Origin of the sequence: Tabrizicola soli, assembly GCF_015999335.1 — a bacterium.
Classification (GTDB): domain Bacteria; phylum Pseudomonadota; class Alphaproteobacteria; order Rhodobacterales; family Rhodobacteraceae; genus Tabrizicola; species Tabrizicola soli.
Map to the genome: position 1 here is coordinate 1 of NZ_JAEACP010000014.1, position 110,039 is coordinate 110,039.

107 protein-coding genes, 2 tRNA genes, 1 other RNA gene and 1 pseudogene (1 of these 111 running past the window's edge) are annotated in these 110,039 nt (G+C 68.7%); 39 read left to right on the top strand and 72 right to left on the bottom strand.

The window, feature by feature from the left end:
• A partial coding sequence (locus tag I7S92_RS23495; protein ID WP_197644081.1) for an integrase core domain-containing protein occupies positions 1-132 on the top strand: 132 nt, incomplete at its 5' end.
• Here I7S92_RS23495 and I7S92_RS13825 read toward each other — a convergent pair.
• Positions 129-875: a rhomboid family intramembrane serine protease gene (locus I7S92_RS13825; protein WP_197645322.1), complete on the bottom strand. Its 747-nt coding sequence runs from the start codon at positions 873-875 to the stop codon at positions 129-131. The two genes, I7S92_RS23495 and I7S92_RS13825, sit on opposite strands and share 4 nt — an antisense overlap.
• A gap of 30 nt (positions 876-905) precedes the next feature.
• Positions 906-4,355: a bifunctional proline dehydrogenase/L-glutamate gamma-semialdehyde dehydrogenase PutA gene (putA, locus tag I7S92_RS13830; RefSeq protein ID WP_197645324.1), complete on the bottom strand. Its 3,450-nt coding sequence runs from the start codon at positions 4,353-4,355 to the stop codon at positions 906-908.
• 104 nt (positions 4,356-4,459) lie between these two features.
• Between putA and I7S92_RS13835 the strand changes: the two genes are divergently transcribed.
• Positions 4,460-4,921 (top strand): Lrp/AsnC family transcriptional regulator, encoded by a 462-nt coding sequence (locus I7S92_RS13835; RefSeq protein ID WP_197645326.1) that lies wholly within the window; start codon positions 4,460-4,462, stop codon positions 4,919-4,921.
• Positions 4,922-4,968: 47 nt separating this feature from the next.
• On the opposite strand, the gene I7S92_RS13840 is transcribed toward I7S92_RS13835, so the two are convergent.
• Together I7S92_RS13840 and I7S92_RS13845 are read right to left on the bottom strand one after the other, a co-directional pair.
• Positions 4,969-5,949 carry a GlxA family transcriptional regulator gene (locus I7S92_RS13840; RefSeq protein ID WP_197645329.1) on the bottom strand — a complete coding sequence of 327 codons (981 nt, stop codon included), beginning with the start codon at positions 5,947-5,949 and terminating at the stop codon, positions 4,969-4,971.
• A gap of 137 nt (positions 5,950-6,086) precedes the next feature.
• Positions 6,087-7,658, bottom strand: a complete 1,572-nt coding sequence (locus tag I7S92_RS13845) for a trimethylamine methyltransferase family protein (RefSeq protein WP_197645331.1) — start codon at positions 7,656-7,658, stop codon at positions 6,087-6,089.
• A 93-nt stretch (positions 7,659-7,751) separates the two neighbouring features.
• Between I7S92_RS13845 and I7S92_RS13850 the strand changes: the two genes are divergently transcribed.
• Positions 7,752-8,660, top strand: coding sequence for a LysR substrate-binding domain-containing protein (locus I7S92_RS13850; protein WP_197645333.1), 909 nt, complete (start codon positions 7,752-7,754; stop codon positions 8,658-8,660).
• Between the two features lie 19 nt (positions 8,661-8,679).
• On the opposite strand, the gene I7S92_RS13855 is transcribed toward I7S92_RS13850, so the two are convergent.
• Positions 8,680-8,765: transfer RNA gene (locus I7S92_RS13855), tRNA-Leu, on the bottom strand.
• A gap of 138 nt (positions 8,766-8,903) precedes the next feature.
• The gene (locus I7S92_RS13860; protein ID WP_197645335.1) at positions 8,904-9,452 is read right to left on the bottom strand and encodes a LuxR family transcriptional regulator; all 549 of its coding nucleotides are present in this window, start codon (positions 9,450-9,452) and stop codon (positions 8,904-8,906) included.
• A 118-nt stretch (positions 9,453-9,570) separates the two neighbouring features.
• Between I7S92_RS13860 and I7S92_RS13865 the strand changes: the two genes are divergently transcribed.
• The 6 genes from I7S92_RS13865 to I7S92_RS13890 all read left to right on the top strand — a co-directional run bounded on the left by I7S92_RS13865 (position 9,571) and on the right by I7S92_RS13890 (position 14,743).
• Positions 9,571-10,275 (top strand): CoA transferase subunit A, encoded by a 705-nt coding sequence (locus tag I7S92_RS13865; protein ID WP_197645337.1) that lies wholly within the window; start codon positions 9,571-9,573, stop codon positions 10,273-10,275.
• A complete protein-coding gene (locus I7S92_RS13870) occupies positions 10,275-10,916 on the top strand; it encodes a 3-oxoacid CoA-transferase subunit B (RefSeq protein ID WP_197645339.1) in 642 nt (213 codons plus the stop codon). Before I7S92_RS13865 ends, I7S92_RS13870 begins: the two co-directional genes overlap by 1 nt.
• 181 nt (positions 10,917-11,097) lie before the next feature.
• Positions 11,098-11,838, top strand: coding sequence for an ImmA/IrrE family metallo-endopeptidase (locus tag I7S92_RS13875; RefSeq protein WP_197645349.1), 741 nt, complete (start codon positions 11,098-11,100; stop codon positions 11,836-11,838).
• Positions 11,839-12,018: 180 nt separating this feature from the next.
• Positions 12,019-12,594: a DUF3489 domain-containing protein gene (locus tag I7S92_RS13880; protein ID WP_197645351.1), complete on the top strand. Its 576-nt coding sequence runs from the start codon at positions 12,019-12,021 to the stop codon at positions 12,592-12,594.
• Positions 12,591-13,085, top strand: coding sequence for a DUF2924 domain-containing protein (locus I7S92_RS13885; protein ID WP_197645353.1), 495 nt, complete (start codon positions 12,591-12,593; stop codon positions 13,083-13,085). The genes I7S92_RS13880 and I7S92_RS13885 overlap by 4 nt, the downstream gene beginning before the upstream one ends.
• Positions 13,082-14,743 (top strand): recombinase family protein, encoded by a 1,662-nt coding sequence (locus I7S92_RS13890; RefSeq protein WP_197645355.1) that lies wholly within the window; start codon positions 13,082-13,084, stop codon positions 14,741-14,743. Before I7S92_RS13885 ends, I7S92_RS13890 begins: the two co-directional genes overlap by 4 nt.
• Positions 14,744-15,175: 432 nt before the next feature.
• Here I7S92_RS13890 and I7S92_RS13895 read toward each other — a convergent pair.
• From I7S92_RS13895 to I7S92_RS13925, 7 genes are all read right to left on the bottom strand, one after another.
• Positions 15,176-15,265, bottom strand: a tRNA-Ser gene (locus I7S92_RS13895).
• Positions 15,266-15,313: 48 nt separating this feature from the next.
• Positions 15,314-16,033, bottom strand: coding sequence for an alanyl-tRNA editing protein (locus I7S92_RS13900; RefSeq protein ID WP_197645357.1), 720 nt, complete (start codon positions 16,031-16,033; stop codon positions 15,314-15,316).
• Positions 16,030-18,441 (bottom strand): DUF3772 domain-containing protein, encoded by a 2,412-nt coding sequence (locus I7S92_RS13905; RefSeq protein ID WP_197645359.1) that lies wholly within the window; start codon positions 18,439-18,441, stop codon positions 16,030-16,032. The genes I7S92_RS13900 and I7S92_RS13905 overlap by 4 nt, the downstream gene beginning before the upstream one ends.
• The gene (locus I7S92_RS13910; protein WP_197645361.1) at positions 18,438-19,472 is read right to left on the bottom strand and encodes a cysteine synthase A; all 1,035 of its coding nucleotides are present in this window, start codon (positions 19,470-19,472) and stop codon (positions 18,438-18,440) included. Before I7S92_RS13910 ends, I7S92_RS13905 begins: the two co-directional genes overlap by 4 nt.
• 51 nt (positions 19,473-19,523) lie before the next feature.
• Positions 19,524-20,240, bottom strand: a complete 717-nt coding sequence (locus I7S92_RS13915) for a DUF5765 domain-containing protein (protein ID WP_197645363.1) — start codon at positions 20,238-20,240, stop codon at positions 19,524-19,526.
• A gap of 81 nt (positions 20,241-20,321) precedes the next feature.
• The gene (locus I7S92_RS13920; RefSeq protein WP_197645365.1) at positions 20,322-21,716 is read right to left on the bottom strand and encodes an aspartate aminotransferase family protein; all 1,395 of its coding nucleotides are present in this window, start codon (positions 21,714-21,716) and stop codon (positions 20,322-20,324) included.
• A gap of 239 nt (positions 21,717-21,955) precedes the next feature.
• Positions 21,956-22,612, bottom strand: coding sequence for a GntR family transcriptional regulator (locus I7S92_RS13925; protein ID WP_197645367.1), 657 nt, complete (start codon positions 22,610-22,612; stop codon positions 21,956-21,958).
• A 305-nt stretch (positions 22,613-22,917) separates the two neighbouring features.
• Between I7S92_RS13925 and I7S92_RS13930 the strand changes: the two genes are divergently transcribed.
• Positions 22,918-24,066, top strand: a complete 1,149-nt coding sequence (locus tag I7S92_RS13930) for a Gfo/Idh/MocA family protein (protein ID WP_242070211.1) — start codon at positions 22,918-22,920, stop codon at positions 24,064-24,066.
• A 103-nt stretch (positions 24,067-24,169) separates the two neighbouring features.
• Here the strand turns inward: I7S92_RS13930 and I7S92_RS13935 are convergent, their stop codons facing one another.
• From I7S92_RS13935 to I7S92_RS13955, 5 genes are all read right to left on the bottom strand, one after another.
• The gene (locus I7S92_RS13935; RefSeq protein ID WP_277922968.1) at positions 24,170-25,003 is read right to left on the bottom strand and encodes an NUDIX domain-containing protein; all 834 of its coding nucleotides are present in this window, start codon (positions 25,001-25,003) and stop codon (positions 24,170-24,172) included.
• Between the two features lies 1 nt (position 25,004).
• The gene (locus I7S92_RS13940; protein ID WP_197645371.1) at positions 25,005-25,457 is read right to left on the bottom strand and encodes a TrgA family protein; all 453 of its coding nucleotides are present in this window, start codon (positions 25,455-25,457) and stop codon (positions 25,005-25,007) included.
• Between the two features lie 9 nt (positions 25,458-25,466).
• The gene (locus I7S92_RS13945; protein ID WP_197645372.1) at positions 25,467-26,681 is read right to left on the bottom strand and encodes an SAM-dependent methyltransferase; all 1,215 of its coding nucleotides are present in this window, start codon (positions 26,679-26,681) and stop codon (positions 25,467-25,469) included.
• 58 nt (positions 26,682-26,739) lie between these two features.
• Positions 26,740-28,152 (bottom strand): cryptochrome/photolyase family protein, encoded by a 1,413-nt coding sequence (locus I7S92_RS13950; RefSeq protein ID WP_197645373.1) that lies wholly within the window; start codon positions 28,150-28,152, stop codon positions 26,740-26,742.
• A gap of 177 nt (positions 28,153-28,329) precedes the next feature.
• Positions 28,330-29,556 carry an aminotransferase class V-fold PLP-dependent enzyme gene (locus tag I7S92_RS13955; RefSeq protein WP_197645374.1) on the bottom strand — a complete coding sequence of 409 codons (1,227 nt, stop codon included), beginning with the start codon at positions 29,554-29,556 and terminating at the stop codon, positions 28,330-28,332.
• Between the two features lie 371 nt (positions 29,557-29,927).
• Here I7S92_RS13955 and I7S92_RS13960 point away from each other — a divergent pair, with 371 nt between their 5' ends.
• From I7S92_RS13960 to I7S92_RS14020, 13 genes and pseudogenes are all read left to right on the top strand, one after another.
• Positions 29,928-30,974 (top strand): ABC transporter substrate-binding protein, encoded by a 1,047-nt coding sequence (locus I7S92_RS13960; protein WP_197645375.1) that lies wholly within the window; start codon positions 29,928-29,930, stop codon positions 30,972-30,974.
• A gap of 70 nt (positions 30,975-31,044) precedes the next feature.
• Positions 31,045-32,415 (top strand): bifunctional enoyl-CoA hydratase/phosphate acetyltransferase, encoded by a 1,371-nt coding sequence (locus tag I7S92_RS13965; protein WP_197645376.1) that lies wholly within the window; start codon positions 31,045-31,047, stop codon positions 32,413-32,415.
• A 14-nt stretch (positions 32,416-32,429) separates the two neighbouring features.
• Positions 32,430-33,986 (top strand): cation:proton antiporter domain-containing protein, encoded by a 1,557-nt coding sequence (locus I7S92_RS13970; protein ID WP_197645377.1) that lies wholly within the window; start codon positions 32,430-32,432, stop codon positions 33,984-33,986.
• Between the two features lie 3 nt (positions 33,987-33,989).
• Positions 33,990-34,344: a transfer-messenger RNA gene (gene ssrA / locus I7S92_RS13975) on the top strand.
• A 192-nt stretch (positions 34,345-34,536) separates the two neighbouring features.
• The gene (locus tag I7S92_RS13980) at positions 34,537-35,184 is read left to right on the top strand and encodes a DUF1194 domain-containing protein (RefSeq protein ID WP_197645378.1); all 648 of its coding nucleotides are present in this window, start codon (positions 34,537-34,539) and stop codon (positions 35,182-35,184) included.
• A 41-nt stretch (positions 35,185-35,225) separates the two neighbouring features.
• Positions 35,226-36,482, top strand: a complete 1,257-nt coding sequence (chrA, locus tag I7S92_RS13985) for a chromate efflux transporter (RefSeq protein ID WP_197645380.1) — start codon at positions 35,226-35,228, stop codon at positions 36,480-36,482.
• 83 nt (positions 36,483-36,565) lie between these two features.
• Complete coding sequence (locus I7S92_RS13990; protein ID WP_197645382.1) at positions 36,566-37,027, top strand: SspB family protein; 462 nt, start codon at positions 36,566-36,568, stop codon at positions 37,025-37,027.
• A complete protein-coding gene (locus tag I7S92_RS13995) occupies positions 37,027-37,581 on the top strand; it encodes a class I SAM-dependent methyltransferase (RefSeq protein WP_197645384.1) in 555 nt (184 codons plus the stop codon). The genes I7S92_RS13990 and I7S92_RS13995 overlap by 1 nt, the downstream gene beginning before the upstream one ends.
• A 174-nt stretch (positions 37,582-37,755) precedes the next feature.
• On the top strand, positions 37,756-39,150 hold the full coding sequence (fumC, locus tag I7S92_RS14000) for a class II fumarate hydratase (RefSeq protein WP_197645386.1): 1,395 nt from the start codon (positions 37,756-37,758) through the stop codon (positions 39,148-39,150).
• Positions 39,150-39,236 (top strand): annotated as a pseudogene (locus tag I7S92_RS23500) (DUF4169 family protein); the annotation flags it as partial. The gene fumC and the pseudogene I7S92_RS23500, both read left to right, overlap by 1 nt.
• Positions 39,237-39,366: 130 nt before the next feature.
• Positions 39,367-39,597: an N-(5'-phosphoribosyl)anthranilate isomerase gene (locus tag I7S92_RS14010; RefSeq protein ID WP_197645387.1), complete on the top strand. Its 231-nt coding sequence runs from the start codon at positions 39,367-39,369 to the stop codon at positions 39,595-39,597.
• Between the two features lie 71 nt (positions 39,598-39,668).
• Positions 39,669-39,887, top strand: coding sequence for a ribbon-helix-helix domain-containing protein (locus I7S92_RS14015; protein ID WP_197645574.1), 219 nt, complete (start codon positions 39,669-39,671; stop codon positions 39,885-39,887).
• On the top strand, positions 39,887-40,924 hold the full coding sequence (locus tag I7S92_RS14020; RefSeq protein WP_197645389.1) for a zinc-dependent alcohol dehydrogenase family protein: 1,038 nt from the start codon (positions 39,887-39,889) through the stop codon (positions 40,922-40,924). The genes I7S92_RS14015 and I7S92_RS14020 overlap by 1 nt, the downstream gene beginning before the upstream one ends.
• Here I7S92_RS14020 and I7S92_RS14025 read toward each other — a convergent pair.
• The 3 genes from I7S92_RS14025 to I7S92_RS14035 all read right to left on the bottom strand — a co-directional run bounded on the left by I7S92_RS14025 (position 40,921) and on the right by I7S92_RS14035 (position 42,506).
• The gene (locus I7S92_RS14025) at positions 40,921-41,553 is read right to left on the bottom strand and encodes a DUF1638 domain-containing protein (RefSeq protein WP_197645391.1); all 633 of its coding nucleotides are present in this window, start codon (positions 41,551-41,553) and stop codon (positions 40,921-40,923) included. The genes I7S92_RS14020 and I7S92_RS14025 overlap by 4 nt on opposite strands.
• 22 nt (positions 41,554-41,575) lie before the next feature.
• Positions 41,576-41,734, bottom strand: a complete 159-nt coding sequence (locus I7S92_RS14030) for a hypothetical protein (protein ID WP_197645393.1) — start codon at positions 41,732-41,734, stop codon at positions 41,576-41,578.
• A 76-nt stretch (positions 41,735-41,810) separates the two neighbouring features.
• Complete coding sequence (locus tag I7S92_RS14035) at positions 41,811-42,506, bottom strand: corrinoid protein (RefSeq protein ID WP_197645395.1); 696 nt, start codon at positions 42,504-42,506, stop codon at positions 41,811-41,813.
• Between the two features lie 170 nt (positions 42,507-42,676).
• On the opposite strand from I7S92_RS14035, the gene I7S92_RS14040 reads away from it, so the two are divergent.
• Complete coding sequence (locus tag I7S92_RS14040) at positions 42,677-43,759, top strand: PA0069 family radical SAM protein (protein ID WP_197645397.1); 1,083 nt, start codon at positions 42,677-42,679, stop codon at positions 43,757-43,759.
• Between the two features lie 74 nt (positions 43,760-43,833).
• Here the strand turns inward: I7S92_RS14040 and bmt are convergent, their stop codons facing one another.
• Both bmt and I7S92_RS14050 read right to left on the bottom strand, forming a co-directional pair.
• Positions 43,834-44,841, bottom strand: coding sequence for a betaine--homocysteine S-methyltransferase (gene bmt / locus I7S92_RS14045; RefSeq protein WP_197645400.1), 1,008 nt, complete (start codon positions 44,839-44,841; stop codon positions 43,834-43,836).
• A 122-nt stretch (positions 44,842-44,963) separates the two neighbouring features.
• Complete coding sequence (locus I7S92_RS14050) at positions 44,964-45,278, bottom strand: DUF1476 domain-containing protein (protein WP_197645402.1); 315 nt, start codon at positions 45,276-45,278, stop codon at positions 44,964-44,966.
• A 167-nt stretch (positions 45,279-45,445) separates the two neighbouring features.
• On the opposite strand from I7S92_RS14050, the gene I7S92_RS14055 reads away from it, so the two are divergent.
• Positions 45,446-46,198: a phosphoribosylaminoimidazolesuccinocarboxamide synthase gene (locus tag I7S92_RS14055; protein ID WP_197645404.1), complete on the top strand. Its 753-nt coding sequence runs from the start codon at positions 45,446-45,448 to the stop codon at positions 46,196-46,198.
• 66 nt (positions 46,199-46,264) lie between these two features.
• Complete coding sequence (gene purS / locus I7S92_RS14060; protein ID WP_197645406.1) at positions 46,265-46,504, top strand: phosphoribosylformylglycinamidine synthase subunit PurS; 240 nt, start codon at positions 46,265-46,267, stop codon at positions 46,502-46,504.
• Between the two features lie 65 nt (positions 46,505-46,569).
• On the opposite strand, the gene I7S92_RS14065 is transcribed toward purS, so the two are convergent.
• The 3 genes from I7S92_RS14065 to I7S92_RS14075 are packed head-to-tail and all read right to left on the bottom strand — an operon-like array spanning position 46,570 to position 49,914.
• Complete coding sequence (locus tag I7S92_RS14065) at positions 46,570-47,895, bottom strand: cytochrome P450 (protein ID WP_197645416.1); 1,326 nt, start codon at positions 47,893-47,895, stop codon at positions 46,570-46,572.
• Positions 47,892-49,097, bottom strand: coding sequence for a hypothetical protein (locus I7S92_RS14070; protein ID WP_354001336.1), 1,206 nt, complete (start codon positions 49,095-49,097; stop codon positions 47,892-47,894). Before I7S92_RS14070 ends, I7S92_RS14065 begins: the two co-directional genes overlap by 4 nt.
• A gap of 58 nt (positions 49,098-49,155) precedes the next feature.
• A complete protein-coding gene (locus I7S92_RS14075; RefSeq protein ID WP_197645420.1) occupies positions 49,156-49,914 on the bottom strand; it encodes a cytochrome c biogenesis CcdA family protein in 759 nt (252 codons plus the stop codon).
• 113 nt (positions 49,915-50,027) lie between these two features.
• On the opposite strand from I7S92_RS14075, the gene I7S92_RS14080 reads away from it, so the two are divergent.
• Positions 50,028-50,258 carry a sulfurtransferase TusA family protein gene (locus I7S92_RS14080; protein ID WP_197645422.1) on the top strand — a complete coding sequence of 77 codons (231 nt, stop codon included), beginning with the start codon at positions 50,028-50,030 and terminating at the stop codon, positions 50,256-50,258.
• Positions 50,259-50,297: 39 nt separating this feature from the next.
• Here the strand turns inward: I7S92_RS14080 and I7S92_RS14085 are convergent, their stop codons facing one another.
• The 4 genes from I7S92_RS14085 to purQ all read right to left on the bottom strand — a co-directional run bounded on the left by I7S92_RS14085 (position 50,298) and on the right by purQ (position 57,355).
• Complete coding sequence (locus I7S92_RS14085; protein ID WP_197645424.1) at positions 50,298-52,982, bottom strand: Rne/Rng family ribonuclease; 2,685 nt, start codon at positions 52,980-52,982, stop codon at positions 50,298-50,300.
• Between the two features lie 561 nt (positions 52,983-53,543).
• A complete protein-coding gene (locus I7S92_RS14090; protein ID WP_197645426.1) occupies positions 53,544-54,872 on the bottom strand; it encodes a sigma-54-dependent transcriptional regulator in 1,329 nt (442 codons plus the stop codon).
• Between the two features lie 10 nt (positions 54,873-54,882).
• Complete coding sequence (locus tag I7S92_RS14095) at positions 54,883-56,640, bottom strand: sensor histidine kinase (RefSeq protein WP_197645429.1); 1,758 nt, start codon at positions 56,638-56,640, stop codon at positions 54,883-54,885.
• A gap of 46 nt (positions 56,641-56,686) precedes the next feature.
• Positions 56,687-57,355 (bottom strand): phosphoribosylformylglycinamidine synthase subunit PurQ, encoded by a 669-nt coding sequence (purQ, locus tag I7S92_RS14100; RefSeq protein ID WP_197645431.1) that lies wholly within the window; start codon positions 57,353-57,355, stop codon positions 56,687-56,689.
• A gap of 97 nt (positions 57,356-57,452) precedes the next feature.
• Between purQ and I7S92_RS14105 the strand changes: the two genes are divergently transcribed.
• The gene (locus I7S92_RS14105; protein WP_197645433.1) at positions 57,453-58,829 is read left to right on the top strand and encodes an FAD-binding oxidoreductase; all 1,377 of its coding nucleotides are present in this window, start codon (positions 57,453-57,455) and stop codon (positions 58,827-58,829) included.
• Here I7S92_RS14105 and I7S92_RS14110 read toward each other — a convergent pair whose 3' ends face one another.
• The 16 genes from I7S92_RS14110 to I7S92_RS14185 form a co-directional block, all read right to left on the bottom strand.
• Positions 58,830-58,991: a DUF3563 family protein gene (locus I7S92_RS14110; RefSeq protein WP_197645435.1), complete on the bottom strand. Its 162-nt coding sequence runs from the start codon at positions 58,989-58,991 to the stop codon at positions 58,830-58,832.
• Positions 58,992-59,086: 95 nt separating this feature from the next.
• Positions 59,087-60,730, bottom strand: a complete 1,644-nt coding sequence (gene recN / locus I7S92_RS14115; protein WP_197645436.1) for a DNA repair protein RecN — start codon at positions 60,728-60,730, stop codon at positions 59,087-59,089.
• A 36-nt stretch (positions 60,731-60,766) separates the two neighbouring features.
• Positions 60,767-61,606, bottom strand: coding sequence for an outer membrane protein assembly factor BamD (locus I7S92_RS14120; protein ID WP_197645438.1), 840 nt, complete (start codon positions 61,604-61,606; stop codon positions 60,767-60,769).
• A 136-nt stretch (positions 61,607-61,742) separates the two neighbouring features.
• Complete coding sequence (gene lpxC / locus I7S92_RS14125; protein WP_197645440.1) at positions 61,743-62,660, bottom strand: UDP-3-O-acyl-N-acetylglucosamine deacetylase; 918 nt, start codon at positions 62,658-62,660, stop codon at positions 61,743-61,745.
• A gap of 190 nt (positions 62,661-62,850) precedes the next feature.
• Entirely contained in the window at positions 62,851-64,485 is a 1,635-nt protein-coding gene (gene ftsZ / locus I7S92_RS14130; protein ID WP_197645442.1) for a cell division protein FtsZ, read from the bottom strand.
• A gap of 198 nt (positions 64,486-64,683) precedes the next feature.
• Positions 64,684-66,018: a cell division protein FtsA gene (gene ftsA / locus I7S92_RS14135; RefSeq protein WP_197645444.1), complete on the bottom strand. Its 1,335-nt coding sequence runs from the start codon at positions 66,016-66,018 to the stop codon at positions 64,684-64,686.
• Entirely contained in the window at positions 66,015-66,917 is a 903-nt protein-coding gene (locus I7S92_RS14140) for a cell division protein FtsQ/DivIB (RefSeq protein ID WP_197645446.1), read from the bottom strand. Before I7S92_RS14140 ends, ftsA begins: the two co-directional genes overlap by 4 nt.
• Positions 66,905-67,825, bottom strand: a complete 921-nt coding sequence (locus I7S92_RS14145) for a D-alanine--D-alanine ligase (protein ID WP_197645448.1) — start codon at positions 67,823-67,825, stop codon at positions 66,905-66,907. The genes I7S92_RS14140 and I7S92_RS14145 overlap by 13 nt, the downstream gene beginning before the upstream one ends.
• 42 nt (positions 67,826-67,867) lie before the next feature.
• Positions 67,868-68,794, bottom strand: a complete 927-nt coding sequence (gene murB / locus I7S92_RS14150) for a UDP-N-acetylmuramate dehydrogenase (RefSeq protein WP_197645450.1) — start codon at positions 68,792-68,794, stop codon at positions 67,868-67,870.
• Between the two features lie 39 nt (positions 68,795-68,833).
• Positions 68,834-69,079, bottom strand: a complete 246-nt coding sequence (locus I7S92_RS14155) for a DUF2484 family protein (protein WP_197645452.1) — start codon at positions 69,077-69,079, stop codon at positions 68,834-68,836.
• The gene (locus I7S92_RS14160) at positions 69,076-69,333 is read right to left on the bottom strand and encodes a DUF2484 family protein (RefSeq protein WP_197645453.1); all 258 of its coding nucleotides are present in this window, start codon (positions 69,331-69,333) and stop codon (positions 69,076-69,078) included. Before I7S92_RS14160 ends, I7S92_RS14155 begins: the two co-directional genes overlap by 4 nt.
• A gap of 79 nt (positions 69,334-69,412) precedes the next feature.
• Positions 69,413-70,822 carry a UDP-N-acetylmuramate--L-alanine ligase gene (gene murC, locus I7S92_RS14165; protein WP_197645454.1) on the bottom strand — a complete coding sequence of 470 codons (1,410 nt, stop codon included), beginning with the start codon at positions 70,820-70,822 and terminating at the stop codon, positions 69,413-69,415.
• Entirely contained in the window at positions 70,819-71,913 is a 1,095-nt protein-coding gene (locus I7S92_RS14170; RefSeq protein WP_197645455.1) for a UDP-N-acetylglucosamine--N-acetylmuramyl-(pentapeptide) pyrophosphoryl-undecaprenol N-acetylglucosamine transferase, read from the bottom strand. The genes murC and I7S92_RS14170 overlap by 4 nt, the downstream gene beginning before the upstream one ends.
• A gap of 88 nt (positions 71,914-72,001) precedes the next feature.
• Positions 72,002-73,165, bottom strand: a complete 1,164-nt coding sequence (locus I7S92_RS14175; protein ID WP_197645457.1) for a peptidoglycan glycosyltransferase FtsW — start codon at positions 73,163-73,165, stop codon at positions 72,002-72,004.
• Positions 73,166-73,349: 184 nt separating this feature from the next.
• The gene (locus I7S92_RS14180) at positions 73,350-73,652 is read right to left on the bottom strand and encodes a hypothetical protein (protein ID WP_197645459.1); all 303 of its coding nucleotides are present in this window, start codon (positions 73,650-73,652) and stop codon (positions 73,350-73,352) included.
• A 76-nt stretch (positions 73,653-73,728) separates the two neighbouring features.
• The gene (locus I7S92_RS14185; protein ID WP_197645461.1) at positions 73,729-74,364 is read right to left on the bottom strand and encodes a nucleoside/nucleotide kinase family protein; all 636 of its coding nucleotides are present in this window, start codon (positions 74,362-74,364) and stop codon (positions 73,729-73,731) included.
• A gap of 105 nt (positions 74,365-74,469) precedes the next feature.
• Between I7S92_RS14185 and I7S92_RS14190 the strand changes: the two genes are divergently transcribed.
• Both I7S92_RS14190 and I7S92_RS14195 read left to right on the top strand, forming a co-directional pair.
• The gene (locus I7S92_RS14190; protein WP_197645463.1) at positions 74,470-75,336 is read left to right on the top strand and encodes an S-methyl-5'-thioadenosine phosphorylase; all 867 of its coding nucleotides are present in this window, start codon (positions 74,470-74,472) and stop codon (positions 75,334-75,336) included.
• Positions 75,337-75,344: 8 nt separating this feature from the next.
• Positions 75,345-75,878 (top strand): adenine phosphoribosyltransferase, encoded by a 534-nt coding sequence (locus I7S92_RS14195; RefSeq protein WP_197645465.1) that lies wholly within the window; start codon positions 75,345-75,347, stop codon positions 75,876-75,878.
• A gap of 219 nt (positions 75,879-76,097) precedes the next feature.
• On the opposite strand, the gene I7S92_RS14200 is transcribed toward I7S92_RS14195, so the two are convergent.
• The 10 genes from I7S92_RS14200 to coxB form a co-directional block, all read right to left on the bottom strand.
• Entirely contained in the window at positions 76,098-77,507 is a 1,410-nt protein-coding gene (locus I7S92_RS14200) for an FAD-binding oxidoreductase (protein WP_197645467.1), read from the bottom strand.
• Positions 77,508-77,540: 33 nt separating this feature from the next.
• Positions 77,541-78,125: a GNAT family N-acetyltransferase gene (locus I7S92_RS14205; protein WP_197645469.1), complete on the bottom strand. Its 585-nt coding sequence runs from the start codon at positions 78,123-78,125 to the stop codon at positions 77,541-77,543.
• Positions 78,125-79,384: a M16 family metallopeptidase gene (locus I7S92_RS14210; protein WP_197645471.1), complete on the bottom strand. Its 1,260-nt coding sequence runs from the start codon at positions 79,382-79,384 to the stop codon at positions 78,125-78,127. Before I7S92_RS14210 ends, I7S92_RS14205 begins: the two co-directional genes overlap by 1 nt.
• 151 nt (positions 79,385-79,535) lie before the next feature.
• A complete protein-coding gene (thrC, locus tag I7S92_RS14215; protein WP_197645473.1) occupies positions 79,536-80,924 on the bottom strand; it encodes a threonine synthase in 1,389 nt (462 codons plus the stop codon).
• Positions 80,925-80,934: 10 nt separating this feature from the next.
• The gene (locus tag I7S92_RS14220) at positions 80,935-81,603 is read right to left on the bottom strand and encodes an SURF1 family protein (protein WP_197645475.1); all 669 of its coding nucleotides are present in this window, start codon (positions 81,601-81,603) and stop codon (positions 80,935-80,937) included.
• Positions 81,604-81,668: 65 nt separating this feature from the next.
• Entirely contained in the window at positions 81,669-82,517 is an 849-nt protein-coding gene (locus I7S92_RS14225; protein WP_197645477.1) for a cytochrome c oxidase subunit 3, read from the bottom strand.
• Between the two features lie 26 nt (positions 82,518-82,543).
• Positions 82,544-83,137 (bottom strand): cytochrome c oxidase assembly protein, encoded by a 594-nt coding sequence (locus I7S92_RS14230; RefSeq protein ID WP_197645479.1) that lies wholly within the window; start codon positions 83,135-83,137, stop codon positions 82,544-82,546.
• Complete coding sequence (locus I7S92_RS14235; RefSeq protein WP_197645481.1) at positions 83,134-83,337, bottom strand: cytochrome c oxidase system small membrane protein; 204 nt, start codon at positions 83,335-83,337, stop codon at positions 83,134-83,136. The genes I7S92_RS14230 and I7S92_RS14235 overlap by 4 nt, the downstream gene beginning before the upstream one ends.
• Positions 83,337-84,281 carry a heme o synthase gene (cyoE, locus tag I7S92_RS14240; RefSeq protein ID WP_197645483.1) on the bottom strand — a complete coding sequence of 315 codons (945 nt, stop codon included), beginning with the start codon at positions 84,279-84,281 and terminating at the stop codon, positions 83,337-83,339. The genes I7S92_RS14235 and cyoE overlap by 1 nt, the downstream gene beginning before the upstream one ends.
• Positions 84,282-84,352: 71 nt before the next feature.
• Positions 84,353-85,264, bottom strand: coding sequence for a cytochrome c oxidase subunit II (coxB, locus tag I7S92_RS14245; protein WP_197645485.1), 912 nt, complete (start codon positions 85,262-85,264; stop codon positions 84,353-84,355).
• Positions 85,265-85,521: 257 nt separating this feature from the next.
• Here coxB and tldD point away from each other — a divergent pair, with 257 nt between their 5' ends.
• Positions 85,522-86,943, top strand: a complete 1,422-nt coding sequence (gene tldD / locus I7S92_RS14250; RefSeq protein WP_197645487.1) for a metalloprotease TldD — start codon at positions 85,522-85,524, stop codon at positions 86,941-86,943.
• Between the two features lie 7 nt (positions 86,944-86,950).
• Here tldD and I7S92_RS14255 read toward each other — a convergent pair whose 3' ends face one another.
• Complete coding sequence (locus tag I7S92_RS14255) at positions 86,951-87,802, bottom strand: class I SAM-dependent methyltransferase (protein ID WP_197645489.1); 852 nt, start codon at positions 87,800-87,802, stop codon at positions 86,951-86,953.
• Between the two features lie 12 nt (positions 87,803-87,814).
• Positions 87,815-90,115, bottom strand: coding sequence for a Tex family protein (locus tag I7S92_RS14260; RefSeq protein WP_197645491.1), 2,301 nt, complete (start codon positions 90,113-90,115; stop codon positions 87,815-87,817).
• A gap of 315 nt (positions 90,116-90,430) precedes the next feature.
• Here I7S92_RS14260 and rnk point away from each other — a divergent pair, with 315 nt between their 5' ends.
• On the top strand, positions 90,431-90,838 hold the full coding sequence (gene rnk / locus I7S92_RS14265) for a nucleoside diphosphate kinase regulator (protein WP_197645493.1): 408 nt from the start codon (positions 90,431-90,433) through the stop codon (positions 90,836-90,838).
• A gap of 10 nt (positions 90,839-90,848) precedes the next feature.
• On the opposite strand, the gene I7S92_RS14270 is transcribed toward rnk, so the two are convergent.
• The 7 genes from I7S92_RS14270 to I7S92_RS14300 all read right to left on the bottom strand — a co-directional run bounded on the left by I7S92_RS14270 (position 90,849) and on the right by I7S92_RS14300 (position 96,766).
• Positions 90,849-91,520 (bottom strand): 5-formyltetrahydrofolate cyclo-ligase, encoded by a 672-nt coding sequence (locus tag I7S92_RS14270; RefSeq protein ID WP_242070212.1) that lies wholly within the window; start codon positions 91,518-91,520, stop codon positions 90,849-90,851.
• Complete coding sequence (locus I7S92_RS14275) at positions 91,517-92,536, bottom strand: NAD(P)H-dependent flavin oxidoreductase (protein ID WP_197645495.1); 1,020 nt, start codon at positions 92,534-92,536, stop codon at positions 91,517-91,519. Before I7S92_RS14275 ends, I7S92_RS14270 begins: the two co-directional genes overlap by 4 nt.
• A gap of 72 nt (positions 92,537-92,608) precedes the next feature.
• Entirely contained in the window at positions 92,609-93,091 is a 483-nt protein-coding gene (locus I7S92_RS14280) for a hemerythrin domain-containing protein (RefSeq protein ID WP_197645504.1), read from the bottom strand.
• Positions 93,069-93,551 (bottom strand): group III truncated hemoglobin, encoded by a 483-nt coding sequence (locus I7S92_RS14285; RefSeq protein ID WP_197645506.1) that lies wholly within the window; start codon positions 93,549-93,551, stop codon positions 93,069-93,071. Before I7S92_RS14285 ends, I7S92_RS14280 begins: the two co-directional genes overlap by 23 nt.
• Before the next feature lie 86 nt (positions 93,552-93,637).
• A complete protein-coding gene (locus tag I7S92_RS14290) occupies positions 93,638-96,106 on the bottom strand; it encodes a heavy metal translocating P-type ATPase (RefSeq protein ID WP_386003954.1) in 2,469 nt (822 codons plus the stop codon).
• A gap of 64 nt (positions 96,107-96,170) precedes the next feature.
• The gene (copM, locus tag I7S92_RS14295; RefSeq protein ID WP_197645510.1) at positions 96,171-96,572 is read right to left on the bottom strand and encodes a CopM family metallochaperone; all 402 of its coding nucleotides are present in this window, start codon (positions 96,570-96,572) and stop codon (positions 96,171-96,173) included.
• The gene (locus tag I7S92_RS14300) at positions 96,572-96,766 is read right to left on the bottom strand and encodes a heavy-metal-associated domain-containing protein (protein ID WP_197645511.1); all 195 of its coding nucleotides are present in this window, start codon (positions 96,764-96,766) and stop codon (positions 96,572-96,574) included. Before I7S92_RS14300 ends, copM begins: the two co-directional genes overlap by 1 nt.
• Positions 96,767-96,924: 158 nt before the next feature.
• On the opposite strand from I7S92_RS14300, the gene cueR reads away from it, so the two are divergent.
• Positions 96,925-97,374, top strand: a complete 450-nt coding sequence (gene cueR, locus I7S92_RS14305; protein ID WP_197645512.1) for a Cu(I)-responsive transcriptional regulator — start codon at positions 96,925-96,927, stop codon at positions 97,372-97,374.
• Between the two features lie 28 nt (positions 97,375-97,402).
• Here the strand turns inward: cueR and I7S92_RS14310 are convergent, their stop codons facing one another.
• Together I7S92_RS14310 and I7S92_RS14315 are read right to left on the bottom strand one after the other, a co-directional pair.
• Positions 97,403-97,624 (bottom strand): hypothetical protein, encoded by a 222-nt coding sequence (locus tag I7S92_RS14310; protein WP_197645513.1) that lies wholly within the window; start codon positions 97,622-97,624, stop codon positions 97,403-97,405.
• Between the two features lie 313 nt (positions 97,625-97,937).
• Positions 97,938-98,582, bottom strand: a complete 645-nt coding sequence (locus tag I7S92_RS14315; protein ID WP_197645514.1) for a response regulator transcription factor — start codon at positions 98,580-98,582, stop codon at positions 97,938-97,940.
• Between the two features lie 246 nt (positions 98,583-98,828).
• On the opposite strand from I7S92_RS14315, the gene I7S92_RS14320 reads away from it, so the two are divergent.
• Together I7S92_RS14320 and I7S92_RS14325 are read left to right on the top strand one after the other, a co-directional pair.
• On the top strand, positions 98,829-99,308 hold the full coding sequence (locus I7S92_RS14320) for a putative pterin-binding protein (RefSeq protein WP_197645515.1): 480 nt from the start codon (positions 98,829-98,831) through the stop codon (positions 99,306-99,308).
• A gap of 10 nt (positions 99,309-99,318) precedes the next feature.
• A complete protein-coding gene (locus I7S92_RS14325; RefSeq protein WP_197645516.1) occupies positions 99,319-101,931 on the top strand; it encodes a hybrid sensor histidine kinase/response regulator in 2,613 nt (870 codons plus the stop codon).
• A 9-nt stretch (positions 101,932-101,940) separates the two neighbouring features.
• On the opposite strand, the gene I7S92_RS14330 is transcribed toward I7S92_RS14325, so the two are convergent.
• A complete protein-coding gene (locus tag I7S92_RS14330) occupies positions 101,941-102,369 on the bottom strand; it encodes a VOC family protein (protein ID WP_197645517.1) in 429 nt (142 codons plus the stop codon).
• A gap of 92 nt (positions 102,370-102,461) precedes the next feature.
• Between I7S92_RS14330 and thyX the strand changes: the two genes are divergently transcribed.
• Positions 102,462-103,367 (top strand): FAD-dependent thymidylate synthase, encoded by a 906-nt coding sequence (gene thyX / locus I7S92_RS14335; RefSeq protein WP_197645518.1) that lies wholly within the window; start codon positions 102,462-102,464, stop codon positions 103,365-103,367.
• Between the two features lie 433 nt (positions 103,368-103,800).
• Here thyX and I7S92_RS23575 read toward each other — a convergent pair whose 3' ends face one another.
• Positions 103,801-104,523 carry an REP-associated tyrosine transposase gene (locus tag I7S92_RS23575; RefSeq protein ID WP_417851952.1) on the bottom strand — a complete coding sequence of 241 codons (723 nt, stop codon included), beginning with the start codon at positions 104,521-104,523 and terminating at the stop codon, positions 103,801-103,803.
• Positions 104,524-104,690: 167 nt separating this feature from the next.
• Here I7S92_RS23575 and I7S92_RS14340 point away from each other — a divergent pair, with 167 nt between their 5' ends.
• Complete coding sequence (locus I7S92_RS14340; RefSeq protein ID WP_197645519.1) at positions 104,691-105,017, top strand: arsenate reductase family protein; 327 nt, start codon at positions 104,691-104,693, stop codon at positions 105,015-105,017.
• On the opposite strand, the gene I7S92_RS14345 is transcribed toward I7S92_RS14340, so the two are convergent.
• Together I7S92_RS14345 and thrS are read right to left on the bottom strand one after the other, a co-directional pair.
• Positions 105,014-105,220, bottom strand: a complete 207-nt coding sequence (locus tag I7S92_RS14345; protein ID WP_103256685.1) for a cold-shock protein — start codon at positions 105,218-105,220, stop codon at positions 105,014-105,016. The genes I7S92_RS14340 and I7S92_RS14345 overlap by 4 nt on opposite strands.
• A 204-nt stretch (positions 105,221-105,424) precedes the next feature.
• On the bottom strand, positions 105,425-107,365 hold the full coding sequence (thrS, locus tag I7S92_RS14350) for a threonine--tRNA ligase (protein WP_197645521.1): 1,941 nt from the start codon (positions 107,363-107,365) through the stop codon (positions 105,425-105,427).
• A gap of 165 nt (positions 107,366-107,530) precedes the next feature.
• Here thrS and I7S92_RS14355 point away from each other — a divergent pair, with 165 nt between their 5' ends.
• Positions 107,531-108,307, top strand: a complete 777-nt coding sequence (locus I7S92_RS14355) for an alpha/beta hydrolase (protein ID WP_197645522.1) — start codon at positions 107,531-107,533, stop codon at positions 108,305-108,307.
• 58 nt (positions 108,308-108,365) lie between these two features.
• On the opposite strand, the gene phaZ is transcribed toward I7S92_RS14355, so the two are convergent.
• A complete protein-coding gene (phaZ, locus tag I7S92_RS14360) occupies positions 108,366-109,631 on the bottom strand; it encodes a polyhydroxyalkanoate depolymerase (protein ID WP_197645524.1) in 1,266 nt (421 codons plus the stop codon).
• A gap of 121 nt (positions 109,632-109,752) precedes the next feature.
• Here phaZ and I7S92_RS14365 point away from each other — a divergent pair, with 121 nt between their 5' ends.
• Positions 109,753-110,039 carry the 5' portion of a PHA/PHB synthase family protein gene (locus tag I7S92_RS14365; RefSeq protein WP_386002125.1) on the top strand. The gene runs 1,489 nt beyond the window's last position, so 287 of the gene's 1,776 nt are visible here — the first part of the coding sequence; its start codon is at positions 109,753-109,755; the stop codon falls past the right edge of the window.

The following is a 110,039-nucleotide window of genomic DNA, read 5'->3' on the forward strand; positions in this document are numbered from 1 at the left end:
CCCACATCCGACGCGAGAAACGCCGATCTGCCGCGCTGGCTTGACTGGTTCAACCGATCAAGACCACACTCCGCACTCAACCGAACGCCTCCCCTCTCAAAGGTGAACGACCTCGTAAGAACTCACACCTAGCGCCGCCGTCTCGGCACCAGCGGGATGTTCGACCGCGCGGCCTCGAACTCGGACGCCGGATGCGGCGGGCGGCCCCGCGTTGCCTGCCAGTAACCCCCCGCCCCGCGCCGCAACCAGGCCGGCAGGGTCAGGAGCAGCCCGGCGACGAATCCGCCCGCATGGGCCCAGTAGGCGACCCCGCCGGCATCGCTGGGGGTGCTGAGGCCCGCGAAGATCTGGATGCCGAACCACAGGCCCAGCACGATCCAGGCCGGGACCGCGAAGATGCGGAAGAAGATCAGGAAGATGAACAGCACATCGACCTTCGCGCGGGGAAACAGCAGCAGATAGCCCCCCATCACCCCCGCGATCGCGCCCGAGGCCCCGACCATCGGCAGGCGCGAGCCGGTGTCGGCCAGCGTCTGCAACCCCGCGGCCGCCAGCCCGGCGACAAGATAGAAGAGGAGGAAGCCGAAATGCCCCATCTCCTCTTCCAGATTGTCGCCGAAGATCCACAGGAACAGCATGTTCCCCGCCAGATGCAGCCAGCCCGCATGCAAAAACATCGAGGTCACGATGGTCTCGTAGCTGTGGCCCGCCATGATCCGGGCCGGGATCAGCCCCCAGTGGAAGAAGATCTCCTGCAGCTGGAAATCGTTCCGCCCGAGGAAGAACCCCAGGAAGACCAGCACGTTGATGGCGATCAGCGCGAGGGTGACAAAGGGCGTCTGGCCTGACGGATTATGGTCGCGGATCGGGAACATGGCGCAGCGTTCCCGATCCGCGCAGGGGCGTCAAGCCTCGGCGACAGCGGCCAGAAGCTGGGCGTTCCCGCCCGAGGCCGTGGTGTCGATGCACAGGTGCCGCTCCAGCAGCGCATGACCCGCATCTGGCGCGGCGATCAGGGGCAGGATCGGCCCGGCCCGCCCGGCAAGCGCCTGGGTATAGGCGCGCCCTTCGGCCGCATCGCCCCACCAGACGGCGCCGGAAAAGCCCTTCAGGTCGGCCAATGCTGCGGGCGCAAGGCCCGGCGCCTCGACCGCATGGCCGCCCAGCTTGCGCACCGCCTCGGCCTGCTCCAGCGCCGTGGTCCGTCCGGGACCCAGGCAGAGGACAGGCAGGCGCGGCACCTGCGTCAGCCGGTTCGATTCGCCGGTCGGCCCTGGCATGTCCTGCGCCACGGGCGTGACCACCGGCGCTGGCGCGGCCAGGGCGCGGGCGACATCGGCCACCGCGGTCGTCGCCCCGTCCGGGTCCGCGGCCGGAACCGGCGGCAGGGTGAAGCGGGCCAGGTAGTGCGGCCCGCCCGCCTTGGGCCCGGTGCCCGAAAGCCCCTCGCCGCCGAAGGGCTGGGAGCCGACGACCGCGCCGATCTGGTTGCGGTTGACATAGGTGTTGCCCACCGTCAGCCCCTCGACGATGCTCTGCACCCGGTCGTCGATGCGGCTATGCAGGCCGAAGGTCAGGCCATAGCCGGTGGCGTTGATCGCCTGGATCACCTTGTCGATGTCCGGCGCCTTGAAGGTGGCGATGTGCAGGACCGGCCCGAAGATCTCGCGCGGCATGTCCTGGATGCCGTTCACCGACAGCACCGTGGGGGCGATGAACGTCCCCTGCGCCGGGGCCGCGAGTTCCTTCAGCACCCGTCCCTCGGCCCGCGCCGCATCGACATAGGCGCGGATGCCCGCCTGCGCCTCGGCGTCGATCACCGGGCCGATGTCGGTGGCAAGCGCCCAGGGATCGCCCAGCGCCAGATCCTCCATCGCGCCGAAAAGCATCTCGGTCACGTTTTCCGCCACGTCCTCCTGCACATAAAGGCAGCGCAGCGCCGAGCAGCGTTGCCCGGCCGACTGGAAGGAGGAGGCGATGACGTCGCGCACCGCCTGTTCCGGCAGGGCGGTGGAATCGACCAGCATCGCGTTCAGCCCGCCGGTTTCGGCGATCAGCGGCGCGGTCGGATCCAGATGGTCGGCCATCGACCGCCGGATCGCCTGCGCCGTCTCTGTTGAGCCGGTGAAGGCCACGCCGTTCACCCGCGGGTCGCGCGTCAGCGCCGCGCCCACGGTCCCATCACCGGGCAGAAGTTGCAGCGCGGTCGCGGGCACGCCCGCCGCCAGCAGGTGATCGACCGCCAGCGTCGCGATCAGCGGCGTCTGCTCGGCCGGTTTCGCCAGGACGGCATTTCCGGCGGCCAGCGCCGCGCCGATCTGGCCGCAGAAGATCGCCAGCGGGAAGTTCCACGGGCTGATGCAGGCGAAGACGCCCCGGGCGGGGTGCGGCTGCGCGGTCTGGCTGGCGTAGTAGCGCAGGAAGTCCACCGCCTCGCGCAGCTCGGCCACGGCGTCGGGCAGGGTCTTGCCCGCCTCGCGCGCCAGGACCGCGAAGATGCGGCCGGCGTCGGCCTCCATCCGGTCGGCGGCGCGGTTCAGCACCTCGGCGCGTTCCGGCGCGGCGGCGGCCCAGGGCTCGGCCAGGCGCAGCGCGGTGTCCACATCCGGCAGGCCGGCGGTGGTGACATGGCCGACCAGCGCGCCGGTGGCCGGATTCAGGACCGCGAGTTGCGGCCCGCCCACCACCCGGCCCGCCAGACGCGGCGCGGCGTCGAACGGGGCCTCGGCATAGGGGATGCGCGCCGTCTCCAGCGCCTGAAGCTCGGCCGTGTCGGTCAGGTCCCAGCCGCGCGAGTTCGCACGGGGCGAGAACAGCGCCGGCCCGGTCGCCAGCGCCGGGTTCGGGATCGTCGCCAGCCCCTCCACCGCCGTCAGCGGGCAGGCGGCGACGGTTTCCGGCGGCACGTCCTCGTCGACGATCTGGTTGACGAAGCTGGAGTTCGCGCCGTTTTCCAGCAGGCGGCGGACGAGGTAGGCCAGCAGGTCGCGATGTGCGCCGACCGGAGCGTAGATCCGGCAGCGGGTGCCGCTGTCGGTCAGCACGATGTCGTGCAGCCGCTCGCCCATGCCGTGCAGGCGCTGGAATTCATAATCCAGCGGCGTCAGCCCCTGCGCGCCCGCCAGTTGCAGGATCGCGGCGACGGTATGGGCGTTGTGGGTGGCGAACTGCGGATAGATCCGGTCGGTCAGCGACAAGAGCTTCCGGGCATTGGCGATATAGCTGACATCGGTGGACTGCTTGCGGGTGAAGACCGGGAAGGACGCCAGCCCCAGCACCTGCGCCCGCTTCACCTCGGCGTCCCAATAGGCGCCCTTGACCAGCCGGACCATGATCTTGCGATCCAGCCGCACGGCCAGCGCATGCAGCCAGTCGATCACCGCCCCTGCCCGGCGGCCGTAAGCCTGCACCACGACGCCGAACCCGTCCCAGCCCTTCAGCGCCGGGTCCGAGAGCGTGGCCTCGATCACCTCCAGCGACAGGGCCAGGCGGTCGGCCTCCTCGGCGTCGATGTTGAAGCCAAGGCCCGCCGCCTTGGCCAGCGAGGCCAGCGCCCGGACGCGGGGGACCAGTTCCTCCATCACCCGCTCGCGCTTGGCGACCTCATAGCGCGGATGCAGCGCCGAGAGCTTGACCGAGATCCCCGGATTGGTGCGGATGTCGTTGCCCTTGGCGGCCCGGGCGATGGCGGTGATCGCGCGGGAATAGGCCAGGTGATAGCGCCGCGCATCGGCTTCGGTCCGCGCGGCCTCGCCCAGCATGTCGTAGCTGTAGGTATAGCCCTTCGCCTCCAGTTCCTCGGCCCGGTGCATCGCCTTGTCGATGGTCTCGCCCAGGACGAAGTTGCGCCCCATTTCCTTCATCGCCCGCGACACCGCCGTCCGGATCACCGGCTCGCCCAGGCGCCGCACGGCCCCCCGCAGCGCCCCGGCGATGCCGCCCTCGCGGTCGTCAAGCACCTTGCCGGTGAGCATCAGCGCCCAGGTCGAGGCGTTGACCAGCGACGAGGCCGACTTGCCCAGATGCCGGCCCCAGTCGGACGGGGCGATCTTGTCCTCGATCAGCGCATCCATCGTCTCGGCGTCGGGCACCCGCAGCAACGCCTCGGCCAGGCACATCAGCGCGATGCCCTCGTCGGTGGAGAGGCCGTATTCGGCCAGGAACACCTCCATCAGCCCCGGCTTCGCACTAGCGCGGATGCGCTTCACGAGGTCGGCGCCCTTGGCCACGACAGCGGCGCGGGCGGGCGCATCCAGCGCGGCCTCGGCCACCAGGCGCTGCACCAGCGCGGTCTCGTCGGTCAGGGTTCCGGTCTGGATGATCGACCAGGCGGAGGGGGCGGTTTGGCTTGGCATGGGGGCACCTTTCGTTTCGCCCAGCATATACCGAAACTGCCGGGCTGTTTTCCCGAAGCTTGGATGATATGCAGGCGATAGGATGCCGAACCATGGAAAACGCGATGCCAAACGACCGCGCCGAACTGGACCGCTTCGACCTCGCCATCCTGCGGGTCCTGCAGACCGATGGCCGGATCCCGGCGGTGGAGCTTGCCCGCCGCATCGGCCTGTCGAAATCGCCGACCCAGGCGCGGATGAAACGGCTGGAGGAAGCGGGGATCATCACCGGCTACCGGGCGATCCTGGATCCGATCAGGATGGGCCAGGCGCATGTCGCCTTTGTCGAGGTGCGGCTTTCGGACACGCGCGAATCGGCGCTGACCGCCTTCAACCGGGCGGTGCTGAACGTGCCGGAGGTCGAACAGTGCCACATGATGGCGTCCAGCTTCGACTACCTCATGAAGGTGCGCACCGCCGACATCCAGAGCTACCGCCGCGTGCTGGGCGAGGTGATCTCGGCCCTGCCGCATGTCGCCTCGACCTCGACCTATGTGGCGATGGAGGCGGTGAAGGAGGTGTTCTGACGTAGGGTGGGCAATATTGCCCACCTTACGAGGGGCCTCCCGCCTGCCTAGCCGCTTTGCCGGACCCTTGCCGCAGGCTCCGCGGCCCGGACCGCGCGCTCGTTGGCCGGGGAATAGCCGAAGCGGGTGCGGAACACCTTGGAGAAATGCGACATCGACGAGAAACCGCAGGCGACCGCGATCTCCGAGACGCTGGCCTCGGACTGCAAGAGCAGGTTGCGCGCCCGGCCCAGGCGCAGCTCCAGCCAGTAGCGCATCGGCGCGACATCCAGGTGCTTGGCGAAGATCCGTTCAAGCTGGCGGCAGGAGATTCCCAGCTCCCCCGCCAGTTCATGCGCCTGCATCGGCGTCTCGATGTTCTCGTTCATCCGCGCGATGGCGCGGGCCAGCAGCGAGTTGCGCACTCCGTGACGGAACTGGGCCGAGAAGCGTTGCAGCGACTTGCCGTCGCGCATCCCCGAGCAGACCAGTTGTTCGGCCACCGCCACCGCCAGGTCGCGGCCATGGTCCTGAAAGATCATGTGCAACAGAAGGTCCAGCGTCGCCATGCCGCCCGAGCAGGTCGGATGCAGCGCATCTGCCACATACAGCGACTTGGTCAGGCGGACATTCGGGAACCGCTCGGAAAACGCGTCGTGATAGGCCCAGTGGATCGCGGCCTCGCGCCCGGACAGAAGCCCCGCCCGCGCCAGCGGATAGGCCCCCGAACAGACCCCGCCCAGGATCGCGCCCCGGGCGCGCTGGGTGCGCAGCCAGGCGCCGAGGTCGGCCCCATGGTCGCGCAACGCCTCGTCTCCCGCGACGATCAAGAGCTTTTCGCGCCGCTCGAGTTGCATCAACCCCTGGCCGACCGGCGTCGACAAGCCGTTCGAGGCCGTGACCGCCCCCCCGTCGAGCGAGGCGAGGCTCCAGCGGTAGATTTCGGCGCCGGCGACATGGTTCGCCAGCCGCAGCGGCTCGATCGCGCAGGACAGCGAGATATGCGGAAAGCCGTCGAGCAGCAGGAAGATGAAATGCGACGGCCCCATGGATCACCGTTCCGGCAGGGTTGCAGACTGGTCGCGCGACCCGAAGGTCTGGGTCCGGTGGGGCACTCCCCCGTCGGCCGGATTCGGACGCGCGGAACACCGCCCCCGCGCTCGGGGGCGGCGGATCGGTCAGGCGCTCAGTACCACATGTCGGCCATCGAGGCCTTGCGCCGCGCCATGAAGTCCTGCAGCGCCTCGTCGATGCCCTGGTCCAGCGCCGGGGCCTCGTATTCGCGCAGGATCTTCTTCCAGCGGGTGTTGGCCCGCTGGGCATAGTCGATGCCGCCCTGTTCGTCCCAGGTTTCCCACGGCTGGTTGTCGTCCAGCGCGCTGTCCCAATAGGCCGTCTCGTAGTGCCGCAGCGTGTGCTGGGTCGAGAAGAGGTGCTGGCCCGGCCCAAGCTCGGCCAGCGCCTCGAAGGCCAGCGTGTCCTCGTTCACCGCCATGCCGTCGAGATAGGCATGCAGCGCGCCGCACATGTCGGTGTCCATCACCAGCTTCTCGTAGGACATCGACAGAAGGCCATCCAGGAAGCCGGCCGAGTGCAGGACATAGTTCGCGCCACCCTGCACCGCCGACATCATCGACATCATGCTCTGCTGCATCGCCTGCCCGTCCGGCAGTTTCGAGGTCGAGAAGTTCCCCGCGCAACGCAAGGGCAGGTTGATCCGCCGGGCCAGCTGCCCCATCGCCAGCGAGCCGATCGCGGGCTCGGGCGTGCCGAAGGTGGGCGAGCCGGTGCGCAGCGACATCGACGAGAAGAACGAGGCCAGGATCGCGGGCGAACCGGGGCGGACAAGCTGGGTCAGCGCGCAGGAGGCCATCGATTCGGCGAAGCCCTGCGCCACCATTCCGGCGATGGTCAGGGGCGCCACGGCCCCGCCCAGAAGGAACGGCAGGTGGATCGAGCCCTGGTTCGCCGCGGCATAGGTGCGGATGCCGGCGGCGGTCACGCCGTCGATCACCAGAGGCGAGGTGGTGTTGAAGTTGCCCATCACCACGCAGTTCTGGTCGGCGAAGCTTTCGCCGAAGACGATCCGCGCCATCTCGACGCTGTCGGCCGCACGTTCGGCCGCAGTGATCGAGCCCAGGAAGGCACGGTCGGAATAGCGGATGTGGGAATAGACCATATCCAGGTGGCGCTTGTTCACCGGGACGTCGGTCGGCTCGCAGACCGTGCCGCCGGAATGGTGCAGCCAGGGCGAGGATTGCGACAGCTTGATGAAGTTCCGGAAATCCTCGATCGTGCCGTAGCGGCGACCATTATCGAGGTCCATCACGAAGGGGCTGCCGTAGGAGGGCGCGAAGACCACGTTCCTGCCGCCGATCCGCACGTTGTTGGCGGGATTGCGGGCGTGCTGGGTGAACTCGGCCGGAGCGGTCTTCAGGATCTCGCGCAGCATTCCGGGCGCGAACCGGATCCGCCAGACATCCTCGGTCTCGCTCGTGACCTCGGCCCCGGCGGCCTTGTAAAGCCGCATCGCCTCATGGTCCTCGCGCAGCTCGATCCCGATCTCGGCCAGGATACGGTCGGCGGTGGCCTCGATCGCCTGCAGGCTTTCCTCGGACAGGATGTCATAGGTCGGGATGCCGCGCACGATATAGGGGCGGTGGGTCCCCGCCTCGACGCCGACGCGTGCGTCCCGACGCTGCTGCCGGCCACCGCGGCTGCGCCGTGCTTCCTGGCCTGTGGTGTCGCCGTCTGCCATGCTCGCCCCCTTCGCATAAACCGTCCGCAAATTACGCCTGCGCGATCCTTGCGTGACGCTGGAAAAGTTTCATCGACTTGATAAACTGCGCTTATGGAGAATCTGCGCCGCCTGCTGCCCTCGATCAACAGCCTCGTCGTCTTCGAGGCGGCGGGGCGGCTTTCCAGTTTCACCGCCGCGGCGCGGGAGCTGCGCATGACCCAGGCGGCGGTCTCCTATGCCATCGCGCGGCTCGAGGATCATCTGGGCGCCGCGCTGTTCCGGCGCGAGCATCGCCGCGTCCGGCTCAGCGAGGCGGGCGAACGCTTTCATGCCGATGTCACCATCGGCCTGTCGCATATCCAGCGCTCGGCGCAGAACCTGCGGGCGGTGGCGACGGGCGGCCATGTGACCCTGGCCTGCTCCACCGCCTTCGCGGCCTGGTGGATGGTGCCCCGCATGGCCCGGTTCCGCGCCGACCTGCCGCATATCGACCTGCGGATCCAGTCGGCCGACCGCGACCTCGACCTGGTGGGCGAGGGCATCCCGCTGGCGGTGCGCGGCGGCAATCCGGGCGACTGGCCGCAATACCAGGCCGAGCCGCTGGCCCCGGAAGAGATCTACCCCGTCTGCGCGGCGAGCTACCTGGCCGGGCGCACGCGCCCCGAAACCGCGGCAGATCTGCTGAGCCACCCGCTGATCCACCTGGAAGAACCCCATCGCTCGGCCGCGACCTGGCGCGACTGGTTCGCCGCCGTGGGGATCGACGGGCGGCGGGTGCCCAAGGGCCTGCAGATCAACGATTACGTGCTGGTGATCCAGTCGGTCATGGCGGGCCAGGGCGTGGCGCTCGGCTGGCGGCATCTGGTCGACGGGCTGGTGGACAGCGGCGTGCTGGTCCGGCTCACCGATCATGTGCTGGCCACGGGGATGCAGTTCCACGTCATCTGGCCGCGCGAGGTCGCCCTCAGCCGCCCCGCGCAAGAGGTGCGCGACTGGCTTCTCGCCCAGCCGGGGGCCTGATCCGGCAGCAGGGAAGCATTGGTGCCCGCGGCCGGATTCGAACCGGCATGGCCTTGCAGCCGAGGGATTTTAAGTCCCCTGTGTCTACCGTTCCACCACGCGGGCCCCGTGGCGGCACCATACGGATTTCGCAACGCAACGCCACAGCCTTCCTGCCGCCGAGGCCTCCCCTGTTCGACGTCGTCTCCTCCATGGCCCGCCCGGCGAGGAGTGACGAAGTCATCGACGAGCAGTCATCCGCGATCACTCCGCCGCGGGGGCCGCCAGCAACCGGCTCACCAGTTCGAAACTGTTCCTGACCTGCATCTTACGCACCATGTTCGCCCGGTGCACCTCGACCGTCCGGGGCGAGGATCCCAGGGCCAGCGCGATTTCCTTCGAGGTGAAGCCGTTCACCAGATAGCGCGCGATCCGCCGTTCCGTGGGCGTCAGCGCGCCCGCAGGCCCCTCGCCTTCCAGCGGACGATAGGTCCAGACCGCCAGGCGCTGCGGGTCCTCGGGGTCCAGCGCGGTGCCGCGCCCCTCCATCCAGACGACCTGCCCGTCCTTGCGCCGCATGAAGCGTTCGTCACGGTAGACCTCGGCCGCCTGCATCGCCTTGCGCGCCCGCTCCCCGATCACCTCATAATCGGTCGGGCCGGGATAGAGCATGCGGATCGACTGCCCCTCCAGTTCCTTGGGCGTCCAGCCGAACACCGCCTCGACCCGCAGGCTGGCGCGCAGGACCACCCGGTCCGCCAGGATCAGGGTGGCGTCCGGGGCATGGCGAAAGGCGAGTCGGTCGTAATCCATGGCGGGCGATCTACGTAGGCTTCTACGTATTCTTACGGATGGCAGGCCGGGATGCAATCTTTCACAGTCCGGTCCATCCCCGGGCCCCGACAGGCGGGTCCGGGCGGGGAGAACAAGGATGAACAAGGTTTACCCAAGCGCCGCCGAGGCGCTGAACGGCGTGCTGCACGACGGCATGCTGATCGCCGCCGGGGGCTTCGGCCTTTGCGGCATCCCGGAACTGCTGATCGCGGCAATCCGCGACTCGGGCGTCAAGGGCCTCACCGTCGCCTCGAACAACGCGGGCGTCGACGGCTTCGGCCTCGGCGTCCTGCTGGAGACCCGGCAGGTCAAGAAGATGATCTCGTCCTATGTCGGCGAGAACGCGGAGTTCATGCGCCAGTATCTCTCGGGCGAGCTGGAGCTTGAATTCAACCCGCAGGGCACGCTGGCCGAGCGGATGCGGGCGGGCGGCGCGGGGATCCCCGGCTTCTACACCGCCACCGGCGTCGGCACGGTGATCGCCGAGGGCAAGGAACACCACGACTTCGACGGCAAGACCTATATCCTGGAGCGCGGCATCGTCGCCGACCTGTCGATCGTCAAGGCCTGGAAGGCGGACCCGAGCGGGAACCTCGTCTTCCGCAAGACCGCGCGCAACTTCAACGTCCCCGCCGCCACCTGCGGCAAGACCTGCGTCGTCGAGGTCGAGGAGATCGTGCCCTTGGGCAGCCTAGACCCCGACGCGATCCACCTGCCCGGAATCTATGTCCACCGGATCGTCGCCGGACAGCACGAGAAGCGCATCGAACAGCGCACCACCCGCAAGAAGGAGGCCGTGTGATGAGCGAGGCAAAAGGCTGGGACCGCAACGGCATGGCCGCCCGCGCGGCGCAGGAACTGCGCGACGGGATGTATGTCAACCTCGGCATCGGCATCCCGACGCTGGTGGCGAACTACATCCCCCAGGGCGTGAACGTGACCCTGCAATCGGAAAACGGCATGCTGGGCATGGGTCCCTTCCCCTGGGAGGGCGAGGAAGACCCCGACCTGATCAACGCCGGCAAGCAGACCATCACCGAACTGCCGCAGACCGCCTATTTCGACAGCGCCACCTCCTTCGCGATGATCCGCGGCGGCAAGATCGCCATGGCGATCCTCGGCGCGATGGAGGTGGCCGAGAACGGCGACCTCGCGAACTGGATGATCCCGGGCAAGCTGGTCAAGGGCATGGGCGGGGCGATGGACCTGGTGGCCGGCGTCGGCCGCGTGGTCGTGGTGATGGACCACACCTCGAAGCACGGCGAGTCTAAGGTGCTGAAGGCCTGCACCCTGCCGCTCACCGGCAAGGGCGTGGTCGACCGGATCATCACCAACCTCGGCGTCCTCGACGTGGGCCACAAGGGCCTGCACATCGTCGAACTCGCCCCCGGCATGACGGAGGCGGAACTCCGCGCCGCGACGGAGGCGACCATTGTCGACTGACCGTCAGGTCACGCGCGAACACGGGGCGACCAAGGGTCGCTTCGTGATCCGCTGCGGGCGGAAGAGGCCGAGCTGACCTATTCCGTCACCATCCCCGGCCTGATCATCGCCGACCACACCGGCGTGCCCGACAGCTTCCGCGGCACCGGCGCGGGCCTCGCGCTGCCCCCTCGAGAGCGCCGTGCCGGTCGACCAGATTGCCTCGGAACTAGGAATCGCCGAGATCCGCCGGGAGGTGCTGGACGGCTGTGAAGGGATCTTGCTGACAGATCGTGTCCGCAGCATCGGAAAGATCCTCGTCAATTCGGCCCGAGGGCCCCAAGCGGCGCGCTTTGGGATTGCCCACGAGTTGGGGCATTTCCTCCTCGAACGGCATGTGCTCGGTCTGGGAGATACGTTTACCTGCAGCCTCAAGGACATGCGCGAGACGCGCACCGCCCGGTTGCATGAACGCCAGGAAGTCGAAGCAAATGCCTTTGCCATCGGTCTTCTCGTGCCTGACGACCAGCTGGCGCCCTTTTTGAACGAGCATCCAGACATCAGTTCGGTGGCCGGGTTGCGAACGAAGCTCGACATCAGCCTGGAAGCCGCAACACGGTGCCTGGTCGACCGCCATGATGAGCCAATTGCTGCCGTTTGGACCCTGAACGGGAGGATCCGTTATGTCGTCCGCGGTAAGACCTTTCCGTGGATCGCGCGGAGTGCAGGGGATAGCGTTTCTTCGCTTAGCCGAACGGCCAGCGCCTTGGCGAAAGGTAAGTCAGGCATCACCGGAATGCACGAGGTTGCTGCCGCAGCTTGGACAACGGCCGACATTCCAGAACTTTACGAGCAGGTCCGAGTTGGCCGCGACGGCCATGCCCTGACGCTCCTGTGGGCTTCATTGCCTGGTGCGGATGGAGCGGACCGGGACGAAGACTGAGGCAACGTGCGACGGATTAGCCGTCAACTGAACCCAAGACCTGACGATCAGACTTCTGTGACAAACCAGTGGACTTCGCCCGCCGGTGGAGCGTTGCTGTGACCCATGCCCGGCACCGTCCGGGCTCGGTTCGGTACCGGGGCGCGGCATCCCGCCCGCCCGGTTGGACCGGAGCCGATCATGACCAAAGGAACGACAACCTGCCGCCCTTCCGCCCAGGCGGCAGAACCCAAGACGCACGGCGATACCGGCGGGGCCAAGGCGAAGCCCCCGCGCGGCAAGGCGGCGACCGTCAACCAGACGAGCACCGCATCGTCAGGAGAGACCGGGGCCCCGATCCCGGCCGCAGCGCCCATCACGACACCAAAGCCACAGCGCCAGACCAAGGCCGCGCTCCTGCGGGCGCGGCTCGCCGCACCGGGGGGTGTGTCCCTCGCCGCCCTGATCGCCGCAACCGGCTGGCAGGCCCATACCCTGCGCGCGGCCCTGAGTGGGCTGCGCAAGGAAGGGCTGAACCTCACCCGGCGCCGCGATGGCGAGGACACCATCTATGCGATCGCGCCGGGCGACGCAGAAGCGGCCTGCACCGTCGACACCGTAGACGGCACCGCTGATGGCGAAGCAGCGCCCGGCGCGCCCGACCCAAGCGGGGCGGGCGGCGCAACCGGTACGGACGGCGATGCCGCCATCAGCGAGGACAGCCCTGCCCCCTCGGCGGCGTCCCCCGCATCCCAGTTGACCGGACGGGTTGCATGACCATGCTCGCCGATCTCGAGGCGATGGACCGGGCGGGACTTGCCCGTCTCTGGAAGGACCTGATTGGCGGATCCGTCCCGGCCAGCATGAGCCAGCCGATGCAGCGCCGCTTCCTCGCCTTCGAGCTGCAGGCAAAGCTGGAGGGCGGCTTATCCGCCGCCCTCCGCGCCCGGCTGGACCGCATCGCCGCGGGCGAGGAGCGCAAAGCGTCTCCCACGCTGCAACCCGGTGCCCGCCTCCTGCGCGAATGGAACGGGACCACGCATGTCGTCGATGTTCTGGCCGATGGCTTTCTCTGGAACGGCACGTCCCATCGCTCGCTCTCCGCCATCGCCCGCGCCATCACCGGCGCGCGCTGGTCGGGACCGCGCTTCTTCGGGCTGGTCAGAGCGGTCGATGATGGCGGAGACAGATCCGCGAGGGGCAAGGCACAAAAACGGACGACGCGGCGCCTTGTGCCCAGCAAGTCGAAGCGGGAGCGCGCGGCATGACGCAGAAGCCGGTGATCCGTTGCGCGATCTATACCCGGAAGTCGAGCGACGAAGGTCTGGACCAGGCCTTCAACTCGCTCGATGCGCAGCACGAGGCCTGTGCCGCCTATATCGCCAGCCAGCGCCACGAGGGCTGGAAGCTCATCCCCGACCGCTTCGATGATGGCGGGCTCTCGGGCGGCACGCTTGACCGTCCTGCCCTGCAGCGGCTCCTCGCCGAGATTGATGCTGGCCGCATTGGCATGGTGGTCGTCTACAAGATCGACCGCCTGACCCGGTCACTCGTCGACTTCGGTCGTCTCGTCGAGCGGCTCGACGCCAGGGGCTGCTCCTTCGTCTCGGTGACCCAGGCCTTCAACACCGCAACCTCGATGGGACGCCTCACCCTGAACGTGCTTCTGTCCTTCGCCCAGTTTGAACGTGAAGTCACCGCCGAGCGCATCCGCGACAAGATCGCGGCCTCGAAGAAGAAGGGGCTCTGGATGGGCGGTGCCCTGCCCCTCGGCTACGACCGCCACCCCGATCCCCAGCGCCGGGAACTGGTCGTCAATCCGGTCGAGGCCGAAGTGGTGCAGCAGCTCTTCCGGCTCTACGCCGACCTCGGCAACCTGCGGCTCGTGGAGATCGAGGCTGAGCGGCGCGGGCTTCGTCCAAAGACACTGGTCTCGCGGACGGGTCGCGTCCGGGGCGGCGCTCCCTTTGCCCGCGGTCAGTTGCATCACCTCCTGTCCAACCCGGTCTACATCGGGCGCATCCGGCACAAGGATCAGACCTATCCGGGCCAGCATCCGGCGATCATCGAGGACGGGCTCTGGCAGGAGGTTCAGGACAAACTCATCGCCGCCTCGGCGCGCCCGCGGGGACGGAATGAGGCGACCACCGATCCGCGGATCCTGACCGGCAAGCTTCGCGACGAGGCCGGCGACCTCCTGACTCCGACCCACACCCTGAAGGCTGGTCGGCGTTTTGCCTACTACGTCTCGAACCGCCTGATCGCGGGCGGCAAGGACCCCTCCGGCTGGCGCCTGCCTGCCGCGGCGCTGGAGAGCACGTTCCGGCAGGTCGTGGTCGCTCATCTGCGGCGCGCCGCCACGGGCCATGCACTCCTGGCTGAGCCGGAAGCGAGTGGTGCCGCCGACCTGATGCGTCGTGCGACTGAACTGGCGGATCAGGTTGAACGTGAGCCGGCGCATCTCGGCAGCCTCGTCGCGTCCGGATCACTCGCTCCGGGCAGGCTGCAGCTTGAGCTTGTTCCAGGCGTGATCGCCGCGGCGCTGGAGGTGTCGGTTGCAGCCCTGTCCGACAGCCTCCTGCGGGTCAGCTGCGCCTTTGCCCTCCGCCGTCGCGGCGCCGAGACCCGGATCATCGCGGGCGAGACCATGCCCGCACCCGACGAGGTCCTGCAGCGCACGCTCGCGGAGGCGCATCTCTGGGCACGGGCCTTGCGCCGGGGCACCTCGCTCACCGAGATCGCCCGCAAGACCGGACGGTCAGAGCCCTATATCCGCACCAGGATTCCGCTGGCCTTCCTCGCGCCAAAGCTGCAGGCCGCAATCCTCGACGGGCGGCAGTCGGTCCACCTCTCGGTGGCCCAGTTCATCCGCGAGGACGTTCCCCTGGACTGGACCGAGCAGGCCCGTCTCTTCGAGATCACCTGACGCAGGAAGGATGTTCAGAGCATCTCTGAATGCGCTCAAAACACGGCGTCAGCGCGTCAGAACCCGGAAACACAAGCTTCCCTGTTCTTCCCAATTCTTTCCCTGTTCGGCCGAATTTTATTCCCTGATCTACTGACTTAATTTCCCTGTTCTTGCGGAGCAGGGAATTCGCTCGTAACCCACGGAAAAGACGCGATGTTTCCGGGGCGAAAATCCCGGAAACAGCCCTGGTAAATCGAAATTCCCTGTTAATTCCCTGTTCTTCGCGCGCGGGCAAACCGAACGGGACGCGCGGCCGGGAGAGACGCGGCGCACATTTGCAGGGAAGGCAGATGGGTCGGAGCGTCTCCGTCGAGGTCCCGGCAGCGTAACCCCCGGAAACACGGGGAAATACCGACGAGATCGGAAAAATCGTGCAATATCAACGGGTTATGGCGGACAGTGAGGGATTCGAACCCTCGAGACGGTTCCCCGCCTACACACTTTCCAGGCGTGCGCCTTCGACCACTCGGCCAACTGTCCGTGGCGCGGTGCTTAGCCTGCCGGACGCGGGGGTTCAAGCACTTCCTGTCACTCGGAAAGATGGATCGTGACGCGACGGTTCTGGCGGCCCTTGTTCTCGATCTTGCCGATCTCGATCCGGCCGATCTCGCCGGTGCGGGCGACATGGGTGCCGCCGCAGGGCTGCAGGTCGACCTGATCCGCCCCCTGGCCGATCCGCACCAGCCGCACCCTGCCCTGGCCGGCCGGCGGACGGACGGACATGGTCTTGACGAGGCCGGGGTTCGCGGCAAGCTCCTCGTCCGTGATCCAGTCCTCGGTCACCGGCAGGTCACGGTCGACGAGGCGGTTCAGGACGCCCGCGATGGCGGCGATGTCGCCCGGCGGCTCGGGCATGTCGAAGTCGAGCCGGCCGCGATCCTGGGCGATGGCGCCGCCGGTCACCGGCAGGGGGATCACCACCGACAGAAGGTGCAGCGCGGTATGGATGCGCATGTGGCGGTGGCGGCGCGACCAGTCGACCAGTTGCCGCGCGGGGGTGCCCACCGGGGGCATGGCCATGGGCTCGGCCGGGACCAGAGCCACCTGGCCGCCTTCAACCTTCAGCGTGGTGGCGATGGGCATGCGCACCCCTCCCCATTCCAGCATACCGCTGTCGCCGGGCTGGCCGCCACCCGTGGGGTAGAAGACCGTCCGGTCGACCACCAGCCCGCCCTCGGCCGTATGGCCGATGATCCGGCACTCGGCCGCCGTCTGGTAGGCATCCGCCCTGAACATCAGTTCCGTCATCGCTCTTCCCCCTTGTCGTTGCCGGCCTGCCCCTTCCGCCCGGCCCGCTTCGCCAGCGGCGCCCTTTCCTCCTGCACCAGATCGGCCAGCGCCAGCACGGTCTGGGCGGTCTTCACCGGATCGGGCTCGGCCGGCGGGGCCGGGGGCGGGACGATATGGATGCCCTCGGCCTTGAACCGCTCGAGGATGCGGTGGTTCATGTCGCTGCGCACGGAAATCGAGAAGTTCACGTCGCGCAGGATCACCCGGATCTCGAAATTCAGCTGGTTGGTGGTATAGCCCATCAGCACGACCATCGGCGGCGGCTTCAGGATGGCAAGCGGCTGCGCCTCGGCGATCTCCTGCAGGATGCGCGCGACCTGGCGCGTGTCCGATCCCATCGCGACCGAGACCGGCACGATCAGGCGACCGGAGAGGTTGAAGCGGGTCCAGTTCGTCACCCGGCCGGTGATCAGGTCGGCGTTCGGCACGATCACGTCGTTGCGGTCGAAGGTCTCGATCCGGGTCGAGCGGACGCTGATCGCCCGCACCCTGCCCTGCACGCCGCCGACCTCGATCCAGTCGCCCTCGCTGACCGGCCGCTCGACGAGAAGGATGATGCCCGAGATGAAGTTCGACACGATCTGCTGCAAGCCGAAACCGATGCCGACCGAGAGCGCGCCGGCGACGATGGCGAGGCCGGAAAGGTCGATCCCGGCGGCGTTGATCGCCACCAGCGCGGCTAGGAAGATGCCGACATAGCCGATCCCCGAGACCAGCGCGGTCTGGCCGCCCTGCTCCATCCGGGTCTTGGGCAGGATCGTGGTGCGCAGCGCGCCCTGAAAGAGCCGCGTCAGCATGTAGCCGATCACGAAGACCCCGGCAAAGATCATGAAATCGGTGGGCGAGATCCGCGTCTCGCCCATCTGGAAGCCCTCGGTGAAACGGGTCCAGAGTTCCGTCAGGTCGGACAGGCGCGCACCCCAGATCAGGGCGAAGACCGGCAGTGCGGCCAGCGTCATCGTGAAACCCGCCAGCACCGGCACCAGCGTGTCGGCCGCCTGTTCGTCCGCCTTGACGATCAGCGCCCAGACATCGCCGATCAGCCGCTGCAGGATGAAGAGCAGCGTCACCAGCCCCAGGGTCAGGATCGCCGGATAGATCAGCGCCGTCGCGGCCTGGACATAGCCCAGCCCCGCCAGCACCGGCCCCGCGACCCCCACCACCGTCAGGCCGCGCGCCAGGACGAGAAGCAGCCGCAGCACATAGCTCTTGTCCTCGGCGTCCCGCGCCTGGTGCAGCAGCCGTCCGGTCCGCATCAGGATAAGCCCGCCGGTCAGCAGGATCGGGAAGGACATGACCGCCGTCGTCGCATCGGAATAGGCCTGCGCATCCATCGCAGCCGAGCGCAGCCTCTCGACCGCGACGACCAGGCCCATGAGCACGGCAAGGAAGCGGCCCTCGGCCCGGCGTTCGGGCGGCAGCGGCAGGACCGCGCCCTCGTGCTGGACCCGCGGGAAGGCCCGTGCGCCCAGCCAGGCGGCAGCAAAGATCACGAAGCCCATCAAGGGCAGCGCCCGGACCACCTGCGCCCCGATCTCGCCTGTCATCCCGGCTGCGATCAGCGCGGCCGCGAGCGCCACCATGCCCAAAGTCGGCAGGATGACCTCGCCCAGCGAGGCCAGAAGCGACCAGACCTTGCGCCCCCGGACCGAGGCGCCCTGCTGCAGCCGTTCGGTGAACCGCTCTACCCAACGCCGGACATAGACCACCAGCGCCAGCGCCACGCCCAGAAGCGCAAGGATCAGTGGCAGACTGTCGAACAGTTCCGCCCGTGCCTTGCGGTCGGTCCAGACCATCGCGGCCTCGTCCCAAAGCCGCAGCACCGTGTCGGAAAAGCCCACCGCCGCCTCGGGCCAGTTGCCAGGGTTCAGCGGCGAGGGCCAGAGTTGCAAAAGCTCGTCCGCCTGCCGTTCGCGCAGTGTCCGGTCGATCTCGCGGATCAGGCCGTCGGCGCGGCGATAGCCTTCCTCGGCGGCGATGCCGGGGGCCTGCAGCTTGACCAGCTGCTGCGCCAGCTCCTGCCGGCGGCGGCTGATCTCGTCGGCCTCGGTCTCGCCTTCGGCCGGTGCGGGACCCAGGGCCGCGATCTGCTCGCGCACGGTGGCGATGCGGGCCGAATTGGCGTTCTGCGCCGTCAAGAGCGCCGTTCGCCACTGCGCCAACTGCGTCCGGATCTCCTCCAGCCGGTCCGATGAGGTGCGGCGTTCGGCGATCTCGGCCTCCGCCCGGCTGGCCATGCGCCGCCAGTCCTCATAGTCAAGCTGGGCCGCCGCCTCCGCCCCCGGCTGGGCGACCATCTCCTGCGCCGCCAGCGGTCCGGCCAGCAGGACCAGGACCAGCGCCAGCCATCGCAGGAGCAGGCTCATGCGTCTTCGTAGACGGTCGGGATCGCCCGGCCCGGCCGGTCCAGCCATTCGGGGACGGGCAGGCCCTTCTCGCGCAGGAAGGTGGGGTTGTAGATCTTGGACTGGTAGCGGCTGCCATAGTCGCACAGGATCGTGACGATGGTCTTGCCCGGCCCCATCTCGCGCGCCATGCGGATCGCCCCGGCGATGTTGATGCCGGTCGAGCCGCCCATGCACAGCCCCTCATCGGTCAAGAGGTCGAAGATGATCGGCAGCGCCTCGGCATCCGGAATCCGATAGCTGAAATCGGGGGTGAAACCTTCCAGGTTGGCGGTGATCCGGCCCTGGCCGATGCCCTCGGTGATCGAGGTGCCGGGGCTTTCCAGCTTGCCAGAGGTGTAGAAGCTGTGCAGCGCCGCGCCCTCGGGATCGGCAAGGCCGATCTTCACTCCCTTGGGCTGCAGCGCCATGCCCACCCCGGCCAGCGTCCCGCCCGAGCCCACGGCGCAGATGAACCCGTCCACCTTGCCGCCGGTCTCTTCCCAGATCTCGGGCCCCGTGGTCTCGATATGCGACTGCCGGTTGGCCACGTTGTCGAACTGGTTGGCCCAGATCGCGCCGTTCGGTTCCGTCTTGGCCAGGGCTTCGGCCAGGCGGCCCGAATAGCGGACATAGTTGTTCGGGTTGCGATAGGGCGCGGCCGGAACCTGCACCAGCTCGGCCCCCGCCAGCCGCAGCATGTCCTTCTTTTCCTGGCTCTGCGTCTCGGGGATGACGATCACGGTTCGGAAGCCCATGCTTGCGCCCACCAGCGCCAGACCGATCCCGGTATTCCCCGCCGTCCCCTCGACGATGGTGCCACCCGGCTTGAGCTGGCCCTTCGCGATGGCGTCGCGGATGATGTAGAGCGCGGCCCGGTCCTTGACCGACTGGCCGGGATTCATGAACTCCGCCTTGCCCAGGATGGTGCAGCCCGTGATCTCGGAGGCCTTCTTCAGCTTCAGAAGCGGCGTGTTCCCGATCGTGTCGGCCAGGTCCTGATGAATACGCATGGGGTCGGTCCTTCCTTTGTCCCCAAGGTGTATGTGTGTCGGGGGCCAAACTCAAGCCGGGGCAACGGGACGCGCGGCAAAGAGCTGCCGCACCCCCGGCACCATCACCACGAAAATGATCAGGATCGACACCAGGCACCAGATCGCCGGGGCCTCGGCCGGATTGTCGGTCAGGTATCCGGCCGCAATCGGCCCGACAAGCGCATGGAACAGCGCGAACCGCCACAGGCCGTAGAAGAGCGGCAGCACGAAGACCGCCAGCACATAGCCGGGAAATCCGAAATTGGTGCCAAGGATCCGGTCCGGCAGGCCGAAGATGTCGCTGTAGTCCAGCGTCCAGCCCAGATGCCAGTTGCCCGAGATCGTGCACAGCACCTCACCGCACAGGGGCTGGCCCGGCATGCAGCGGCCCAGTCCCGCCCAGGGCAGCATCTGCACCATGACCAGGGCCGAGCCCAGCGTCGCCAGGCGCATCACCCGTTGCCGAAGCCGGGGAGCGGCGTCCGGACGGAACCAGGCCAGCATGAAGGCATTGATGACGATGGGCTGCAGGGCGATGTGCAACAACGACAGCGCCGTCATCACCCGGTTCGCCGGAGTGCCGCACTGGTCGATGACCAGGTAGCCACCCAGCTGCAAGCCTTCCATCGCCGCGAAGTAGAGGCAGGTCAGCGGCACCGCCGCCGGATCGCCCCGCCGGGCCGAAAACCCGGCCGCGGCGATCCCCGCGACCGTGAATCCGGCGGTGACCTCGATCCCCCAGCACATGTCCGGCCCCCTTGCGGCACGACTCCCGCCACCATGGCGCGAAGCGGTGCGGCTTGCAAAGGGGCCGCGGCCCGGCGGCCGTCAGGCCTCGACCCAGAGACCCTCGTCCTTGACGATCTTGTAGGCCTCGTCCAGCGACTTGCGGGCGCGCTCGATCAGCACGTCGATCTCGGCCGGGGTGATCACCAGCGGCGGCGAGATGATCATCCGGTCGCCGACGTGGCGCATGATCAGGTTGTTGGCGAAGCAGCGCTCGCGGGTCTTGAAGCCCACGGTCCCGGCCTCGCTGGCGAACTTCGCACGCTTTTCCTTGTTCGGCGTCAGCGCGATCGAGCCCATCAGGCCCACCAGCTTCGCCTCGCCCACCATCGGATGGTCGGTCAGGGCCTCCCAACGCTCCTTCAGATAGGGGTTCGCGACGTCGCGGACATGCTCGACGATCTTCTCGTCCTGCATGATCCGCAGGTTCTCCAGCGCCACCGCGCAGGCGACCGGGTGGCCCGAGTAGGTATAGCCGTGGAAGAACTCGCCGGCGCCGCCCACCACATTCGCCACCTCGTCGCAGACGATGCTGCCGCCGATCGGCTGGTACCCCGAACTGAGGCCCTTGGCGATGGTCATGATATGCGGCTTGATCTCCAGGGTCTGGCTGCCGAACCAGTTGCCGGTGCGGCCAAAGCCGGTGATGACCTCGTCCGCGATCAGCAGGATGCCGTACTTGTCGCAGATGCGCTGGATTTCGGGCCAATAGGTCTTCGGCGGCACGATCACCCCGCCCGCGCCCTGGATCGGCTCGCCGATGAAGGCGGCGACGTTGTCGGGCCCGACTTCGAGGATCTTCTTCTCCAGCTCCTGCGCGCGAGCCAGGCCGAAGGCGTCTTCGTCCATATCGCCGCCCTCGCCCCACCAGTAGGGCTGGTCGATATGCTCGATCCCGTCGATCTTGCCGCCATGCGCATGGATCGGCTTCATGCCGCCAAGGCTGCCGCCGCCCATGGTCGAGCCATGGTAGCCGTTCCACCGCGCGATGATCGTGCGGCGCCAGGGCTTGCCCTTGACGTCCCAGTAGCGGCGGACGAGGCGGATGTTGGTGTCGTTCGCCTCCGAGCCAGAGCCGGCGAAGAACACATGGTTCAGGTCGCCAGGCGCCAGCTTGGCGATCTCGGCGGCCAGCGCGATGGCCGGAACATGGGTGGTCTGGAAGAAGGTATTGTAATAGGCCAGCTCCTCCATCTGCCGCGCCGCGACCTGGGCCAGTTCCTTGCGGCCATAGCCGATGTTGACGCACCAGAGGCCCGCCATCCCGTCGATGATCCGATTGCCCTCGCTGTCGGTCAGCCAGACGCCCTCGCCCCGGGTGATGACCCGTGCGCCCTTGGCGGCAAGCCCCGCCTTGTCGGTGAAGGGGTGGAAATGATGCGCGGCGTCCAGACGCTGCAGCTCGGCCGTGGGCAGGTGGTTGGTGATCATGTTCATGGGCTTCCCTCGCGGAATCGGCGGGGCAGACACCCCGACTTCAAGCACAGGATATGATCAAACGCTCCCGGCTTCAAGGAATTTGATCAAATTTCTCCCGCAATCCCGCGACTCCCGTCGCAGCGGGGGCGCTTCGCCCCCCGCACCCCCCGAGAGTATTTTCGCCAAGAGGAAGATGCGGGCTTCCTCTTGGCGAAAATACTCCCGCCGGAGGCGCGCGCATTGCGGCCAGGCGCGAGTCAGGGTGCCTCGGCCAGGGCCTGGCGTACGTGGTCGATGCCCTGCTGGATGTCGCGCTCGATGGCGGCCGCCAGCGCGCCCGCGTCCCCCGCCCGCATCGCCGCCAGCGCCTCGCGGTGCAGGTCGGGCGCGACCTCGCGACCGTATCGGTCGATCACCGCGCGCAAGCTCGGCCCAGCCCGAAGCCAGAGCGACCGGGCCAGGTCCAGGAGCACGGGGGCTTCGGCCGCCTCGTAGAGGGCGAAATGGAAGGCATGGTTCGCCGCCAGATATTCCGGCAGGTTTCCGCTCTCGATGGCGCGGTTGACCCGGCCGTCGATCGCCTCCAGCCGGTCGATCTGCGCCGGGGTCAGGCGCGGGGCGGCCAGTTCCGCGAGCTTCGGCTCGATCGCGAGGCGCGCAAAGGCCACCTGGTCCAGCATCTCGGCCGAAAGCTCCGGCACCGCCACCCGCCGGTTGCCCTGCGGCAAGAGCGCGCCCTCGGCCGTCAGCCGCCGGATCGCCTCGCGCACCGGGGTCATGCCCGCGCCGAGATCGCCGATCAGCCCCTGGATCGTCACCGGAGCCCCCGGCGCCAGATGACCAAAGAGGATCATGTCGCGCAGGCGCGCATAGGTGACCTCGTGACTGGGTATCTTCCGGGTGTCGGCGTCCATCGGCGGCCCTTTCGCATCACCCCTTTATGCCCGCATCCGCCGGGCATTCAAGATGTGATCAAATCCCATGACCCACAGGTGCCGATGCCTGGCGCCTCCAGAGCACCGGCACCGTCAGGGCATCAATCGCGACCTGATGCAGGTCGTGAAGAATCCCACACTGCACATTGATCCCATTGTGCTTTTCACCATCCCGACACCGATCCCCTGCCATGCCCGCCCGGTGCCGGACCCGACTTTCCTCTTGCCTGCCCAAGCCAGCCACGATCTGATCGGGGCACCGGCCCGCAAGGAGGCAGCGCCAGATGACCGAACCCACCCGCCACGAACGGCTCCGCCTCGGCATGGTCGGCGGCGGGCGCGACGCCTTCATCGGCGCGGTACACCGCATCGCCGCGCGGATCGACGATCACTATGAACTGGTGGCCGGCGCCTTCTCGTCCGGCCCCGAGAAGGCGCTCGCCTCGGCCGCCGACCTCGGCGTCGCTCGCGCCTATACCAGCTTCGCCGAGATGGCCGTCCGGGAATCGCGCCGCAAGGACGGGATCGACGCCGTCGCCATCGTCACCCCGAACCACCTGCACGCGCCGGTGGCGATGCAGTTCCTGAAGCGCGGCATCCATGTCATCTGCGACAAGCCCCTGACCGCCACCCTGCCCGAGGCGAAACGGCTGGCAAAGGCCGCCGAGGCTGCGGGCGTGGTCTTCGCGCTGACCCACAACTACACCGGCTATCCGCTGGTCCGGCAGGCGAAAGCCATGGCCGCGGCGGGCGAGCTGGGCGCGCTGCGCTTGGTCCAGGTCGAATATGCCCAGGACTGGCTGACCGAAACCGTCGACAGCAAGCAGGCCGACTGGCGCACCGATCCGGCGCGGTCCGGTGCCGGGGGATCGACCGGCGACATCGGCACCCATGCGTTCAACCTTGCGTCTTTCGTCACCGGCCTGACGCTCGACCAGCTCGCTGCCGACCTCACGGCCTTCGTGCCCGGCCGCCGCCTCGACGACAACGCCCATGTGCTGCTGCGCTACCACGGCGGAGCACGGGGGATGCTGTGGTGCAGCCAGGTCGCGCCCGGCAACGAGAATGGCTTGCGCCTGCGCCTTTACGGATCGAAGGGCGGGCTGGAATGGGCGCAGGAGGACCCGAACCGGCTCTGGTTCAGCCGCCTTGGCCAGCCGAGACACATGATCACCCGCAGCGGCGCCGGCACCGGCCCCGAGGCCGCCCGCGTGACCCGCCTGCCCCCCGGCCACCCCGAGGGCTATCTGGAAGCCTTCGCCAACATCTATACCGAAGCCGCCCGCGCCATCCGCGCGGTCCGGACGGGCACCCCGGTCCCCGAAGGCACCACCTTCCCGGGCCTGAAGGAAGGGCTCGAAGGCGTGGCCTTCGTCGATGCCTGCGTCCGGTCGTCCGCCCGCAACGGCGCCTGGGTCAGGCTGGCTCTCTGACCTCCGCACCTTCCTCCTGGTGAAAATACTCGACTTGCGACGCATCCGCAGAGGCTTCCGGATCCAAGGAAAGCGCAGGCGCAAGGCGGGGGTTTCACCCAGCCTACCCCGCCGCCCGCAACCGCTCCCGCTCGCGCTGCAGCCAGAGCACCGTCAGAAGCAGCGGCGCATTGCCGATCTCTCCTGCCGCCACGGCCGCCAGAAGCCGGTCGAAGGGCACCAGCTGCCCGCGGATATCCTCGGCCTCCCCTGCCGCGCCGAACAGCCCCGCCACCCCGTCCGGCAGGTCGCAGGACGCGACGTAGGAATAGAGATATTCCGTCACCGCCCCCGGCGTCGGATAATATTCCGCGACCTTCTCCAGAGCGCCCAGGACCAGCCCCGCCTCCTCCACCGCCTCGCGCCGCGCGGCCGCCTCGGGGGTCTCGCCGGGGTCGATCCGGCCCGCGATCGCCTCCAGCTGCCAGGGCAAGGGGTCACCGCGCCCGAAGGGGCCCATGCGGAACTGCTCGACCAGCAGCACCCGGTCGCGCCGGGGATCATAGGGCAGCACCGTCACCGCATCGCCCGCCACGAAGACCTCGCGCAGCAACCGCGCGCTCCGGCTGCCGTCAAAGCGCGGATGGGTCAGTTGCAGTTCCTCCAGCCCGAAGAACCCCAGATGCGGATGCCGCCGGGCCAGCACCTCGACCGGCCCGCCGCCCCGGCGCAGCCCGGCTTCCGCCGCCGCCATGGCGCGGACCCGGCTTGCCGCCGCCACCCGCAGCGATCCCAGCCGGCGCCGCAGGACCGCGACCGGAATCTCCGGGCAGCACTCCCCGATCAGCTGCAGCAACGCCGCTTCCTCGGCTGCATGCGGGGGCGAGACCTCGCCCTCCAGCCCCAGCACCGCCGCGTAACAGTCCAGCGCGCGGTCGCCTCCGGGGCCTTCCCTCATCTCAACGCCAGCGCCTGTTCGCATTCTCGGCCAGGATCCCGCCGATCACGCCGCCAAGGACCATGGCGCCGATCACGCCGCCGGTGGCCAGCGTCGGCGCCCGCTCCAGCATCCGTCCGAAGATGTCGACGATCGCGTCCAGCGGCCCCTCGTAGCGCATCTTCATCGATTCCTGCAGCATCTCGTAGATCCCGACCACCAGAAGCGAGAAGAAGACCAGCACGATCACCGTCTTCAGCCCTGCCGCGGCCGATTCCAGATAGCCCTTCCCGACCGAGGGCCCCATCACGCGCCAGCCCACGATCGCGCCGATCAGCGCCGCGATCTCGCGTACGCGGCCCACCGCCTCGGCGACGGGCATGTTCTGGACATAGGCGTTGGCGACCAGCCAGCCGACCACCGCAAAGGCGACGGCGGACATGGCCTTGGCTCCGGTCGGCATCTGGGTCGGCATGGACAGTCCTCAGTTCGGGCGCGTCACCGTGATCTGCGTCACGTCGCAGTTTCCACCCTGGAAGGCCCCCGCGCAAGAGGCGAGGTAGAAGTCCCACATCCGCTTGAAGCGGTCGTCGAAGCCCAGCCGCCTTACCTCGCTCCAGCGGTCCGAGAAGCTCTCGTGCCAGCGCCGCAGCGTCAGGCTGTAGCTTTCGCCGAATTCGATGGAGCCCCGGACCCGCAGCCCCGCCCTCTCCACCTCGGCCCGCAGCACCGAGGGCGCGGGCAGCATCCCGCCGGGGAAGACGTATTTCTGGATGAAATCCACGCCGCGCCGATACATCTGCCAGCGTGCATCGGCGACGGTGATGATCTGCAGGGTGGCGTTCCGGCCCGGCTTCAGCCGCTGCCGCAGCCCGTCGAAATAGATTGGCCAGTAGCGTTCGCCCACCGCCTCGAACATCTCGATGCTGGCGATCCCGTCATAGCTGCCGCGCTCGTCGCGATAGTCCTGCAGCCGGATCTCCACCCGGTCCGAAAGCCCGGCGCGGCGGATGCGTTCCACGGCATGATCGTGCTGCGCCCGGCTGATCGTCAGCCCCGTGACCCGCAGGCCCCGCTCTCCGGCGGCATATTCCGCAAAGCCGCCCCAGCCGCAGCCGATCTCCAGCACATGCTCGCCGGGCCTTGCGCCGATCCGGTCGACCATGCTGGCATATTTCCGGCGCTGCGCCGTCTCCAGGCTTTCCTGCGGGCTTTCGAAGATCGCCGAGGAATAGGTCATCGTCTCGTCCAGCCAGAGCCGGTAGAACTCGTTGCCCAAGTCGTAGTGATGCGCGATGTTCTTCTGCGCCTGGCGTTTCGAGTTCGACTGCAGCCAGAACCGCAGCCGCTCCCAGGCGCGCACCAGGCCCAGGCCCGGAAAGCCGTCGCCGACGACGTTGTTCGCCGGCCGCTGGATCAGGTCGAGGAAGGCCTGCAGGTCCGGGCTTTCCCACCAGCCGTCCAGATAGGCGTCGCAGAAGCCCAGGTCGCCCTCCCGCACCAGCCGCGCGAAAAGGTCGGGGTTCACCACCCGGATCTCTGCCGCAAGGCCCGGAGCCCTGCCTTCCGCCCGGAACCGCCGCCCGTCGGGCAGGACGAAATCCAGCCGCCCCTCGCCCAGCCGCCGCGCCGTCTCGAACACCCTGGCGAAGTAGCGCGGCAATCCGCCCTGGCCCTTCACCGTTGTCAAAACCTCCATGGGCCCTCCCCCGGGGTCTCTGTCGATCGCTTCACTTTCACCAAATCAGATGCGTCGCTCAAGCCTTTCGTGCCCCATATGCCGCAAGGGCGGCCGCGCGGCCGCGGGCGAGATCCACCACCGGCGCCGGATAGGGCTGCCCCGCCCGCAGCCCCCAGGACCGCGGCACCGCCCGGAAGAACTCCAGCGCCTCCGGTCCCGGCTCTCTCGACAGTTCCGCGATGAAGCGCAGGCGGTAACGCCCATCCGCATCGAACTTCCCGGCCTGGCCCGCGGGATTGAAGATGCGGAAATAGGGCGCGGCATCGGGCCCCGAGCCCGCAACCCATTGCCATCCCATCGCATTCGCGGCCGGGTCCCAGTCGGTCAGGCAGTCCGCGAACCAGTCGAGACCCACCTTCCAGTGCGTCAGAAGATGCTTGGTCAGATAGCTCGCCGCGATCATCCGCGCCCGGTTGTGCATCGTTCCCGTCACATACATCTCGCGCAGCGCCGCATCGACGAAAGGCTCGCCGGTCACCCCCCGCCGCCAGCATTCGGCATCCGGATTGTCGCCGCGCCAGGGAAAGCTGTCCCACTCCTCCCGCCAGTTGGCGCGGGTGATCTGCGGCGTATGGTGCATCAGGTGATAACTGAACTCGCGCCAGGCGAGTTCGCGCAGGAAGCTTTCCGCCCCCGCCTTGCCCTCGTCCCGCGCCCGCAGGCCTTCGTGCCAGACCTCGCGGATGCCGATCTCGCCATAGGTCAGGTTCTCCGACAGGCGCGAGGTCCCCGCCACGCCTGGAAAGTCCCGCATCTCACCGTAGCGCCCGACCGGCCCCGCCAGGAACGCCCTGAGCCGCTCCCGCGCCGCGCCCTCGCCCACCGCCTGATACCGCGCGACGACTGCCGCCCCGCGGTTCATCGCCCCCCCCAGCCGCCAGTCCTCCAGCTGGTCGCCCGCGGGCCAGGCCGCCACCCCGCGCAGACGCTTCGGAGCCGCCTCCGGCCCCGCGACGCCCATCCCCCGCATCGCCTTCCAGTAGGGCGTGAACACCCGGTAGAAGCTGCCCTGCCCGGTCTCCACCTCCCAGGGCTCGTGCAAGAGATGTCCCGCGAAACTCCGCGCCTCGACCCCTGCCGCCTTCAGCGCCGCCTTCACCGCAGTATCCCGCGCGACCGAGGCCGGGTCATAGAGCCGCGACCACCAGACCCCGCCCGCCCCCGTCTCCGCTACCAAAGCCCGCAGCACCTCCAGCGCCGGCTCCCGCCGCAGCACCAGCCGCACCCCCAGCTCCTCCAGCGCCCGCGCGAAGGCTCCGACCGCCAGGCCCCACCGCCATTTCGGCGCCGCGCCAATCGCTTCCGTCTCCGGGTCCAGGATGACGACCGGCAACAGCGCCCGCCCCGAGGCCGCAGCCGCAGCCAGCATCGGCTGGTCCCCCAGCCGCAGGTCGCGGCGAAACCACAGGATCAACGGTGTCTCGGTCATGCCCCAGCCTTTCCCTTGAATACGCCGGGAACCGGCCGCCGGATCAACCGGGTCTTGCTCTTTTTCCTTATTCCCGGCGGTTTTGGAGGTGGAAGACTCCCAACGCCGTCCCTTGCGCACTCTTCGCGCAAGGGACAAGCGCAAAGGCCTGCGCGCCGGCGCTCCGCCAGGCTGACCTCAGAGCACCCGGTCCAGCGCGGCGATCAGGCGCGCCACTTCCTCGGCGCTGGTGTAATGCGTCCCCGACATCCGCAGTACCCCCTTCGCCCGGTCGATCCCCAGCGCCTCCAGTGGCCGGACCGCGTAGAAATCCCCCGCCCAGCAGGCGATCCCGTTGCGGCCCAACTCCTCGCTGACCGGCTCGGCCGCCCGGTCCAGTTCCACCGCCACCGTCGGCGCCCGCCGCGCCGCGTCGCGGGGGCCGAGGAGCCGCACATCGTTCCGCTGCACCAGATAGTCGAGCAAGGGCTGGATCACCGCCACCTCCTGCGCCCGCATCAGGTCATGCACCCCCCCGTTCCGCGCCACCGCGTCGCCCGAAACCCCATGCCGCGCCGCCAGCGCGTCGATGTAATCCGCCATCCCGGCGCAGGCCGCCACCTGGGCATGGTCCGGCCCCGCCGGGGTATGGCGTTTGTACAGGACCCCGTGGTTGAAGAAATGCGCCTGTCCGGGCAATTCCATCCCGAAGGCCTCGCGGATCACCATGATCCCCTGATGCGGGCCATAGGTCTTGTAGGCCGAGAACAGATACACATCGCAGCCCAGCGCCAGCACATCGGGGAAGCCGTGCGGCGCATAGCTCACCCCGTCCACCACCGTCCGCGCGCCCGCCGCCCTGGCCAGCGCGCAGATCGCCGCCACGTCGTTGATCTCGGCGATCACGTTCGAGCAATGCGGGAAGCATAGCAGCCGCACCTTCCCATCCGCCAGCAGCGCCTCCAGCGCCTCCAGCCCCAGCGAGCCCGTGGCCGGGTCCAGCTTCCACTCCCGGACCTCGATCCCCTCCTCGACCAGACGCCGCCAGACACCCGAGTTCGCCTCGTGGTCCTGGTTCGTCACCACCACCGCGCCGCCGGTCCCCGCCAGCCACTTCCGCGCTGCCTGCGCCAGCACATAGGTGTTCGCGCTGGTCGAGGGTCCGAAGGACACTTCCTCGCGGCGGACCCCCATCATCGCCGCCAGCCGCTCCCGCGCCTCGTCCATCTCGGCCCCGCCCGCCTGCGCCCCCGGATAGGGCCCATAGGGTTGCACCTTGCGGTCGTGGTAGAAGCGGGTCAGCCGGTCCACCACCTGCCGGCAGGGATAGCTTCCCCCCGCATTCTCGAAGAAGGCATGCGAGGACAGCACCGGCGACGAAAACGCCGGGAATTGCGAACGGACGAAGTCGAGATCAAGCGCCATGCGGGCGGCTCCATGTTGGGGCCGCAGGGCCGGGGCGCGCGCAGGGCGGGCGGGCCCGGTCTGCGGCAGGTCTTCCAGCCAGACCCGGGATTGTCTCCCCCCGGGCCAGAGCCGGGACGGCGCCCCGGCATCGCCCACAGGATTAGCCGCGCCACCCCCGGCCCGCAAGCCTCTGCCGCCGCCCGTCCGCGAAACCGGGCCCCGGCCCGGCAGCGCACCACGAAATTTCCCGCAGCGCGCAGATTTCTCTTGTCCTTTTCGCGGCCCCCGCCCAATTTCCGGGCAGGGACGCCGGGTGTGGGGAAGCGCGTCTGCAGGAAAATCGCCACCGGCGGAACGCGCCCTCCCCAGGGCGACGAAAGGAGACCTTCATGAAAAGCAAATCCCTTGCCCTTCTCAGCGCGGCCTCGCTGCTGTCGCTCTCCGTCGCCGCCCGGGCGGCCGATCCGGAGCTGACCGTGCTCGACTGGGCCGGATGGGAAATCGACGGCATGCTCCAGCCCTATGTCGACAAGGTGGGCCAGAAGCCGACCTTCGTCTTCTTCGCCGACGACGACGAGGCGTTCCAGAAGGTTTCCTCCGGCTTCAAGGCCGATGTCGTGCACCCCTGCGCCTCTTCGGTGCCGCGCTACAGGAACGCCGGTCTGATCGAGCCCTGGGATGTCTCGAAGATCCCGGAATTCGCCAACAACCCGGAACGGCTGACCAAGCCCTTCACCGATGCCGAGGGCGTCTGGTTCATCCCGACCGACTATGCCTATACCGCCGTCGCCTACAACGCCGAGACCGTTCCGGCCGAGGATGTTGCCTCGCTCTCGGTCTTCACCAACGAGAAATACGCCGGCCGCCTGGCAATGCCCGACAACACCGATGACGTCTGGTCGCTGGCCTTCCTCGCCACCGGCGTCACCTCCTGGGACAATGTGACGGACGAGCAGTTCCAGGCCGCCGCCGACTGGCTGCGCAAGGTGCACCCGAACATCCGCGCCTACTGGGCCGACCCGTCGGAACTCAGCCAGCTCATGGCCTCGGGCGAGGTGCAGGTCGCCTGGTCCTGGAACGACCCGGTCGCGATCCTGCAGTCGGAAAACTTCCCCGTCGGCTTCAACCGCGCGCCCGCCGAAGGGGCCGCGACCTGGTATTGCGGCTATGTGAACATGAAGGACGGCCCCGGCAACGAGGAGAAGGCCTACGACTTCATCAACTCGATGCTCGCCCCGACCTCGGCCCAGCCGCTTCTCGATGCGATCGGCTATGCGCTTGCCAACGATGCCGCGATGGCCACGATTTCGGAAGATGCGCTGAAGGCGGCCTTCGTCGATCCGATCACCACGACGCTGTTCGTGCAAAGCCCGCCCAGCCCGGAGCTGCGCGAGAAGATGATCGAGGAATTCGAGCTGATCAAGTCGGGCTTCTGAGGCCCGGAAGATCCGGCAACCATGGCGCCCGGGGAATCCTCGGGCGCTTCTTTCTTGGCAGGGGGCAAAGATGCGCCTGGTGAACCGCACCTTCGACGAGTTGGAACCCGGCGACACCGCGGAATTGCGCCGCCTGATCACCGCCGACGACCTTTTCGTCTTTGCCGTCGCCTCGGGCAACTACAACCCGATGCACCTCACCGAAACCGACCTCGACGCCGACGGCCAGACCGAGCGTGTCGCCCCCGGCATGTTCGTGGCCTCGCTCATCTCCGCCGTCCTCGGCACCCAGCTGCCCGGCCCCGGCACCGTCTACCGCCGTCAGGTGCTGGACTTCCACAACCGCGCCCTCGCCGGGCAGGAGGTGGTGGTCCGCGCCCGCGTCCTGTCCAAGGCCGACGGCTTCGTCCGCCTCGCGACCGAGGTCCGCCGCCTTGCCGACGACGCTCCCCTCGTCACCGGCGAGGCCGAGGTCGCTGCGCCCTCCGAACCCTTCGCCGCCGAGGATGTCGAGATTCCCGGCCTCATCGTCCAGCGCCATCGCCATTTCGAGGCGCTCCTCGACCGCGCCCGCCCCCTGCCCGCGCTGCCCACCGCCGTCGTCTGCCCCGACGACACCAATTCGCTGGCCGGCACGCTGATGGCGCGGCGCGAAAGCATCATCACCCCGATCCTCGTCGGCCGCGCCGCCGCGATCCACGCCGCCGCGGCCGAGTTGCACGCCGACCTCTCGGGGATCGAGATCGTCGACGTCGAGACCGACCTCGCCGCCGCCACCCGCGCCTGCGCCCTGGTGCACGAGGGCCGGGTCCAGGCGGTGATGAAGGGCCACCTGCACACCGACGATCTCCTGAAACCCATGGTCGACCGCGACACCGGCCTGCGCATCGGCCGCCGCCTGACCCATGTCTTCGTGATGGATGTCCCCGGCCAGCCCGAGCCGATCCTCGTCACCGACGCCGCGATCAACATCGCGCCCGACCTCCTGACCAAGCAGGACATCTGCCAGAACGCCATCGACCTCGCCCGCTCGCTGGGGATGGATCCGCGCGTGGGCGTGCTCTCGGCCGTCGAGACCGTGAACCCCGCGATCCAGTCCTCGATCGACGCCGCCCTCCTGTCCAAGATGGCCGACCGCGGCCAGATCACCGGCGGCCATGTCGAGGGGCCGCTGGCCATGGACAATGCCATCGACCTCGCCGCCGCCCGCACCAAGGGCCTGCAGGGGTCGGTGGCGGGGCGCGCCAACATCCTCGTTGTGCCGGGCATCGACGCAGGCAACATGCTGGCCAAGCAACTTGCCTTCATGAGCCATGCCGAGGGCGCGGGCCTCGTGCTTGGCGCCAGGGTCCCGGTGATCCTGAATTCGCGCTCCGACAGCCCGATGTCGCGCCTTGCCTCCTGCGCCGTGGCCGCGATCCACAGCCTCGCCAAGGGATAGGGCCGCGCGGCCGCATGCTTGAAGTCATCTCGATCTCCTTCGCCTTCCTCTTCGGCCTCGCGGTGCGCCAGATCGGCCTGCCGCCGCTGATCGGCTATCTGGCGGCAGGTTTCGCGCTCTCGGCCTGGGGCCCCGCCATCGGCCTGCCGCAGGAGACGCGCCCGATCCTCGACCATGTGGCGCATCTGGGGGTGCTGCTCCTTCTGTTCGCGGTCGGGCTGAAGCTCAAGCTCGGCCAGATCACCCAGCCGCAGGTCCTGGGCGGCGCGCTTGGCCATTCGGCGCTCACGACCGCGCTCCTTGGCCCGGTCCTCGCCCTTGCGCTGGGACTCGACTGGTCCGACGCGCTCCTCCTTGCGGTGTCGCTGTCCTTCTCCTCCACCGTCTTCGCCGCCAAGGCGCTCGAGGCGAAGCGCGATCTCGGCACCTTCTACGGCCGCACCGCGATCGGCGTGCTGATCATGCAGGACCTGATCGCGCTGGTCGTCCTTGCCGTCTGGGGCGGCCAGACCCCCAGCCCCTGGGCGCTGCTCCTTCTTGCCATCCCGCTCGTCCGTCCGCTGCTCCACCGCCTGCTCGACCTCGCCGGCCATGACGAGCTGATGGTGCTGGCCGGTCTCCTGCTGGCGCTCGTCCTTGGCGGGGCGGGGTTTCAGGCCCTGGGCCTCAGCTCAGAGATCGGCGCCCTGGCCATGGGCCTGATTCTCTCGACCCACCGCCAGGCCGGAGAGTTGTCGGACGCGCTCTGGTCCCTGCGCGAGGTCTTCCTGGTCGGCTTCTTCCTGCAGATCGGCCTTTCCGGCCTGCCCGACCTGCAGGACCTGGGCTTTGCCGCCGTGCTGGTGCTGATCCTGCCGGCGAAGGCCGCGCTCTTCTTCCTCCTCTTCGTCCGCTTCGGCCTGCGCGCACGCTCGGCCTTCCTAGCGGCGCTGAACCTCGCCACCTACAGCGAGTTCGCCCTGATCGTCTCGGCGACGCTCCTGCCCGACTGGCTGGTGCCGCTGGCCCTGGCCGTCAGCCTGGCCTTCCTGGTCGCGGCCCCGCTCGACCGCCTGGCCCAGCGCCTCTTCGAACGCTTCGAGACCCGGCTCGGCCATTTCGCGCCGCAAAAGCTGCACCGCGACGACCAGCCGGCCCGGCTGGGCGGCGCGGGGGTGCTGATTCTCGGCATGGGCCGTACCGGGACCGCGGCCTATGACCGCCTCTCCGACACCCGCGACGACCTGCTCGGCCTCGATGCCGACAGCTACCGGGTCGCCGCCCACCGGGCCGAGGGGCGCAATGTCCTTCTCGCCGATGTCGAGGATGCGGGCTTCTGGCGCGACCTCGAGCTCGGCCCGCTCGCCGCCGTCCTGCTGGCGATGGACAATGTCGAGGCCAAGGACACCGCCGCCCGGGCGCTCCGGCGCAAGGGGTTCCGCGGCCCGATCATCGCCCATGCGCTTTACGACGACGAACTGCCGCGCCTGCAGAGCGCGGGCGCCACGCATCTGCACCTGGCGATGGCCCAGACCGGGGTGGCACTGGCGGACGAGACCGGCCGCGCGCTGCAGGACACGCCCGCGGCCTGACGGCCGCTTGCGCCCGCCGTTTCGCCTCCCTATATTGGACCTGTCGGGGGCAACCCCGACTATGGCGATAAACGCACCTGTAATAATCGGCTCGGACCCGGGGGCGGTACCCGGCGGCTCCACCAGACCTCCCGTTCGTTGCGGGCGTGTGGGGCCGAAATAGGATCGACGAACGACCAAAGAGGCCAGCTTTCGCTCGGTGAGGTACCACCGTTATCGGTCCATGATCACAGTTGCCAACGACAACCGTGCTCCGGTGGCGCTGGCCGCGTAAGCGGCTCGCAATACCAAACCTAAGCCCTTGCGGGTAGCACCGTAAGGCGGGGTTCGCAGGTACCTGGCAACAGAAACCTGCACCTTCCCGACCGCTCCCCTCGACCGCTCCTCGTTCGCCTCCGGCTTCTCGTCGCCTGGGACCTCCGCGAGGAGTGACGAAGTCATCGACGAGCGATCTGGTCCAGCCGCCCCGCCCATTCCCCCGCGATCCCAAGAGACGAAGACATCGACGAGCGGCCTTGCCAGACCCGCCGCCCCTGCCACATCCTGTCCCATGCTCCGCGCCGCCGCCCTCGCCTGCCTGACCGCCTCGCCCGCCCCGGCCTGCGAGACCGCGCTCATCCTCGCCATCGACGTCTCCGGTTCGATCGACACCGCCGACTACCGGCTCCAGGCCGAAGGCCTCGCTTCAGCCCTCACCGACCCCGAGGTGGCCGAGGCCCTGGTGCGGGACCAGGTGGCCCTTGCCGTGGTGCACTGGTCCGGCATGGACCAGCAGAAGCTCTCCCTGCCCTGGCAGCGGATGCTCTCCCCCGCCTCCGTCGCCGGCTTCGCCACCCGCGCCGCCGCCCTGCCCCGCGCCTACCAGGGCTCGGACACCGCCGTCGGCCAGGCGGTCGACTTCGCCCTCGCGCAATTCGCCGTTGCCGACTGCCGCCGCCATGTCATCGACATCTCCGGCGACGGGCAGGAGAACACCGGCTTCACCGACGCCCGCGCCCGGACCAGGGCCGTGGCTCAGGGCGTCACCATCAACGCCATCGCGATCGAGGAGCCCGGCCCCGCCTTCCCGATCACCAGCTATTACCACAGCCGCATCATCACCCCCGAAGGCTTCACGGTCACCGCGCGCGGCCTGCAGGACTATGCCGAGACGCTGCGCCTGAAACTCCTGCGTGAACTGGCCGAACCGATCGGCTAGCTGTCATCCATCCGTCGCACGCGCCCGCTAGAAGGCCCCCCATGCCCCCAAGCCTGCCCGAGCTCACCCGCACCTTCGCCCGCATCGGCTGCCTCTCCTTCGGCGGCCCGGCGGCGCAGATCGCGCTGATGCACCGGGTGATCCTGGACGAACGGCGCTGGATCTCCGAGGCCGACTACCTGCGCGCGCTTTCGTTCTGCATGCTCCTGCCGGGGCCCGAGGCGATGCAGCTGGCCACCTGGATCGGCTGGCGCATGCATGGCGTGGCGGGCGGGCTGATCGCCGGGGGCCTTTTCGTCCTGCCCGGCGCGCTGGTGATCCTGGCGCTGTCGCTGATCTACGCCGCCGCCGGAGAGGTGCCGCTCGTCGCCGCGCTGTTCACCGGGATCCAGGCCGCCGTCATCGCCATCGTGATCGAGGCGCTGATCCGCGTCTCGCGCCGCGCCCTGCGCTCGGCCGAGGCCTATCTGATCGCCGCCGCCGCATTTGTCGGCCTTTTCCTGCTGAAACTGCCCTTCCCCGCCATCATCCTCGCCGCCGCGCTCTGGGGCTTCCTGCGCACCCGGCCCGGCCTCCGCGACCTCTCCGCCCCGCCGCCGCCCGCCGTGCTTGCCCGTTCGCTCCGGGCGCTGGCGCTCTGGCTCGCGATCTGGCTCCTGCCGCTTGCCGCGCTGATCACCCTCGCCCCCGGCAGGCTGGCCGAAATCGGCATCTTCTTCTCCCGCCTTGCCGTCCTCACCTTTGGCGGGGCCTATGCGATCCTGGCCTGGATGGCGCAGGACGTGGTCGAGGCCAAGGGCTGGCTCACCCTGCCGCAGATGATCGACGGGCTTGGCCTGGCCGAGACGACGCCGGGCCCGCTGATTCTCGTCACCCAGTTCGTCGGCCACATGGCCGGGCAGCAGGTCGGCGGCTGGCCCATGGGCCTGGCCGGTGCCGCAGTCGCGCTCTGGACGACCTTCGTGCCCTCGTTCCTGTTCATCTTCACCTTCGCCCCCTTCATCCAGCGCCTGACCCACATGCCCCGCCTGTCCGGCGCGCTGGCCGCGATCACCGCCGCCGTGGTCGGCGTCATCGCCAATCTCTCGCTCTGGTTCGCGCTGCATGTCCTTTTCGCCAGCGTCTCCGAGGCGACATCCGGCCCCCTCCACCTGGTCTGGCCCGAACCCGCCTCGCTCCGCCCGCTGCCCGCCGCCATCGCCGCGCTGGCCGCTGCGGCGCTGCTCTGCGGACGCTGGCCGCTCCTGCCGGTGCTGGCGCTCTCGGCCGCAATCTCGGCCGGTGCCACCCTTCTTTGACGGAACGGCGACAAACCCGCTGCCGCCCCTTCCCTTGGCCCCTGAATCCCCTATGCTGCAACCCAACCGGGAAAGGACGGCATATGGCGCGCAGCATCGACTATGGCACCCTCATGCACCGGGCGATGCGCGGGCTGATCCAGACCGTCCTGTCCGATGTGGCGCAGCACGGCCTTCCGGGCGCGCATCACTTCTTCATCACCTTCGACACCACCCATCCCGGCGTGGAAATCGCCGACTGGCTGCGCGACCGCTACCCGACCGAGATGACCGTGGTCCTGCAGCACTGGTTCGAGAATCTCGAGGTCGAGGAAGACCTGTTCCGCGTCACCCTGAACTTCGGCAACCAGCCCGAGCCGATGGTGATTCCCTTCGACGCGGTGCGCACCTTCGTCGACCCTTCCGTCGAATTCGGCCTGCGCTTCGAATCGCAGTCCGACGACGAAGAGGAAGACGAGGAGGACGAGATCGAAGTCGAGATCGAGGATTCCGAACCCCGCCGCGATGCCGAGGTCGTCTCGCTCGACAAGTTCCGCAAACAGTGATGACCAGCGACATCGCGCTCTTCCGCCGCCGGCTTCTGAAGAATCCGCGCCAGGTTTCGGCCATTGCGCCATCCTCGCGCACGCTTGCCCGCGCCATGACCCTGGGCCTCGGCCCGCGTTCGGGCCCGGTGGTGGAATTCGGCCCCGGCACCGGCCGCTTCACCGAGGCGATCCTTGCCCGCGGCGTCCTGCCCCGCGACCTGACCCTGTTCGAGCTGGATGAGGAATTCGTTCCCTACCTGCGGCAGAAGTTCCCCGGCGTGACCGTCCACCAGGTCCCCGCGCAAGAGGCCCCGCGCCTTGTCGGCCAGGGCGTCGGCACGGTGATCTCGGGCTTGCCGCTCCTGTCGATGCCGCCCGAGGTGCGCGAGGGCATCATCTCGGCAGCCTTCGCCATCCTCGCCCCGCGCGGCCGGTTCGTCCAGTTCACCTACGGCCCCCGCCCGCCGCTGCCGCCCGAGACCATCACCGCACTCGGCCTCACGGTGGGCAAGGGCAACAAGGTCTGGGCCAACCTGCCGCCCGCCACCGTCTACCGCTTCCGCCGCGGCTGAGCGCGCCCGGCTCGGAGTTCCTTCCGCATCAGCGCAATGCCCGCCGCCACAGGCCGCGAACTCCTGTCTTCCGGACGGGAACCAGGCCACGACCTCGCAGTATGCAACGGCATACCGATTGCTTTCGCCGCCCCCCGGCGCTAAGGGGCGGACAGAGCTTGCGAGGAGATTCCGATGACTGCGACCCGTACCGAAACCGACAGCTTTGGCCCGCTCGAGGTTCCCGCCGACAAATACTGGGGCGCACAGACCCAGCGGTCGATCATCAACTTTCCCATCGGCTGGGAGCGCCAGCCGGTTCCGATCATCCGCGCTCTCGGCGTGATCAAGAAGGCCTGCGCCCGGGTCAACATGGCGCAGGGCGACCTCCCGGCCGAGCTGGGCAACGCCATCCTGGCCGCCGCGACCGAGGTGATCGAGGGCAGGTTCGACGACAACTTCCCGCTGGTGGTCTGGCAGACCGGGTCCGGCACCCAGTCGAACATGAACGCGAACGAGGTGATCTCGAACCGCGCCATCGAGATGCTGGGTGGCGTGAAGGGCTCGAAAAAGCCGGTGCATCCGAACGACCATGTGAACATGGGCCAGTCCTCGAACGACACTTTCCCGACCGCGATGCATGTGGCGATCGGGATGCACACGCGCGACGTCCTGATCCCGGGGCTGGAGAAGCTGTCCAAGGCGCTCTGGGCGAAGTCCAACGAGTTCAAGGACATCATCAAGATCGGCCGCACCCATACTCAGGACGCGACCCCGCTGACGCTGGGCCAGGAATTCTCGGGCTACGCCACCCAGGTCGACAAGGGCATCGCCCGCGTCAAGGCCTGCCTGCCCGACATCTACGAGCTTGCCCAGGGCGGCACCGCCGTCGGCACCGGCCTGAACACCCGCGTCGGCTTCGACGCCCGCGTCGCGGCCGCGATCGCCGAAATCACCGGCCTGCCCTTCGTCACCGCCCCGAACAAGTTCGAGGCGCTGGCCGCGCATGACGCGATGGTCATGTTCTCGGGCGCGCTGAAGACCGTGGCCGGGTCGCTGTTCAAGATCGCCAACGACCTCCGCCTCCTCGGCTCCGGCCCGCGCTCGGGCTTGGGCGAACTGATCCTGCCGGAGAACGAGCCCGGCTCCTCGATCATGCCGGGAAAGGTCAACCCCACCCAGGCCGAAGCCCTGACCATGGTCTGCGCCCATGTCATGGGCAACGACGCCGCCGTGGGCTTCGCCGGCAGCCAGGGGCATTTCGAACTGAACGTCTACAACCCGATGATGAGCTACAACGTGCTGCAGTCGATCCAGCTTCTGGGCGACGCGGCGGGCAGCTTCACCGACAACATGGTGGTGGGAACGCAGGCGAACGTGGCGCGGATAGACCGGCTGATGAAGGAAAGCCTGATGCTGGTGACGGCGCTGGCCCCGACCATCGGCTACGACAACGCGACCAAGGTCGCGAAGACCGCGCACCGGAACGGCACGACGCTCAGGGAAGAGGCCATCGCGCTGGGATTTGTCGACAGCGAGACCTTCGACCGCATCGTGCGGCCCGAGGACATGGTGGGTCCCAAGGGCTGATGGCCGAGCTCGTCAACCTGCGGCAGGCGAAGAAGCAGGCGGCCCGCAAGGCCGCCCGCGTCGCGGCGGACGCCAATGCCGCGAAGCATGGCCGGACCGGGAACTGGAGCAGGCGCGGAACGACAAGGCCGCACGCACGCTGGACGGGCACAAGCGCGATACGGAGTAACCTCCGCTTAACGCAGTTCGGGCAGGCTGCGCGCAGGAGGTGCGCCGATGTCCCATTTGCCCGAAGTGATCTCGCCCGAGAAATGGATCGTCCATCTTTTCTCGGCAAAAAGCGTGGCCGAAGGCGGAACCGTCAGACGCAAGGTCAGCGATGTGGAACGACTGGTCGGCCGCGAACGTTTTCTTCACGAAGTCCTGCGTCGCGGCTTTCGCGTGGTCGAAAATGCGGGTCAGTTTATCATCTTCTGCAACCGGGAACCCGTCCACGTCCTCGCCTGACAGTGCGGCCGTGCGCAAATCTTTTCGAAAAGATTTGCAAAATCGTCGCAGCGTTGCGCTACCCTTCCACCATGACCACCCGCCCCGCCAAGCACTCGCTCACCCTCCACGGCCACCGCACCAGCGTCTCGCTCGAACCGGAGTTCTGGGACGCCTTCCGCACCATCGCCGCCGAACGAGCGACCCCCCTCAACGCCCTGGCCGCCGAAATCGACGCGTTGCGTCGCGGAGAGGAAGGCCTCGCCTCGGCGATCCGGGTCTTCTGCCTGAACCATTACCGGAGACCCTGATGCGCGCCGCCGTCCTTCGTGCCTATCGTGAACCCCTGAGCCTCGATTCCGTCCCCGACCCGGTCTGCGAGGCCGACGGCGTGGTCCTGAAGACGCTCGCCTGTGGCATCTGCCGCTCTGACTGGCACGGCTGGGTCGGCGAGCATCCGAAGGTCACACCCGGCGACATCCCCGGCCACGAATATTGCGGCGAGGTGGTCGAGGCCGGCCCCTTGGCAAAGTGGCGCAAGGGCGATCGGGTCATCGCCCCCTTCATCCTTGCCTGCGGCGACTGTCCCGAGTGCCGGTCGGGCCAGACCACCACCTGCCGGGCGCAGCGCGTGCCCGGCTTCGGCGACCGCGGCGCCTATGCCGAATATGTCTCGGTCCCCCACGCCCACAACCTGACCCGCCTGCCCGATAGCCTCTCGCCCGCCCTCGCCGCAGGCCTCGGCTGCCGCGTCACCACCGCCTTCCACGCCCTCACCGGCCGCGCCGCGCTGCAAGCCGGAGAATGGCTCGCCGTCCACGGCACCGGCGGGATCGGGCTTTCCTGCCTGCTCATCGGCAAGGCGCTCGGCGCGCGGGTGATCGTGGTGGATGTGGTGCCCGAGAAGCTGGCCCATGCCCTGTCGCTGGGCGCCGAGGCCGCATTCGACGCGCGCGACGGCGATGTGGCCGCCCGGATCGTCGACCTGACCGGCGGCGGCGCCCATGTCAGCGTCGAGGCGCTGGGGATCGAGGCCACGGCCAACAACTCGCTGAAATGCCTGCGCCCGCTGGGCCGCCATGTCCAGGTCGGCCTGCCGGTCGGCCATACCGCAGAGATGCGGATCGACATGAACACGCTCTACATGCGGCAACTGGCCGCCTTCGGCACCCGCGGCATGCCTGCCTGGCGCTATCCGACGCTGCTTTCCCTGATCGAGACCGGCCGCATCGACGTGTCCCCGATCGTCGCCCGCACCGTCGCCCTAAGCCAGGCGACCGAGGAACTGCGCGCCTTCGACGGCCCCACCGCCCCCGGAGTCGCGGTCATCACCGATTTCGCCGGCTAACGGGCCACCTCGGCCAGCGTCACCGCCAGGTCGCCATAGCCGGTGAACCGCCGCTCGTACTCCAGCCCCAGACGCGCGGCGCAGTCGCGCGCCTTCAGGTCCAGCGCCGGGTCGTCCCGCTGCGCCTGATAGACCAGCTTGCGGTAGTTGCCGAAATACATGTCCCGCAACTGGGGGTGCCGGTCGAGGCCCATCGGCCGCCAGACGAAGGCATCGAACTGGCGCACCAGGAAATCGGTCAGGTAGAAAGCGTCGAACTCGCTGTCGGCGTGCTCGGCAAAAACCGCGTTGCCCTCGAAGAAGGAATAGCAATGCGGGCCCGCGACCATCTCGACGCCCAGCTCGCGGCATTTCTCCTGCAGAAGGCCCCCGGTGCCGCAATCGGCATAGACGACGAAGACCGTCTCGTAGCGCCCGCGCGCCTCGTCCACCGCCGCCTCGACCGCAGGCGGGATCCGGTCCGGCCAGAGGTGCAGGTTCGCCGGCAGGCATTGCAGGTCGATATGCGTCCAGCCGTTCGCGGCCTTCAGCGCCAGGATCTCGTGCGCCAGCGCCCCGCAGGCGATCAGCAGGATGCGGCCCGCGCGCTGCGGCGCCAGGCCGGTTTCCGAAAGCGTCAGATCATCCATGGATCACCCCGCGACGGGCAGGTCAGCGGCTGACCCGCGTCCAGGCCAGGATCACGCTGGCCGAAAGCGCCGCGAACATCAGCGCCACGAAGGGAAGGCCGGTATGGAAGGCCAGCCAGAGGGTCAGGGCGGCGGCGAGAATCACCAGCGCGATCAGTCCCAGGAAATGCGTCAGCGGCATGGCGTGTCCCCCTTGCCACCAATCTGTGCCCTGACCCGGCCAGGGACAAGCCCCGGCCGGATCACAGCGCCGTGCGTCAGGCGCCGAGCTGGTTGTGCTTGCGCGCCACGAACTGCTTGGCAGTCTCCACCGCCACGGCGGCGTCGCGGCAATAGGCGTCGGCGCCGATCGCCTTGCCGAACTCCTCGTTCAGCGGGGCCCCGCCGACCAGGACGACATAGTCCTCGCGCATGCCCTTTTCCTTCAGCGTGTCGATCACGACCTTCATGTAGGGCATCGTGGTGGTCAGAAGCGCAGACATGCCCAGGATGTCGGGCTGCTCCTTCTCCAGCGCTTCCAGATATTTCTCGACCGCGTTGTTGATGCCCAGGTCCACGACCTCGAAGCCCGCGCCTTCCATCATCATCGCGACAAGGTTCTTGCCGATGTCGTGGATGTCGCCCTTGACGGTGCCGATCACCATCTTGCCCATGCGCGGCGCCCCGGTCTCGACCAGAAGCGGTTTCAGGATCTGCATCCCCGCCTTCATCGCGTTCGCCGCCAGCAGCACTTCCGGCACGAAAAGGATGCCGTCGCGGAAGTCGGCGCCGACGATGGTCATGCCGGCGACCAGCGCCTTGGTCAGGACGTCATAGGGCGTCCAGCCGCGCTCGATCAGGATGTTGACGCCTTCTTCGATCTCTTCCTTGAGACCGTCGTAAAGGTCGTCGTGCATCTGCAGCACAAGCTCGTCATCCGACAATTCGGAGAGGATGATTTCGTCGTCGGCCATGGCGCGCGCTCCAAGCGGAAGGATCTTGTCCCCGTGAATGGCCGCAAACCCGGCCGCTCACTATTCGCCAAACGACATACACCGAATGAAAGCCGACAGAAAGCCGACAGATGGTTGGGGCGGGCGGGAAAGTGCTGGCTTTTGTTCTTGTTTTGTTCTAGAGTTGCGTCATGAGCGACAGCAGCATCCTTCCCGGCCGGTGCCTGCGGGCGCGGGGGGCCGGCAGCAATCGCGCCGGCCGGTATGAGGCGGTGACGCAGGACGCCTTCGACGACGGCTGGGACCTGTCCGAGGAGGAACGGCTGGTTGCGACCGAGGTCCGGCTGGAACGTCCGCGTTCGGCCCTGACCTTCAACCGCTCACCGGACGTGCCCTTCGACCGCTCGATCAACCCCTATCGCGGCTGCGAGCATGGCTGCATCTACTGCTTCGCCCGCCCGACCCATGCCTGGCTCAACCTCTCCCCCGGCCTCGATTTCGAGACAAGGCTGATCGCCCGTCCCGGCATCGCCGCCGTCCTCGACCATGAACTCCGCCGCCCCGCCTACAAGGTCGCGCCGGTGGCCATCGGCACCAACACCGACGCCTACCAGCCGGTGGAGCGCGAGCACGGCCTGATGCGCGAGATCCTGACCGTGCTTTCGGCCTTCCGCCACCCGGTCTGGATCACCACGCGCGGCACGCTGGTCGAGCGTGACATCGACCTGATCGCCCCCCTGGCCGCGCAGGGCCTCGCCTCGGTCTCGGTCTCGGTCACCACCCTCGACGCGGGCCTCGCCCGGCGGATGGAGCCGCGCGCCCCTGCCCCCGCCAGGCGGCTGCAGATCATCCGGGCGCTCGCGGCCGCGGGTATCCCGGTCCGGGTCCAGGTCTCGCCGCTGATTCCAGCCCTGACCGACCATGAGCTCGAGGCCGTGATGCAGGCCGCCCGTGATGCTGGCGCGCGGCAGGCCAACGCCATCCCCCTGCGCCTCCCGCAGGAAGTGGCGGGGCTCTTCCGCGACTGGCTCGAAACGACCTTCCCCGACCGCGCCGCCCGGGTCATGGGCCGGGTGCGCGAGTTGCACGGCGGGCGCGACTATGACCCAGACTTCGGCAAGAGGATGCGCGGCCAGGGCCTCTGGGCCGAGTTGATCCACCGCCGCGCCGATCTCGCGCGCCGAAGGCTCGGCATGGCCGAGGGTCTTGCGCCCCTGCGCACCGACCTTTTCGCCCCGCCGCCACGGCCCGGGGACCAGTTGTCGCTCTTCTGACCGCCGCGGCCGGGCGCAAATCTTTTCGAAAAGATTTGCAAAATCCTTCGAAGGATTTTGGCCCGCGCCCCGCCCTACCCCCGCCGGCCGCGCCGTTCGCGCCGAGGCTCGCCCTCGCCCGTGCCATCCGAGGCCGAGGAGAAGCCGCCCAGCTTGGCCGAGATATCCTCCAGCGTCGGGCGCGGCCCCTTGGGCCGGGTCTCCAGCGCCTGGCGCATCGCGCGCAGATGCTCGGGCATAGTGCCGCAGCAGCCGCCTATGATCCGCACGCCCGCATCCCGCGCCAGCACCGCATATTCCGCCATCAGCTCCGGCGTGCCGTCGTAATGGATATGGCCGTCATGGTATTTCGGGATCCCGGCATTGCCCTTGGCGATGATCGGCCGCGCCGTCCCCGTCGAGGCAAAGCCCAGCACAGTGCGCATCAGGTCGCTCGCCCCCACGCCGCAATTCGCGCCGAAGGCGATCGGTGGATTCGGCAGCTTCTCCACCAGTTCGGCCAGCGCGGCCGAGGTCACGCCCATCATCGTCCGGCCCGCCGTGTCGAAACTCATGGTGCCGCACCAAGGCATCCCCGCCCGTGCTGCGGCCTCGGCCGCCGCCTTGAATTCCTCGGGCGCGCTGATCGTCTCGACCCAGAGGACATCGGCGCCGCCCTCCTTCAGCCCCTCGGCCTGTTCGTGGAAGATCTCGACCGCTGTGGCATGGGTCAGGCTGCCCATCGGCTCGAAGATCTCGCCCGTCGGACCGACCGACCCCGCGACCACCACCGGCCGGCCCGCCGCATCGGCGATCTCGCGCCCCAGTTCCGCGCCGATCCGGTTCAGCTCGCGCACCCGGCCTTGCGCGTTGTGCAGCTTCAGCCGCGCGGCATTGCCGCCGAAGGTATTGGTCAGGAACAGGTCCGATCCGGCCTCGACCGCGCCTCGATACAGCTGGCGGATGTTGTCGGGCTTGTCGACGTTCCACAGTTCCGGCGGCTCGCCCGAGGAAAGCCCCATGTTGAACAGGTTGGTGCCCGTGGCCCCGTCGGCCATCAGCCAGTCGCGGTCGGCAAGCATCCGGGAAAGCGCGTCGGTCATTCGGTCAGGGCCCTTCGATTGGCTAAGCATGACGAAACCCTTGCCACGTCACCGGGGCAAGGGCAATTTCATAATCCGCATGTCGACTTGCGCCCGGCCGCAACTTGGCGCCGGGCCGGGGGTCAGAGTTCGGCCAGCAGCTGCGCCTTGGCCACCGGCAGAAGCTCCTTCAGCTTGGCCCGCACCTCGTCCGCGCTGGCCTTGCCGGCGAGATCGGCCACGACCTTGCGCACCACATCCTCGTCGCCCGCTTCCTCGAAGTCGGCACTCACCACGTCCAGCGCATAGGCGTCGGCGGCTTCCCCGGTCTTGCCCATCAGCCCGGCGGCCCAGAGACCCACCAGCTTGTTCCGGCGCGCCTCGGCCCGGAACTGCATCTCGCTGTCATGGGCAAACTTGGCCTCGAAGGCGGTTTCGCGATCGTCGAAGGTGGTCATGGGGGCCCCCAAGGTTGGCGTTTCCTCCCATATGCCCCTCCCCCGGCCATGCCGCAAGCCCCCATGCGGGCCCTCGCGCCTTGCGACAGGGCCACCCTTGGACTATAGGCCAAGGGAACACCCCCGGGACCATCGGCCCCATGCGGGGACCCGTTGGCGGAGCAGGCATGGCACGGCGCAAGAAGGTCTACGAAGGCAAGGCGAAGATCCTTTACGAAGGCCCCGAACCCGGAACGCTGATCCAGTATTTCAAGGACGACAGCGCCCCCACCGTCGCCGCCCCGGCCACGCTGGAAGGCAAGGGCGTCCTGAACAACCGCCTGTCCGAGTTCTTCATGGCCGGGCTGAACCAGATCGGCGTGCCGACGCATTTCATCCGCCGGCTGAACATGCGCGAGCAGCTCGTGCGCATGGCCGAGATCGTCCCGCTGGAAGTCGTGGTGCGCAATTTCTCGGCCGGGCCGATGACCGCACGGCTCGGCATCCCCGAGGGCACGCAGCTTCCCCGGCCGATCGTGGAATACTACTACAAGGACGACCGCCTGAATTCGCCCCTTGTGGCCGAGGAGCACATCGTCGCCTTCGGCTGGGCCAACCAGCAGGACCTCGACGACATCGTGGCGCTGGCCCTGCGGGTGAACGATTTCCTCTCGGGCGTGATGATGGGCGTCGGCATCCGGCTCGCGGATTTCAAGATCGAGGTCGGCCGGATCTGGGAGGGCGATTTCATGCGCCTGATCGTCGCCGACGAGATCAGCCCCGACAGCTGCCGCCTGTGGGACATGCGCCTGCCCGAACGGCCCGACGGCTCGGCCCCCGAACCGCAGCCGCTGGCGGACGTCTATACGGAACTGGCGCGGCGGCTGGGCGTGATGCCCTCGAACGTCACCCATACGACGAAGCCCACGCTGATCAACTGAACCCGCCCTTGCCCGTGGCCCGGCCCTTCGCTAAGGACCGGCCAAACCATCCCCGGAGGCCCCCCGATGAAAGCCCGTGTCACCGTCATGCTGAAGACCGGCGTCCTTGATCCCCAGGGCGAGGCCGTGCGCCACGCGCTCGGCTCCCTCGGCTTCCAGGGCGTGAACGGGGTGCGGCAGGGCAAGGTGATCGAGCTCGACCTGGCCGAGACCGATGCAGCCAAGGCCGAGGCCGAGGTCAAGGCGATGTGCGAGAAGCTGCTCGCCAACACCGTCATCGAAAGCTACCGGGTCGAGATCCTGTGACCTTGCAGGGTGGGTGAATCACCCACCCTGCCCTGCGCCTCGCAAGCCGGGCAATATCGCCCAGCCTACCGCCGCGCCACCCGCAGCCAGATTCCGTCCCGTGCCCGCACCGTCAGATGCGCCACCGGCACCGGCGCGCGCGCCTCTAGCGCTTCGAAACGGAACGCCCGCACCAGATGCGCCAGCATCAGCGTGCCCTCCAGCATCGCGAACCCCGCCCCCGGACAGACCCTTGCGCCGCGAGAGAACGGCAGGTAGGCCCCCTGCGGCACCTCCCCCGCCCAGCGGTCCGGATCGAACTCGTCCGGCCGCTCCCACAGCCGCTCATGCCGGTGCAGGTGCCAGGGGCTGATCACCACCTGCGCCCCCCGCTTCGCCTGTCGCCCCCGGAACGCTTCCGGCCCCGCCGCCTCGCGCACCAGCATCGGCACCGGCGGGTAGAGCCGCAACGCCTCGCGGAACACGTCGCGGGTAAACCGCAGCGATCCCATGACCCCGAACTCCGGACGAAGCGCCGCCGCCTCCGCCGCCACCCGCTCCTGCGCCCCGGGGTTTGCCGCCAGCAGATACAGTGCCCAGCCCAGGGCCGAGGCGCTGGTCTCGTGCCCGGCCAGGAAGAAGATCGCCACCTGGTCCACCATCTCCGCCGTGCCGAAGGGCGTTCCCGTCACCGGGTCCGGCGTCGTCATGATCTTCGTCGCCAGATCCCGCGGCGCCCGCCCTTCGGCGATCGCCGCCGCCCGCCCGGCCGTCAGTCCCTGGATCAGCCCCCGGATCGCCCGCGCCGCGCGCAGCGTCGCCCGCCGGCGCAGCCGCGGCATCCAGCGCGGCAGCGGCAGGAAGGCCCCCAGGTTCAGGATCGGCGCACTGTGCTGATAGGCGCGGAACTCATGGAACACCGCCTGCGCCACCGCATCCTCGATCGGGATCGAGAACAGCGTGCGGAAGATCACATCCGCCGCCGCATGGCTGGCCGCCAGCTCCACCTCGACCTCGCCCGGCTCCATCCGCGCCACCGCCGCCTCGCTCGCCGCCCAGATCGCCGGGAACGCCTCCTTCACCCGCCCGCCCTCGAAGGCCGGGTCGATGATCCGCCGCTGGCGCAGCCATTCCTCGCCGTTGGTGACGAAGACCGACCGGCCCAGCAAGGGCCGCAGCCCCTCGGTCACCCGGCTCGACTTCGGGAAATCCCCCGGCCGCCCGTCCAGCACCCGCCGCACCAGCGCCGGATCGTTGCAGAGGTAGCTCTCGAAGAAGGGCGTGCGGAACTCGGCCATCCAGGCCCGATACAGCCGCGCCGGCTGGGCCGAGAGGATATCCCGCCGGAAGGCCCTGAGATGCCCCAGAAGCGAGACCCGGTCCGCCCGCGGCGTGGGCTTCGGCGGGATCATGCCACGTCCCTGAACGGCGACAGCGCCCGGTCGATACGGCCGGCCGAGGGCCTGCGGCCCCGGAACCGCTCCGCCAGCGTCACCGGCCCGGCGGTGATGCGGAAATAATCGTAGTCCCCCGGCCGGTCGAAGGCGCAGAGATACTGGAAATGCAGCCGGAAGAACCGCCACCGCAACGCTCGCCACCTCTCCGCGCTCAGCGTTAGGCTGAAGGCGGCCGAGATCACCAGCGGCCATCTCTGACCCTCCGGCGCGACCCCGCTGACCGCCACCGGATCGCAGAGCGCAAAGGTGCAGCCATCCCCCGGCGCAGTCACGTCGACCCAGGTCAGTTCCTCACTCGCCGAGAGATAGCGCAGGTCGCCCCGCAGTCGCGCCGCCCCCGGCAGGAACGAGGCCATCGGCACCACCTGCCCCAGGCTCAGGAACCCCAGCGCCGGGCCCCGCGGCATCCCCTCGCGGATCAGCCCGGCCAGCACCGAGACCGCCAGATGCACGCCCGAGGAATGTCCGACCACCAACACCTCGTCCACGCCCGTCGCCAGCGCCGCCCGAAGCCGCGCCCGGAACTGCGCCAGCCGCTCCTCCAGCGCCACCGGCCAGGCCCCGCGCGCCATCGCCGTGAAGGCATAGTCGTGCATCAGGTAATAGACGAAAAGCCGCCGGTCCAGCCGCCGGAACCCCTCCAACACCGCCCAGACCATGCCCGCCGCCAGCAGCCAGCCCACCCCCGCCCATGGCACCAGCCACAGCACCAGCGCCCCCGCCAGCAGCGCCACGACCAGTTGCAGCAGCAAGAGCACAGCCGGATACAGGGCCGCGATCATCGGCCCCTTGCGCAGCCGCACCAGCCGTCCCAGCGCGCCCGAGGCCAGATAGACCCAGGCCGTCCGCGCCAGCAGAAGATAGGTGCCAGGGATCCCCCGTCCCATCGACCGGCGCACGAGGTCGGACCAGACCAGCACCTCGACCCAGGTCTCGGCCGGCCGGCCCATGTCGCTGCGCACCCGCCAACCATAGTCGGGTCCGCCCCGGCCCTCGACCGTCAGCGCATAGCCCGAGATCGAGGCCTGCGCCGCGCCCTCCTTGCGGTAAAGCTCACGGTAGCGGCGCGGCGGGAAGGGATCATAGCCCGGAATGTACAGCACCCGGCGCCGGAAGACGCCTGCCTGCCCCTCGCTCTCGCCTGTACCGTCCAACACCAGTCTACCCGTCAACCACGCGCCACCTTACCGCAAGGCCGGCAAAGGAAAAGCGCCCTCAGCCCGGCAGGGGCAGGCCCAGAAACTCGTAGGTCTCCAGCATCCAGTAGCTGAAATCGGTGAAGGCCCCGGTCACCAGCGCCAGCCCGACAAGGATCAGGAGGCTACCCATCAGCCGCTCGATCAGCTTCATGTGCCGCTTGAGCTTCGCCATCAGGGTCATTGATCTTTCGATGAAAACCGCCGCCAGCAGGAAGGGCAGCCCCAGCCCCAGCGCATAGACGCCCAGAAGCAGCGTGCCGCGTTCCATGCTGCCCTCCTGCGCGGCCAGCGACAGGATCGCGCCCAGCTGCGGGCCGATGCAAGGCGTCCAGCCGAAGGCGAAGGCCAGCCCCAGCACATAGGCGCCAAGCGCGCCGCCGCCCTGCTCGCCCGCGTCCATGCGCATCTCGCGGTCCAGAAGCGGGATGCGGAAGATGCCCAGGAAATGCAGGCCGAAAACGATGACCACCACGCCCGAAATCCGGGCCAGAAGCACCTGGTTGTTCAGTACGAAAGTCCCGAAGGCCGAGGCGGTGAAGCCCAGAAGCAGGAAGATCGTCGACAGCCCCAGCACGAAGAACAGCGCGGGCAGGATCACCCGCCGCCGCGCCGCGCCCTGGCCGGTCATCTCGCCCATGCTGATCCCACCCATATAGGCCAGGTAGGGCGGCACGATCGGCAAGACGCAAGGCGAGAGGAAGGACAGCACACCCGCCAGAAGCGCCACCAGCATCGCGGGCATCAGGGCTGCGTCGATGATCTCGATTCCGAACATGGGGCACTCCTTCCCCATCCGGATAGCCGCTTTCGCCGCCCGCGTCACCGGGGCGCGGCGTCACATCCGCGTGCCGCTTGCGGGAGTGGCGCAGCAGGGCTACACCCCGGCGCATGACGGACTGGAACGAGATCGTGGATTGCGAGGGGCTCCTCTGCCCCCTGCCGGTCTTGCGGGCGCGCAAGCGGCTTATGGCGATGGCGCCGGGTCATGTGCTTTGCGTCCGGGCGACCGATGCGATGGCGGCGGTGGACCTGCCGCATTTCTGCGCCCAGTCCGGGCACGCCTATCTCGGCTGCCGCGAAGAGGGTGCGGTCGCGCTGCACCTGATCCGCCGCGGCTGAAAAGAAAAGGGCGGCCCGGCGGCCGCCCCCTTCCTGACATCAGCGGCCCAGCGACCACCAGCCCTTGCGCTTCGGCTTCGGCGGCCCGTCCTCGGCCTCCGGCTCCGGCGCGGCCTCGACCGGCGCCGCGGCCTCGGCCGGATCGGGCACCACGGTCTCGGCCGTGGCGGTCATCCCCGGATCGACCGCAAGCTTCGGTTGTTCTAGTGCAGCCTCGACCGCGGCTTCCGGCTCCGGCGCAGGCGCGGCTTCCGCCGCCTTCGCTCTGGACCGGCTGCGCGGCGCCTTGGCCGCAGGAGCCGCCGCAGGAGCTGCCGCCGCCTCGGCCTCGACCTTCTTCGCCCGCGAGGCCCGCTTCCTAGGCGCAGGCTTCACCTCCTCGGCGAGGACTTCGGCCGGCGTCTCGGCAACCATGGTTTCCGGTTCCGCCACGACAGCCTCGGGAGCCACGGCCTCCGCCGCCTTCTTCCCGCGCGGCGCGCGGGTGCGCTTCGGCGTGGCGGGGGCCTCGGCCACCACCTCGACCGGCTCGATCGGCGCGGCCTCGACGACCTCGGCCGGGGCTTCGCTCACCTCGCCCTCGTCCTCATCCTCCTCGGCCCCGTCCTCCTCGGCCCCGTCCTGCGCGGCCTCGGCCCCGTTCGGACCGCCCTCGCGCTGGCCATTCCGCCGCCGCCGCCGACGCCGGCGCTTCTTCTTGCCCGGCTCCCCCCCCTCGGCAGCAACCGGAGCCGCCTCGGCCTCGGCCACCTCATCGACCTCTTCCTCAAGGATCTCGTCGACCAGATCCTCGTCCTCCTCGTCGACGGGCGCACCCATCAGCCCGGCATGGCCCGAGATCACCGGCGTCTCCGGCACCACGCGCAGCGCGGTCTTGAACTTCTCGATCGAGTAATCCGGGCTGACCAGCATCGGGTCCGCCTCGATCCGCACGGACATCCCGTAGCGCGCCTCGATCAGCGCCACATGTTCGCGCTTCTGGTTGATCAGGTAGTTCACGATCCCGACCGGGGCCTTCAGGAGAACCTCCTTCGACCGCTTCCGGGTGCCCTCCTCTTCCAGCGCGCGCAGGACCTGCAGCGCCATCGAATCATCCGACCGGATCAGGCCGGTGCCATGGCAATGCGGGCAGGGCTGGGTCGTCGATTCCAGCATCCCCGGCCGCAACCGCTGCCGGCTCATCTCCAAGAGGCCGAAGCCCGAGATCCGCCCGACCTGGATCCGTGCCCGGTCGGTCTTGAGCTTCTCCTTCAGGCGCTTCTCGACCGCGGCGTTGTTCTTCCGCTCCTCCATGTCGATGAAGTCGACGACGATCAGGCCGGCGAGGTCGCGCAGACGCAGCTGGCGCGCCACCTCGTCGGCGGCCTCCAGGTTGGTCTTCAGCGCCGTCTCCTCGATCGAGCCTTCCTTGGTCGCCCGACCTGAGTTCACGTCGATCGCCACCAGTGCCTCGGTGACGCCGATCACGATGTAGCCGCCGGACTTCAGTTGCACCACCGGGTTGAACATCCCGCCGAGATAGCCCTCGACCTGGTATTTCGCGAAGAGCGGCGTCGGCTCGTTGTAGCGGATCACCTGCTTGGCATGGCTCGGCATGATCATCCGCATGAAGTCCTTGGCGGTGCGATAGCCGGCCTCGCCCTCGACCAGGACCTCCTCGATCTCGCGGCTGTAAAGGTCGCGGATCGTGCGCTTGATCAGGTCGCCTTCCTCATAGATCTTGGCCGGGGCGATCGACTTCAGCGTTAGCTCGCGGATCTGCTCCCAGAGCCGCATCAGATATTCGTAATCGCGCTTGATCTCGGGCTTGGTGCGCTTGGCCCCGGCGGTGCGGATGATCAGGCCGGCGCCTTCCGGCACCTCGATCTCGCCCGCGATCTCCTTCAGCTTCTTACGGTCCACCGCATTGGTGATCTTGCGGGAAATCCCGCCGCCGCGCGCAGTGTTCGGCATCAGCACGCAATAGCGGCCCGCGAGGCTGAGATAGGTGGTCAGCGCCGCGCCCTTGTTGCCGCGCTCCTCCTTCACCACCTGGACCAGCATGATCTGCCGGACCTTGACCACTTCCTGGATCTTGTAGCGCCGGGCGCGCGGGCGACGCGGCTGGGCGATCTCCTCGGCGACATCTTCCTCGGCGATCGATTCGATCTCGTCGTCGGTCTCGCTGGCGTGGTCCACCGCCTGGTAGAACCCGTCCTCGCCAGAGTCATTGCGCTCGGCCGCAGGTTCCTCGGCCACCTCGACCGCCCGGGGAGCGAGATCCGCGGTCTCGACCAGGACAGCGCCATCGGCCTCGTCCTCGCCCAGATCGACCACATCCATCCCGGCCGGGCCTTCCACCACCGCCTCGTCGGGCTTTGCGGCCTCGGCCCTTGCCTGCGGCCGCGCCGGACGGCGACGCGAGCGGCGGTTTTCTTCCTCTTCCTCGGCGCGGGCCATCGCCCGCTCCTCCTCGATCAGCGCCTTACGGTCGGCGACCGGGATCTGGTAGTAATCCGGGTGGATTTCGGCAAAGGCCAGGAAGCCGTGGCGGTTGCCGCCATATTCCACGAAGGCCGCCTGCAGGGAGGGCTCGACCCGCGTCACCTTGGCCAGGTAGATGTTCCCGGCCAGCTGGCGCTTGTTTACGGTCTCGAAGTCGAATTCCTCGACCTTGTTCCCGTCGACCACGACCACCCGGGTTTCCTCGGAATGGGTGGCGTCGATAAGCATCTTTCTTGACATGTTTGTCCATTGCGCCCCGGGCGCAAGAGACCCCCTGGCGGACCAGCGGGAAGGAAACGGACGGGGCGGCTTGTCTGGGCGCGGACGGCGGGCGCAAGCGCGGTTGTCCGGCCCAGGGGGCGGACTCCTGCCGTGCTATCTGTGCTCGCGCGCCTCATCGCGGTTTACATCTGAAGGGCCAGAACAGCCCCTCACCTCTGAAAGCCGGCAAATCCAGGGACTTGCAGGCAATGTGCACAACCTTGCGGTCGATCCGGCTCCCCGAACGAGACACGAATATGCGCATCCAACAGAAGGGGAGAGAATTCCTGGGGCGGTCAGACCGCCTTTCTGCGACCCTAAAGGCAAAAAAGGGGCAAGAGCAATGACGAATTTCGCCTCCCGCCTGGCGCGAGGTCGCATCGAGACGGGTCCGGACCCCTCCTCGTTCGACTTCGTCTCCTCGTCGGTTGGCGACGGCGAGGAGTGACGAAGTCATCGACGAGCGGCCCCGTCAGGCGCGGACAAGTCCTGGCGACGCCTGAACAACCCCGGCCAGGCCCTTGATTTCAGGCGATACGGTCAGACATAGTCCGACCGGCTCAGCCCATACTTGGCCATCTTTTCGTTCAGGGTCCGCCGCGGCAGGCAAAGCTCCTCCATCACCGCCACGATCGACCCCTTGTGCCGCCGCATCGTGTTGTCGATCAGCATCCGCTCGAAAGCCTCGACATAATCCTTCAGCGGCTTGCCCTCCGTGGTCAGCGCCGGCCCCGCCGCCTCGTTGTCGGCCATCAGCAGCGAGGCGATCGACCCCGAGCCGCGCCGGTTCTGCAGGACCGCGCGCTCGGCGATGTTGACCAGTTGCCGCACATTCCCCGGCCAGGGCGCCTGCAGAAGCTGCGCCGCCTCCTGCGCGGTCACCTGCGGCGCCTCGCAGCCGTATTCCTCGGCGAACTGCTCGCTCAGCCGGGTGAAGAGCGTCAGGATATCCTCGCCCCGGCTGCGCAGCGGCGGCAGCAGGATCGTCATCGCCCCCAGCCGGTAGTAGAGATCCGGTCGCAGCGCCTGTTCCAGCGTCGTGTCGGGGGCGTGCTGGTTACAGATCGCGATGATCCGGGTCTCGGGCGGGGTGCCCTGGTCGTTGATGAAGGCCAGAAGCCGCGCCTGCAGCGCGTTCGGCAGCGCCTCGATGTCCTCGAGGCAAAGCGTGCCGCCCCGCGCCTCCTCGACCAGGGGAATCGCCCCGTCCTCGCCCGGCCCGAAGAGCCGCGCCGCCAGCTGGTCCTCGCCCCAGGCAGCGCAGGAGATCGCGACGAACTTCTTCGACGCCCTCGGCCCCACCGCATGCAGGGCATGGGCGACCAGCGTCTTGCCGGTCCCGGTCTCGCCGTCGATCAGCACATGGCTGTCGGCCTGGCCGAGGTCGAGGATATCCTCGCGCAGCCGCTCGATCGCGGGCGAGGAGCCGATCAGCTTCTTCATGATGGTCGAGCCGTCCGACAGCTCCTTCCTGAGCGCCCGGTTGTCCAGCGTCATCCGCCGCGCCTGGGTGGCCTTCTTGGCCAGCTCGGTCATCCGGTCGGGGTTGAAGGGCTTTTCCAGGAAGTCGAAGGCCCCGACCCGCATCGCCTCGACCGCCATCGGCACGTCGCCGTGGCCGGTGATCATGATCACCGGCAGCCCCGAATCCAGCCCCATCAGCCGCTTGAGGAAGGCCATCCCGTCCATGCCCGGCATCCGGATGTCGCTGACCACCACGCCGGGGAAATCGGCGCCGATCACCTTCAGCGCCTCTTCCGCGCTGGCATAGGTTTCGGTGTCGAACCCCGAGAGCGCCAGCCACTGGCTGATCGACTGCCGCATGTCGGTCTCGTCGTCGACGATCGCCACTTTCATTGCCCGGGCCATCTGGACCTCTTCATTCTGCTGCTTCCTGTCTGTTGCCGAGGATCGGCAACTGCATTTCGAAAACGGCGCCGCCCCCTTCCGCGTTCCGTGCGGTCAGGCGTCCGCCAAGATCGGTCACGATCCCGGACGAGATCGCCAGCCCCAGGCCCACGCCCTCGCCGGGTTTCTTGGTGGTGTAGAAGGGTTCGAACAGGTTCTCGAGATCGACGATCCCATGGCCGTTGTCCCGCACCGTCAGCGTCGCCGTCTCGCCCGCCGAGAGGAGGAGGTCGATCTGCGGCGAGGTCACATCCTTGGTCGCGTCCAGCGCGTTGCGCAAGAGGTTGATGATCACCTGCTCCAGCCGGATCCGGTCGGCCATGACCATCACCGGCTGGCGCGGCATTCCCCGGCTGATCCTGACGACCCGCGCCTTCAGCTGCGGCTCCATCATCGCCAGCGCCGCGGAGACGCAGGCGCGAAGGTCAACCTCCTCGAAGGCCTCTCCGCCCTTCCTCGCATAGGACTTCAACTGCCGCGTGATCGCGCCCATCCGCTCGATCAGGTCGTCGATCCGCTGAAAGCTGGACAGCGCCTCCTCGGGCCGCTTGCGCTGCAACAGAAGCCGCGCGCCGGCGAGATAGGTCTTCATCGCGGCGAGCGGCTGGTTCAGCTCGTGGCTGACCGCCGCCGACATCTCGCCCAGGGCGGCAAGCTTCGAGGACTGCGCCAGCGTCAGTTCGGCCACCTCCAGGTCCTTCTGCACCTTCTCGCGTTCGGCGATCTCGCGCTGGAGGCGGGCGTTCAGCTTGCGCAGTTCCAGCGATTCGCGCTGGAACGACAGCGAGCGCGACCAGGCCCGGCGCGACAGGATGTAGAAGGTGAAGGCCATCAGGATGGCGAAGCCCATGATTTCCAGCGCGAGGATGCCGTTCACCTGCTCGCGGACCGAGCCATAGGCGGTGAAGGTCGACAGCTTCCAGCCGCGGAAGGGAACCCGCGCCTCGGTCTTCATCACGGCCTCGCCGCTGACATAGGCGTCGGGCGGCGTCTGCGCCCAGTCGGCGGTCGCCTGCAGCGCGCGCGCAATGGCCGAGGGCGGGTCGCGCAGCGCCAGCGCCTCCTCGATCTTCTGCCCGCGCCAACGCGGCTCGGTCGAGAGGACCACGGTTCCCTCGCTGTCGGTGACCATCACCGCATCCTGCAACCCCGCCCAGGCGCGTTCGTATTTCATCAGGTCGACCGAGACCACGATCACCCCGATCGGCTTCGCATCCCCCATGATCGCCCGCGAATAAAGGAAGTCGAACCCGCCCGTATCGCGGCGCAGCGCGGTGAAGACGGTCTCCTTGTTGCGTTGCGCCGCGACGAAGAAGGTCTCGTTGCGCTGGCTGGTGCCCAGGACGTTGCGGTTGGTCGCCCCCACCGTGCGCCCGTCGGCATCCAGAAGCCGGATCGAGGCGACGCCGATCTGGCCCTGCAACGCGATCAGCTTGGCGGAAGTCGACGAGAAATTCCTGTCCCGCAGCGCCTGCACCAGAGCGGGGTCTGCGGCCAGAAGCAGCGGCACGACCGAGGTGCGCTGCAATTCGGCCATCAGGTTGCCGGTGTAAAGCGCCAGCCGGACCTCGGCCCGGCCCCTGGTATCGGCGGTATAGCGGTCGGTCAGCAGGCGGTTCGAGACCAGGACGATCCCGACCGCCAGCAGGATCAGCAGCCCCACCACCAGCTTCACGCGCCAGGGCAGGCCGGACGGGCTGCTGGAAAGAGGGGACGTCTCGGATCTCATGCGGCGAGAGTAGGGCCGGGGTCCGGCACCCTCAAGCGGGGGGCGGTCAGGCCAGCGCCATCCCGCCCATCAGCGCGGCGAACAGCGGGCGGCCGTCCTCCGACCCCAGCGCGCCATCGGTCGCGCGTTCGGGATGCGGCATCATCCCCAGCACCCTGCGGTTTTCCGACAGCACGCCTGCGATGTCGGCGGAGCTGCCGTTCGGGTTCTGCTCATAGGTAAAGGCGATGCGATCCTCGCCCTGCAGCCGCGCCAGCCCCTCGGCGTCGATGGTATAGTTGCCGTCGTGATGCGCGATCGGAATCTGCAGCGCCTGGCCCTTCGCATAGCCGGAAGTATAGGCGCTGTCGGTGGTCGCCACCCGCAGCGTGACCGTGCGGCAAAGGAATTTCAGCGTGGCATTGCGCATCAGCGCGCCGGGCAGCAGGCCCATCTCGGTGATGACCTGGAAGCCGTTGCAGATGCCCAGGACAAAGCCGCCCCGGTCGGCATGGGCGCGGATCGCGCGGCCGATGGGCGACTGGGCCGCGATGGCGCCGCAGCGCAGGTAATCGCCGAAGCTGAACCCGCCGGGGATGCCGACGACATCGACGCCCTTGGGCAGTTCGGTGTCCTTGTGCCAGACGCGGGCGACCTCGAATCCCGCGCCCTGGAAAGCGACGGCGAGGTCGCGGTCGCAGTTCGATCCGGGGAAGGTGACGACGGCGGCTTTCATGGCGCGACTCCCGTGCTGGCGGATGCGGGCTTTCTAGCGGATCGGCGCAGAAAGGGCCAGTGCTTGCGCCCCCATCGAAAGCGGCTAGGCTGGACCGATGCTGACCGCTCCCGCCCTTGCCGCCCTGCGCGCCCTTTTCGGCGACCGCGCCTCGACCGCCCCCGCCGTCCTGGCCGAACACGGCCAAAGCGAAAGCCTGGTCTCGGCCGGCCCACCCGACGCCGTGGTGTTCCCCCGCTCGACCGAAGAGGTCTCCGCCCTTGCCCGCTGGTCGGCCGGACATCGCGTGCCGCTGACCGGCTGGGGCGCGGGCACCTCGCTCGAGGGTCACGCGCTGGCGGTGGCGGGCGGCGTGGCGGTCGATTTCCGCGAGATGGCCGCGGTGCTTGAGGTGCGGCCCGAGGACCGTCTGGTCCGCGTCCAGCCCGGCATCACCCGCGAGGCGCTGAACCGCGAGCTTCGGACGACCGGGCTGATGTTCCCGGTCGATCCCGGCGCCAACGCCAGCCTGGGCGGCATGGCGGCGACCCGCGCCTCGGGCACGACGGCGGTGCGCTACGGCACGATGCGCGACAATGTGCGCGGGCTGGTGGTGGTGCTGGCCGGGGGCGAGGTGATCCGCACCGGCTCGGGCGCGCCGAAATCGGCTTCGGGCTACGACCTGACCGCGCTGTTTGTGGGGTCCGAGGGAACGCTGGGCCTGATCACCGAGCTCACGCTGAAGCTGACCGGCCAGCCCGAGGCGGTGATGACCGCCGTGGCCGCTTTCCCCTCGGTCGCGGCGGCGGTCGATTGCGTGATCGCGACGATGCAGATGGGGCTGACCCCGGCCCGGATCGAATTTCTCGATGCCGAGACGGTCGCCGCCTGCAATGCCCATTCCGGCCTGACCCTCCCCCCTGCCCCGCAGCTGCTGGTGGAGTTCCACGGCCACCCGGAGGGCCTGGCCGAGGACGTCCGCCGCTTCCGCGACCTCGCGGCCGGGTTCGGGGCATCGGGTCTGGACTGGGCCGCGCAGCAGGAGGACCGCACCCGGCTCTGGGCCGCCCGCCACGCGGCCTATCGCGCGATCCTGGCCTCGCGGCCGGGGGCGAAGGCGGTGGTGACAGATGTCTGCGTGCCGATTTCCCGCCTTGCGGAAGCGGTCGAGGAGACGCGGGCCGACATCGCCGCCTCCGGCATCCCCGGTCCGATCCTGGGCCATGTCGGCGACGGCAATTTCCACGCGATCCTGATGGTCGATCCTGCCCGGCCCGAGGAAGTGGCCACCGCGAAGGCCCTGGCGACGCGGATGGCGGACCGCTCGCTGCGGCTGGGCGGGACCATCACCGGCGAGCATGGGGTGGGCTTCGGCAAGCTGGGCCTGATGGCGGCCGAGCATGGCGCGGCCTGGCAGGTCATGAGCGCGGTGAAGGCGGCGCTGGATCCGATGCGCCTGATGAACCCCGGCAAGCTGGTGCCGGGTCAGCCCTGATCAGAAGTCAAAGCTCGAGCGACGGAACAGCCCGCCCTCGATTTCGCGCTCGCGGCGCTCCAGGTCGATCCGCGAGACCGAGGCATTCAGATAGGCGCGTTCCAGCTCGGCGATGGAGGGGAAAGCCTTCCCGGAAATCAGCGATTTGAGAAACTTGAGCATTCTTGCGGTTCCTTGTCCTGTCCGGAACATAGGATGCCGCAGCGCAGCATCATAGGGGACGGCGCGACAGATCCGTCATGCGCCGGGCGCATGGATCAGCCCGCCAGCAAGGCCCGCGCCGCCGCCCGCGCGGCCTCGGTCACCGTGTCGCCGGCCAGCATCCGGGCGATCTCCTCGACCCGGTCCCCCTCGCCCAGCCCGGTCACGGTCGAGAGCGTCTGCCCCTCCGCCACCCGCTTCTCCACCCGCCAGTGCCGCGCGCCGAAGGCCGCGACCTGCGGCGAATGGGTCACCACCAGCACCTGCGCGCCCTGCGCCAGCGCCTTCAGCCTGCGGCCCACCGCATCCGCCGTGGCCCCGCCGACGCCGCGGTCGATCTCGTCGAAGATCAGCGTTACGCCCGGACTATCGCCGGTCAGGCAGACCTTCAGCGCCAGGAGGAAGCGGCTGAGTTCCCCGCCCGAGGCGATCCGGTTCAACGGCCCCGAGGGCGCGCCGGGATTGGTCGCCACGGTGAAGGTCACCGCATCAACGCCCTCCGGCCCCGGCTCGCCGCCGGTGATCTCGGTGGCGAAAACCGCGCGCTCCATCTTCAGGGGCGCCAGTTCCGCCGCCATCGCCGCGTCCAGCCGCCCGGCCGCTACGCGCCGCGCCGCCGTCACCCGCGCCGCCTCGGCCGCATAGCCCGCTTCCGCCTCGGCCACCGCCTTGCCCAGCTTCGCGATCCCCGCCGCCCCGCCGTCGATCGCCGCCAGCCGCGCCCTTAGCCCCTCGGCGAAACCGCCCAGATCGTCGGCCAGGACGCCATGTTTGCGCGCCAGCGCCCGGATCGCGAACAGCCGCTCCTCGACCCGCTCCAGCTCGCCCGGATCGAAGTCCAGCGCCTCCAGCGCCCGCGCCACCCCGTCTTGAACCTCGCCGAGTTCGATCAGCGCCCGGTTCAGCGCCTCCATCGGTGCTTCGAGCCGCCCCTCGGCCCGGTCCAGCGCCCCGTCGAGCCAGCGCAAGGCGTCACGCATCCGGCCCTCGGCACCCTCCTCCGACAGCGCGGCCAAAGCCTTCGCCACATCCTCGCGGATGCGGCCCGCGCCCTGCATCAGCCGCCGCCGCGCATCCAGCGCCGCATCCTCGCCCGGCTCCGGGTCCAACTTGTCCAGCTCCGCGACCGCATGGCGCAGGAATTCCTCCTCGGCCGCCGCCCGCGCCAGCGCGCCCTCGGCCTCGGCCAATGCCGCCCGCGCCTCGCGCTGCGACGCCCAGGCCGAGCGCAGGGCCGAAAGGTCCAGTCCAGCGAAAGCGTCCAGCAGCGCCCGATGCCCGCGCGGGTTCAGAAGGCCCCGGTCGTCATGCTGGCCATGCAGCTCCACCAGATGATCCGACAGGTCGCGCAAGACCTCGCCCGAGACGCGGCGGTCGTTCACGAAGGCGGTCTTGCGCCCGTCCGCGCTGTTGACCCGGCGCAGGATCAGCTCATCCCCGGCGGCGATTCCCGCCTCCTCCAGAACCGCAAGCGCGGCATGGCCGGGCGGAAGGTCGAAGACCGCCGTCACCTCGCCCTGCGCGGCGCCCGCCCGCACCAGCTCCGCCCGCCCGCGCCAGCCCAGGACGAAGCCCAGCGCATCCAGCAGGATCGACTTCCCCGCCCCCGTCTCGCCGGTCAGCACGTTCAGGCCGGGCCCGAGGTCGAGGCTCAGCCGGTCGATGATCAGCACATCGCGGATGTCCAGACTACGCAGCATGGTCAGCCTCGTAGGGTGCGCTACAGCGCACCATTCCTACAACCACTCGCCCTTCACCATCTGGCGATAGATCGTGCGCAGCCAGCTTTCGCCCTTGGCCTCGGGCGACAGCCCCTTGCCCTTCAGCAGCCGGTAGCTGTCCTCGTAGAAGGGCGAGGACTGGTAGTTGTAGCCCAGGATCGCCGCCGCCGTCTGCGCCTCGTCGTTCAGGCCCAGCGCGACATAGCTTTCCACCAGCCGGTGCAGCGCCTCGGCGGTATGGGTGGTGGTCTGGAAATCCTGCACCACGACGCGGAAACGGTTGATCGCGGCGGTGTAGTGGCGGCGCTTCAGATAATAGCGGCCGACCTCCATCTCCTTAGCGGCCAGCTGGTCGAAGGCGAGGTCGAACTTCAGGATCGCCGAGCGGGCATATTCGCTGTCGGGATAGGTCTCGATCACGTCGCGCATGCCCGAGAGCGCCTGGAAGGTGATCCCCTGGTCGCGGCCCACGTCGTCGATCTGGTCGTAATAGCTCAGCGCCATCAGGTACAGCGCATAGGGCGCATCCTCGTCGCCGGGGTAGAAGTCCAGAAAGCGCTGCGCGGCATCGCGGGCCTCGGGATATTCCTTGGCCTTGTGATGGGTATAGGCCTGCATGATCAGGGCGCGCTTGGCATATTCCGTATAGGGATACAGCCGCTCGACTTCCTGGAAGTAGACCAGCGCGTTCTTCGGGCGCTTGCCGGTCGCAAGCTCCAGCTCGCCCTTCTTGAAGATTTCTTCGGCGGTGTAGGTGTCCAGCGCAGGCTCTTTCGAGCCGCCTGCGCAACCTGCCAGCACCCCCGCGAGCAACGCGACCGTAAGGAGCCCTGCGGCGGGCCTTCTGCCTGACATTTTCAGCCTATCCAAACCCTTGCCCCTGTCCGGCATCCCCAGCGGGTCCGCCGCCCGGACGATTTGACTTGTCCTAGCACAGAAAAATCCGGGGCGCAAAACGCCTTTCACGACTTTTCCACGGCCGGGAAAGGGCTCAGGCCTGCGCGGGCAGGTCGCCGGCATGGACGCCCACGCCCGGCAGCTTGCCCAGGGTCTGCGGTCCGCAATCGACGAACCGCCAGGCCGAGGGGTCGGCGAACAGCGCGCGCAGCAGCCGGTTGGTCAGCGCGTGGCCCGCCCGCTCGCCGGTGTAACGGCCCAGGATCGGCCCGCCGGCCAGCGCAAGGTCGCCCACCGCGTCCAGCATCTTGTGCCGCACCGGCTCGTCCGCATGGCGCAGGCCGCCGGGCGAGAGCACCCGCTCGCCGTCGAAGACCACCGCATTCTCCAGCGTCCCGCCCAGCGCCAGCCCGTTGGCCCGCATCGCATCCACGTCCGACTGGCGGCAGAAGGTGCGGCTGTCCGACAGCTCGCGCACGAAGGCGCCATTGGCCATGTTCAGCCGCCGCGACTGCATCCCGATCGCGGCCTCGGCAAAGTCGATGCTGAAGTCGATCTCCAGCATGTCGGCCGGCTCCAGCCGGGCCACGGCCCCGCCCTCGCGGATCTCGACCGGCTTCAGCACCCGGATCGCGCGGACCGGGGCGTCCTGCTCCTCGATCCCCGCCTGCAGGAATCCCGCGACGAAGGGCATGGCCGAGCCGTCCAGGATCGGAACCTCGGGCCCGTCGATGTCGATCAGCGCGTTGTGGATCGCCGAACCGGCCAGCGCCGCCATCACATGTTCGATCGTCGAGACCGAGGCCCCCTCGACATTCTCGACCACGGTGCACAGGCGCGAGGGCGTGACCATATCCCAACGCGCGGGAATCAGCGAGCCGCCGGGGATGTCGGTCCGGCGGAACCAGATGCCGTGATCGGCCGGGGCCGGACGGACGACCATCCGCACCGGCTGGCCGGAATGCAGTCCGAACCCGGTGAAGGTCGCAGGGGATGCCACGGTATTCTGCACGACGCCTAACCTTTTCCCTGGCCGGTCTCGGCCGGCCTTCAGTCGCATTTTAGCTAGTCCCTGGGACGGCAGACCACAACTCACTCTTTGTGACGGTATGTGTCAGGTTTGAAACATGGATCAAGCGGTTGATTCCAAAGGAAAAGGCCCGGTCTCCCGGGCCCTTCTCAATCCTCTCCGCAATCGCCTGTCAGTTTGCCTGACGGCGCAGGAAGGCGGGAATCTCGATCCGGTCCTGATCGGTGCCCATGTCCGGATCGTCGTCATAGGCGGTCACCGGCGGCTGCTGGCGGCTGGCCGGGACGGCCGCGCCGGGGGTGTCGAGGTGGCCGGCCATCCGGTTGATCAGCGAGCCGATCCCGAACCGGGGCTTGGCTGCGGCATGGGCCACCGGGCTGGGCGCCTGCGCAACCGGGGTCGGCCGGGCCGTGCGCGCCGCAGGGGCGGCGGCCGGGCGGCTGACCGCGGCCTGCAGACGCGCCAGCGCCTCGGCCGAAGGCTGGCCCGCCTGGCGCGGACGCGGGGCGACGAAATCGCCGGCATCGGCCTCGATCGCGGCCGGGGTCGAGCGCACCAGCGAGGGTTGCTGCACCGGAGCCGGGCGATAGGCCGGGGGCGGCAGGTCGTCGGCCATCGGCTCGGCTTCATAGCCGGCGCGGGCGGCGACCGGGTCGAAGGCCGGCATCTTCGCCACCGGCTCGTCATATTCGGGCTCGTCCACGATCGACAGCGCGACCGGCGCGGGGGCCTGGACCTGCGGCGCCGGGGCGCGCGGAGCCTCGACCGGCTGGCTCGGGGCCATCGCCAGCGGCGCGGCCATCGAGCGGCGCGCGACCGGCTCCTCGGCGCGGGCGGCCGAAGCGTCGATGCCGGTGGCCACGACCGACACCCGGATCCGGCCTTCCATGCCGGTGTCCAGCGTCGAGCCGACGATGATGTTGGCTTCGGGGTCGACCTTGTCGCGGATGATGTTCGCAGCCTCGTCCAGCTCGAACAGGGTCAGGTCATAGCCGCCGGTGATGTTGATCAGCACGCCCTTGGCGCCGTTCAGGCTGATCTCATCCAGAAGCGGGTTGGCGATCGCCTTCTCGGCCGCCTGCACCGCGCGATCCTCGCCATCGGCCTCGCCGGTGCCCATCATCGCCTTGCCCATCTCGTCCATCACCGACCGCACGTCGGCGAAGTCGAGGTTGATCAGGCCCGGCCGCACCATCAGGTCGGAAATGCCCTTCACGCCCTGGTAAAGCACGTTGTCGGCCATGGCGAAGGCTTCGGTGAAGGTGGTCCGCTCGTTCGCGAGGCGGAACAGGTTCTGGTTCGGAATGATGATCAGCGTGTCGACGACCTTCTGCAGCGCCTCGATCCCCTCCTCGGCCTGCTTCATCCGCTTGTTGCCCTCGAACTGGAAGGGCTTGGTCACGACGCCGACGGTCAGCACGCCCAGCTCGCGCGCGGCCTGCGCGATGATCGGGGCGGCGCCGGTCCCGGTGCCGCCGCCCATGCCGGCGGTGATGAAGCACATGTGCGCGCCCGCAAGGTGATCGACGATCTCCTCGATCGTCTCCTCGGCCGCGGCGGCGCCGACGCTGGGGCGCGCGCCCGCGCCAAGCCCTTCGGTCACCTTGAGGCCCATCTGGATCCGCGCGGCCGCCCGCGACTGCTGCAGCGCCTGCGCATCGGTGTTCGCGACCACGAACTCCACGCCTTCGAGCTGCTGGTCGATCATGTTGTTGACCGCGTTGCCGCCGGCCCCGCCCACACCGAAAACGGTGATGCGCGGCTTCAGCTCTTCACGCTCGGAAGTCATCGTCAGATTGAGTGCCATGGGTTTGCCCGTCCGTTTCTTGTCCGCCGCCTGTTTTCGTTCGGCCCGCACCTGTCCCGCGTGCAAACTGGCCGATTTATTCCGAATTCTATCCACAACCCGGAATAACGTCACGCAAAAAACCTTGCGTGACCGCAAAATCTAGGGGGTATTTCCCCGGTTTCAGCGGTATTTCGCCCGAAATGCCGGATATGGTGGTCACCAGTTGTCCTTGAACCACTTTACGGCCCGCCGCAACGAGCGCGCCGGATAGCGTTCGGCCGGAATCTCGAAGTCCCACCATTCGTCCTGCGGATGCGCGGCAAAGAGGCACAGGCCCACCGCGCTGGCAAAGGCCGCCCCGGTCGCCGCCTGCGGCAGGCCCTGCACCCGAAGCGGACGGCCGAGGCGCACCCTCTGCCCCAGGATCCGCGTCGCCAGCCCGTCCAGGCCGGGGATCTGGCTGCCGCCGCCGGTCAGCACGATCTGCTGGCTGGGCAGACTATCGAAACCGGCCGCGTCCAGCGTGGCGCGGACCTCCTCCAGGATCTCTTCGACGCGCGGGCGCATGATGCCGATCAGCTCGGTCCGGCTGATCTGGCGGCGGTCCTTCTCCCAGTCGCCGGAATCGCCGCCGATGTCGATCATCTCGCGGTCGTCCATGCCGGTGGCGTAAAGCCCGCCGTGCCGCGTCTTGATCCGCTCGGCCGTGGCCATCGGGATCTGCAGGCCCTTGGAGATGTCGCTGGTCACATGGTCCCCGCCCATCCTCACCGAGTCGGCATAGATCATGTGCTTCTTGATGAAGATCGACAGGCCCGTTGCGCCGCCGCCCATGTCGATGCAGGCCGCGCCAAGTTCCTGCTCGTCCTCGACCAGGCTGGAGATGCCGCTGACATAGGCCGAGGACGCGATCCCCGCCAGTTCCAGGTCGCAGCGTTTTATGCAGTACAAGAGGTTCTGCACCACGTCGCCGCCGACCGACAGAAGATGCATGTCCACCGCCAGCCGATGCCCGATCTGCCCGCGCGGGTCGCCCAGGCCGCTGCGATGGTCCAGCGCGAAATTCACCGGCTGGGCATGCAGCACCTCGCGCCCCGGACCGATGTCCGGCACGTCGCACGAGGCGAGGACCCGGCTCACATCCTGCTCGCTGACGACCGAATCCTGCAGCTCCAGTTCGCCCGCAAGGCCATAGCTGCGCGGCTCGGCCCCCGAGAAGCAGGCGATCACATGGTCGACCCGCACATTCGCCATCTTCTGCGCCGCCTGCACCGCGGTGCGGATCGCGCGCTCGGTCTCGTTCATCACCGCGATCTCGCCGAAGCGCACCCCGCGCGACCGCGTCGTCGCCGCCCCGATCACCCGGAACTGGCTCTGGCCCGCCATCGGCCCGACCCCGTCCTGTTCGCGCAGCCGGTCCGGCCCGTCGAAACGCAGGACCAGGCAGGCGATCTTCGAGGTGCCCACGTCCAGGATGGCGATCACGCCGCGCTGCATGGCGGCGCGGCGCATGTTCCGCATGGCGCGCTGGGAGGTATAGAGATCGGTCACAGTTCGTTCTCCATGGTTTCGATGCCTTGTGCGCGGCGCAGCTCGGCAAGGGCGTTGGGGGTCAGGCGAAGGGTCGGGCGGTGGTCCGACCTGAGGTCGACGGTCAGGATGTCGCGGTTCATGATGTCCTGGGCATGGTCCAGCGCCAGAAGCCGCTCCAGCGCCTGCACCGGATTGACGGCGGGCAGAAGCACGCGCTGGTCGCGGTCCAGGATCAGGTCCCAGCGCCGCTCGCCGACGCGGACGAGGCCCCGGATGCGCGGCAGCAGCGGCCCGGCGGCGTCGAACAGCGCCTCGGCCTCGGCCATGGCGCGGTCCGCGCCCTCGCCCGCGACCAGCGGCAGGTCCGGCCGGTCGGCCCGCGACAAGAGGCCCGCGACCCGGTGGCCGCCAGTGTCGACCAGCATCAGCCCCGTGTCCGTGCGCCAGATCGCCACCGGCTCGCGCTCGGTGATCGTGACCTGCAGCACCCCGCCCGAGCGCACCCGCAGATCGGCGCGCAGCACCGCGTCCAGCGCCTCGATCCGGGCGCGGGCGGCGTCGAGGTCGATGTCGAACGAGGACATCGGCAAGGGCAGCGCCAGCCGCGCCCGCACCGCCTCGGCCAGCTCGGGCGAGGCGCCCTCGACCCGGGCGAGGCTGACGCGGAACTCGGGCCGGGCCTCGAACTCCTGGCGCAGATGGGTCAGCTGGCCGATCAGTGCCGTGCGGTTCCCCTCATGGCTGAACCACAGCCCGCCCGCGCCCAGCAGAAGCACGGTCGGCAGGCCGGTGCGCAGGAACATCCGCACATAGGGCGTCAGCATCCAGCGTTGCAGCCGGTAGGCCCATTTCGACGGCGCCGGGTCGCGGCGCAACTGGCGCTGATAGGCGGGGCGGCGGGCGGTCAGCGGTTGCATGACGCGTCCCTCACCATCCAGTCGCAGAACTCGGGGAAGGAGATCCCCCGCAGCGCCGCCTGTTCCGGGGCGAGCGAGGTGGGCGTCATCCCCGGCTGGGTGTTGGTCTCCAGCAGGATCAGGCCTGCAAGCCCCCGCGCCTCGTCCCAGCGAAAGTCGGTGCGGCTGACCCCCCGGCACCCCAGCGCCCGGTGCGCCCGCAGCGCAAAATCCAGGCAGGCGGCCTCGATCTCCTTCGGCAGCTTCGCCGGGCACTCATGGCGGCTGCCTCCCGGCTTGTATTTCGCGTCATAGTCATACCAGCCGTCGGTGATGATATCCGTCACCGCCAGCGCCCGGTCGCCCATCACCGTCGTCGTCAGCTCGCGGCCGGGGGCATAGGTCTCGACCATCACCACCGCGGGCATCTCCGCCGCCAGCCGCGGCGCATTGGCCCCCTCGCGCACGATATAGACCCCGACCGAGGAGCCCTCGTTGTTCGGCTTGACCACATAAGGCGGCTTCAGCACATGCCCCGCCGCCACGTCATCGCGGCTGGCCAGCACGCTTTCCACCACCGGCAGCCCGGCGGCGGCAAAGGCCTCTTTCGCCCTGGCCTTGTCCATCGCCAAGGCCGAGGCCAGCACCCCGGAATGGGTATAGGGGATGCGCAGCCATTCCAGCAGGCCCTGGACGCAGCCATCCTCGCCCCAGCGGCCATGCAGGGCGTTGAAGCAGACATCTGGCTTCACCTCGGACAGGCGCATAGGCAGATCGGGGCCGCAATCGACCTCGACCACCTCATACCCCGCCGCCCGGAGCGCCTTGGCGCATTCGCGCCCAGAGACAAGCGAAACCTCCCGCTCAGCGGAAAGCCCACCCATCAACACCGCCACTCTGGGGGCCATCCTGCTCGATGTGCCCGCCATTCTCTGCCTCATCCGGGTGCTTTCGTGCCCCGTGATCTATCGTTAATCCTGCAGGTATTCTCCGACCCGCATGATTTCCCACTCTAGCCTGATACCGCTTGATTGGAAAACCTTTTTTCGCACGTCCTCGCCGAGATTCTCCAGATCGGCGGCGGTCGCCCCACCTGCATTTATCAGGAAGTTGGAATGCATCTGCGACATCTGCGCCCCGCCCCGCCGCGCGCCGCGCATCCCGGCGTCGTCGATCACCTTCCAGGCCTTCAGCTCGTGGCTGTCGTCCGCCCGCCCGGTCGAACTGTAGCCCGCCGGATTGCGGAAGGTCGATCCCGCGCTACGCTCCTTCGTGGGCTGGGAGGCGTCGCGTTTGGCGATCTGCTCGGCCATCCGCGCCTCAAGTGCTGCGGGATCGCCCGGATCGGCCCGGAAACTGGCCGCGACGATCACCGCGCCCTCGGGCAGCGCGCTTTGCCGGTAGCGCAACTCCAGCGCCGCGGCAGGCAGCACCTCCACCCGGCCCTCTCGGGTGACGATGCGGATTTCCTCAAGCCGGTCGGCCACATAGGCGCCATAGCAGCCCGCGTTCATCCGGACCGCGCCGCCGATGCTGCCAGGGATCGTGCGCAGGAAGGTCAGGTCCAGCCCCGCCTCGGCCGCGCGCCTGGCCACATGAGCATCCAGCGCGGCCGCCCCCGCGGTCACGCGGCTTCCCTCGATCGCGATGCCGTTGAAGCCCCGCCCCAGCCGGATCACCACCGCCCGTATTCCGCCATCCCGCACGATCAGATTCGACCCGACTCCCATCGGAAAGACCGGCACCGCGGGGTCCAGCCCGGCCAGGAACTGCGCCAGGTCCGCCTCGTCCGCCGGCTGGAACAGCCAGTCCGCCGGGCCGCCGACCCGAAGCCAGGTGAGGTCGGCCAGGGGCCGGTCCGGGGTCAGCGTGCCGCGAGGGGTGGGAAACGTGGTCATGCCAGCGGGATAGCCGCCGCCGGGTCCGGGGACAAGCGGTCAGCCCGCCTGCCGGCGCAGCCAGCGCCAGAAATAGACCACCGGCCAGCGCAGGATCGAGGCGCCCGCCGCCAGGATCGCCATGCCGACGAAGGGCCCCGCCACCCAGGTGATCCAGCCCAGCAGCGGCACGCCGACCGCGATCAGCCCATAGGCCGCGCGCCAGTGGTAATCGCGCGAGGGGAACATGGCGATCACATTGGCCGCGATCAGCCAGACCATGCAGAGCGCAAGCGGCACCGTCATTCGCGCAGCTCCGCCGGGATGCGGCCCAGGGCGCGGCGCGCGAAATAGGCCAGCGGGCGGCGGAACATCGACAGGAAGGCGAAAAGCCCGGCCGCCAGCCAAAGCCAGCCGTGCTCCCGGCCGATCCAGACCAGCAGCATCGGCGCGGCGGCAAGCAGCACCAGCCCCGGCAGCATCTGCGCCCGCATCGGCAGCATCGCCGTAACCGCCGAGGCCAGCACCCACAGACAGCCAAGGATCAGGGCCGCGCTCATGCCGCTCGGCCCTCTCCCGGCCCGGACCCAAATTCCTTCGAAGGAATTTGCAAGACTTCTGGAAAAGTCTTGCCCTGCCTCATGCCGCCGCACCCATCAGCCGCGCCGGCAGCGCATTGGCCCAGGCGCTGATCGTGCCCGCCCCGAGGCAGACCACCATGTCGCCCGGCCGGGCCTGTTCCTTCACCAGCCGCGCAAGATCCGCCTCGTCCAGCAGCGCCCTGGCATGGCGGTGGCCATGCGCGATCAGCCCCGCGACCAGATCATCGCGCGAGGCGCCGGGGATCGGCTCCTCGCCCGCGGCATAGACATCGGCGATGGCGACAACATCCGCCTCGTTGAAGCAGGTGCAGAACTCCTCGAAGAGATGGCTGAGGCGCGAATAGCGGTGCGGCTGGTGGATGGCGATGATCCGCCCTTTCGTCGCCTGCCGCGCGGCCTTCAGCACCGCCGCGATCTCGACCGGGTGGTGGCCGTAATCGTCGATGATCGTGACCCCGTTCACCTCGCCCACCCGGGTAAACCGCCGGTTGACCCCGGCGAAACCGGCCAGGGCCTCGCGGATCTCGTCCTTCTTCATCCCCAGATGCCGCGCCACCGCCACCGCCGACAGGGCGTTCGAGACGTTGTGGTCCCCCGGCATCGGCAGGGTGCAGCCCTCGATCACCTGCCCCTCGCCCTGCAACGCGATGTCGAAATGGGCGACACCGTTCTCATAGGTCAGGTTCACCGCCCGCACATCGGCCTGGGCGTTGAAGCCGAAGGTCACCACCCGGCGGTCCGTCACCCGCCCGACCAGCGCCTGCACTTCCGCATGATCGGTACAGCAGACCGCCAGCCCATAGAACGGGATGTTCGAGACGAAATCCAGGAACCCCTTCCGCAGCGCGTCGAAGGTGTGCCAATGCTCCATATGCTCGGGGTCGATGTTGGTGACGATGGCGATGGTCGCGGGCAGGCGGTTGAAACTGCCGTCGGACTCGTCCGCCTCCACCACCATCCACTCCCCCGCCCCGGCCCGCGCGTTCGAGCCATAGGCATGGATCACCCCGCCGTTGATCACCGTCGGATCGAACCCGCCCTTGTCGAGCAAGGTCGCCACCATCGTCGTCGTCGTCGTCTTGCCATGCGTCCCGGCAATCGCGATGTTCGACCGCAGCCGCATCAGCTCGGCCAGCATCTCTGCCCGGCGCACCACCGGCAGCTTGCGCCGCCGCGCTTCCTCCAGCTCGGGGTTGCCCTTCTTGATCGCGCTGGAGATCACCACCACCGACACGCCCTCGCCGATATTCTCGGCCCGCTGCCCCTCGAAGAACCGCGCGCCCAGCGTCACCAACCGGTCGGTGATCTTCGACGCCTTCGCATCCGAGCCCTGCACGGCATAGCCCAGCGTGATCAGCACTTCCGCGATGCCCGACATGCCGATGCCGCCGATGCCGACGAAATGGATGGGGCCCAGTTCCAGCGGAAGCTTGGTTGCTGCGTTCATTGCGTTTCTCCGCCTAAGTCTTCGACCAGCGCCACCAATCGGGCGGTCGCATCGGGCTTTCCCTCGCCCAAAGCGTTACGGGCCATCGTCTCGGCCCGGTGCGGGTCATTCAGGATCGCGGCGATGTGGCCCGCGAGAGCGGCGGCGTCAAGCGCATTCTCCCGGATCACCACCGCCGCGCCCGCGTCAGCCAGCCCCTTCGCATTCGCCGCCTGATGGTCCGCGGTCGCCGCCGCATAGGGGATCAGGATCGCCGGACGCCCGATCACAGAGATATCCGCAACCGAGGAGGCGCCGGAGCGGCTGATCACCAGCTGCGCCTCGGAAAGCCTGCGCGGAATGTCGGCGAAGAAGGGGGCGATCTCGGCCCGGACGCCCGCCGCCTGATAGGCCACCGCCGCCCGCGTCGCATCCTCGTCCCGCGCCTGGTGGGCGATACGCAGGTTTCCGCGCAACGCCTCGGGCAACAGCGCCACCGCCGCCGGAACCAGCTCGGACAGGATCCGCGCCCCCTGGCTGCCGCCGATCACCAGCATCGCCATCGGGTAGTCCCCCGGCGGAATATAGGGGGCCCCCGCCCGCTCCAGCACCGCCTGCCTGACCGGGTTGCCGGTCGCCTCGCCGCTCACGCCCTCGGGCAGTTCGGTCGGCCAGGTGCCGCAGGCCACCCGGTCCACCTTGCCGGCGAAGACCTGGTTCACCCGGCCCAGCACCCCGTTCTGCTCATGGATCATCCGGGGCCGCCGCAAAACCCAGGCCGCCGTCAGCGCCGGGATCGAGGGATAGCCGCCGAACCCCACCACCACCGCCGGCCTGTCGCGCAGCTGCGAGACGACCGCCCCCAGCACTCCGCCCAGAATCCGGAACGGCGCCAGCAGCTTGGCCGCAGCGCCCCCCCGCGCGAAGGTGGCGCTGGCGACCCTTTCGACCGTCACCGCCTGCGGAAACCCGCCCGCATAGCGCGCGCCGCGCTCGTCGGTGGAGAGCTTCACCCGCCAGCCGCGCGCCAGCATCGCCTCGGCCAGGGCCTGCGCCGGGAACATGTGCCCGCCCGTCCCTCCCGCAGCGATCAACAGAAGCTTCCCGCTCATCGTCCCGCACCTCCGGCGGCGTCAGGCGCCTCCCTCCCCCTTCCGTGGGGGAGGGCCGGGATGGGGGGGCTCACGGTCAGAACACCCATCAGCGCCCCCGCCGGAAGACGTCGCTCATCTGCCCGCGCGGCCGCGACCGGGTCAGCGCCAGCAGCATCCCCATCGTGATCCCCGCCGCAATGACCGAGGAGCCGCCATAGCTCACGAAGGGCAGCGTCATCCCCTTGGCCGGCAGCAGCCGCACCGCCACGCCCATGTTGATCATCGCCTGCACCCCGAAGATGCAGGCCAGCCCCGTGCCCGCCAGCCGCGCGAAGGGATCGCGCTCGGCAAGGAGGCGACCCAGCGAGCGGACGACGATGATCCCGTACAGCGCCAGGATCGCCAGGACCAGGATCAGCCCGTATTCCTCGGCCGCGACCGCGATGATGAAGTCGGTATGCGCGTCGGGCAGCGACCATTTCACCTGGCCCTCGCCGACGCCGACGCCGAAGAACCCGCCCTCCTGGATCGCGTTCGCCGCATAGCCCAGTTGCGTGCGCGGATCGACGTCCGGCGACAGGAACCCGTCGATCCGGCGGGCGAAATGTTCCGAGGATTCATAGAAGGCCAGCCCGCTCAGCGCCACGATCCCGCCCACGACGACGATCAGCGTCATCGGCGCACCGCCGACGAAATAGATCACCCCCCAGGCAAAGACGATCAGCGCTGACTGGCCGAAGTCCGGCTGCATCGCCAGGAAGCCCACCACCATCAGCGTCAGCGCGAAGGAGATCGTCTTGCCCGGCGGTCCGTTCAGATCCTGGCCCGAAGCGATCAGCCAGGCCACCACGGCGACGAAGCCGGGCTTCAGGAACTCGGAGGGCTGGACCGAGGCGAAGCCGAAGCTGAACCAGCGCACCGCGCCCTTGCCGAAATCGGTGCCCAGCACCGGCAAGAGCATCAGCGCCAGCATCGAAACCGCGAAGCCCAGCACCCCCAGCCGCCGCACCTGCGCCGGCGACAGCGTCGAGATCGCGATCATCACCGCCAGCGCGACCCCGCCGAAGACGGCCTGGCGCTGGACATAATAGAACGGCTCCAGCCCGTTGCGCGTCGCCAGCGGCACCGAGGCCGCCAGCCCCAGGAGAAGCCCGATCCCGAACAGGACGAAGACCGAGGTCAGCGTCCATTTGTCGATCGTCCTCCACCAGCGGGGAATGACCGGCTCCGATACCCGAACGGGATTGGAGCCATAGACCATCTCAGTCATGGGAAACCGCCTGCTATGCCTGTTCTGCCTCAAGCCCGGGTGTGCCCCCGGGTCTTGGCCGGAAGGTTAGCGGCAAATCGTGTTCAAGGCCAGCGGGAATACGGTCTCGCCGCCGTGGCGGACGGCGTGAAAGCGAGAGGCCGATGCAATTCGCCGGATCGGACGGCTGGGGATTCACCCTTCGTCAACCGGGCGGCCGTCGAGTGCAGCGGACAAACCGGGGGGTTGCGTGATGCCAGGCATGGATCTGAATTCGCTGAAGCTTACCCGCAAACGGCCGGCATTGATGCTTGCGGTCGGCTCCATCGCCGAGACGACCGGCACCGAGGCCGACCGCCTCGCGCTGGTCGAACGGCAGCGCGTCGCCGGACGCGCGGAAGCGACCCGCCGCCAGGAGGCCGCGCGCGCCGAACAGGACCGCGCCCGCGCCGGGCACGAGGCCGCACGGGTCTCCCAGCGCCAGGCGCGGCAGAAGGTGGTGGACCATCCCGCCAGACCGCCGCGCCGCATGGCGTGCCGACAGCGAGCGAAGATCTCACCCGCCCAGCCGCAGCCGCGCGGTCTCAGCCATTCGCCAGCCGGTAGTCCGCCGGAGACGACCCCTCGCGGACCAGCCGTCCGTTCGGCAGGTCGTTGTCGTCCAGCTTCGCCCGGATATCGCCCTCGCTCAGGCCCAGCCGCTCCCAGCGGCCGCGCAGCCGGGCGCGCAACACGGGTTCGGCGACATCGACCATCGCGGTCAGGTCGAACATCGGCCGCAGCCGGTCCCAGGGGGCCTGGTCCAGCAGCAGATAGTTGCCCTCGACCACGATCACCGCCACCTCGGCCGGGATGAGCCGCGCGCCGGCCCGGGCGATCTCGAGCTTGCGGTCGAAGACCGGGACCGCCACCTCGGCCTCGTCGCGGGCGCGCAGGCGGGAGAGCGTGTGGCGAAGCCCGCCCACGTCAAAGGTCTGCGGCGCCCCCTTGCGTGGCCGCAGCCCCGCCGGCACCAGATGCAGGTCGTCGTAATGAAAGCCGTCCATCGGCAGGACCGCCGCCATCCCGGCGCGGCGGCCGTTCAGCTTGCCCACCAGCTTCTCCGCCAGCGTCGACTTGCCCGAGCCCGGCGCCCCGGCGATCGCCAGGATCACCCGTCCGCCCGCCGCCCGCGCCTCCAGCACATCGGCGAGCCCCGCCAGATCGATCGCCTGCACCATCCACGCCCCTCTTTCGCGAGAGGATGCCGGTCCCCGGCCCCGCGCGCAAGCCCTTCCCCCTGCCACGGCCCCCGTCTATCCTGCCGCCCGTCACCAGGGGGACCCATGCAGACCATGCTCGGCATCATCGGCGGATCCGGCGTCTACCAGATCGACGGGCTGGAATCTGCCGCCTGGACCAGGGTCGCGACGCCCTGGGGCCAGCCTTCGGACGAGATCCTCACCGGCCGGCTCGGCGGCCTGCCCCTGGCCTTCCTGCCCCGCCACGGGCGCGGCCATGTCCTCGACCCGGCCTCCGTCCCCTACCGCGCCAATATCGACGCGCTGAAGCGGCTGGGCTGCACCGACATCCTCGCCGTCTCGGCCGTGGGCTCGCTGCGCGAGGATTTCGCGCCCGGCGATTTCGTCCTCGTCGACCAGTTCATCGACCGCAGCACCCGCCGCCCGCCCAGCTTCTTCGGCCCCGGCCTCGTCGCCCATGTCAGCCTCGCCGACCCGACCTGCCCCCGCCTCGGCGCACTGGTCGCCCGGGCGGCGCGGGAGGCGGGCCTGACCCTCCACGCCGGCGCGACCTATCTGTCGATGGAGGGCCCGCAGTTCTCCACCCGCGCCGAAAGCCGGATGTATCGCGCCTGGGGCGCGGAGGTGATCGGCATGACCGGCATGTCCGAGGCCCGCCTCGCCCGCGAGGCCGAGCTCTGCTATGCCTCGCTCGCCATGGTCACCGATTATGACTGCTGGCACGAAAGCCACGGCGCGGTCGACGTCGCCGGGGTTGTCGCCGTGGTCCAGGCCAATGCCGCCGCCGCGCGCGGGCTGGTCGCGCGCCTGCCCGCACTCCTCGACCCCGACCGCCCGGCCTGCCCGCAGGGCTGCGACCATGCCCTGACCCATGCGCTGATGACCGCCCCCGAACGGCGCGACCCCGGCCTCGTCGCGAAACTCGACGCCATCGCGGCCCGCCTGCTCTGAAGGATCCGATGCAGAAGACCGTCAAGGACTACATCCGCACCATCCCCGGCTTCCCGCACGAGGGGATCCTGTTCCGCGACGTCACCACCCTCTTCGCCGACCCCCAGGGTTTCCGCCTCTGCATCGACCAGCTCGTCGCGCCGCACCGGGCCAGGCGGATCGACAGGGTCGCCGGGCTGGAGGCGCGCGGCTTCATCCTGGGCGGTGCTGTGGCCTATCGGCTGGCGACCGGCTTCGTCCCGATCCGCAAGAAGGGCAAGCTTCCCGGCCGCACCATCGCCCAGCCCTACAAGCTGGAATACGGCGAGGCCGTGATCGAGATCCATGACGACGCCCTGCAACCTGGCGAGAAGGTGCTGCTCGTCGACGACCTGCTCGCCACCGGCGGCACGGCCGAAGCCGGCATCCGCCTGATCGAGCGGCTCGGGGCCGAGGTGGTGGGCTGCGCCTTCATCGTCGACCTGCCCGACCTCGGCGGCCGCCGCAGGCTCGAGGCGATGGGGCTGGAGGTCCACGCCCTTTGCGCCTTCGAGGGGCTCTGAAAACCGGGCGCGACCCGGAGTTTCCCGAACTCCGTCACGATTTCCGCCAGGAAATCGTCGCGCCGGCCGCTGCAAGGGGCCCGCGTTAACCGTCCTGAAACAGAATCGCCCTAGACCTGTCCCTGTCGGAGCTACCCACTCCGGCGGCGCTGCTACCCACAGCGCGACCCACACACCCCGAAGCACCCCGTCGCAGGTATCCTCTTGCGGCGGGGTAACCTAGTCCAGCACCGCGCCCGGGTTCATGATCCCGCGCGGGTCCAACGCCGCCTTGATCGCCCGCATCGCCGCCAGCATTCCCGGATCGCCATAGCGCGCCAGATCGCCCCGCTTCAGCCGCCCCACCCCATGCTCGGCCGCAACCGACCCGCCCAGCGAATGGACCAGGTCATGCACCGCGTCCTTCACCCTTTCGCGCACCGCCTCGTGCTCGCCCCGGCCGTGTCCCGGCAGCGGAAAGACGTTCCAGTGCAGGTTGCCGTCGCCGAGATGGCCGAAGCAGTTCACCCGGAAGGCGCCGAACTCGCGGATCGCCCCGGGCGCGGCCGCGATGAAGCCGGGGATCGCCGACAGGGGCAGCGAGATGTCGTGGCTCGACACCGCCCCGATCCGCCGGTTGCCCTCGGGGATCAGCTCGCGCAGCTGCCACAGCGCCCGCCCCTGCGCCACCGAACCCGCAATCACCCCGTCCGTCACCAGCCCCCGGCCCGCCGCCGCCTCGTAAAGCCCCGCCATCGCGGCCTGCGGCTCAAGGCCCTGCGGCAGGCCCAGCTCGACCAGGACCATCCAGTCCGGCACCGGATCGAAGGGCGGGCGGACCGCAGGAAGGGTCTCGGCCAGGAAGTCGAACCCCGTCCGCCCGATCAGCTCGAAGGCCGAGACCATGCCCGCCAGCCGCTCCTGCGCCAGCGACAGCAGCGTCAGCGCGGCGGCGGGCGACGGCACCGCCAGAAGCGCCACCACCTCGGCCGCCGGAACCGGGAACAGCCGCAGGCTTGCCGCCGTGATCACCCCCAGCGTCCCCTCCGAGCCGATCAGGAGATCGCGCAGGTCATAGCCCGCATTGTCCTTGCGCAGCCGCGCCAGCCCGTTGAATAGCGTCCCGTCCGGCAGCACCGCCTCCAGCCCCAGGCAAAGCTCGCGCGTGTTGCCATAGCGCAGCACATGCACCCCCCCGGCATTGGTCGCGAGGTTCCCGCCGATCCGGCAACTGCCCTGGCTCGCCAGCGTCAGCGGAAAAAGCCGCCCGATCCGCGCCGCCTCGGCCTGCACCTCGGCCAGGATCATCCCCGCCTCGACCACCAGCGCATTCTCCTGCGCGAAGGCGCCACGCAGCCGGGTCATCCGCTCCAGCGACAGCACGAGCGGCGCGGGACCGCCGGTCATCACCTGCCCGCCGACCAGCCCCGTCCCCCCGCCCCAGGGCACCACGCCCACCCCGGCCTCGAAGCAGGTCCGCAGCAACGCCGCGACCTCGGCGGTGGTTTCGGGCCGGGCGACGGCGCCCGCCCGGCCCTGCCAGCGGCCCCTCGGCTCCTCCAGATGGCGCGGCTCGGGCGCGATGATCCGGCCGGGCGGCAGAAGCGCCTCCAGCCGGGCGACAAAGGCGGGATCGCAGGGGTTCAGCATCCAGAAGGCTCCTTCCCACAGTCCGGACCGGCATCAGCCCACATCCGTCCGCCCGCGCCGGTCGCCGCGCAGGTTGGCGTAAAGCACATGGTTGCGCCAGCGGCCGTTGATCTGCAGATAGCTCTGCGCCACGCCCTCGTACTTGAAGCCGCAGCGTTCCAGCACCCCGCGCGAGGCGGCATTCTCCGGCAGGCAGGCGGCCTCGATCCGGCTCAGGTCCATCCGGGTGAAGGCGTGATGCGTCAGCGCCAGGATCGCCTCGCGCATGTAGCCCTGCCGCACGAAGGCCGCGCCGATCCAGTAGCCATAGGTCCCGGTCTGCGCCGGCCCCCGGCGGATGTTGTCCAGGGTCAGCGCGCCAAGCAGCTGCTGGTCCTCGCGCCGGATCAGCAGCATCGGCAGCGCGGTGCCCTGCGCCTCGGCCCGCTGCGCCCAGTAGACCCGGTTGGTGAAGGCCCGCCGCGTCAGGTGGTCATTGGCCCAGACCGGCTCCCATCTGATCAGGAACTCGGCCGAGGCCTCGCGCAGCGCGGACCATTGCCGCCAGTCGCCATGTTCGGGCAGGCGCAGCGTCATGCGCTCGGTCTCGACCCGGACGCGGCGCTTCAGCCCCAGCATCAGGCGGCGAGCCCCTTCCGGATCGCCTCGATCCCCGGCGCGCCCGCAACCGGCCCGTAGACCGCCAGCGCCGAGCGTGCCCCGGTCAGCTCGGCGCCATAGGCGCGCACCGCCGCCGTATCCACCGCGTCGATCTTCGCCACCGCCTCGGCCACATCCGGCACCCGGCCCCAGATCGAGAGGAGCCGCGCATTGCGTTCCGCCCGGCTGGTCGGGCTTTCCAGCCCCATCAGCAGCCCCGCCCGCAGCTGCGCCCGCGCCCGCGCGACCTCGGCCTCGGTCATGTCCCCGGCCGCCCGCTTCAGCTCGTCCAGCGTCAGCTGGGTGAGTTCCCCGATCTCGGCCTCCGAGGTTCCGGCATAGATCGTGACCTGCCCGGTATCCTCATAGGCCGCCGACTGGACATAGATCGAATAGCACAGGCCCCGGTCCTCGCGGATCTTCTGGAACAGGCGGCTGGACATGCCGCCCCCCATCGCGGTCGCATAGACCTGCGCGGCATAGACCTTGTCGTCGCGGTAGCCCGGCCCCTCGAAGCTCAGCGCGAAATGCACCTGCTCCAGGTCCTTGACCTCGCGCCGCTCGCCGCCCTCGAAGCGCGCCGGCTCCATCGCCGACTTGCCCACCGGCTTCAGCCCGCCGAAGATCCGCTCCGCCGCAGCGACGATGGCGTCATGCTCCACGCCGCCCGCGGCCGAGAGGATCATCTGGTCCGGGCCGTAATGCGCCCCGGTGAAGGCCTCGAAATCCGCCCTGCGGAAAGTCGAGACCCGCTCCGCCGGCCCGAGGATGGTGCGGCCGAAGCTCTGGCCGGGATAGCTCACCTCATGCAGCCAGTCGAAGATGATGTCGTCCGGGGTGTCCAGCGCCTGGCCGATCTCCTGCAGGATCACATGGCGCTCGGTTTCGATATCGGCCTTGCGGAACAGGGGGTTGAGCACGATGTCGGCGATCACGTCCAGCGCCATGACCACGTCGCCCGAGAGCACCCGGGCGTAATAGGCTGTCATCTCGCGGCTGGTATAGGCGTTGATATAGCCGCCCACATCCTCGATCTCCTCGGCGATCCGCAACGCGCTGCGGCGGCGCGTCCCCTTGAAGGCCATATGCTCCAGGAAATGCGCGATGCCGTTCTGCTCGGCCGTCTCGTGCCGTCCCCCGGCCTCGACCCAGAGGCCGACCGAGGCCGATTGCAGCCCCGGCATCGCCTCGGTGACGATGCGAAAGCCGTTGGTCAGGGTATGGAGCTTCTGGGTCAAGATGCGGTCCAGTGGTTCTGTCGGATGGCCCGGTGATACAGCCCCGGCGCGGCTTGGGAAAGGGGCGCGCCCGCACCCTTCCCGGACGACCCCTCCTCGTGCGACTTCGTCTTCTCGTCGGAAAGCGGACCCGCAGCGAGGAGTGACGAAGTCATCGACGAGCGACCCTCTCGCGCACCAGGGCCTGCAGCGCGCCAAGATCGTTCGGCACCCGCGTCACCCGCTCGGCCCGCCCGAAGAGGTCCGCCATATGCGGCGGCAGGCCCGGCCGCACGCCCGTGGCACGTTCCACCGCATCGGGGAACTTCGCCGGATGCGCCGTCGCCAGCGTGATCATCGGGGCAAGGCCGACATGCTCCTCGGCCACCTTCACCCCCACCGCGGAATGCGGGCAGAGCAGCTCTCCAGTCGTCCGGTAATGCCGCGCGATCACCGCCAGCGTCTCGTCCTCGGAACAGCGGCCAGACGCAAAAGTTCCCCGCAGCATCTCCAGCGCACCCTGGCTGATCCGGAAGCCCCCGGCCTTCAGCTCGCCCATCAGCGCCGCCACCGCCGCGCCGTCGCGGCCATAGGCATCGAACAGCGCGCGTTCGAAGTTCGACGAGACCTGGATGTCCATCGAAGGGCTGATCGAGGGCCGGACCCCGTCCGTCCGGTACTCGCCCAGGCGCAGCGCCCGGTCGAGGATGTCGTTCTGGTTCGTCGCGATCACCAGCCGGTCGATCGGCAACCCCATCCGCCGGGCGATATAGCCCGCGAAGATGTCGCCGAAATTCCCCGTTGGCACGGTGAAGCCGACCGCCCGGTGCGGCGCGCCAAGCGCCGTGGCGGCGTAGAAGTAATACACCACCTGCGCCAGCACCCGCGCCCAGTTGATGCTGTTCACCCCTGCCAGCCGCACCCCGTCGCGGAAGGCGAAGTCGTTGAACATGTCCTTCACCCGCGCCTGGGCGTCGTCGAAATCGCCGTCGATGGCCAAAGCATGGACATTCGCCTCGGAGGGCGTGGTCATCTGCCGCCGCTGCACCTCGCTGACTCGACCATGCGGGAACAGGATGAACACATCCACATTGGCCAGCCCCCGGAACGCCTCCATCGCCGCCGAGCCGGTGTCTCCGCTCGTCGCGCCGACGATGGTGATCCGCTCCCCGGTCCGGGCCAGCGCCGCCTGCATCATCTGCCCGATCAGCTGCATGGCGAAGTCCTTGAAGGCCAGCGTCGGCCCGTGGAACAGCTCCAGCAGGAAATGGTTCGACCCGAGCTGCACCAAGGGCGCCCGGGCCGCGTGGTGGAAACCCTCATAGGCCTTTGCGATCAGCCCCCGGAACTCGTCGTCGGTGAAGAACCCGCCCAGATAGGGCCGCATCACCTTGAACGCGACCTCCTCATACGGGGCCCCCGCCAGCGCCGCGATCTCGGCATGGCTGAACTCCGGCACGGTTTCGGGAACGTAAAGCCCGCCGTCCCGCGCCAGCCCGGTCATCATCGCCTCGCCGAAGCCGAGGACGGGAGCGGTGCCGCGAGTCGAGATGTAGCGCATGATCTTGCCTTCAGTCGTTCCGGCCCCTGATACGCCAGAGAAGGAACAGTGTCATCCCCGCCCAGCTGGCCGCAAGCAGGAACCATTGGATCGCATAGCCCCAATGGTCGTTGGGGATGCCCGAAGCATCGACGGGCAGCGGGGTGATCCCGTCGCCGGTGGGCTTGCTCGCCACGATCAGCGTCGGCTCGGTCCCCAGCCGCGCGGCCATCGCCGCCACGTCGCGGGCGAACCACAGCCCGGTCCGCGCATCCGGCGGCGGGGTCGCGGCATTGGCATCCTGCGGCCAGTGCAGGTTGCCCTCGATCCGGGCCTCGGCCGCGCTTCGCGGCACCGCGCGGGCTTCGTCCTCGATGAACCCCCGCTGCACCAGGATCCTGCGCCCGCCCACCAGTTCGAAGGCCTCGATCATCAGCACGCCGGGACTTGCCCCGGTCTGGCCCGCCAGGACCTCCAGATACTCCCCGGTGAACCGCCCCTCGGCGAACACCGCCTGGAACTTGTCGCGGCCTTCCTCGGGCACCTCCGGCAAGGGGATCGGGGCATTGTGGATCCGGGCCTCGATCTCGTCCAGATAGGCGCGCTTTTCCCGCATCCGCTCCAGCTGCCAGAAGCCAAGGCTCATCAGCACGGCGACCCCGACGATGCCCATGAGGACGGGGAAGAAATAGCGGCGCATCGGTCATCCGGAAATGAAGGCGCAGGCCCGAAGGCCCGCGCGGGTTGGTGCTTCGGGGAAAGGGATCAGCCCTGGCCCCAGACGTAGATGGCGGCGAACAGGAACAGCCAGACCACGTCGACGAAGTGCCAGTACCAGGCCGCGGCCTCGAAGCCGACATGCTGCTCGGGGGTGAAATGGCCCTTCAGCGCGCGGATCAGGCAGACGGTCAGGAAGATCGTCCCGATGATGACGTGGAAGCCGTGGAAGCCGGTCGCCATGAAGAACGAGGCGCCGTAGATGTTGCCGGCGAAGCCGAAGGCGGCGTGGCTGTATTCATAGGCCTGCAAGAGGGTGAAGATGAAGCCCAGACCGATGGCCAGGATCAGCCCGTTCACCAGGTCGCGGCGGTTGTTCTCATGCACCAGGGCATGGTGCGCCCAGGTCGCGGCGCAGCCCGACAGAAGCAGGATCAGCGTGTTGATGAAGGGCAGGTGCCAGGGGTCGAAGGTCTCGATCCCGGCGGGCGGCCAGGGGCCGTCGACGGCGGGCGACTGCGGCCCCATCGGATAGAGTCGGTGCTTGAAGAAGGTCCAGAACCAGGCCGAGAAGAACATCACTTCCGACATGATGAACAGGATGAAGCCATAGCGCAGGCCCAGGCGCACGACCGGGGTATGGTCGCCGGTCTGGCCCTCGTGCACGACTTCCGCCCACCAGGCGTACATGACGTAAAGCACCCCGGCGAGGCCGGCCAGGAACAGCCAGTAGCCGCTGGCGAAATCGACGAAGGTATAGCCATTGTCCGGCGTCGCATCCGGCGTATGCATCCCCAGCACCGCGCCGAACAGCATCGCGAAAGCCGTGACAGCCCCCAGAAGCGGCCAGATCGACGGCGGCAGGACGTGGTAATCGTGGTTCTTTGCGTGAGCCATGGCCGGCGGTTCCCTCGTTTCTTTTCTCAGTTCACCGCAGCTGCGTTCTCTGCGGCGGAAGTTTCCAGCGCGGCCTGTCCGGCAGGCAGCGGGGTTTCGTGGAAGGTATAGCTCAGCACGATCTCGCGCACAAACTTCCCTTCGGGATCATCGACGATTTCAGGATCGATGTAGAAGCTGACCGGCATCTGCACCGTCTCGCCGGGCTGCAGCACCTGCTGGGTGAAGCAGAAACACTCGATCTTGGTGAAATAGCCCCCGGCGGCATAGGGGAAGACGTTGAAGCTGGCCGTGCCCGCGACCACGCGGTCGGTCGGGTTGTGCGCCTCGTAGAAGGCAAGGCCGGTCTCGCCGATCCGGATCTGCATGAAGGGGGCGACGGGTCGGAAGGTCCAGGGCATTCCCTGCTCCAGCGAGGCGTCGAAACGCACCTTCACGGTCTGCTCCAGGATCACATCCGAGCCGGCCTCGGCCACCGAGGTCGTGCCGGCATAGCCGGTGACGCGGCAGAACCAGTCGTAGAACGGCACCGCCGCGAAGGAGAGCGAGGCCATGGTCACCACCAGGGCGACCAGTTTCACCATCGTGCGGTTCGGGCCCTGCAGGCGCGGGAAGATCATGGCGCGTCCCCCGTTGCCGCGGGCTGTTCCGCCGGGGCCATGGCCGCGGGCGCCATCGGGGTCGGGGTCATCTCGCCCCGCGTCACCTTGACCACGGTCAGCGCGAAGACCAGGGCCACGAAGGCCGCCAGCGTCAAGCCGAGGCCCAGGTTGCGGCTGAAGCGGCGCTTGTGCAGCTCGTGCTGCGGCGGGAAGGCCATCACCAGCCCCCCAGCCCGTAGGGCTTCAGCAGCGCCTCGACCAGGAAGGCGGCGAAATGCAGGAAAAGATACAGCAGCGAGAAGCGGAAAAAGGACTTTTCCGCCGCGTAATTGTCGGCCACGGCCATGGCCTCGTCCCGGCGCCAGATGCGCAGGGCGCCGACCAGGAACCACAGGTTCAGCCCCACCGCCACCGCCAGCGCCAAGGGCCCGCCGATCCCGGTCAGCGCCGCGCCCAGCGCAAAGGGCGCCAGCAGGATCGTGTAGACCAGGATATGCCGCCGCGTCGCCTTGCGGCCATGCGTCACCGTCAGCATCGGCACGCCCGCCGCGTGGTAGTCTTCCTTCATGAACAGCGCCAGCGCCCAGAAATGCGGCGGGGTCCACATGAAGATCAGCGCGAACATCAGCACCGCCTCCAGCGAGACGGAACCCGTCGCCGCCGCCCAGCCGATCATCGGCGGGAAGGCCCCGGCCGCGCCGCCGATCACGATGTTCTGCGGGGTCGAGCGTTTCAGCCAGATCGAATAGACCACGGCATAGAAGAAGATGGTAAAGGCCAGAAGTCCCGCCGCGGCCATGTTGGTCGCCAGCCCCAGCATCACCACGCTGAAGCCCGAGAGCGCCAGCCCCAGCGCCAGCGCCTCGCCCGCCGGGATCCGTCCCGAGGGGATCGGCCGCCGCGCGGTGCGCTTCATCACCGCGTCGATGTCCGCATCCCACCACATGTTCAGCGCGCCCGAAGCCCCGCCGCCCAGCGCGATGAACAGGATCGCGGCGAAAGCCTCGACCGGGTGCAGCCCGACCGGGGCGACCAGCAGGCCGACCAGCGCGGTGAAGACCACCAGCGACATGACGCGCGGCTTCAGCAATTCGACATAATCGCCGAACCCCGCCTCGTGCGGGGTCTGGGTCGCGCCCTGATATGCTCCGATATCGCTCATTCCGGCTCCGTCTGCTGCAAGGGGGCCAGCCCTGGCAAACCCCCGTCAGATCGTTGCAGTCTGGCTGCGGCTCAGTCGTTCGCGGCGACCTGCACTTCGGCCGGGGTCTTTACCGCCGAAAGCTGCACGTCGCCGGTCTTGGCCTTGGCCAGCCACTCGGCATAGGCGGCCTCCGACACGACCTTGACCGTGATCGGCATGTATGCATGCATCTGGCCGCAAAGTTCCGAGCACTGGCCGAAATAGATGCCCTCGCGGTCGGCCTTGAACCACAGCGCGGCGGTGCGGCCGGGAACCGCGTCCTGCATCACGCCGAAGGCCGGAACCTTCCAGGAATGGATCACGTCGGCGCCGGTCACCTGGACCACGACGACCTTGCCCACGGGCACGACGACCGCGGTGTCGGTGGCCAGCAGGAACTGCTCCTTGGTATAGCCCGCCTCGACCAGTTGCGCCTCGACTTCGGGGGTCATCATGTTGGTGCCGCCGGTCGCAGGCGAGCCGATCATGTAGCTGTCGAAGCTCACGCCCTCGTCGACATATTCATAGTTCCAGTACCACTGGAAGCCGGTCGCCTTGATCGTGACCTCGCCCACCGGGATCTCCTGCTGCTTGAACAGGATCGGCAGCGAGAAGGCCCCGATGACGACCAGGATGACGACCGGAATCAGGGTCCATGCCACTTCCAGCGGCGAATTGTGGGTGAAACGCGCCGGAGTGGGGTTCGCACGACGGTTGTAGCGCAGGATCACGAACAGCAGCAGCGCGACGACCAGGATCACGACCGCCGTGATGATGTAGAGGATCATGTCGTCCAGCCAGTGCAGATCGCGCGCGCCCTCGGTCGCGGCAGGCTGGAACCCCATCAAGCCGTCCACCGGCTGCCCAACGATTTCAAGAGCTTGCTGCGCAAAGGCCGTTCCAGCCGCAAAAGCGGTGGTGCCAAGGGCTGCAATGCCGGTCATCACAGTGGAAAGGCGCATGTCTGTATCCCGTTCGCATGGCGGCCTGTCGCCGCCTTTTTTCGGGCCCTGCCTTTCCGGCAGAATCCCGCTGTTTCCTTTTGTCCTCAAACCATATTCGCCCGGCCGGGACAAGCAAAAGTGTCGCACCCCCCGGCCGGGCCCGGGCGCAGGGTCGGGTCCCCGCGCCCGCCCGATCCCCCCGCCGGGCTTTCCGCCTTGACCGGACCCGCGGCACGTCCCATCTCTGGCCCCTGCCCTTCCGCCAGAGGCCCGCGATGACCGACGCCCCCTTCCGCCCCTTCGACACCCACCTCGACGAGCCCGCCGCCCTCGCCACCCTGCGCGAGGCGACCGCCGGGGCCGACGACGGCGAGCTTTTCCTCGAACGCCGCCGGGCGGAGACCATCGTGCTGGACGACGGCCGCATCCGGCAAGCGACCTACGACGCCTCCCAAGGCTTCGGCCTCCGCGCCGTCCGGGGCGAGGTCGCGGGCTACGCCCATTCGACCGAGATCAGCGAGACCGCGCTCCGCCGCGCCGCCGAGACCGCCCGCCTCGCCGTGGGCGCGGGCGGCGGCACCCTGGCTCCCCCGCCGCGCGGCACCAACACCCGCCTCTACCGCCCTGACGACCCGATGGCCGACGCCGCCTTCCCGGTGAAGATCGACCTTCTGCGCGAGATCGACGCCCATGCCCGCGCGCTCGACCCCCGCGTGGTGCAGGTCTCGGCAACGCTTTCGGCGAGCCTGCAAGAGGTGGAAATCCTGCGCCCCGAGGGCACCCGCCTTGCCGACATCCGCCCGATGGCCCGCCTGAACGTCTCGGTGATGATCGAGGAGAACGGCCGCCGCGAACAGGGCGGCATGGGCAAGGGCGGCCGCCATGGCCTCGCCGAACTCATGTCGCCCGGGACCTGGAAGCCGATGATCGCCGAGGCCCTGCGCATCGCCCGCGTGAACCTTGGCGCGGTCGAAGCCCCCGCCGGCGTGATGGACGTCGTCCTCGGCCCCGGCTGGCCCGGCATCCTTCTGCACGAGGCCATCGGCCACGGGCTGGAGGGCGACTTCAACCGCAAGGAAACCTCGGCCTTCGCTGGGCTGATGGGGAAACAGATCGCGTCGAAAGGCGTGACTGTCCTTGATGACGGCACAATCCCCGACCGCCGCGGCTCGATCTCCATCGACGACGAGGGCACACCCTCGGCCCGGAACGTGCTGATCGAGGACGGCGTCCTGGTGGGCTACATGCAGGACCGCCAAAACGCCCGCCTGATGGGCGTCGCCCCCACCGGCAACGGGCGCCGCGAAAGCTTCGCCCATATCCCGATGCCGCGGATGACCAACACCTACATGCTGGCGGGCAAGGACGACCCCGCCGGGATCGTGGCCTCGCTCAAGGACGGCATCTACGCTGTGGGCTTCGGCGGCGGTCAGGTCGACATCACCTCCGGCAAGTTCGTGTTCAGCTGCACCGAGGCCTACCGGGTGCGGAACGGCGTGGTGGGCGAGGCGGTGAAGGGCGCGACCCTGATCGGCGACGGCGCGACCGCGCTGAAGGGCATCCGCGCCATCGGCAACGACCTGCAACTCGACCCCGGCATCGGCAACTGCGGCAAGGCCGGGCAATGGGTCCCGGTCGGCGTGGGCCAGCCGACGCTCATGATCCAGGGGCTGACGGTCGGCGGCGCCGCGGCCTGAAGCGGCCTCAGACCCGCGTGGCGGTGTAAAGGTTGATCTCGGCGGGGATGCGCAGGCAGCCGTCGTCCCCGACCAGACCCGCCCATTCCTCGCGCAGCGCCGCCAGGATCGCCGCCAGGTCCTCCGCCGTGCCGCCCGTGTCGCGCAACAGCCGCGGCAGGCCGCCGAGGTTCGACATGAGGTCAAGGACCGGCTCAAGGCCGCCGGGGTGGTCCAGCGTCAGGTCGACCGCCCGGCCCTCGGCCTGCAAACCCGCCGCATGCAAGATGCCCAGCACGCGGGGAATGTCGGAGAACGCCATCGGGCCGGGGCCATCGGGGTCCGACGGCGGTGGTGGACCAAGGCGAGCGGCGCCGATCCGCCCCGGCGTCGCAAAGAACGGGTTCGCCGCGGCCCGGCCCCAGACCGCCAGCACCATCCGCCCGCCCGGCCGCATCGTCCGGGCAAGGTTCATAAACGCCGCCACCGGATCGGCGAAGAACATCACCCCGAAGCGCGACAGGACCAGGTCGAACGCGGAGGGCGCGAAGCCATGATCCTGCGCATCGGCCCGCAGGAACCCGACCTGTGCCAGGCTTTCGGCCCTGGCCAATTCCTCGGCACGGGCGAGGAGCGGGGCCGAGATGTCGACACCCAGCGCCCTGCCCTGCGGCCCCACCGCCCTTGTCGCCGCAAGCGTCAGCGCTCCCGCGCCGCAGCCCACGTCCAGCACATGCTGGCCGGAAAGCGGTGCGGCCTCGGCCATGACCAGTGCGGTCACGTTCCGCATCAAGAGGTCCATCGCCGGTTGCTGAGCCACCCAGGCGCGACCGGGCGCATCGTTCCAGAACGTGTGCTGCTCTGCATTCGCCCCCGACATGCCCGCCTCCGTTCAGCGCCCGAACTTGCCCTTCAACGCATCCGCAAAGGCATTCCCGCCCCGCTGCGGCCCCGCCTGCATCGGCCCCCGCACCGGCTTGCCCGCCGCAGGTCCCCGCTCCCGCGCCTGATCCTTGGCGCTCGCCCCGCCGTCCGACTTCATCGTCAGCCCGATGCGCTTCCGCCCCACATCGACCTCGACCACCCGGACCTTGACCACATCCCCGGCCTTCACCACCGCATGGGGGTCCTTGACAAAGCTGTCGGACAACTGGCTCACATGCACCAGCCCGTCCTGATGCACGCCGATGTCCACGAAGGCCCCGAAGGCCGCCACGTTGGTCACCGTGCCCTCCAGCACCATCCCGGCCCTGAGGTCGGTGATCTCGTCCACCCCTTCGGTGAAGGTGGCGGTCTTGAAGCTGGGCCGGGGGTCGCGGCCGGGTTTTTCCAGCTCCGCGAGAATGTCCTTCACCGTCGGCAGCCCGAAGCGGTCGTCCACGAACGCGGCCGGGTTCAGCTTCTTCAAGGCCTCCCCGTCGCCCATCAGGCTGCGGATGTCCCGCCCGCAGGCCGCGACGATCTTCCGCGCCACGTCATAGGCTTCCGGGTGCACGGACGAGGCATCCAGCGGCTCCTTCCCCCCGCTGATCCGCAGGAAGCCCGCCGCCTGCTCGAAGGCCTTCGGCCCCAGCCGCGCGACCTTCAGCAACTCCTTCCGGGTTGCAAACGGCCCATTGGCATCGCGATGGGCGACGATGGCCTCGGCCAGCCCCGGCCCCACCCCCGACACCCGCGCCAGCAGCGGAGCGGAAGCGGTGTTCAAATCCACTCCCACCCCGTTCACCGCATCCTCCACCACCGCGTCCAGCGACTTGGCCAACCGATGCTGGTCCACGTCATGCTGGTACTGCCCGACGCCAATGGCCTTCGGCTCGATCTTCACCAGTTCCGCCAGCGGGTCCTGCAAGCGCCGGGCAATGCTGACCGCGCCGCGCAAAGACACGTCCAGCTCCGGAAACTCCCGCGCCGCCAACTCGCTCGCCGAATAGACCGAGGCCCCGGCTTCCGACACCACCACCTTCACCGGCTTCTCCGCCCCCGAAGGCAGCAGCGCCAGCAGGTCCGTCACCAGCTTCTCCGTCTCCCGGCTGGCCGTGCCGTTGCCGATGGCGATCAGCTTCACCCCGTGCTGCCCGATCGCCTTCGCAATCGCCACCTGCGCCCCTTTAAGGTCCATCCTCGGCTGGAACGGATAGACCGTATCCGTCGCCACCAGCTTGCCCGTCGCATCCACCACCGCGACCTTGACGCCGGTGCGGATGCCGGGGTCCAGTCCCATCGTCGCCTTCCCCCCCGCCGGGGCCGCCAGTAGCAGGTCCTTGAGGTTGCGCGCAAAGACCCGGATCGCCTCGGCCTCGGCCGCCTCGCGCAGCTCGGCCATCAGGTCCAGCGTCAGCGAAGTCTTCAGCTTCACCCGCCAGGCCCAGGCCGCCGCCTCGCGCAGCCACCTGTCGCCCGGTCCCTGCTCCGCGGCCCCCACCGCCGCGCCGCAGGCCCGTTCGGACGGGCTTTCGCCGCGGGGGGCTTCGGCGTCGATCTCGAGGTCCAGCACCAGCACCTCCTCGTTCCGCCCGCGGAACATCGCCAGCGCCCGGTGGCTCGGCACCCGGCTGAACTCCTCGCTATGGGCGAAATAGTCCGAGAACTTGGCCCCCGCCGCCTCTTTCCCGGCCACGACCTTCGCTGCCAGCTTCCCCGCCTTGCGCATGTGGTCGCGCAAGCGGCCCAGAAGCGAGGCATCCTCGCTCAGCCCCTCGGCCAGGATGTCGCGCGCACCCTCCAGCGCGGCCTTGGCATCCGGGAAGCCTTCCGACAGGAAGCCCGCCGCCAGCGCCGCCGGCTCTGCCGAACGGTCGGCGACGATCGCGTCGTAAAGCCCCTGCAAGCCGGCCTCGCGCGCGATCATCGCCTTGGTCCGGCGCTTCGGCTTGTAGGGCAGGTAAATGTCCTCCAGCTCCGCCTTGGTCCCCGCCCCGGCGATGGACTTCGCCAGCGCCTCGGTCATCTTGCCCTGCTCGGTGATCGAGCCGACGATCGCCGCCCGCCGCGCCTCCAGCTCGCGCAGATAGCCCAGGCGCTCCTCCAGCTTGCGCAACTGGGTATCGTCGAGGCCGCCCGTCACCTCTTTCCGGTAGCGGGCGACGAAGGGCACCGTCGCGCCGCCATCCAGAAGCTCGACCGCCGCGCTGACCTGCTGGGGCGTGGCCCCGATCTCGGCGGCGATCAGGCGGGGGATCTGGGTCAGGCTCATGCGAATCCTCGTCGGTTGGGGCGGGCAGACTAACCAAGAGAGGAGGCGAGGTGAAGGCAGGTCCGCCGCCGGGATGCCAGCCGCAATTCGCGTGATGCGGCATGGACTTCGGCGCGGCAATGCCTATCTTGTCGGAATGATCAGCTGTTTTCCCCTGCGCAGGACCCGGCCCTTTGCCGGATTTCCGCAAGGTCGCGCCCGACCCCGGGCGGCGACGCGGTTGCGCTGATCCGCCGTCCGGGGCACGCGTCCCTTTCCCCCTTCCTGTCAGTTCCGGTGCCGCAAGACGGCCGATCGCACCCAAGGAGTCCCGCCATGTCCAGAACCACCCGCCCCCAGATCGTCATCGCCCAGGAAACCCTCGACCACCTGGAGAAGCTGGTCGAGGGTGCGGCCGCCCGGATGCCGGCCCTGGCCGAGCGTCTGCTGGAGGAACTGTCGCGCGCCCGCATCGTTCCGGCCGCGAAGATGCCCGCCGATGTGGCCGGGATCGGCAGCTCGGTCACCTGGCGCGACGAGAGTACCGGACAGGAGCAATCGGCGACCCTGGTCTGGCCCGAGGCGGCCGACATCGGCGCGGGCCGCGTCTCGGTGCTGACCCCGATCGGCGTGGCGCTTCTGGGCCTGAAGGCCGGGGCGCGCTTTCCCTGGGAGACCCGCACCGGCGAGCGGCGCGAGCTGACGGTTCTGTCGGTCCAGCCGCCCACGCCGGTCTCGGTCTGACGCTCGCAGTCTAGCGGGCGACCGGACCCGCCTCGGTCAGGATCGCGTCCAGCCGGATGTCGTGCGGCTGGGGATAGATCGTCGCCAGCCGGGCCGACTGGAAGCCGATGCCGATGGTGAAGGGCCGCGGCGACAGGCTGGCCAATGTGCGGTCGAAATAGCCGCCGCCATAGCCCAGCCGGTAGCAGTCCCCGGTCCAGCCGACCACCGGCGCGAGCGAAATCTCGGGCGTGACCACCGGGGCGTCGGGCGGCGGCACCGGGATGTTCCAGTCGCCGCGCACCATCCGCGTTCCGGGCGTCCAGCGCCGGAAGACCAGGGGGGATGCCTTCACCTCGACCAGCGGCAGGGCGACCAGCGCCCCGGCCTCGTGCAGTTCGGCCAAGAGCGGGCGCAGGTCGGGCTCGCCCTTGATCGGCCAGTAGCCCGAGAAGACGCGGCCGCGCATCTCGCCGAAATGGCCGCGCAGGAAGCGGGCGAGATGGGAGGCGATGGCGGCGCCGATCTCCTGCCGCGCGGACACCGGCAGCGCGTCGCGCTCGGCCCGCAGGCGCGCCCGCTCGGCCTTGCGCCAGCGCGCGACGTCGCGGGCCTGTTCGGGATCGACGGCCAGCGGATCGAAATAGGTCGGGTCCACCTCGGCGGCCATGCAGGGCGGCGAGGCATAGGTCTTTCCGGTCATTGCCGTTCCTCCAGTGCGGCCAGGCAGGACTCGGCCTCGGCCACCATCCGGTTCAGCCTTTCGGCCGCCGGGATCACCTCGCGGATCGACCCCGCGCCCTGGCCGGCGTAAAGCGCCATCTCCTCCAGCGCGCCGGTGGTGTGGCGCATCGGGGAATCGGTGCTGTAGCGCAGGAGAGGCTGGCCGCTGTCATGCGCGATCACCTCACGCGGCAGCGTCGCCGGATCGTGGCCCAGCAGCCGGTCGCCCAGCCCTTCGGTGATGCTGTTGCCGATCACCCGCACGGCGGCCCCCCTGGGCCAGTTCAGCACGAAGACATCGGTCAGCACCGTATCCCCGCCGCCGGCGGCGACGACGCGGTCCTTGTGGTAGTCATGCGCGAAGGCCTCGGTCGTGGCGAGGAAGGCGGTGCCGCATTGCACCCCCTGAGCGCCCAGCGCCAGGGCCGCCGCAAGGCCGCGCCCGCTGCCGACCCCGCCCGAGACGACCACCGGCACCCGCGCCGTCCGCAGCACCTCCTCGGCCAGGGCGAAGGCGCCGATCCGGCCGTGGACATGGCCCCCGGCCTCGATCCCCTGGGTGATCAGCACGTCGGCCCCGGCGTCCTGCGCCTGCCGCGCCGCCTCGGGCGTGCCGACCTGATGCAGGACCAGGCAGCCCTCGCGCTTCACCCGGGCGACGGTCTCGGGCACCACGTCCCAGAAGAAGGTGAAGGCGCGCACCCCCAGATCGAGGCAGCGCGCGATCTGCCGGTCGAGCAGCGCGGGATCGGTGGCCGAAGGGATCACGTTCACCGCGAAGGGCCGGTCCGTCGCGGCGCGGAGCGCGCGGACCTCGGTCTCGATCAGCTCGGGGCTTTCGCGCACCATGCCCAGCATGGCGTAGCCCCCGGCATTGGCCACCGCCGCCGCCAGTTCCCAGCGGGCGACGCCGCCCATCCCGGCCAGAAGGATCGGGACCTCGCACCCCAGAAGATCGCACAGCGGCCTGCGCAGCCGCCCGGTCGTGTTCGCCATCGCTCCCCCTCCTGATGCCGGCCGGCGACCGGCGCTGGTCAACGCCGCCTGCGGCGCATGGTTGCATCCGGCTCAGGCATCTGTCGATGCCTCGAAGGGCGGGAACAGCTCGTCGTTCTCCAGCCGGATATGTTCGGAAAGATCGGCCAGGAATTCCTCCAGCCCGGCGTAAAGCGCGGCCCAGGTCCGGCAGGCGCCCCCCGGCAGGGTCAGGTTCCGGGTCAGGCGGCGGATCTCGGCCTGCTCCTGCGCGTGGTCCTCATGGTCGGCCCGCATCGCCGCGACCTTTTCGGCGGTTCCCGGCAGACCCCCCCGCCGGATCGCGGGAAAGAGAAGAAGCTCCTCCTTCTTCATGTGGACCTCAAGTTCGCCGATCAGGCGGCGCAAGAGGAGGGACAGGCCCTCGGGCAGGTCCTCGTCGCCGAAATGCACGTCCTCGACCCGTTCGGCCAGGGCCACGAGCGCGGGCAGCTGTTCGCGGTGGCGGGCGTGATACCGGCTCTCGATATGCCGCGTCAGCGCGGCCAGAGCCTCATGCCGATCCGTCGCGTCCATCCGCCCCTCCCCCACGCAGCGCCGGCACCGCCGAGGCGGCCCGGCCCGCATCCTGGACCGCCATGTGCAGCGAGCGCGCGATCCGCTCGGCCCGCTCGATCACATGCGCGGCGCCCGCGGGCGGGCAGACCTCCCCGGCCGTTGCGCGGAACAGCGTGAGCCAGCGGTCGAAATGCGTCCAGTCCACCGGCAGCGTGGCATGGGCCGGCACCGGGGCGCCATGATAGCGCCCGGTCATCAGCGCGACCGAGGACCAGAATTCCACCATCCGGTCGAGATGCGGCCCCCAATCGCGGATGCGCGCGGCGAAGATCGGCCCCAGCAGCGCATCGGCGCGGACGCGGTCGTAGAAGCGGTGGACCAGACGGCGCAGGATCTCCTCGTCCAGCCCGGTCCTTTCCATGAGCTCGGCGGTCAGGGCGGGGCGGGCAGAGATGATGGCGGGGCGGTCGAAAGACATGGCGGGGTCCGGTCCTGCTTGAACCCCTGTCTAGTCCCGCCAATAGGTACTGTAAATACCTATTACGAGGGTCCACCGCGGCGGTGTCAAGCGGCGGCCCTGAACCGCTTCAGCCGCAGCGCGTTGCCCACCACGAAGACGCTGGACAGCGCCATGGCCCCGGCCGCGAAGGCGGGCGACAAGAGGATGCCCCAGGCCGGATACAGCACCCCCGCCGCGACCGGGATCAAGAGCGCGTTGTAGACGAAGGCCCAGAACAGGTTCTGCCGGATATTGCCGATAGTCGCCCGCGACAGCGCGATGGCGTTCAGCACCCCCTTCAGGCTGCCCGACATCAGCACCACTTCGGCCGCCTCGATGGCGACATCGGTGCCGGTGCCGACCGCCAGACCCACATCGGCCTCGGCCAGGGCGGGCGCGTCGTTGATCCCGTCGCCGACGAAGGCCACCTTGCCCTGCGTGGCGCGCAGATGGCGCACCGCCTCGACCTTGCCCTCGGGCAGAACCTCGGCGATCACCTCGTCGATGCCGAGGCGCGCCGCGATGGCGCGGGCGGTGCGGGCATTGTCGCCGGTGATCATCGCGACCTTCAGGCCAAGGTCGTGCATCGCCCCGATCGCGGCCGGGGTCGTCTCCTTGATCGGGTCCGCGACCGCGACGATCGCCGCCAGCCGGCCGCCGACCGCCGCATAGAGCGGCGACTTGCCCTCGTTGCCCAGCCGCTCGGCGATGGCGGCGAAGCCCGAGACGTCATGGCCCAGCCCCGCCATGTAGCGGTCCGCCCCGATCTCGACCGGCTCGCCGCCGACCTCGGCCCGGACGCCCAGCCCGGTGACCGAGGCGAAGCCCGTGGCCTCGGCCAGGTGCAGCCCCTCGGCTTCGGCCGCCGCGACGATGGCGCGGGCGACCGGGTGCTCCGACTTCGCCTCGACGGCGGCGATCCTGGCCAGAACCCCGGCGCGGTCGAAGCCCGGCGCCAGTTCCAGGTCGGTCAGCGCGGGCCGGCCTTCGGTCAGGGTGCCGGTCTTGTCCACCGCGACGACACGCGCGTCCTTCAGAAGCTGCAGCGCCTCGCCCTTGCGGAACAGCACCCCCAGCTCCGCCCCGCGCCCGGTGCCGACCATGATCGAGGTCGGCGTCGCCAGGCCCATGGCGCAGGGGCAGGCGATGATCAGCACCGCCACCGCATTGACCAGCGCGAGGCTGAGCGCGGGCGTCGGACCGAAGGCCAGCCAGGCGGCGAAGGTCAGCGCGGCCAAGGCGAAGACCACCGGGACGAAGACCATCGTCACCTTGTCCACCAGCGCCTGGATCGGCATCTTCGAGCCCTGCGCCTCCTCGACCATGCGGATGATCTGGGCCAGCACCGTGTCGCCGCCGACCGCCGTGGCGCGCAGCGCGAAGGCGCCGGTCTGGTTCACCGTGCCCCCGACCACCGCGCTGCCCGCCGCCTTGGCCACGGGGATCGGCTCGCCCGTGATCATCGATTCATCGACATAGCTCTCGCCCTCTGTCACCTCGCCGTCGACCGGGATCCGCTCGCCGGGGCGGACCTCGACCAGATCCCCCGAGGCGACCGCGGCGATGGGAACCTCGACCACCGCACCGCCGCGCCGCACCCGCGCGGTCCGGGCCTGCATCCCCATCAGCCGCTTGATCGCGTCGGAGGTGCGGCCCTTGGCGCGGGCCTCCAGCAGGCGGCCCAGCAGGATCAGCGTCACGATCACCGCCGCCGCCTCGTAATAGACGTTCACCGTGCCCGCGGGCAGGAAGACCGGCGCGAAGGTCGCCACCATCGAGAAGCCATAGGCCGCCAGCGTCCCCACCGCGACCAGCGAGTTCATGTCGGGCGCCAGCCGCCACAGCGCGGGCAGGCCCTTCTCGTAGAAGCGGATGCCCGGCACGAACAGGACGACCGTCGTCAGCGCGAACTGGAGATACCAGCTGGCCTGCATCCCGATGGTCCGGGCGATCAGCCCGTGCACCCCCGGAACGAGATGCGCTCCCATCTCCAGCAGGAAGACCGGCAGGGTCAGGACGGCGGCCAGCAGCAGGTCGCGCTGCAATTCGCGCGCCTCGGCCGCCTTCCTCTCGCCGCGGGCCTCGGCCTCGCCGGGGTCGGCGGCGACGGGGGTGGCGTCATAGCCCACGGCCCCGATGGCGGCGATCAGCGCCGCGCCGTCGGCCGTGCCCTGCACCGTGGCCCGTTCGGTCGCAAGGTTCACCACCGCGCCCGAGACGCCCGGCACCGCCTTCAGCGCCCGCTCGACCCGGGCCACGCAGGAGGCGCAGGTCATGCCCTCGACCGCCAGCTCGACGGCGGCGGGGGCGGCCGGGACGCCGTAGCCCACCTTCTCGACCGCGGCGACCAGGCTGGCGCGGTCGACCGGGGCGTCGGTGGTGATGCTGGCCTTCTCGGTCGCAAGGTTCACCACCGCATCCGAGACGCCCGGAACGGCCTCCAGCGCGCGCTCGACGCGCAGCACGCAAGAGGCGCAGGTCATGCCCTCGATGGGCAGCGAGATCGTGGCGGGGGTCGGCTTGCGGGCGGGCATGGTCATCTGCCGCCTCCTTTCTGTCCGGTTCGGGATCGGGCGGCGCCTCCGGCCGCCCGGCTGTTCACTGGCCGCGCCTGGCCAGCCAGGCCTGCATCATCGCGATCTCGGCCTCCTGCGCGCGGATGACCTCCTCGGCCAGCTGGCGCACCTCGGGGTCCTTGCCGAATTCCAGCGCGACCTTCGCCATGTCGATGGCGCCCCGGTGGTGCGGGATCATGCCCCGCATGAAGTCCACGTCGGCGTCGCCGGTGAAATCCATGCTCATGGCGGAGCCCATCCGGGCCATCGCCTCGGCATAGGCCCGGGTCGAAGGGGTGTCCGGGGTCGCGGCGGCGGACATGTCATGGCCCGCCATGTCGTGCCCCGTCTCCGCCTGGCCGCCGGTGGCCCGGCTTTGCGCGAAGGCGAGGCCTGCCGCCACGACCAGCGCGCCGGTGATGAAGATCGGGGAAAGCCGGTTCATCACTCGGCCACCGCGGGAAAGCCGGCCTCGGCCAGCGCCGCCATGATGGCCGCCTGCGGCGCCGCCGTCTCGACCTTCACCCGGCGGGCGGGGGGATCGGCCTCGACCACCGCCGCCGGGTCCAGCGCGCGGATCGCCGCCGTGACCGAACGCGCGCAGCCGCCGCAGGTCATGTCTTCGATACGGAATTGCATGAGAACCTCCATCCGTTTCGTCTCATGCCCTGCAAGCTAGTCCTTCCAACGATGGGAAGGTCAAGAGGGCTCGGCAAGGAATTTTACACCTTGACCTTCCCATGGTTGGAAGCCGCAGAAGACATCCCCATATCGGAAGGGATCAGGGGAGAAAGCATATGAACATCGGTCAGGCGGCCCGGACCTCGGGCGTTTCCGCCAAGATGATCCGCTATTACGAGCAGAGCGGGCTGATCCCCCCGGCCGGGCGCACCGGCGCGGGCTACCGGGATTATTCGGACAAGGATGTGCACGAGCTGCGCTTCATCCGCCGCGCCCGCGACCTCGGCTTCGCCACAACCGAGATCGTCGAGCTTCTCGGCCTCTGGCGCGACCGCTCGCGCCAGAGCGCGGATGTGAAGCGGATCGCCGAGAACCATGTGGCCGCCTTGCAGACCAAGATCCGCGAGCTGCAGGAGATGGCCGACACGCTGGCCGAGCTTGCCCATTGCTGCCACGGCGACCACCGGCCGGACTGCCCGATCCTGGAGCGGCTGGAAACGCCGGAGAACGATACGCCCGCGACGATCCGGCCGCGTTCGGGCGCGGTGGCGCGCTCCAGGCGCTGACTGCGGCAATTGCCCCGGAGGGCGGCGATCACGCGGCCCGTTTGCCGAACAGACTGCGGGCGCGGATGCCGGCATCCGCCGGGCGGAACAGCGCCACGCCGTCCTGGCGCTCCGGGCAGGTCAGACGCTCACCGGCGATGCGGCTCCAGCAGTCCGAGGCTGCCAGGCCGCGCGGGACAGCGCCGCCGGAGGTGGCGAAAAAGCCGATCGCGGCAAATGTTTCGGGAAGGGCGGCAATCGAAAGAGACATGATATTTCCCCTTGCGCCCGAAATGGTTACGGGCGGGAATGGCAGATTTTTGCGTTTACTGACCGCTTATTCTTCCACCACGCCACCGCGTCAACGGCTGCGGGGCCGAACCATCCGCCTCTCTCTGGTGATGCCGACATTAAGGTGAAACCGGCCAGACTTTCGGATGCCCCACCCGTGCCGTGGTCAGGGGGGCGTTCGCCTTCGCCTCGCCGGAAGCGGACCGGCAGGGCTGCGCGCGCCCGTCAGGGGCCATCGGCGCGCGACGGACGCAAACGGTGTGGGCCCGGGTTGCGGCAGCCGGAATCCCGGCTCAGACCAGCCCCAGATCGCGCGCCAGCACCACCGCCTGGGTCCGGTTCTGCGCTCCGAGCTTGCGGCAGATCGCGGTGACATGCATCTTCACCGTCGGCTCGGCCAGCTGCATCTCGACGGCGATGCTCTTGTTCGGACGGCCCTCCGCCAGATACTCGAGCACCTTCATCTCCTTGTCGCTCAGCTCGCCCTTCCTGGCCATGCGCTGCTGTTCCGCGCCGGTGCGCATCAGCTCCATCGGCAGATAGCGCTCGCCCGCATGCATGAAGCGGATCGCATTGGCCAGGCTACGCACCGGCGTGGTCTTCAGCACGATCCCCGCCGCGCCCGAGCCCAGAAGCTCGTCCGTCATCCGCGCCGTGGGATTGCCGGTGATGATGCCGACCGGCTTGCCCTCGTTCAGCCGCACCATCCGGCGCAGGCCCGAGACGCCGTTCATCCCCGGCATGTTCAGGTCCAGAAGCACCACGTCATAGGCCCCGTTCTCCTCGACCAGCTCCACGGCCTCGTCAAGGTCATTGGCCGTGCTGACCTGCATGCTGGCCGAGGTCGCAAGGAACATCGAGAACATGTCCAGAATCATTCTGTGATCGTCCGCAAGTAGGACGCGAAGCTTCGCGGCGGGCTGGACAGTGTCGGACATTCAGTTCTCTCGTCCTGCAAATGGTTGGGTCAACAGGAAAACCTGCACATATACAAACCAGTGACGTAGGGTCACCCCCATCCGTCAGCGCACCACCCACTACAGTCATCTTCCTGCCTAGCCCATAGAGTTGGCCAAAAAATGTCCATAATCCTTCTAAAGTATGGCTCGCTTTCTTTTGTCTGGATGCGCATCCGTCTGCTTTCTGGTAATCCCCCGCAACCACGCGTCCCCTAGGAGGTCTACATGCGTCCCACCATCGCCGTTCTGGCCGTGGCCCTTTCCGGCATCCTGCCGTCCGTCCCCGCGGCCCGGGCCTCCGAAGTGCTGCTGACCGTCCAGGCCGCAGGCGACGCCGCCCCGGTCGAGCTTGATCTTCAGGCGCTGTCCGCCATGACCCCGGTCGAATTCGACACCACGACGCCCTGGACCGATGGCAAGCACCATTTCACCGGCGTGCCGCTGAAAGAAGTCCTCGCCAGCGCCGGCATCACCGAAGGCACCGTCCGCGCCGTGGCCCTGAACGACTATGCCGTGGACCTTCCGGTGGCCGAACTGGACGACACCGCCCCGATCGTCGCCTATCACCTTGACGGCCAGCCCTTCGGGATCCGGCAGAAGGGTCCGCTCTGGATCGTCTACCCCTATGACGAGGACAGCCGGTATCAGTCCGAAACCGCCTATGGCCGCAGCGTCTGGCAGCTGAACCGGCTTCTGGCCAAGTAGCGCGGTAGTAGTGCCCTACGCCGAATACTACAGCATCAGGAACACCGAGACGGCCGAGCGTGCCCGCCGCCGCCAGCGGGCGATCGCGCTTGTCATCATGGTGCTGTCCGTGCTTACCGCGAGCATCTCGGTCACCATCTTCGGCACCATCCGCGAGCAGTTCAACCTCAGCGAGGCTTCGGCCTCGGACAATCGGACCTGGGTGATCGCCCAGCTGCAGGTCGACCTGCTGAACTATACGCTCGCGCTGGACGTCGCCGCGGCCGATCCGGAGGATGCGGAGCTGCTGTCCCGGATCCGGCGCCAGTTCGACATCCTCTTCAGCCGGATCTCGCTGATCTCGAACGCCCCCGGCAAAGCGAACGAGACGGTCCGCGCCCGCCCGGAATGGCGGGCGCTGGTCGGTGAGGGCGGGCTGGTCCAGACCGCGCTACCGCTGATCGACGGCCCGGCGGAACATCTGGCCACCGCGCTGCCCCAGTTGCAGGCCGCCGCCCATTCCCAGCTCGAGCCGATCCGCAACACGGTCGTGGACAGCGTCGCCACCATGATGGGAGAAGGCGACCGCGCCCGCAGCGATCTGCGCGCGGCGCTCAAGCTTTTCGGCCTCGCGATCCTCTGGCTCTCGATCTGCCTCGCGGGCCTCATGGCCTCGCTCTACATGCAGGGCCGCCAGCAGACCCGCCATGCCAAGATCCTGGAAATCGCGGTCCACAACCTGCGCACCACGCTGGATTCCTCGCTCGACGCCGTCATGCTGGTCAACCGCGGGGGCCAGATCGTCGGGGCGAACCAGTCCTGCCACCGGATCCTCGGCGAGATGGCGCTGGAGTCGCGGCCCTCGCTGACCAGTTTCCTGCGCAATCCCGGCGACCCGTCGCAGCCGGTGCATTTCGCGGCCCTGATCCCGGGCGAGCGGCGGCGGATCGAGGCGCTGCGCGAGAACGGCACCCCCTTCCCCGCCGAGATCAGCCTGGCCAGCGCCCGTACCGGCGACGGCCATGACGTCTCGGTGGTATTCCTGCGCGACATCTCGGACCAGGTGACCTACGAGGAAGGCCTTGCCGCCGCCCGCCACGCCGCCGAAGCCGCGGACGAGGCCAAGGCCCGCTTCCTCGCGGTGATGAGCCACGAGATGCGCACGCCGCTGAACGGCCTGCTCTCCGCCACCGATCTGCTCGACCGCAGCTCGCCCCTGACCTCCGAGCAGCGGTGGTTCATCGACATCATCCACGACTGCGGCACCACCGCGCTGGAACAGGTGAACAACCTCCTGCACCTGACGCGGATGGGCAGCGCCGAGGCTGGCAGTTTCCCCGCCGCCGCCGTCTCGCTGCCGCAGACGCTTCTGGCCATGGCGCAGCAGTTTAGCGCCGACGCCGCGCGCCAGGGGACCGCCATCACGGTCACTGGCGACCTCAAGCCCGATTTCGCGGTCTCGATCCAGTTGCAGCCGCTGCGCCGGGCGTTGTCCAACCTCTTGTCCAACGCCGTGAAATTCACCGAGGACGGCACCATCACCCTCCGGCTCGAACGGTTCGCCTCCGACCGGCCCGGCCATATCGGCCTGCGGATCGCGGTCGAGGATACCGGGATCGGCATCGCCGAAGAGAACCTGGACCGCATCTTCCGCAATTTCGAGACGCTGGATTCCTCCTTCGCCCGCGTGCACGAAGGCTCTGGCCTCGGCCTCGGCATCGCCAAGCTCTCGGCCGAGGCGCTGAACGGCCGGATCGAGGCCCACAGCCGCCTGGGCGAGGGCAGCCGCTTCACCCTGGCCTTCGAGGCCCCGCTCGCCGACCTTCCCGCGCGCGAACCCGCCGAGACCGGCCCGGACAGCCTTCACCTGAAGGGATATTCCGTCCTTCTGGCCGAGGACAACGCCATCAACCGGGCCTTGATGCGCCGGCAGCTGGAAGGGCTGGGCCTTCAGGTCACCGAGGCCGCCGACGGGATCGAGGCCGTGGAACGCGCCCAGGCGCAGGATTTCGACGTGATCCTGATGGATGTCTCGATGCCCCGGATGGACGGCCTCGCCGCGACCGGCCTGATCCGCCGCGGCCAGCGCCAGCCCGAGGTCCCGATCATCGCCGTCACCGCCCAGGCCTCGCCCGAGCGGGTGCAGCAGTTCCGCGCCGCCCAGCTCAACGACGTCCTGACCAAGCCCGCCCGCGTCGAAGAACTGGCCGCGATGATCCTGCGCTTCTGCGCGCCCCGCCGCGGCCCCGCCGGGTCCGATCCGGCGCCCGATTACATCGAGCCCGACCTCCTGACGCCCCTGGCCCAGGACGAGATCCTCGCACAGCTGCGCGCCGACATGGAGCCGGCGTTCCTCGCCGGCATGGTCCGCCAGTTCCGCGAGGACGGCCACGCCTCCATCGCCGCCACCGCCGCCGCCCTCAAGGCCGGCGACCTCGCCCGGGTCCAGGCCCTCTCGCACCGTTTCGCCGGCGGGGCGGCGGTCCTCGGCCTGCTCGCCCTGCGCAACGCGCTCTGCGACCAGGAAGACGCCGCCCGTGACGGCCAGTCCCAGCGGGCCGAGCAGCTGCAGGCGGCGATCCCGCCGCTCTTCACCCGCAGCCTCGCCCATCTCGACCGCGCCCTCGGCGTCGCGCGGGCGTAAAGTCCGCTCTTACCAGTGCCCGACCGAGGCCATGCTCACCCAGGGCTCGACCGGCTCCAGCGCCGCCCCCTTCTGCAACAACTCGACCGAGATGTTGTCGGGCGAGCGCACGAAGGCCATCCGCCCGTCGCGCGGCGGCCGGTTGATCACCACCCCGTTCGCCTGCAGATGCGCGCAGGTGGCATGGATGTCGTCCACCTCATAGGCCAGGTGCCCGAAATGCCGGCTGTCCGAGGGCAGCCCCTCGTCGCCATCCCAGTTCCAGGTCAGCTCCACCGGGCACTCCTCCTGCCCCGGCGGCGCCATGAACACCAGCGTGAACCGCCCGCCCTCGTTGTCGTACCGCCGCATCTCCTCCAGCCCCAGAAGCCGGTAAAAGGCCATCGAGGCCTCCAGATCCTTCACGCGCACCATGGTGTGCAGATATCTGATCGTCATTCTTCCCTCCGTCTTCCCGTCCATCTTGCGGTATCGCCCCCCCGGTCCGCAAGCTATAGTGGTGCCCGACTCGTAACCACATGAGGCCCCAGATGCCCCTCACCCCCGAACAGACCGCCGAGATCGAGGCCGCAAGGGCCAATCCCCGCCCCACCCTCCGCGCCGTCTCCGAGGGGATGGAGGCCCATCTCTACCGCGCCCATCCCGTCCTCGACCACGGTTTCATCCGCGTCATCGACTACATGGGCGACGACAGCGCCATCGTCCAGGCCGCCCGCGTCAGCTACGGCGCCGGCACCAAGCACGTCCAGAACGACGAGGGCCTGATCCGCTACCTGATGCGGCACTGGCACTCCACCCCGTTCGAGATGTGCGAGGTCAAGCTGCACGTCAAGCTGCCGGTCTTCGTCGCCCGCCAGTGGATCCGCCACCGCACCGCCAACGTCAACGAATACTCTGCCCGCTACTCGATCCTGGATCGGGAGTTCTACATCCCCGAGCCCGCCCAACTCGCCGCCCAGTCCACCGTCAACAACCAGGGCCGCGGCGAGGTCCTGACCGGCGAGGAATCCGCCCGCGTCCTTGCGATGCTCAAATCCGACGCCGCGCAGATGTACGACCATTACGAGGCGATGCTCTCCCAGGACGGCCAGCAGGGCCTCGCCCGCGAGCTTGCCCGGATGAACCTGCCGATGAACATCTACACGCAATGGTACTGGAAGACCGACCTGCACAACCTGATGCACTTCCTCCGCCTGCGCGCCGACCCCCACGCCCAATACGAAATCCGCGTCTATGCCGAGGCGATTGCGGATTGCGTCCGGGATTGGGTGCCCTTGGCCTTCGCGGCCTTCGAGGACTACCGGATGGGCGGGGTGACACTGTCGGCGAAGGCGATTGCGGTGCTGAAACGGCGTCTGGCCGGGGAGACGGTGACGCAGGAGGCGTCCGGGATGAGCAAGGGCGAGTGGAGGGAGTTTGTGGAGGTTTGGGGGTGAATCGCCGACGCGACGTCGCCTTCAAGGTTGTGACATCAATGAACAACGACACAATAATTTCGTGTGATCTTCTCCCAAAGAGAGTGGTCGCTGTTTTGCAGCGTGCTGGAATAAGAACTATTGGTCAACTAAAGGCCACCATGACGATTGATCCTGATTGGCTGTCCCGAATTCCCGGATTTGGGACTTCTTCTTTGCTTGCCGTGAAGAGGCTTTTGGAGAGGGTGCGAGGGGAAACAGAGGACTTTGCAAGTCTCCCGAAAAGATTACGAGAAGCTCTCCGCTGCTTATCAATAGGTTCGTTGGAAGAGTTGAACGTCTTTCTTGCCGAGAATGGTGCGGCAAGACTCATGCGCGAACCGTATATTGGCCGAGCAATGTTGGGTGTCGCAATTGAGTTCACCAAGTCACATGGTCTATCACCAATATCCAGTCAACAGAGGATTTGCAACACAGTGGCACGCTGGCAGGCTGGAGTTCTTAACGATAATGACGCAATGAAGGAGGTTGAGACCGTTTCGCGACTTCTCGACAGGAGCCGTGAAGTCTCTGGCTTATGGGGTTGGCAACTGCCGTAGGTCGGGGCCTGCCCCGACTCCCGATGGCGGGGCAGGCCCCGCCCTACCACACCGCCCCATCCGCATCGCGGTGCCACGACGACCACGGCCACTCCCGCGGATGCCCGACCAAGCCGTGCTTCACCGGGTTGATCCAGCAATACCGGACATGGTTCGCCAAATCCGCCTCGTCCCGGATGTGATGCTCCCAGAACCGCTTCTGCCAGACGGGCGCTTCGTCCCGTAGGTCGGGGCCTGCCCCGACTCTGACCCGTCCACCCCGCGCCCCGTACGAATTCCGGGGCAAGTGCGTCGGGGCAGGCCCCGACGCTACGCAATTCCCTCGTGAACCGCGCCTTGATCTCGCTCATCCGCCCCGAATAATCGCTGTCGCCCTCCGGCAACGTCCACACGCAATGCATGTGGTCCGGCAGCACCACCCAGGCATCGATCGCAAACGGTCGCTTCGCGCGTGTCACCGCCACCGCCTGCCGCAACAGACCGACATGCCGGACCAGCGTATCCGCCCCCCGGTCCACCAGATTGACCGTGAAGAACACGCAAGCACCGGGAACCCTGGGGCGGACGTAACTTGACATGGCGCCAGTCTGCCCGGGCACGGTTAATGCGGCGTTACCATGTGCCACTCAACCCCTTTGCAGGCGCCCCCCGGATATGTTACCACCCGGCAAACGCCCACAGGCAAGCACCTGACAGCAAACGAGAATCCGAAAATGTCCACCGTGGACAGAAGGACCGTAACCCCATGATCCTCTACGGCATCCCCACCTGCGACACCTGCAAGAAGGCCCTGAAGGCGCTCGAACGGGCCGGAAAGGACGTCACCTTCCGCGACATCCGGGCCACCCCGCTGACCCAAGGAGAGGTCGACCGCATCGTCCAGGAATTCGGCAGCCGGGCGGTGAACCAGCAGTCCACCACTTACCGTTCCTTCAACGATTTCCTGAAGGCCTCCGACCCCGAGGCGCAGCTCATGGCACAGCCGACCGTGATGAAGCGGCCGGTCATCCAGGACGGGGATCGCTGGTATCTCGGGTGGGACAGCGCGACCGAAGCCGCGCTGACCGCTTAAAGCAGGCGCAGGTCGCCGGCCGACTGCTTGCCGTCGCGGCCCGACTGCAGCTCGTAGCCGATCTTCTGGTTGTCGCTCAGGCCCTTCAGCCCGGCGCGCTCGACCGCCGAGATATGCACGAACACATCCTTGCCGCCGTCATCGGGGGCGATGAAGCCATAGCCCTTGGTCGCGTTGAACCATTTCACGGTGCCTGTCGGCATGCCGCTTCTCCTCTCAGAACCCCCCGAGGCGCCATTGCCCCGGGCCGTGCCACCAGGTCTTCCAGGGCTTCGTTCAGAGAGCCGTGCAGGAATTCTGTCGTCACTGCGGCGATGATGCCGATGATTCGACGAAAATCAAGCAGCAAGGCGCGGACGCGCCCTGCCGGGCAACCGCGATGCCCAAAATTCTTGCACCGACAGAAGTCAGCCCGGCGGCAGCGCCTCGAAGCCGAAGGCCGCGAGCGCCGCCTCCAGCGCCATGGTCTCGGTCCGGGTCTCGCCCAGGCGGCGGACGGAAACCGTGCGGCCCTCGACCTCCTGCATGCCGATGGCCAGGATCACGGGAACCTTGCCGACCGAATGTTCGCGGACCTTGTAGTTGATCTTCTCGTTGCGCACATCCGCCTCGGCCCGCACCCCGGCCTTGCGCAGGGCCGCCACGACCTCATGCACGAAGGGATCGGCGTCCGAGACGATCGAGGCCACGACCACCTGCCGGGGGGCCAGCCAGAACGGCAGCCTGCCGGCGTAGTTCTCCAGGAGGATGCCGATGAACCGTTCGAACGACCCCAGGACCGCGCGGTGCAGCATGACCGGGCGGTGCTTCATCCCGTCCTCGCCGACGTATTCCGCGTCCAGCCGCACCGGCAGGTTGAAGTCGCACTGGAAGGTGCCGCACTGCCATTCGCGGCCGATGGCGTCGGTCAGCTTGAAGTCCAGCTTCGGCCCGTAGAAGGCGCCGTCGCCGGGGTTGATCTCATAGGGCAGGCCCAGCGACTGGATCGCCTTCTCCAGCGCGGATTCGGCCTTGTCCCAGACCTCGTCCGAGCCGACCCGGACCTCGGGGCGGGTGGAAAGCTTGATGTCGAACTTCTCGAAGCCCAGGTCCTTGTAGACGCCGGAGAGGAGCGCGATGAACCCGGCGCATTCCTGCTCGATCTGGTCCTCGGTGCAGAAGATGTGGGCGTCGTCCTGCACGAAGCCGCGCACCCGCATCAGCCCGTGCATCGAGCCGCTCGATTCATAGCGATGGCACGAGCCGAATTCGGCAAGCCGCAGCGGCAGATCGCGGTAGCTCTTCAGACCCTGGTTGAAGACCTGCACATGGCAGGGGCAGTTCATCGGCTTCAGCGCGTTGATCCGCTTTTCCTTCGCGCCTTCCTCGTCCACCTCGACGATGAACATGTTCTCGCGGTAGGCCTCCCAATGGCCCGATTTCTCCCAGAGAACCCGGTCCACCACCTGCGGCGTCTTGATCTCCTTGTAGCCCGCCTGCCGCAGCCGCCCGCGCATGTAGTCTTCCAGCACGCGGTAGATCGTCCAGCCGTTCGGGTGCCAGAAGACCATGCCCGGCGCTTCCTCCTGCAGGTGGAACAGCTCCATCTCGCGGCCCAGCTTGCGGTGGTCGCGCTTCGCGGCCTCCTCCAGCATCGTGAGATGCGCCTTCAGGTCGTCGCGGTTGCGGAAGGCCACGCCGTAGATGCGCTGCAGCATGGGCCGTGAGGCATCGCCCAGCCAGTAGGCCCCCGCGACATGCGTCAGCTTGAACGCATCCGCCGGCACCTGCCCCGTATGCTGCAGATGCGGCCCCCGGCACAGGTCCTGCCAGTCCCCGTGCCAGTACATCCGGATGTCCTCGCCCTCGGGGATGCGGTCCAGCAGCTCCAGTTTGAAGGGCTCCTGCCGGCCCCGGTAGTATTCCACCGCCCGCGCCCGTTCCCACAGCTCGGTCCGGACCGGCTCGCGCGCATTGATGATCTGCTTCATCCGCGCCTCGATGGCGCCCAGATCCTCCGGCGTGAACGGCTCTTCCCGGTCGAAGTCGTAGAACCAGCCCTGGTCGCGCACCGGGCCGATCGTGACCTTCACCTCGGGCCAGATCTCCTGCACCGCGCGCGCCATGATATGCGCGAGGTCGTGCCGGATCAGCTCCAGCGCCGGGGCCTCGTCCTTCAGCGTGTTGAGCGCGATCGTCGCGTCACCCGTGATCGGCCAGGCCAGGTCCCAGTGCTTGCCGTTCACCTGCGCCGAGATCGCCGCCTTGGCCAGCGACGGCGCGATGGAGGCCGCCACTTCGGCAGGGGTCACCCCCGCCGGATACTGGCGGATGTTGCCGTCGGGAAATGTCAGGGAAATCTGGCTCATGGCCGGCTCCTCGTCGGTTTGGCGCCTACGAAACGCCCGGTTGCGGGTGATATGTCGGCGGCTCTCTTGCCCTTGAGCGGGGCCAAAGTCAAGCCATGCGCGGAACTTCGCCTTGGGGCCTCCGGCCGCCTCACACGGGCCGCGAAGGCCGATTATACACGGGGCATGACCACCTTCATCACCACGCCCCAGGGCCGCCATATCGCCTGCCACCGCACCCCCGGCCGCGAGCCCGGGGTGGTCTTTCTCGGCGGCTTCCGTTCCGACATGACCGGCTCGAAGGCCCTGCATCTGCAAGCCTGGGCCGAGGCGACGGGCCGCGCCTTCCTGCGCTTCGACTATTCCGGGCACGGTGCCTCGCGCGGGAGTTTCGAGGAACTGGCGCTTTCGGACTGGCGCGAGGATGCGGCCGCGCTGATCGGGCTTCTGACCGAGGGGCCGCAGGTCCTGGTCGGCTCGTCGATGGGCGGCTGGATCGCGCTCCTTTTGGCCCGCGACCTGCCCGAGCGGGTGGCGGGCCTGGTCGGCATCGCCGCCGCCCCCGATTTCACCGAGCGGATGTGGGAGGAGATGACCCCGGCCGACCGTTCCACGCTGCTGGAGACCGGGGTCTTCCACCGCCCCTCGGACTATTCCGACGAGCCTTATCCGATCACCCGCCGCCTGATCGAGGACGGGCGGCAGAACCTGGTGCTGCAAGGGCCGTTGCACCTGCCGATTCCGGTGCGGCTGTTGCAGGGCACCGCCGATGTGGATGTGCCGACGCCGGTGGCGCTGGGGCTTCTGGACCACATCTCAAGCCCCGACCTGCGGCTGACGCTGGTCAAGGACGCGGACCACCGCTTTTCCTCGCCCGCCTGCCTGGAGCTGATCACCCGCATGGTGGAGGAGGTGCTGGTCCTGTCCGCCCCGGCCGAGGTGCAGATTTCGAACGCCAGTTAGCGGGCGGCCCGGCCGGTGGCGGCCCGCCCTTGCACTTTTCGCACAAGGGCGCGCGACTTCAGGCCGAGGCCAGCGCGATCTTGGCTTTCGGCTTGCCCGCGGCACGGTCGATGAAGCTCAGGACCAGCGGGCGGATGTTCAACCGCCAGCTCTTTCCGGCGAAGATGCCGTAATGGCCCGCGCCCGGCTCGAGGTGGTGGCCCTTCTTCTCCTCCGGCAGGTTGGTCAAGAGCTTCAGCGCCGCCACGCATTGCCCCGGCGCCGAGATGTCGTCATTCGCGCCCTCGACCGTCATCACCGAGACCCTTGTGATCGCGCCCATGTCCACCTTGCGGCCCGCAACCGTGAACTCGTTGCGCGCGACCTCGCCGTTCTTGAACAGGCGCTCCACCGTCGAGAGGTAGAACTCGGCCGTCATGTCCATCACCGCCAGGTATTCGTCGTAGAAGCGGTTGTGCGCATCATGATCCGAAGCCTCGCCCCGCGCGACGCGGAAGATCTGCTCGGTGAAGGCCTTGCTGTGACGCTCGGCGTTCATCGCGATGAAGCTTTGCAGCTGCAACAGGCCCGGATAGACCAGCCGTCCCGCGCCCTTGGACATGAAGCCGACGCGCTGGATCGCCAGATGCTCCAGCTGTCCCATCGTCACCCGGCGGCCGAAATCGGTGACCTCGGTCGGCGCGGCGTCGGGATCGACCGGCCCGCCGATCAGGATCAGCGAACTGGGCTGCGCCTCGGGCGCCTCGGCCGCCAGATAGGCGGTGGCGGCCAGCGCCAGCGGGGCCGGCTGGCAGATCGCGATCACATGCGTCTCGGGGCCGAGGACCTTCATGAACTCGGCCAGGTAAAGGGTATAATCCTCGACGTCGAACTTGCCCGCGCTGACCGGAATGTCGCGCGCATTGTGCCAGTCGGTCACATAGACATCGGCGTCCGGCAGAAGCGAGGCCACGGTCGAGCGCAGGAGCGTCGCATAATGCCCTGACATCGGCGCGACCAAGAGCACCTTGCGCGCCATGGGCGAGCGGCGGCGGACGAAGAAATGCACCAGATTGCCGAAGGGCTTTTCCACCACCGGGTTCACGTCGACCAGATGGTCCTGCCCGTCCGGTCCCACGATCGAGCGGATGCCCCAGTCGGGCTTGGCGATCATCCGGGCGAAGGTCCGTTCCGTGACGGTGCCCCAGGCCGCCATCAGCGGCAGGAGCGGGTTCAGGGACATGGCGAAGGCGGGGTAACTGGCAAAGGCCTGAGCGGTGGAGCCCAGCCACTCATTGGTGTTGCGGGCGCTTTCCATCAGGTCGTAGGTATTGGTATACTTCATCAAGTCTCCTCACCCTTGCGGGCGCTTGGTGCACGGCGGGCCTTGGAACGGACAGCGCAATGCTGCACAGCGGCAAGAATAGGTGGGAACCATTCGCGTGACAACAGAAGATAAGACTCCGGTGAGCGACGAAACCGAAGCCCGCCTCGCGCGGTTGAACGCCAACCTCGCCAAGGTCGAGGAGCTGTCGAAGCGGCTGACCGCCGCGCTGGCGCATCGCCGCCCGGTCGATCCCGCGCTGCATGGCCCCGCGCCCGATGTCTACATGAAGGCCGCCGCCGCCTATCTGGCCGAGATGATGTCGAACCCCGCCAAGGTGGTCGAGCATCAGATCAACTACTGGGGCAAGACGCTGAAGCACTATGTCGAGGCGCAGCAGACCCTCGCCAAGGGCGAATTCAAGGCGCC

What these genes read in the sequence shown, in the direction of transcription:
- I7S92_RS13825 (WP_197645322.1), bottom strand. Translation starts at nt 875, where the DNA reads ATGTTCCCGATCCGCGACCATAATCCGTCAGGCCAGACGCCCTTTGTC.
- putA (WP_197645324.1), bottom strand. Translation starts at nt 4,355, where the DNA reads ATGCCAAGCCAAACCGCCCCCTCCGCCTGGTCGATCATCCAGACCGGA.
- I7S92_RS13835 (WP_197645326.1), top strand. Translation starts at nt 4,460, where the DNA reads ATGCCAAACGACCGCGCCGAACTGGACCGCTTCGACCTCGCCATCCTG.
- I7S92_RS13840 (WP_197645329.1), bottom strand. Translation starts at nt 5,949, where the DNA reads ATGGGGCCGTCGCATTTCATCTTCCTGCTGCTCGACGGCTTTCCGCAT.
- I7S92_RS13845 (WP_197645331.1), bottom strand. Translation starts at nt 7,658, where the DNA reads ATGGCAGACGGCGACACCACAGGCCAGGAAGCACGGCGCAGCCGCGGT.
- I7S92_RS13850 (WP_197645333.1), top strand. Translation starts at nt 7,752, where the DNA reads ATGGAGAATCTGCGCCGCCTGCTGCCCTCGATCAACAGCCTCGTCGTC.
- I7S92_RS13860 (WP_197645335.1), bottom strand. Translation starts at nt 9,452, where the DNA reads ATGGATTACGACCGACTCGCCTTTCGCCATGCCCCGGACGCCACCCTG.
- I7S92_RS13865 (WP_197645337.1), top strand. Translation starts at nt 9,571, where the DNA reads ATGAACAAGGTTTACCCAAGCGCCGCCGAGGCGCTGAACGGCGTGCTG.
- I7S92_RS13870 (WP_197645339.1), top strand. Translation starts at nt 10,275, where the DNA reads ATGAGCGAGGCAAAAGGCTGGGACCGCAACGGCATGGCCGCCCGCGCG.
- I7S92_RS13880 (WP_197645351.1), top strand. Translation starts at nt 12,019, where the DNA reads ATGACCAAAGGAACGACAACCTGCCGCCCTTCCGCCCAGGCGGCAGAA.
- I7S92_RS13885 (WP_197645353.1), top strand. Translation starts at nt 12,591, where the DNA reads ATGACCATGCTCGCCGATCTCGAGGCGATGGACCGGGCGGGACTTGCC.
- I7S92_RS13890 (WP_197645355.1), top strand. Translation starts at nt 13,082, where the DNA reads ATGACGCAGAAGCCGGTGATCCGTTGCGCGATCTATACCCGGAAGTCG.
- I7S92_RS13900 (WP_197645357.1), bottom strand. Translation starts at nt 16,033, where the DNA reads ATGACGGAACTGATGTTCAGGGCGGATGCCTACCAGACGGCGGCCGAG.
- I7S92_RS13905 (WP_197645359.1), bottom strand. Translation starts at nt 18,441, where the DNA reads ATGAGCCTGCTCCTGCGATGGCTGGCGCTGGTCCTGGTCCTGCTGGCC.
- I7S92_RS13910 (WP_197645361.1), bottom strand. Translation starts at nt 19,472, where the DNA reads ATGCGTATTCATCAGGACCTGGCCGACACGATCGGGAACACGCCGCTT.
- I7S92_RS13915 (WP_197645363.1), bottom strand. Translation starts at nt 20,240, where the DNA reads ATGTGCTGGGGGATCGAGGTCACCGCCGGATTCACGGTCGCGGGGATC.
- I7S92_RS13920 (WP_197645365.1), bottom strand. Translation starts at nt 21,716, where the DNA reads ATGAACATGATCACCAACCACCTGCCCACGGCCGAGCTGCAGCGTCTG.
- I7S92_RS13925 (WP_197645367.1), bottom strand. Translation starts at nt 22,612, where the DNA reads ATGGACGCCGACACCCGGAAGATACCCAGTCACGAGGTCACCTATGCG.
- I7S92_RS13930 (WP_242070211.1), top strand. Translation starts at nt 22,918, where the DNA reads ATGACCGAACCCACCCGCCACGAACGGCTCCGCCTCGGCATGGTCGGC.
- I7S92_RS13935 (WP_277922968.1), bottom strand. Translation starts at nt 25,003, where the DNA reads ATGAGGGAAGGCCCCGGAGGCGACCGCGCGCTGGACTGTTACGCGGCG.
- I7S92_RS13940 (WP_197645371.1), bottom strand. Translation starts at nt 25,457, where the DNA reads ATGCCGACCCAGATGCCGACCGGAGCCAAGGCCATGTCCGCCGTCGCC.
- I7S92_RS13945 (WP_197645372.1), bottom strand. Translation starts at nt 26,681, where the DNA reads ATGGAGGTTTTGACAACGGTGAAGGGCCAGGGCGGATTGCCGCGCTAC.
- I7S92_RS13950 (WP_197645373.1), bottom strand. Translation starts at nt 28,152, where the DNA reads ATGACCGAGACACCGTTGATCCTGTGGTTTCGCCGCGACCTGCGGCTG.
- I7S92_RS13955 (WP_197645374.1), bottom strand. Translation starts at nt 29,556, where the DNA reads ATGGCGCTTGATCTCGACTTCGTCCGTTCGCAATTCCCGGCGTTTTCG.
- I7S92_RS13960 (WP_197645375.1), top strand. Translation starts at nt 29,928, where the DNA reads ATGAAAAGCAAATCCCTTGCCCTTCTCAGCGCGGCCTCGCTGCTGTCG.
- I7S92_RS13965 (WP_197645376.1), top strand. Translation starts at nt 31,045, where the DNA reads ATGCGCCTGGTGAACCGCACCTTCGACGAGTTGGAACCCGGCGACACC.
- I7S92_RS13970 (WP_197645377.1), top strand. Translation starts at nt 32,430, where the DNA reads ATGCTTGAAGTCATCTCGATCTCCTTCGCCTTCCTCTTCGGCCTCGCG.
- I7S92_RS13980 (WP_197645378.1), top strand. Translation starts at nt 34,537, where the DNA reads ATGCTCCGCGCCGCCGCCCTCGCCTGCCTGACCGCCTCGCCCGCCCCG.
- chrA (WP_197645380.1), top strand. Translation starts at nt 35,226, where the DNA reads ATGCCCCCAAGCCTGCCCGAGCTCACCCGCACCTTCGCCCGCATCGGC.
- I7S92_RS13990 (WP_197645382.1), top strand. Translation starts at nt 36,566, where the DNA reads ATGGCGCGCAGCATCGACTATGGCACCCTCATGCACCGGGCGATGCGC.
- I7S92_RS13995 (WP_197645384.1), top strand. Translation starts at nt 37,027, where the DNA reads ATGACCAGCGACATCGCGCTCTTCCGCCGCCGGCTTCTGAAGAATCCG.
- fumC (WP_197645386.1), top strand. Translation starts at nt 37,756, where the DNA reads ATGACTGCGACCCGTACCGAAACCGACAGCTTTGGCCCGCTCGAGGTT.
- I7S92_RS14010 (WP_197645387.1), top strand. Translation starts at nt 39,367, where the DNA reads ATGTCCCATTTGCCCGAAGTGATCTCGCCCGAGAAATGGATCGTCCAT.
- I7S92_RS14015 (WP_197645574.1), top strand. Translation starts at nt 39,669, where the DNA reads ATGACCACCCGCCCCGCCAAGCACTCGCTCACCCTCCACGGCCACCGC.
- I7S92_RS14020 (WP_197645389.1), top strand. Translation starts at nt 39,887, where the DNA reads ATGCGCGCCGCCGTCCTTCGTGCCTATCGTGAACCCCTGAGCCTCGAT.
- I7S92_RS14025 (WP_197645391.1), bottom strand. Translation starts at nt 41,553, where the DNA reads ATGGATGATCTGACGCTTTCGGAAACCGGCCTGGCGCCGCAGCGCGCG.
- I7S92_RS14030 (WP_197645393.1), bottom strand. Translation starts at nt 41,734, where the DNA reads ATGCCGCTGACGCATTTCCTGGGACTGATCGCGCTGGTGATTCTCGCC.
- I7S92_RS14035 (WP_197645395.1), bottom strand. Translation starts at nt 42,506, where the DNA reads ATGGCCGACGACGAAATCATCCTCTCCGAATTGTCGGATGACGAGCTT.
- I7S92_RS14040 (WP_197645397.1), top strand. Translation starts at nt 42,677, where the DNA reads ATGAGCGACAGCAGCATCCTTCCCGGCCGGTGCCTGCGGGCGCGGGGG.
- bmt (WP_197645400.1), bottom strand. Translation starts at nt 44,841, where the DNA reads ATGACCGACGCGCTTTCCCGGATGCTTGCCGACCGCGACTGGCTGATG.
- I7S92_RS14050 (WP_197645402.1), bottom strand. Translation starts at nt 45,278, where the DNA reads ATGACCACCTTCGACGATCGCGAAACCGCCTTCGAGGCCAAGTTTGCC.
- I7S92_RS14055 (WP_197645404.1), top strand. Translation starts at nt 45,446, where the DNA reads ATGGCACGGCGCAAGAAGGTCTACGAAGGCAAGGCGAAGATCCTTTAC.
- purS (WP_197645406.1), top strand. Translation starts at nt 46,265, where the DNA reads ATGAAAGCCCGTGTCACCGTCATGCTGAAGACCGGCGTCCTTGATCCC.
- I7S92_RS14065 (WP_197645416.1), bottom strand. Translation starts at nt 47,895, where the DNA reads ATGATCCCGCCGAAGCCCACGCCGCGGGCGGACCGGGTCTCGCTTCTG.
- I7S92_RS14075 (WP_197645420.1), bottom strand. Translation starts at nt 49,914, where the DNA reads ATGTTCGGAATCGAGATCATCGACGCAGCCCTGATGCCCGCGATGCTG.
- I7S92_RS14080 (WP_197645422.1), top strand. Translation starts at nt 50,028, where the DNA reads ATGACGGACTGGAACGAGATCGTGGATTGCGAGGGGCTCCTCTGCCCC.
- I7S92_RS14085 (WP_197645424.1), bottom strand. Translation starts at nt 52,982, where the DNA reads ATGTCAAGAAAGATGCTTATCGACGCCACCCATTCCGAGGAAACCCGG.
- I7S92_RS14090 (WP_197645426.1), bottom strand. Translation starts at nt 54,872, where the DNA reads ATGGCCCGGGCAATGAAAGTGGCGATCGTCGACGACGAGACCGACATG.
- I7S92_RS14095 (WP_197645429.1), bottom strand. Translation starts at nt 56,640, where the DNA reads ATGAGATCCGAGACGTCCCCTCTTTCCAGCAGCCCGTCCGGCCTGCCC.
- purQ (WP_197645431.1), bottom strand. Translation starts at nt 57,355, where the DNA reads ATGAAAGCCGCCGTCGTCACCTTCCCCGGATCGAACTGCGACCGCGAC.
- I7S92_RS14105 (WP_197645433.1), top strand. Translation starts at nt 57,453, where the DNA reads ATGCTGACCGCTCCCGCCCTTGCCGCCCTGCGCGCCCTTTTCGGCGAC.
- I7S92_RS14110 (WP_197645435.1), bottom strand. Translation starts at nt 58,991, where the DNA reads ATGCTCAAGTTTCTCAAATCGCTGATTTCCGGGAAGGCTTTCCCCTCC.
- recN (WP_197645436.1), bottom strand. Translation starts at nt 60,730, where the DNA reads ATGCTGCGTAGTCTGGACATCCGCGATGTGCTGATCATCGACCGGCTG.
- I7S92_RS14120 (WP_197645438.1), bottom strand. Translation starts at nt 61,606, where the DNA reads ATGTCAGGCAGAAGGCCCGCCGCAGGGCTCCTTACGGTCGCGTTGCTC.
- ftsZ (WP_197645442.1), bottom strand. Translation starts at nt 64,485, where the DNA reads ATGGCACTCAATCTGACGATGACTTCCGAGCGTGAAGAGCTGAAGCCG.
- I7S92_RS14140 (WP_197645446.1), bottom strand. Translation starts at nt 66,917, where the DNA reads ATGCAACCGCTGACCGCCCGCCGCCCCGCCTATCAGCGCCAGTTGCGC.
- I7S92_RS14145 (WP_197645448.1), bottom strand. Translation starts at nt 67,825, where the DNA reads ATGGCGGGCACATCGAGCAGGATGGCCCCCAGAGTGGCGGTGTTGATG.
- murB (WP_197645450.1), bottom strand. Translation starts at nt 68,794, where the DNA reads ATGACCACGTTTCCCACCCCTCGCGGCACGCTGACCCCGGACCGGCCC.
- I7S92_RS14155 (WP_197645452.1), bottom strand. Translation starts at nt 69,079, where the DNA reads ATGACGGTGCCGCTTGCGCTCTGCATGGTCTGGCTGATCGCGGCCAAT.
- I7S92_RS14160 (WP_197645453.1), bottom strand. Translation starts at nt 69,333, where the DNA reads ATGAGCGCGGCCCTGATCCTTGGCTGTCTGTGGGTGCTGGCCTCGGCG.
- murC (WP_197645454.1), bottom strand. Translation starts at nt 70,822, where the DNA reads ATGAACGCAGCAACCAAGCTTCCGCTGGAACTGGGCCCCATCCATTTC.
- I7S92_RS14170 (WP_197645455.1), bottom strand. Translation starts at nt 71,913, where the DNA reads ATGAGCGGGAAGCTTCTGTTGATCGCTGCGGGAGGGACGGGCGGGCAC.
- I7S92_RS14175 (WP_197645457.1), bottom strand. Translation starts at nt 73,165, where the DNA reads ATGACTGAGATGGTCTATGGCTCCAATCCCGTTCGGGTATCGGAGCCG.
- I7S92_RS14180 (WP_197645459.1), bottom strand. Translation starts at nt 73,652, where the DNA reads ATGGTCCACCACCTTCTGCCGCGCCTGGCGCTGGGAGACCCGTGCGGC.
- I7S92_RS14185 (WP_197645461.1), bottom strand. Translation starts at nt 74,364, where the DNA reads ATGGTGCAGGCGATCGATCTGGCGGGGCTCGCCGATGTGCTGGAGGCG.
- I7S92_RS14190 (WP_197645463.1), top strand. Translation starts at nt 74,470, where the DNA reads ATGCAGACCATGCTCGGCATCATCGGCGGATCCGGCGTCTACCAGATC.
- I7S92_RS14195 (WP_197645465.1), top strand. Translation starts at nt 75,345, where the DNA reads ATGCAGAAGACCGTCAAGGACTACATCCGCACCATCCCCGGCTTCCCG.
- I7S92_RS14200 (WP_197645467.1), bottom strand. Translation starts at nt 77,507, where the DNA reads ATGCTGAACCCCTGCGATCCCGCCTTTGTCGCCCGGCTGGAGGCGCTT.
- I7S92_RS14205 (WP_197645469.1), bottom strand. Translation starts at nt 78,125, where the DNA reads ATGCTGGGGCTGAAGCGCCGCGTCCGGGTCGAGACCGAGCGCATGACG.
- thrC (WP_197645473.1), bottom strand. Translation starts at nt 80,924, where the DNA reads ATGCGCTACATCTCGACTCGCGGCACCGCTCCCGTCCTCGGCTTCGGC.
- I7S92_RS14220 (WP_197645475.1), bottom strand. Translation starts at nt 81,603, where the DNA reads ATGCGCCGCTATTTCTTCCCCGTCCTCATGGGCATCGTCGGGGTCGCC.
- I7S92_RS14225 (WP_197645477.1), bottom strand. Translation starts at nt 82,517, where the DNA reads ATGGCTCACGCAAAGAACCACGATTACCACGTCCTGCCGCCGTCGATC.
- I7S92_RS14230 (WP_197645479.1), bottom strand. Translation starts at nt 83,137, where the DNA reads ATGATCTTCCCGCGCCTGCAGGGCCCGAACCGCACGATGGTGAAACTG.
- I7S92_RS14235 (WP_197645481.1), bottom strand. Translation starts at nt 83,337, where the DNA reads ATGGCCTTCCCGCCGCAGCACGAGCTGCACAAGCGCCGCTTCAGCCGC.
- cyoE (WP_197645483.1), bottom strand. Translation starts at nt 84,281, where the DNA reads ATGAGCGATATCGGAGCATATCAGGGCGCGACCCAGACCCCGCACGAG.
- coxB (WP_197645485.1), bottom strand. Translation starts at nt 85,264, where the DNA reads ATGCGCCTTTCCACTGTGATGACCGGCATTGCAGCCCTTGGCACCACC.
- tldD (WP_197645487.1), top strand. Translation starts at nt 85,522, where the DNA reads ATGACCGACGCCCCCTTCCGCCCCTTCGACACCCACCTCGACGAGCCC.
- I7S92_RS14255 (WP_197645489.1), bottom strand. Translation starts at nt 87,802, where the DNA reads ATGTCGGGGGCGAATGCAGAGCAGCACACGTTCTGGAACGATGCGCCC.
- I7S92_RS14260 (WP_197645491.1), bottom strand. Translation starts at nt 90,115, where the DNA reads ATGAGCCTGACCCAGATCCCCCGCCTGATCGCCGCCGAGATCGGGGCC.
- rnk (WP_197645493.1), top strand. Translation starts at nt 90,431, where the DNA reads ATGTCCAGAACCACCCGCCCCCAGATCGTCATCGCCCAGGAAACCCTC.
- I7S92_RS14270 (WP_242070212.1), bottom strand. Translation starts at nt 91,520, where the DNA reads ATGACCGGAAAGACCTATGCCTCGCCGCCCTGCATGGCCGCCGAGGTG.
- I7S92_RS14275 (WP_197645495.1), bottom strand. Translation starts at nt 92,536, where the DNA reads ATGGCGAACACGACCGGGCGGCTGCGCAGGCCGCTGTGCGATCTTCTG.
- I7S92_RS14280 (WP_197645504.1), bottom strand. Translation starts at nt 93,091, where the DNA reads ATGGACGCGACGGATCGGCATGAGGCTCTGGCCGCGCTGACGCGGCAT.
- I7S92_RS14285 (WP_197645506.1), bottom strand. Translation starts at nt 93,551, where the DNA reads ATGTCTTTCGACCGCCCCGCCATCATCTCTGCCCGCCCCGCCCTGACC.
- I7S92_RS14290 (WP_386003954.1), bottom strand. Translation starts at nt 96,106, where the DNA reads ATGCCCGCCCGCAAGCCGACCCCCGCCACGATCTCGCTGCCCATCGAG.
- copM (WP_197645510.1), bottom strand. Translation starts at nt 96,572, where the DNA reads ATGAACCGGCTTTCCCCGATCTTCATCACCGGCGCGCTGGTCGTGGCG.
- I7S92_RS14300 (WP_197645511.1), bottom strand. Translation starts at nt 96,766, where the DNA reads ATGCAATTCCGTATCGAAGACATGACCTGCGGCGGCTGCGCGCGTTCG.
- cueR (WP_197645512.1), top strand. Translation starts at nt 96,925, where the DNA reads ATGAACATCGGTCAGGCGGCCCGGACCTCGGGCGTTTCCGCCAAGATG.
- I7S92_RS14310 (WP_197645513.1), bottom strand. Translation starts at nt 97,624, where the DNA reads ATGTCTCTTTCGATTGCCGCCCTTCCCGAAACATTTGCCGCGATCGGC.
- I7S92_RS14315 (WP_197645514.1), bottom strand. Translation starts at nt 98,582, where the DNA reads ATGTCCGACACTGTCCAGCCCGCCGCGAAGCTTCGCGTCCTACTTGCG.
- I7S92_RS14320 (WP_197645515.1), top strand. Translation starts at nt 98,829, where the DNA reads ATGCGTCCCACCATCGCCGTTCTGGCCGTGGCCCTTTCCGGCATCCTG.
- I7S92_RS14330 (WP_197645517.1), bottom strand. Translation starts at nt 102,369, where the DNA reads ATGACGATCAGATATCTGCACACCATGGTGCGCGTGAAGGATCTGGAG.
- thyX (WP_197645518.1), top strand. Translation starts at nt 102,462, where the DNA reads ATGCCCCTCACCCCCGAACAGACCGCCGAGATCGAGGCCGCAAGGGCC.
- I7S92_RS23575 (WP_417851952.1), bottom strand. Translation starts at nt 104,523, where the DNA reads ATGTCAAGTTACGTCCGCCCCAGGGTTCCCGGTGCTTGCGTGTTCTTC.
- I7S92_RS14340 (WP_197645519.1), top strand. Translation starts at nt 104,691, where the DNA reads ATGATCCTCTACGGCATCCCCACCTGCGACACCTGCAAGAAGGCCCTG.
- I7S92_RS14345 (WP_103256685.1), bottom strand. Translation starts at nt 105,220, where the DNA reads ATGCCGACAGGCACCGTGAAATGGTTCAACGCGACCAAGGGCTATGGC.
- thrS (WP_197645521.1), bottom strand. Translation starts at nt 107,365, where the DNA reads ATGAGCCAGATTTCCCTGACATTTCCCGACGGCAACATCCGCCAGTAT.
- I7S92_RS14355 (WP_197645522.1), top strand. Translation starts at nt 107,531, where the DNA reads ATGACCACCTTCATCACCACGCCCCAGGGCCGCCATATCGCCTGCCAC.
- phaZ (WP_197645524.1), bottom strand. Translation starts at nt 109,631, where the DNA reads ATGAAGTATACCAATACCTACGACCTGATGGAAAGCGCCCGCAACACC.